At 70.2% G+C, this 90,311-nt stretch carries 80 protein-coding genes and 7 pseudogenes; 51 read left to right on the top strand and 36 right to left on the bottom strand.

All coding sequences use genetic code 11. The annotated features are described in order from the left end of the window. The 5 genes and pseudogenes from ACWDEN_RS38525 to ACWDEN_RS38505 form a co-directional block, all read left to right on the top strand. Window positions 1-719 (top strand): hypothetical protein (locus ACWDEN_RS38525; protein ID WP_450862581.1); only part of this gene is annotated, 719 nt, incomplete at its 5' end. A 362-nt stretch (window positions 720-1,081) separates the two neighbouring features. Continuing rightward, window positions 1,082-1,603 carry a hypothetical protein gene (locus ACWDEN_RS38520; protein WP_450862579.1) on the top strand — a complete coding sequence of 174 codons (522 nt, stop codon included), beginning with the start codon at window positions 1,082-1,084 and terminating at the stop codon, window positions 1,601-1,603. Between the two features lie 219 nt (window positions 1,604-1,822). Continuing rightward, window positions 1,823-2,764: an FRG domain-containing protein gene (locus tag ACWDEN_RS38515; protein WP_450862577.1), complete on the top strand. Its 942-nt coding sequence runs from the start codon at window positions 1,823-1,825 to the stop codon at window positions 2,762-2,764. A gap of 170 nt (window positions 2,765-2,934) precedes the next feature. After that, entirely contained in the window at window positions 2,935-3,246 is a 312-nt protein-coding gene (locus ACWDEN_RS38510) for a hypothetical protein (RefSeq protein ID WP_450862575.1), read from the top strand. Continuing rightward, window positions 3,243-3,731, top strand: a pseudogene (locus ACWDEN_RS38505) (STAS domain-containing protein); the annotation flags it as partial. The gene ACWDEN_RS38510 and the pseudogene ACWDEN_RS38505, both read left to right, overlap by 4 nt. A 34-nt stretch (window positions 3,732-3,765) precedes the next feature. Here the strand turns inward: ACWDEN_RS38505 and ACWDEN_RS38500 are convergent. The 4 genes from ACWDEN_RS38500 to ACWDEN_RS38485 all read right to left on the bottom strand — a co-directional run bounded on the left by ACWDEN_RS38500 (window position 3,766) and on the right by ACWDEN_RS38485 (window position 7,280). Further along, window positions 3,766-5,094, bottom strand: coding sequence for a diacylglycerol/lipid kinase family protein (locus tag ACWDEN_RS38500; RefSeq protein WP_450862573.1), 1,329 nt, complete (start codon window positions 5,092-5,094; stop codon window positions 3,766-3,768). Window positions 5,095-5,218: 124 nt separating this feature from the next. Beyond that, a complete protein-coding gene (locus ACWDEN_RS38495) occupies window positions 5,219-5,647 on the bottom strand; it encodes a DUF7144 family membrane protein (protein WP_351615331.1) in 429 nt (142 codons plus the stop codon). A gap of 67 nt (window positions 5,648-5,714) precedes the next feature. After that, window positions 5,715-6,146 (bottom strand): SHOCT domain-containing protein, encoded by a 432-nt coding sequence (locus tag ACWDEN_RS38490; RefSeq protein ID WP_450862571.1) that lies wholly within the window; start codon window positions 6,144-6,146, stop codon window positions 5,715-5,717. 255 nt (window positions 6,147-6,401) lie between these two features. Continuing rightward, window positions 6,402-7,280 (bottom strand): YihY/virulence factor BrkB family protein, encoded by an 879-nt coding sequence (locus tag ACWDEN_RS38485; protein ID WP_351615334.1) that lies wholly within the window; start codon window positions 7,278-7,280, stop codon window positions 6,402-6,404. A gap of 340 nt (window positions 7,281-7,620) precedes the next feature. Here ACWDEN_RS38485 and ACWDEN_RS38480 point away from each other — a divergent pair, with 340 nt between their 5' ends. Continuing rightward, complete coding sequence (locus tag ACWDEN_RS38480; protein WP_450862569.1) at window positions 7,621-8,475, top strand: DUF2127 domain-containing protein; 855 nt, start codon at window positions 7,621-7,623, stop codon at window positions 8,473-8,475. Between the two features lie 78 nt (window positions 8,476-8,553). Here ACWDEN_RS38480 and ACWDEN_RS38475 read toward each other — a convergent pair whose 3' ends face one another. Continuing rightward, window positions 8,554-8,979 carry a hypothetical protein gene (locus ACWDEN_RS38475; RefSeq protein ID WP_450862567.1) on the bottom strand — a complete coding sequence of 142 codons (426 nt, stop codon included), beginning with the start codon at window positions 8,977-8,979 and terminating at the stop codon, window positions 8,554-8,556. 476 nt (window positions 8,980-9,455) lie between these two features. Continuing rightward, window positions 9,456-10,307, bottom strand: coding sequence for an SDR family NAD(P)-dependent oxidoreductase (locus ACWDEN_RS38470; RefSeq protein WP_450862588.1), 852 nt, complete (start codon window positions 10,305-10,307; stop codon window positions 9,456-9,458). Window positions 10,308-10,640: 333 nt separating this feature from the next. Here ACWDEN_RS38470 and ACWDEN_RS38465 point away from each other — a divergent pair, with 333 nt between their 5' ends. After that, window positions 10,641-11,840, top strand: coding sequence for a cytochrome P450 family protein (locus ACWDEN_RS38465; protein ID WP_351615349.1), 1,200 nt, complete (start codon window positions 10,641-10,643; stop codon window positions 11,838-11,840). A 189-nt stretch (window positions 11,841-12,029) separates the two neighbouring features. Here the strand turns inward: ACWDEN_RS38465 and ACWDEN_RS38460 are convergent, their stop codons facing one another. Beyond that, window positions 12,030-12,686, bottom strand: coding sequence for a pyridoxamine 5'-phosphate oxidase family protein (locus ACWDEN_RS38460; protein WP_450862565.1), 657 nt, complete (start codon window positions 12,684-12,686; stop codon window positions 12,030-12,032). A 1,009-nt stretch (window positions 12,687-13,695) separates the two neighbouring features. On the opposite strand from ACWDEN_RS38460, the gene ACWDEN_RS38455 reads away from it, so the two are divergent. Further along, entirely contained in the window at window positions 13,696-14,583 is an 888-nt protein-coding gene (locus ACWDEN_RS38455; RefSeq protein WP_450862563.1) for a squalene/phytoene synthase family protein, read from the top strand. A 175-nt stretch (window positions 14,584-14,758) separates the two neighbouring features. Then, window positions 14,759-15,583 (top strand): annotated as a pseudogene (locus ACWDEN_RS38450) (RNA repair domain-containing protein); the annotation flags it as partial. Window positions 15,584-15,647: 64 nt separating this feature from the next. On the opposite strand, the gene ACWDEN_RS38445 reads toward ACWDEN_RS38450, so the two are convergent. From ACWDEN_RS38445 to ACWDEN_RS38435, 3 genes and pseudogenes are all read right to left on the bottom strand, one after another. Further along, window positions 15,648-15,848 (bottom strand): hypothetical protein, encoded by a 201-nt coding sequence (locus ACWDEN_RS38445; RefSeq protein WP_450862589.1) that lies wholly within the window; start codon window positions 15,846-15,848, stop codon window positions 15,648-15,650. A 95-nt stretch (window positions 15,849-15,943) separates the two neighbouring features. Further along, window positions 15,944-16,018, bottom strand: a pseudogene (locus ACWDEN_RS38440) (hypothetical protein); the annotation flags it as partial. Between the two features lie 95 nt (window positions 16,019-16,113). After that, on the bottom strand, window positions 16,114-16,428 hold the full coding sequence (locus tag ACWDEN_RS38435; protein ID WP_450862561.1) for a Gfo/Idh/MocA family oxidoreductase: 315 nt from the start codon (window positions 16,426-16,428) through the stop codon (window positions 16,114-16,116). A gap of 158 nt (window positions 16,429-16,586) precedes the next feature. Here ACWDEN_RS38435 and ACWDEN_RS38430 point away from each other — a divergent pair, with 158 nt between their 5' ends. Together ACWDEN_RS38430 and ACWDEN_RS38425 are read left to right on the top strand one after the other, a co-directional pair. Next, window positions 16,587-17,006: a ribonuclease domain-containing protein gene (locus tag ACWDEN_RS38430; RefSeq protein WP_351615362.1), complete on the top strand. Its 420-nt coding sequence runs from the start codon at window positions 16,587-16,589 to the stop codon at window positions 17,004-17,006. Window positions 17,007-17,317: 311 nt separating this feature from the next. Next, a complete protein-coding gene (locus ACWDEN_RS38425; protein ID WP_450862559.1) occupies window positions 17,318-17,821 on the top strand; it encodes an NUDIX hydrolase in 504 nt (167 codons plus the stop codon). 251 nt (window positions 17,822-18,072) lie between these two features. Here the strand turns inward: ACWDEN_RS38425 and ACWDEN_RS38420 are convergent, their stop codons facing one another. Further along, a complete protein-coding gene (locus tag ACWDEN_RS38420) occupies window positions 18,073-19,047 on the bottom strand; it encodes a magnesium transporter CorA family protein (RefSeq protein ID WP_351615367.1) in 975 nt (324 codons plus the stop codon). Window positions 19,048-19,573: 526 nt separating this feature from the next. Here ACWDEN_RS38420 and ACWDEN_RS38415 point away from each other — a divergent pair. The 7 genes from ACWDEN_RS38415 (at window position 19,574) to ACWDEN_RS38385 (ending at window position 31,743) form a co-directional block, all read left to right on the top strand. Continuing rightward, window positions 19,574-20,395 (top strand): polysaccharide deacetylase family protein, encoded by an 822-nt coding sequence (locus tag ACWDEN_RS38415; RefSeq protein WP_450862556.1) that lies wholly within the window; start codon window positions 19,574-19,576, stop codon window positions 20,393-20,395. A gap of 183 nt (window positions 20,396-20,578) precedes the next feature. Then, window positions 20,579-24,535: a Pls/PosA family non-ribosomal peptide synthetase gene (locus ACWDEN_RS38410; RefSeq protein ID WP_450862554.1), complete on the top strand. Its 3,957-nt coding sequence runs from the start codon at window positions 20,579-20,581 to the stop codon at window positions 24,533-24,535. After that, window positions 24,532-25,956 (top strand): M1 family metallopeptidase, encoded by a 1,425-nt coding sequence (locus tag ACWDEN_RS38405; RefSeq protein ID WP_450862552.1) that lies wholly within the window; start codon window positions 24,532-24,534, stop codon window positions 25,954-25,956. Before ACWDEN_RS38410 ends, ACWDEN_RS38405 begins: the two co-directional genes overlap by 4 nt. A 687-nt stretch (window positions 25,957-26,643) precedes the next feature. After that, window positions 26,644-28,188: an FMN-binding glutamate synthase family protein gene (locus ACWDEN_RS38400; protein WP_351615379.1), complete on the top strand. Its 1,545-nt coding sequence runs from the start codon at window positions 26,644-26,646 to the stop codon at window positions 28,186-28,188. Between the two features lie 69 nt (window positions 28,189-28,257). After that, window positions 28,258-29,097 carry an alpha/beta hydrolase family protein gene (locus ACWDEN_RS38395; RefSeq protein WP_450862550.1) on the top strand — a complete coding sequence of 280 codons (840 nt, stop codon included), beginning with the start codon at window positions 28,258-28,260 and terminating at the stop codon, window positions 29,095-29,097. A gap of 382 nt (window positions 29,098-29,479) precedes the next feature. Next, entirely contained in the window at window positions 29,480-30,355 is an 876-nt protein-coding gene (locus tag ACWDEN_RS38390; protein ID WP_351615384.1) for a polysaccharide deacetylase family protein, read from the top strand. 263 nt (window positions 30,356-30,618) lie between these two features. After that, window positions 30,619-31,743 carry an alpha/beta hydrolase gene (locus ACWDEN_RS38385; RefSeq protein WP_351615387.1) on the top strand — a complete coding sequence of 375 codons (1,125 nt, stop codon included), beginning with the start codon at window positions 30,619-30,621 and terminating at the stop codon, window positions 31,741-31,743. 127 nt (window positions 31,744-31,870) lie between these two features. Here ACWDEN_RS38385 and ACWDEN_RS38380 read toward each other — a convergent pair whose 3' ends face one another. After that, window positions 31,871-33,031, bottom strand: a complete 1,161-nt coding sequence (locus ACWDEN_RS38380) for a PucR family transcriptional regulator (RefSeq protein ID WP_450862547.1) — start codon at window positions 33,029-33,031, stop codon at window positions 31,871-31,873. 75 nt (window positions 33,032-33,106) lie between these two features. Here ACWDEN_RS38380 and ACWDEN_RS38375 point away from each other — a divergent pair, with 75 nt between their 5' ends. Next, window positions 33,107-34,360: an alkyl sulfatase dimerization domain-containing protein gene (locus ACWDEN_RS38375; protein WP_450862545.1), complete on the top strand. Its 1,254-nt coding sequence runs from the start codon at window positions 33,107-33,109 to the stop codon at window positions 34,358-34,360. A gap of 190 nt (window positions 34,361-34,550) precedes the next feature. Here the strand turns inward: ACWDEN_RS38375 and ACWDEN_RS38370 are convergent, their stop codons facing one another. Further along, complete coding sequence (locus tag ACWDEN_RS38370) at window positions 34,551-34,820, bottom strand: hypothetical protein (RefSeq protein ID WP_450862543.1); 270 nt, start codon at window positions 34,818-34,820, stop codon at window positions 34,551-34,553. A 54-nt stretch (window positions 34,821-34,874) separates the two neighbouring features. Between ACWDEN_RS38370 and ACWDEN_RS38365 the strand changes: the two genes are divergently transcribed. The 3 genes from ACWDEN_RS38365 (at window position 34,875) to ACWDEN_RS38355 (ending at window position 38,453) form a co-directional block, all read left to right on the top strand. Continuing rightward, the gene (locus tag ACWDEN_RS38365) at window positions 34,875-35,261 is read left to right on the top strand and encodes a hypothetical protein (RefSeq protein ID WP_450862541.1); all 387 of its coding nucleotides are present in this window, start codon (window positions 34,875-34,877) and stop codon (window positions 35,259-35,261) included. Further along, on the top strand, window positions 35,209-35,526 hold the full coding sequence (locus ACWDEN_RS38360) for a helix-turn-helix domain-containing protein (protein WP_450862586.1): 318 nt from the start codon (window positions 35,209-35,211) through the stop codon (window positions 35,524-35,526). The genes ACWDEN_RS38365 and ACWDEN_RS38360 overlap by 53 nt, the downstream gene beginning before the upstream one ends. Before the next feature lie 149 nt (window positions 35,527-35,675). Continuing rightward, on the top strand, window positions 35,676-38,453 hold the full coding sequence (locus ACWDEN_RS38355) for an ATP-binding protein (protein WP_450862539.1): 2,778 nt from the start codon (window positions 35,676-35,678) through the stop codon (window positions 38,451-38,453). A 171-nt stretch (window positions 38,454-38,624) separates the two neighbouring features. On the opposite strand, the gene ACWDEN_RS38350 is transcribed toward ACWDEN_RS38355, so the two are convergent. After that, entirely contained in the window at window positions 38,625-38,774 is a 150-nt protein-coding gene (locus ACWDEN_RS38350) for a hypothetical protein (RefSeq protein WP_450862537.1), read from the bottom strand. Window positions 38,775-39,008: 234 nt separating this feature from the next. Between ACWDEN_RS38350 and ACWDEN_RS38345 the strand changes: the two are divergent. Beyond that, window positions 39,009-39,588 (top strand): annotated as a pseudogene (locus ACWDEN_RS38345) (sodium-dependent transporter); the annotation flags it as partial. A gap of 18 nt (window positions 39,589-39,606) precedes the next feature. Here ACWDEN_RS38345 and ACWDEN_RS38340 read toward each other — a convergent pair. After that, window positions 39,607-40,923 (bottom strand): HAMP domain-containing sensor histidine kinase, encoded by a 1,317-nt coding sequence (locus tag ACWDEN_RS38340; protein WP_450862535.1) that lies wholly within the window; start codon window positions 40,921-40,923, stop codon window positions 39,607-39,609. A 155-nt stretch (window positions 40,924-41,078) separates the two neighbouring features. On the opposite strand from ACWDEN_RS38340, the gene ACWDEN_RS38335 reads away from it, so the two are divergent. Genes ACWDEN_RS38335 through ACWDEN_RS38315 form a run of 5 tightly spaced genes read left to right on the top strand, consistent with a single transcriptional unit; the run spans window position 41,079 to window position 46,494 of the window. After that, window positions 41,079-41,711 carry a hypothetical protein gene (locus ACWDEN_RS38335; protein ID WP_450862533.1) on the top strand — a complete coding sequence of 211 codons (633 nt, stop codon included), beginning with the start codon at window positions 41,079-41,081 and terminating at the stop codon, window positions 41,709-41,711. Window positions 41,712-41,716: 5 nt separating this feature from the next. After that, window positions 41,717-42,430: an ABC transporter ATP-binding protein gene (locus tag ACWDEN_RS38330; protein ID WP_351609108.1), complete on the top strand. Its 714-nt coding sequence runs from the start codon at window positions 41,717-41,719 to the stop codon at window positions 42,428-42,430. Next, on the top strand, window positions 42,417-43,079 hold the full coding sequence (locus tag ACWDEN_RS38325) for an ABC transporter ATP-binding protein (RefSeq protein ID WP_450862531.1): 663 nt from the start codon (window positions 42,417-42,419) through the stop codon (window positions 43,077-43,079). The genes ACWDEN_RS38330 and ACWDEN_RS38325 overlap by 14 nt, the downstream gene beginning before the upstream one ends. Beyond that, window positions 43,076-45,727 carry an FtsX-like permease family protein gene (locus ACWDEN_RS38320; RefSeq protein ID WP_351609102.1) on the top strand — a complete coding sequence of 884 codons (2,652 nt, stop codon included), beginning with the start codon at window positions 43,076-43,078 and terminating at the stop codon, window positions 45,725-45,727. Before ACWDEN_RS38325 ends, ACWDEN_RS38320 begins: the two co-directional genes overlap by 4 nt. Before the next feature lie 38 nt (window positions 45,728-45,765). After that, window positions 45,766-46,494: a response regulator transcription factor gene (locus tag ACWDEN_RS38315; RefSeq protein WP_351609099.1), complete on the top strand. Its 729-nt coding sequence runs from the start codon at window positions 45,766-45,768 to the stop codon at window positions 46,492-46,494. Window positions 46,495-46,992: 498 nt separating this feature from the next. On the opposite strand, the gene ACWDEN_RS38310 is transcribed toward ACWDEN_RS38315, so the two are convergent. Continuing rightward, complete coding sequence (locus ACWDEN_RS38310) at window positions 46,993-47,661, bottom strand: hypothetical protein (protein ID WP_351609097.1); 669 nt, start codon at window positions 47,659-47,661, stop codon at window positions 46,993-46,995. Between the two features lie 957 nt (window positions 47,662-48,618). On the opposite strand from ACWDEN_RS38310, the gene ACWDEN_RS38305 reads away from it, so the two are divergent. Together ACWDEN_RS38305 and ACWDEN_RS38300 are read left to right on the top strand one after the other, a co-directional pair. Continuing rightward, on the top strand, window positions 48,619-49,839 hold the full coding sequence (locus ACWDEN_RS38305) for a metallophosphoesterase (protein ID WP_351609094.1): 1,221 nt from the start codon (window positions 48,619-48,621) through the stop codon (window positions 49,837-49,839). 160 nt (window positions 49,840-49,999) lie between these two features. Next, the gene (locus tag ACWDEN_RS38300) at window positions 50,000-50,131 is read left to right on the top strand and encodes a hypothetical protein (RefSeq protein WP_351609092.1); all 132 of its coding nucleotides are present in this window, start codon (window positions 50,000-50,002) and stop codon (window positions 50,129-50,131) included. A 116-nt stretch (window positions 50,132-50,247) separates the two neighbouring features. Here the strand turns inward: ACWDEN_RS38300 and ACWDEN_RS38295 are convergent, their stop codons facing one another. Continuing rightward, window positions 50,248-51,507, bottom strand: a complete 1,260-nt coding sequence (locus ACWDEN_RS38295) for an alpha/beta hydrolase family protein (protein WP_351609142.1) — start codon at window positions 51,505-51,507, stop codon at window positions 50,248-50,250. A gap of 407 nt (window positions 51,508-51,914) precedes the next feature. On the opposite strand from ACWDEN_RS38295, the pseudogene ACWDEN_RS38290 reads away from it, so the two are divergent. Both ACWDEN_RS38290 and ACWDEN_RS38285 read left to right on the top strand, forming a co-directional pair. Continuing rightward, window positions 51,915-52,197 (top strand): annotated as a pseudogene (locus tag ACWDEN_RS38290) (hypothetical protein); the annotation flags it as partial. Window positions 52,198-52,503: 306 nt separating this feature from the next. Continuing rightward, entirely contained in the window at window positions 52,504-53,286 is a 783-nt protein-coding gene (locus ACWDEN_RS38285; RefSeq protein ID WP_351609139.1) for a class I SAM-dependent methyltransferase, read from the top strand. 441 nt (window positions 53,287-53,727) lie between these two features. On the opposite strand, the gene ACWDEN_RS38280 is transcribed toward ACWDEN_RS38285, so the two are convergent. Next, entirely contained in the window at window positions 53,728-53,880 is a 153-nt protein-coding gene (locus ACWDEN_RS38280) for an SH3-like domain-containing protein (RefSeq protein ID WP_351609089.1), read from the bottom strand. A 464-nt stretch (window positions 53,881-54,344) separates the two neighbouring features. Between ACWDEN_RS38280 and ACWDEN_RS38275 the strand changes: the two genes are divergently transcribed. Next, on the top strand, window positions 54,345-55,274 hold the full coding sequence (locus tag ACWDEN_RS38275) for an NmrA family NAD(P)-binding protein (RefSeq protein WP_351609086.1): 930 nt from the start codon (window positions 54,345-54,347) through the stop codon (window positions 55,272-55,274). A 187-nt stretch (window positions 55,275-55,461) separates the two neighbouring features. Here the strand turns inward: ACWDEN_RS38275 and ACWDEN_RS38270 are convergent, their stop codons facing one another. Next, complete coding sequence (locus tag ACWDEN_RS38270) at window positions 55,462-55,923, bottom strand: MarR family winged helix-turn-helix transcriptional regulator (RefSeq protein ID WP_450862527.1); 462 nt, start codon at window positions 55,921-55,923, stop codon at window positions 55,462-55,464. A 108-nt stretch (window positions 55,924-56,031) separates the two neighbouring features. Between ACWDEN_RS38270 and ACWDEN_RS38265 the strand changes: the two genes are divergently transcribed. Next, a complete protein-coding gene (locus ACWDEN_RS38265) occupies window positions 56,032-57,096 on the top strand; it encodes an alpha/beta hydrolase (protein ID WP_450862525.1) in 1,065 nt (354 codons plus the stop codon). On the opposite strand, the gene ACWDEN_RS38260 is transcribed toward ACWDEN_RS38265, so the two are convergent. Continuing rightward, window positions 57,023-57,850: an alpha/beta fold hydrolase gene (locus ACWDEN_RS38260; protein ID WP_450862584.1), complete on the bottom strand. Its 828-nt coding sequence runs from the start codon at window positions 57,848-57,850 to the stop codon at window positions 57,023-57,025. The genes ACWDEN_RS38265 and ACWDEN_RS38260 overlap by 74 nt on opposite strands. Before the next feature lie 188 nt (window positions 57,851-58,038). On the opposite strand from ACWDEN_RS38260, the gene ACWDEN_RS38255 reads away from it, so the two are divergent. Beyond that, window positions 58,039-58,443 carry a winged helix-turn-helix transcriptional regulator gene (locus ACWDEN_RS38255; protein WP_351609077.1) on the top strand — a complete coding sequence of 135 codons (405 nt, stop codon included), beginning with the start codon at window positions 58,039-58,041 and terminating at the stop codon, window positions 58,441-58,443. Window positions 58,444-58,747: 304 nt separating this feature from the next. Here ACWDEN_RS38255 and ACWDEN_RS38250 read toward each other — a convergent pair whose 3' ends face one another. Next, window positions 58,748-59,821 (bottom strand): alkene reductase, encoded by a 1,074-nt coding sequence (locus ACWDEN_RS38250; RefSeq protein ID WP_351609075.1) that lies wholly within the window; start codon window positions 59,819-59,821, stop codon window positions 58,748-58,750. 114 nt (window positions 59,822-59,935) lie between these two features. Here ACWDEN_RS38250 and ACWDEN_RS38245 point away from each other — a divergent pair, with 114 nt between their 5' ends. From ACWDEN_RS38245 to ACWDEN_RS38210, 8 genes are all read left to right on the top strand, one after another. Continuing rightward, window positions 59,936-60,367, top strand: a complete 432-nt coding sequence (locus ACWDEN_RS38245) for a MerR family transcriptional regulator (RefSeq protein WP_351609072.1) — start codon at window positions 59,936-59,938, stop codon at window positions 60,365-60,367. 262 nt (window positions 60,368-60,629) lie between these two features. Beyond that, a complete protein-coding gene (locus tag ACWDEN_RS38240) occupies window positions 60,630-60,848 on the top strand; it encodes a hypothetical protein (RefSeq protein ID WP_351609069.1) in 219 nt (72 codons plus the stop codon). A gap of 145 nt (window positions 60,849-60,993) precedes the next feature. Further along, a complete protein-coding gene (locus ACWDEN_RS38235; RefSeq protein WP_351609066.1) occupies window positions 60,994-61,158 on the top strand; it encodes a hypothetical protein in 165 nt (54 codons plus the stop codon). After that, complete coding sequence (locus ACWDEN_RS38230) at window positions 61,158-61,826, top strand: diiron oxygenase (protein ID WP_351609063.1); 669 nt, start codon at window positions 61,158-61,160, stop codon at window positions 61,824-61,826. The genes ACWDEN_RS38235 and ACWDEN_RS38230 overlap by 1 nt, the downstream gene beginning before the upstream one ends. A 351-nt stretch (window positions 61,827-62,177) precedes the next feature. Further along, window positions 62,178-62,585, top strand: a complete 408-nt coding sequence (locus ACWDEN_RS38225) for a DUF3592 domain-containing protein (protein ID WP_351609061.1) — start codon at window positions 62,178-62,180, stop codon at window positions 62,583-62,585. Between the two features lie 175 nt (window positions 62,586-62,760). Further along, on the top strand, window positions 62,761-63,663 hold the full coding sequence (locus tag ACWDEN_RS38220; RefSeq protein ID WP_351609059.1) for an endo alpha-1,4 polygalactosaminidase: 903 nt from the start codon (window positions 62,761-62,763) through the stop codon (window positions 63,661-63,663). Window positions 63,664-63,743: 80 nt separating this feature from the next. After that, on the top strand, window positions 63,744-63,884 hold the full coding sequence (locus tag ACWDEN_RS38215) for a hypothetical protein (RefSeq protein ID WP_351609056.1): 141 nt from the start codon (window positions 63,744-63,746) through the stop codon (window positions 63,882-63,884). Then, window positions 63,885-64,646: an SDR family NAD(P)-dependent oxidoreductase gene (locus ACWDEN_RS38210; RefSeq protein ID WP_351609134.1), complete on the top strand. Its 762-nt coding sequence runs from the start codon at window positions 63,885-63,887 to the stop codon at window positions 64,644-64,646. A 350-nt stretch (window positions 64,647-64,996) separates the two neighbouring features. Here the strand turns inward: ACWDEN_RS38210 and ACWDEN_RS38205 are convergent, their stop codons facing one another. From ACWDEN_RS38205 to ACWDEN_RS38195, 3 genes are all read right to left on the bottom strand, one after another. Further along, window positions 64,997-65,443 (bottom strand): GlcG/HbpS family heme-binding protein, encoded by a 447-nt coding sequence (locus ACWDEN_RS38205; protein ID WP_351609053.1) that lies wholly within the window; start codon window positions 65,441-65,443, stop codon window positions 64,997-64,999. Between the two features lie 77 nt (window positions 65,444-65,520). After that, window positions 65,521-65,841, bottom strand: a complete 321-nt coding sequence (locus ACWDEN_RS38200) for an NIPSNAP family protein (RefSeq protein WP_351609050.1) — start codon at window positions 65,839-65,841, stop codon at window positions 65,521-65,523. A gap of 29 nt (window positions 65,842-65,870) precedes the next feature. Then, the gene (locus ACWDEN_RS38195) at window positions 65,871-66,839 is read right to left on the bottom strand and encodes an NADP-dependent oxidoreductase (RefSeq protein ID WP_351609047.1); all 969 of its coding nucleotides are present in this window, start codon (window positions 66,837-66,839) and stop codon (window positions 65,871-65,873) included. Window positions 66,840-66,996: 157 nt separating this feature from the next. On the opposite strand from ACWDEN_RS38195, the gene ACWDEN_RS38190 reads away from it, so the two are divergent. Then, on the top strand, window positions 66,997-67,374 hold the full coding sequence (locus ACWDEN_RS38190) for a winged helix-turn-helix transcriptional regulator (RefSeq protein WP_351609044.1): 378 nt from the start codon (window positions 66,997-66,999) through the stop codon (window positions 67,372-67,374). Window positions 67,375-67,557: 183 nt separating this feature from the next. Here ACWDEN_RS38190 and ACWDEN_RS38185 read toward each other — a convergent pair whose 3' ends face one another. From ACWDEN_RS38185 to ACWDEN_RS38170, 4 genes are all read right to left on the bottom strand, one after another. After that, on the bottom strand, window positions 67,558-67,860 hold the full coding sequence (locus ACWDEN_RS38185) for a hypothetical protein (RefSeq protein ID WP_351609041.1): 303 nt from the start codon (window positions 67,858-67,860) through the stop codon (window positions 67,558-67,560). 175 nt (window positions 67,861-68,035) lie between these two features. Next, the gene (locus tag ACWDEN_RS38180; protein WP_351609038.1) at window positions 68,036-68,293 is read right to left on the bottom strand and encodes a hypothetical protein; all 258 of its coding nucleotides are present in this window, start codon (window positions 68,291-68,293) and stop codon (window positions 68,036-68,038) included. Between the two features lie 309 nt (window positions 68,294-68,602). Then, complete coding sequence (locus ACWDEN_RS38175; RefSeq protein ID WP_351609035.1) at window positions 68,603-70,096, bottom strand: carboxylesterase/lipase family protein; 1,494 nt, start codon at window positions 70,094-70,096, stop codon at window positions 68,603-68,605. Window positions 70,097-70,134: 38 nt separating this feature from the next. Then, the gene (locus ACWDEN_RS38170; protein WP_351609032.1) at window positions 70,135-70,782 is read right to left on the bottom strand and encodes a TetR/AcrR family transcriptional regulator; all 648 of its coding nucleotides are present in this window, start codon (window positions 70,780-70,782) and stop codon (window positions 70,135-70,137) included. A gap of 322 nt (window positions 70,783-71,104) precedes the next feature. Here ACWDEN_RS38170 and ACWDEN_RS38165 point away from each other — a divergent pair, with 322 nt between their 5' ends. Both ACWDEN_RS38165 and ACWDEN_RS38160 read left to right on the top strand, forming a co-directional pair. Next, complete coding sequence (locus ACWDEN_RS38165; protein ID WP_351609029.1) at window positions 71,105-72,121, top strand: extracellular catalytic domain type 2 short-chain-length polyhydroxyalkanoate depolymerase; 1,017 nt, start codon at window positions 71,105-71,107, stop codon at window positions 72,119-72,121. 203 nt (window positions 72,122-72,324) lie between these two features. Next, window positions 72,325-73,006 (top strand): annotated as a pseudogene (locus ACWDEN_RS38160) (IS5/IS1182 family transposase). Window positions 73,007-73,432: 426 nt separating this feature from the next. Here ACWDEN_RS38160 and ACWDEN_RS38155 read toward each other — a convergent pair. The 6 genes from ACWDEN_RS38155 to ACWDEN_RS38130 all read right to left on the bottom strand — a co-directional run bounded on the left by ACWDEN_RS38155 (window position 73,433) and on the right by ACWDEN_RS38130 (window position 81,236). Next, window positions 73,433-74,641, bottom strand: a complete 1,209-nt coding sequence (locus tag ACWDEN_RS38155; protein ID WP_351609026.1) for a cytochrome P450 — start codon at window positions 74,639-74,641, stop codon at window positions 73,433-73,435. 38 nt (window positions 74,642-74,679) lie between these two features. After that, window positions 74,680-76,074 carry an NAD(P)/FAD-dependent oxidoreductase gene (locus tag ACWDEN_RS38150; protein WP_351609023.1) on the bottom strand — a complete coding sequence of 465 codons (1,395 nt, stop codon included), beginning with the start codon at window positions 76,072-76,074 and terminating at the stop codon, window positions 74,680-74,682. Next, window positions 76,064-76,291 carry a ferredoxin gene (locus ACWDEN_RS38145; RefSeq protein ID WP_053659297.1) on the bottom strand — a complete coding sequence of 76 codons (228 nt, stop codon included), beginning with the start codon at window positions 76,289-76,291 and terminating at the stop codon, window positions 76,064-76,066. The genes ACWDEN_RS38150 and ACWDEN_RS38145 overlap by 11 nt, the downstream gene beginning before the upstream one ends. 374 nt (window positions 76,292-76,665) lie before the next feature. Beyond that, window positions 76,666-78,747: a SpoIIE family protein phosphatase gene (locus ACWDEN_RS38140; protein ID WP_450862517.1), complete on the bottom strand. Its 2,082-nt coding sequence runs from the start codon at window positions 78,745-78,747 to the stop codon at window positions 76,666-76,668. A gap of 654 nt (window positions 78,748-79,401) precedes the next feature. Then, window positions 79,402-80,007, bottom strand: coding sequence for an HAD family hydrolase (locus tag ACWDEN_RS38135; protein ID WP_351609017.1), 606 nt, complete (start codon window positions 80,005-80,007; stop codon window positions 79,402-79,404). Next, entirely contained in the window at window positions 80,004-81,236 is a 1,233-nt protein-coding gene (locus ACWDEN_RS38130; protein ID WP_351609015.1) for an MFS transporter, read from the bottom strand. Before ACWDEN_RS38130 ends, ACWDEN_RS38135 begins: the two co-directional genes overlap by 4 nt. Window positions 81,237-81,407: 171 nt before the next feature. Between ACWDEN_RS38130 and ACWDEN_RS38125 the strand changes: the two genes are divergently transcribed. Then, complete coding sequence (locus tag ACWDEN_RS38125; protein WP_351609132.1) at window positions 81,408-82,163, top strand: DeoR/GlpR family DNA-binding transcription regulator; 756 nt, start codon at window positions 81,408-81,410, stop codon at window positions 82,161-82,163. Between the two features lie 594 nt (window positions 82,164-82,757). Here ACWDEN_RS38125 and ACWDEN_RS38120 read toward each other — a convergent pair. Further along, window positions 82,758-83,723 (bottom strand): SDR family NAD(P)-dependent oxidoreductase, encoded by a 966-nt coding sequence (locus tag ACWDEN_RS38120; protein WP_351609012.1) that lies wholly within the window; start codon window positions 83,721-83,723, stop codon window positions 82,758-82,760. A gap of 553 nt (window positions 83,724-84,276) precedes the next feature. Here ACWDEN_RS38120 and ACWDEN_RS38115 point away from each other — a divergent pair. After that, window positions 84,277-86,022 carry a hypothetical protein gene (locus tag ACWDEN_RS38115; RefSeq protein WP_450862514.1) on the top strand — a complete coding sequence of 582 codons (1,746 nt, stop codon included), beginning with the start codon at window positions 84,277-84,279 and terminating at the stop codon, window positions 86,020-86,022. Between the two features lie 372 nt (window positions 86,023-86,394). Here ACWDEN_RS38115 and ACWDEN_RS38110 read toward each other — a convergent pair. Further along, window positions 86,395-86,643: pseudogene (locus ACWDEN_RS38110) on the bottom strand (DUF4291 family protein); the annotation flags it as partial. A gap of 224 nt (window positions 86,644-86,867) precedes the next feature. Here ACWDEN_RS38110 and ACWDEN_RS38105 point away from each other — a divergent pair. The 3 genes from ACWDEN_RS38105 (at window position 86,868) to ACWDEN_RS38095 (ending at window position 90,126) form a co-directional block, all read left to right on the top strand. After that, window positions 86,868-88,586: a sialidase family protein gene (locus ACWDEN_RS38105; RefSeq protein ID WP_450862512.1), complete on the top strand. Its 1,719-nt coding sequence runs from the start codon at window positions 86,868-86,870 to the stop codon at window positions 88,584-88,586. After that, a complete protein-coding gene (locus ACWDEN_RS38100) occupies window positions 88,587-89,054 on the top strand; it encodes a hypothetical protein (protein WP_450862509.1) in 468 nt (155 codons plus the stop codon). Window positions 89,055-89,226: 172 nt separating this feature from the next. Then, window positions 89,227-90,126, top strand: coding sequence for an FkbM family methyltransferase (locus tag ACWDEN_RS38095; RefSeq protein WP_450862507.1), 900 nt, complete (start codon window positions 89,227-89,229; stop codon window positions 90,124-90,126). The last annotated feature ends 185 nt before the right edge of the window (window positions 90,127-90,311 follow it).

Below are 90,311 nucleotides of genomic sequence, written 5' to 3'. Positions count from 1 at the left end.
GGCCGCCTGACCCCCGTCGAATACGAGACCGTCATGACCACACCGGCCCTCCGAGCCGCGTGACCCAACCTGTCACCCGAAACTGCAGCAGACCCGAGCCGGACAAGAACGCGCTGACGTTCACATATCACCGGGAAAGCGGCGACAACTACATCAGCCAGACAGTGTCCATCAAGAACGCCAACAGGGACTCGGTCGTCCCTGTATTGGAGTTCACTGCGCTTGACCGGCGCGGTCACCGGCTACCAGGAGTGCAGGTCCGAACCGTCTACGGCAGCGACAGCGGCCGTTTGGTGGTTCCTTACGGGTGGGGTTACGACATCTTGCGCTTCTCGGGATCCGGCGAGCACCAGGTTTACGACGTTCGCGTCACCGTTGCTCACCTGGCCACCGCCAAGGTTCGGGCCAACATCCACCCGGCGACCACCCAGCCGCTGGACGCTGCTGGAGGCGCTGTGAGCAAGTTTTCCCGCTTCACGGCCGTGCGCGTGACGAACTCGGACGCCTTCGCGGTTGCGGTGCGCATCGCCTACCTGGTTTACGACCAGCCGGCTAAGGGCGAGACGCAGCAAGCGATCTCCGTCACTCCCATCGGAGGGCTGGTCCGAGTCCCAGCTGACGGTACGGCAGTCGTCAAGGTCACCGGCGACGCCGCCCGCGCGGTCGCCAGGTACTTCGACGGCCCGGCAGTGAGCGTCAAGGCCTACAACTCTCAGTGACCCAGAAGCGACAGAGTAGGCGCCCGGCGTGGCGAAAGTGAGAGCTTCTCTGGACGAGGCCTGGACGGCTGAACACCGATCCGCCGTGAAACGTTGCATTCTCGCAGGTCAACGACGCTCTGAGTGCGTGATCTTGGGGGACTGCACATCTCCATGTGGGCGATCGAGAACGACGAGAAGGCACGCGAGATCGCGGTTGCGTTCCATGCCACTCTGCATGGTCTCCACGAGCTGTACATCGCCGTTCCGAGCCGGCCCGGAGGGGGCCCAGCCTGCGGGCTTGGTTCGCCCTCACGACCGGCGACTACCGCGGCGTCATCGCAGCGGCGCGGGCCGGAGCCGATACGGCGCCGCATAACGGCGTGGCTGTACATCTCGCGGCCCAGGAAGCCAAGGCGTGGGCTCGGCTCGGAGACTGCCGGCAAGTTGAGGTCGCGCTGGACAAGGGACGGCGGATGCTCGAAGGAATGCCGTACCCGGAGAACCTGGACAACCACTTCGTGGTGGACCCGGCCAAGTTCGACTTCTACGCGATGGATTGCTATCGCCTGCTCGGTGAGGACAAGCTAGCGCGCACACTCGCCGAAGAGGTGCTGAGGGCAGGAACGGACTTCGATGGCACAGAGCGCTCGCCGATGCGCAACGCTGAAGCCCGCGTCACGCTGGGCGTCACGGCGGCACGTGAGGGCGACTTGGAACAGGCGCTCATCATAGGCGAACGCGCCCTCGAAGGTGACCGGCAATCGGTGCCGTCGCTCATCATGACCAGCCGAGAACTCGCTGCCGAGATGCGGCGCCGATACAGCTCCGAACCGGCAGCGCAGGACTACCTTGGACGTCTTCACTCACTCGCTGAGCAGAAGTCCGGATTCATGCCCCGATGAGCACGTTCTACCGCGCCACTCGCTGCTCGAGACGTTACCGTTGTAAGTGATCGGCAAGCGGTCGAGCTATCCAGGCGCTAAGTCATACTGAGGTCACATAAAGTAATCGAGAATGGGGCAATCGCTAATTGGGCACTGCACCCACACTCGACAGAAAACGGGATACGCTCAGAGATGTCAAGGAACCGGTATTCCTCGTCAAGGTGAGAGGATAAGGCCATGAGTCATAGGGAAGTTTGTACCCATTTCGTCTTTTCTTCTTGGGAAGATGTTCTTGCGTCTCTAGATAAGGCTGGGCCGAGATGGATTTTCCGCGGGCAGCGAGATTACTCGTGGCCCATACTCACGAAGCTAGGTCGGACGCTCCGGATGATAGACAGTGAGCATAAAAAGGATTGGATAGAGGCAGAAAATTCAGCCATTGGATATTTCATGGACCGGGCTAGCGCTCTCTTGCGTAGTACGCCAGATGAGCATGACCTCCTGGCGTGGCTTGCGTTGATGCAACACTACGGAGCCCCCACGAGGCTGCTCGATTGGTCATTCTCACCCTATGTGGCGCTCTATTTTGCATATGAGCAACCAAATGATTCCGACTCCGCATTGTTTGCACTCGACAGTGTCAATACGCGTCATGCGAACACGGGGCGGATAATGTCGCATCCTTGGGATCACCTCGGAATTGAGAAACTCGACAGCAAGGATAATCAGGAAATGCCTGTATATCCGCATAGAAATACCTATCAGAACGACTTCGAGAACGAGGTCCTCCGGACAGCTATTGAGAAGAAATCAAAATGCCCAATTCCGACAATTCCTTTTCAGCAGGATGATCGAATGAGCGCCCAGCAAACTGTTTTTACGCTAATGGGTGACATCGACGTTGAGCTCGATATTTGGTTTACTAAGGAGAAGTGGGAGCTACCGGAAAATTGGTTCCGGGAGATGTTCGACAGGACGCTGGGGGCTCCGGCTGGCCCCTACTTGATCAAGATGCGACTTCGTCCAGAATGGCGCGATCGGGCACTTAAAGCGCTTGAGGCAATGGGGATATCGACAGGTACGCTCTTTCCGGGATTGGACGGTATTGGACGTGCTACGACCGGTCATTTGTTAAGTGGAAGGCTGAGTCCTCGGGACATTCTTATGGGGATGAATTGAGGTCGAGTGCTCTATCGAGCGCCTTGGGGAATGGGGTGCCCGGTGGGCCGAGGGTGACGGCTAGGTGGTCTGGAAAGCAGTCGCGCCTCCGTCCACTACCAGTTGGTCGAGCTGGAGGGGAAGGGCGCGATCGTCCGCGAGCATGGCCGGCATAGAGGAATCCGGCTTACATGACCAGTCCTGGCTGCTATCACCTGCTGCTCGCCTGTGAGGGTCGGCCGCTGCGGCATGGCTGGTGGGGGAGTGAGGAGACCGCGCGCCGCAAGTTCTCCCGCTGGGTCGGCGAGTACGGCAGCATTCCTGTCGTCCGGGTCACCCTCGCCGACGAGGAGACCGGTGAGCGGCTGGCCGTGTGGCCGGACGACCCCGGACGGATTTTCATGATCAGGACGAGACGTGGACGGGGCATCGCCACCCAGGAGCAGTGTCCGGCAGATCCGCAGGTCAGGGTAGTTTTCGTGATGCGATCACGGGTGGACTGAACGTCTTCCGGCGCGCCTGGTGGCCGTACGACACGGTGCTCGGCCGGGTACCGGACCTCGACGGCTTCCACGACATCCGCTCCTACCCGCACGCCGAGAGACTGCCCGGCCTGGTCATCTACCGGTTCGACGCACCGCTGTTCTTCGCCAACGCCAAGACGTTCCGGGACGAGGTACTGCGGCTGGCCCGGACCGACCCCGCGCCGAGCTGGATCGTGATAGCGGCCGAGCCGATCACCGACGTGGACACCACCGCCTCCGATGTCCTCGAAGAACTCGACGAAACTCTCAACGCGGAACACGTCCACCTGGTGTTCGCCGAGCTCAAGGACCCGGTCCGGCGGAAGATCGAGGCTTACGAACTCACCCGGACGGTGGACCCGAGCCACTTCTTCTCCACGCTCGAGGCCGCCGTCAGCGCGTTCCGCCTGCGCACCGGTGCCCGGTGGACCGCTCCCCCGCCCTCCGCGGCTGACGACCGGTAGGCAGCCGGCCCGGGCGCCTTGCCCCGGCCGCCGGTCACGCGGCTGCCGGGACGTGCCGCCGCGTCGAACGGGCCAGGGCCAGGCGGAGCACTCGGCGCCAGTCGGCCAGGGGCCTGTTCGGCGGCGTTCCCGGACGGTGACGTGGGACACGCACCCGCAGGGCCCCGTGTGCCACCCGGCAGACCACCGGAGCGGGCAGTACGACGGACTCGCCGTCGATGCCGGCCGGCAGGGTGTCCGTGTCGGCCTCGACGACCACTTCGGAGGCCGTCAGCCGGGTCACGCCCGATGACCGCCGGCCACCCAGGAGCCGGGTCGACAGCCGGGCCGCCCGCCTCGGGGTGTCGACGCGCACGCACAGCACCCCCAGTCGTCCGGAGTCCAGGCTCTCCCGGAGCCCGGGATGCGCCGAGTCGACGACGACGGGTCGGTAGGGGTTGTTGCTGACGAGCAGGGCCTGCAGTCCCTCGATCCGCGTGTGCCCGGCACGCATGCGCAGCCGTGGTGCCTGAGGGCCGGTGAGGAGAACGGGCAGGGCCTCCAGTGCCGTGCGCAGCTTGGCGTCCCGGTAGGAGGGTTCGCGTACCACGGCCGCGTACGTTCCGAAGGACGCGTTGTTGACGAACACCCGGTCGGCTGCGAATCCCAGGTCGACGCGGAACTCGACGGCATCGGTGAACGCCTCCAGGGCTGCCGCCGGATCGTCGCGGTCGAGACCGAGATCGAGGGCGAAGTGATTGCGCGTTCCGGCCGGGATCACCATGAAGGGCACGTCATGCCGGGCCGCGACCTCCGCGACCAGAGCCTGGGTGCCGTCCCCGCCGGCCACCGCCAGCAGATCGGCCCCCTCGCTCACCGCACGCCGCGCCAGGTCCGCCACGTCCTGGTGTCGCACCGGATCCAGCACGACGATGCGCGCACCCGCGGCCCTCGCCTTCTCCACCAGGTGGAAGCGGTCCACCTTGCCCCCGCCGGAGCGCGGGTTCATCACGACCCACGGATGCAGCGCCGCCGGCACCGGCCCGGGCTCGTCGCCGCGTCCGGCGGAGGGTCCCGTCGGAGTGATCGCGATCCGGGCGGCCACGAGTGCCAGGATCCACAGGCCCCAGGACAGGCAGGCAGGCCACAGCATGCCGTGCGTGGCGAACAGGACGAGCGTCGCGAGGGGAACCAGCACGGCAACAACGGCTCCTGCTGCCCGGACGGCTCCGGAGTGGGCGAGTACCCACCACAGGCCGACGGCCGTCAGGGCCGCACCCGCAACGGCTGCGAGCACCCAGAGCAGGCCTTTCAGCCCAGCGGTGACGAGCAGCACGAGCACGCTGCCCATGAGGGCGAGGAGGGCCAGCCGGGCCCACGCCACGGGCGTTCCGCGGCCGGCTGCCGATCCGGCGGCATGCGAGTCCCGGCACCGTACCTGTCGCACGTCGAGCGCCTCCCCGTCCTCTCACGCCGCGAGACGTGTGCCGCGCAACGGGCGCGTCGCCCTATCGGAAACCGGCCGGGGGTTTTTCGGTCCGCACGACGCACAGCGCCCAGATCACGAATCCGGAGATCGCGATCGACACGATCGACCACAGCGGGTAGTACGGCAGGGAGAGAAAGTTGGCGAGGATGAGGAATCCGGCGATGACCACGCCGGTGACCCGAGCCCACGTCGCTGACTGGAACAGGCCCAGGCTGACCACGACGGCGACCGCCCCGAGAACGACGTGGATCCAGCCCCAGCCGGTGAGGTCGTACTGGAAGACGTATCCGTGCGTGGTGATGAACACGTTGTCCTGGGCGATGCCCATGATGCCGCGGAAGATGTCGAGTACTCCGCAGATCATCAGCATGACGGCGCCGAACACCATCAGACCGCCGGCCCACTGCTGTTTCGCCGATTCCGGGCGGGCTGCATGTGTCGCACTCATGACCTGCCTCCTTGTGTGGTTCGCCGGACCATCGCGACCCGACGGTGTCAAAGGGACCGTGTCGCGGTCAGACACCACCACGGCCACCGCTCAGGACAAGCTCCTTCGCTCGGACGAACTCCTCCTCCGTGATGTCGCCGTGTGCCCGCATCTGGGACAGCTTCGCCAGTTCGTCGGCGCTGCTGGACCGGGCACCGCCCGCCGTCTCGCGGACGTAGGTGTCGAACTCCTTCTGCCGCGCCTGCGCGTACGCCACCTCGCGTTGGCCCATGCCCTTGCCACGAGCGAGGGCATAGACGAAGACGCCCAGGAACGGCAGCACGATCACGAAAGTGAGCCAGCCGGCCTTCCCCCAGCCCCCCAGACCGTCATCGCGGAAGATGTCGAGGACGATCCTGAACAGCACGAAGAACCACAAGACCCACAGGCCGATCCAGAAGACCGTCCAGAAGGCACTCAGCAGCGGGTAGTCGTACGCCAGGTACATGTGCGAGTTCATGGTCGTTTCACCTCTACGGTCCTTTGACATCGGATCCGCCACGTTCAGCTTGCGCACGTCAAGGGCCATGCCACCTCACCCGGAGCGGGTGAGGTGGCATGGGGTCGGCAGACTCGGGTGACACCCAGTGCGATCAGCCACCCTCCTGGGTTTCGGTGGCGCGGTGGATGTCATTTCACCCATCGGGGGGCGGTGAAAGCTGTGTCGCGGCACAGCCGGGCAGCCACGTACGGCGCCGGGCGCAGCCTGCACCGGCTATCGGGGTTGTCGATGTCCGCGCGCATGAGCGTCGGCGGCCTGCCGCGCGAGCTCGACGTTGAACTGGGCACCTGCCAGGAGTGCCAGGTTGGACAGCCACAGCCAGACGAGGAAGACCACGACACCGGCCAGGGAGCCGTACAGGCGGTGGTATGTGCTCACATGAGAGGCATAGACGGTGAAACCGAGGGAGGTCGACAGCAGGAGCAGTATCGCCAGGCCGCCACCCGGCGCCATCTTTCGCAGCGGACGCGACGGTGCGGGACCGGAGCGGTAGAGCACCAGGACCAGGGCGATGGCCACCACTGCCAGAACGGGCCAGCGCAGGGTGTCCCATGCGGTCTGGGGAAGGCTGCCCATCTCCAGTGCTCGGCCCAGCCGACGTACCAGGCTGCCGCTCAGCAGCAGAGCGAGCGTCGTGGTCAGGAGGAGGGCGATCAGCACGACGGCCGTGACGATGATGCGTGGGGCCGTCCGCCACACCGGCCGGTGCGAGCTGACGTGATACATGGCGTGCAGGGCCCGGCGAAAGACACTCAGATAGCTGGAGCTCGACCACAGGGCCCCGGCCGCGCCGAAGAAGACCAGCAGCCAGGCCGCCGAGGACTGGCCGGCCATCTGCTCCAGGGCGCTGCGCAGCAAGCTGCGGGACGCGGCGGGCGCCACGCGGGTGAGCCGGTCGATCACCTCCGGTTTCGCCGTGGGCATGGTGAGCCCCAGCACCGAGAGAAGCACCAGCAGCACGGGGAACAGGGCCAGGACCGCGTAGTAGGTCAAAGCGGCGGCCCAGTCCGTCACGTCGTCGTTCCAGATCGCCACGGGTGTCCGGCGCAGCGCAACCCACCACCGGCCCATCCGGCTGCCGGTCTCGCGCATGGCGCGGATGCTCTCGCTACCCACTGTCCACGCCGCCCTCCACCAGTTGATGGCCGGGGTCCGCAGAACGGCGGCCGGATGTCCGGCTCCCTGCCGCCTGCCTTCGTCCGGATGCCGCTCGGGGGAGTCAATCCGCGTCGGCGGTCCTGTCCGACATATTCGTGGGCCCGTCCTTCCATATCCGTGATTGACGCGCCCTCAGCCCGTTTACCCGCCCTGCATGGAGTGATGTGCCGCGCCCACTCGCAGCTGAGCGGTTGGCCGTGCTGTCGAAAAAAGGAGGGTGGGTCACGGCCACGTGGGCTGCGCAGACGCCTCCGGCGGCATGACGATACGGACCATGACCGAAGACATCGGTATGGGTCCGCCCCCGGGCATCGGCTCCAAGCGACGCCGGCTGTTCTGGTACGAGCTTCTTGGGTGCGCGCGGCGCGGCCATCACCTGGAGGGCACGAACGCGGCCCAGGTGCGTCCCGAGGACGGAGTCCTGGTCAGGGACTTCGGGGACGGACTTCACTGGCACCGGTGTCTGCGCTGTGACGCCTGGCTCCCGGTACGGCCGGCGGATCACCCGGACCGGGAGTTTCCACCCGGGCGCGCGGAGGTGGAGATTCCGCTGCGTGGCAGGCCTCTGCGTGACCGTTACGTGCTGCGGCTGATCGCGCTCGACCGTGTGGTTCACTTTCTGGTACTCGGCGTGCTCTCGACCGCCGTACTGGGCTTCGCCCACGAACGCCGACGGCTCAGCGGGGCGTTCTACCGGACGATGGACGTGCTGCAGAACGGCGTCGGCGGGCCCACCGGAAGGTCCGGGCGAGGGCTGCTGGGCGAGCTCGACAAGGCTTTCGCCGCCCGTTCGTCGACCTTGTGGGCAGTGGGGCTCGTCCTCGGCGCCTACGCGGTACTCGAAGGCATCGAGGCGATCGGACTGTGGCTGACCAAGCGCTGGGCGGAGTACCTGACGTTCGTGGCCACGACCGTACTGCTCGTTCCAGAGATCTACGAGCTGGCCGAAGGGCGTGTCACGCCGGCCAAGATTCTCACCCTGGCCATCAATGTGGCGATCAGTGTCTATCTCCTCATCGCCAAACGCCTGTTCGGCCTGCGTGGCGGTGGAAGAGCCGAAGCGGCACAAAAGGCCCGCGACACCAGCTGGGAAGCCCTGGAGCGGGTTCTGCCGGGACCGTCACGGTGACCGCACGGCCTTCCTGGCCCGAGCCGACGAGGCGGCCGCGGACGCGTGGTGCCGGCTGTCCGCGGCCGCGCCGACGGCTCAGCGGACGTGCACCGTCACCGGGTCAGACGTACGCTGGCGCACCGGGTGGTGATCACGCGGGCCGGTCAGGCCGTACATCACCGCGCGGAAATCCACCGGGCCGCGCCCCGCATCCTTCACGTGCGCGGCGGCCCGCGCCTCCGTGCCACTGGCGACTACGGCACCGCAGGCCACCTGGCGCCATGTGTGCCCGCCGCTGCGCTGTTGCAGGCATATCCGCAAGTAGCGGACGGCATCGTCGTCCCCGTGCGCCGTGACCGTGAAGGTCTTGCCGACATGCGCCGTGTGCGGCGCCGTGACATCCACTTCGCCCTTGGCGTACGCAGGAACGGCGGCCAGAGCCAACGACGCCGCCCCCAGCGCACCGGCCAGGGCCAGGCTTCCGCCACGCCTCTTCATCCCGGTCCCTCTCGTCCTGGTCATGGGCTTCCCTCCCGTGGGTCTCCACCCAAGGCGCCGGGTGCGCCTCGCTGCTCAGCCAGATGAGCCGGCCGACCGCCAGGTTGCGCCCAGCCGACGCTGTTGCGGATTTACGACATACCTGCCCCATCCAGAATTATCGCCCGCCAGGCGAAGGCGGCCGCAAAGCTTGACGCCTCATCACCCTGCTGGTCGAGCCGTGGAACCCGGTCGAGGCGCGCGGGCGGACAGCGCGATCTCGAAGGCGGAGGTGTCGTCACCGCCACGATGGTCGGGGCGTGGACTGCCTGGTCCAGACCGAGCGTGACGGTCGTACCTGCAGACCTGGCGCGCGTGCCCCGATGTACCCCCACCAGCCTCAACCGCGCTGCGAGCACGACCTGCACGAACTGCTCTGGCTCCAGGGGCCGGGTTTCCGGCAGATCCGCGACCGGCGCTGGGGCGACACATCGTCGTGGGCGTCCCCAGTGGGCCGACGGTCAGTGTTCCTGGGCCGTGGGGCGGACCATGATCTCGTTGACTGCGACATGCGGGGGCTGAGTGGTCATGAAGGTGATGGCACGGGCGATGTCTTCGGCTTCCAGCCACACGTTCTGCGGCATGCCACGGGCGGCGGCGGCCCCGGGGCCGGTCGCCATCTCCGTCACCGTCATGCCCGGCTCGATCAGGCCCACCCGGACGCCCCGTCCCGTCACCTCCTGACGCAGGGCTTCGCTGAACGCGCCCACCGCGTGCTTGGTCGCCGAATAGACACCGTTGTTCCTTCGCACCACCCGGCCCCCGACCGAGCTGACGTTCACGAGATCAGCGACCCCGCGCGGGCCGTTCGCCGCCGCGCGGAGCAGATGGGGCAACGCTGCCTGCGACAGGTGCAGGACAGCCTTGAAGTTGAGATCGACCATCCGCTCCCACTCTGCGGGGTCGCCCTCCCCGATGGTGCCCATGGCCACGTAACCGGCGTTGTTCACGAGCACGTCCAACCGCGTGAAGCACTCCACGGCGTCCTCGACGGCCCGACGCGCCTGCGTCGCGTCGCCGAGGTCAGCGGTGAGAACGCTGCACGCGCCGCCCCGATCACGGATCACCGTGGCCAGGTCCTCCAGCCGCCCCGTACGGCGGGCGACCACTGCCACAGCGGCGCCCTGCCGCGCAAGCGACAAGGCGGTGGCCGCACCGATGCCGCTGGACGCGCCCGTCACCAGCGCCGCACATCCCGCCAATGGCGCATCGCCGTCGCCATCGGCGACGCCGACGCCGACGCCGACGCCTGCCGCCGTAACGTCCTGATCCCCGGCTTCCGCGTGCCCGGCGTCCGGATCCCTCACACTCATGATCACCCTTCACAGGTCATCCCGCCCAGGGCAGGCTGAGGCGCCGCGGACCTCACACCACAGCCCACCTGTGAGGTGCCGCCCGCTCTTCGAAGCTTGCACCACGTAGTCCAGGACCGCCTCCGCACATTCCTCCGACGGGTCTCACCGGCCGCCTCGAACGGGGCATCCGCCATGTGCCCGTCTTCGGCTGATGGTGGGGCTGATGGCGCATGTGCCGTCGCAGTTCGGCGTGTTCGCTCACCAGGGCGCCGCCCGATTCGGCTGAATGCACCCTTCGCCGAGGCACCGCCCGCTGCTAGCGTCGGGCGAACCGGCGGACGGGGGCAGGCGATGGCAGCCGAGGTGATCGATCTGGTCGCGATGGGCGAGGACTTCGTCCGCGACCCATATCCGGTGTACGCAGCGCTGCGGGAGCGCGGCCCCGTGCACAAGGTGCGGATTCCTGAGGGTACGGAGGCCTGGCTCGTAGTCGGGTACGAGGCCGGCCGGGCCGCGCTGGTGGATCCGCGCTTGTCCAAGCGGTGGGAGAACGCCTCGCCCTCCTTTCCGATCCCCAGTCCATCTGCGGGCCCCCACATGCTCAACTCCGATCCGCCTGACCATGAGCGGCTCCGCAAGCTGGTCGTCCGCGAGTTCACTCCGCGCCGGATCGAGCAGCTCTCGCCGCGGGTACGGCAGATCACCGACGAGTTGCTCGACGAGATGGTGACGCTTCCGGAAGGGCGGGGCGATCTCGTCGAGGCACTCTCGTTCCCGCTTCCGATCTCGGTGATCTGCGAGCTGCTCGGTGTGCCGATGCTCGACCGGGCCGCGTTCCGCGCCTGGACCTGCACGATCCTCACCGACCCCGACCCGGGGGCGCGGCTGGCGGCGACGAATGCGGCGGCCGCGTATCTCGTCGACTTGTTGGAGCGCAAGCGCCGGGCCCCGGGCCAGGACCTGATGAGCGCCCTGATCCGCACCACGGACGAGGACGGCGACCGGCTGTCCGTGGACGAACTGCGCGGTACCGCCTGGCTTCTGCTGGTCGCGGGGCATGAGACCACGGTCAACCTGATCTCCAACGGCGTATTGGCCCTGCTGACCCATCCGGACCAACTCGCCGCACTGCGCGAGGACATGACGCTCATCGACAACGCGGTGGAGGAGATGCTGCGCTACGACGGGCCGGTGGAGACGCCGACGTTCAGGTTCACCACCGAACCGCTCGAGATCGGCACCACGGTCATCCCCGGCGGTGGTGAGCTGGTCCTCGTGGCCCTGGCCGACGCAAACCATGACCCGGCGCGCTTCCCCGACCCCGGCCGCTTCGACATCCGGCGGCCCGCGGGTGGCCATGTCGCCTTCGGTCACGGCATCCACTACTGCCTCGGCGCGCCGCTCGCCCGCCTGGAGGCTCGCATCGCGATCCGTGCCCTGCTGGAGCGCTGCCCCGACCTCGCGCTCGACGCCCACCCGGCCGCCCTGACCTGGCGCCACGGCATGCTCATCCGGGGCCCGCGTCAGCTGCCGGTGCGGTGGAAGCCCTGACCTCGCACGTGCGTACCCGCCAGGAGAACCTGCCACCGTCCGGCTGACGGAGCCGCGGCGGCCACACCAGCGCCGCCCACCCCGAGCCCGGCCGCACCCCCCAACGCCTAAGAAGCGGGGCGCCGTGGGGCAACCCCGTGTCCGAGGGGATCCGACGACACGGTCGTGATCGCGCACGGGCGACTCCGGTCACCAGGCCCTTCCGGCCGGCCGGGCGGCGTGCGGCGGGGCCGATGCCCCTGACGGGGGGTCGCCGGCCTCGCGGCGCGGGGGCTCGTCCGGAGCGCGGTCGGCTGCCTCGGCCGCCGCGCCGAAGAAGTCACCGCCCTTGCGCTTGGAGTCGTCCGTGCCCCACGCGCGGTCCCCACGTGCTGGCACCTTCCGAAGATGCGGGATGTGCTTGGCGCAGTGGATGTACGCCTCCTCCACCATGACCTCCACCCACACCCGGGCCCGGCGGCCGGGCGCGGGGTCGACCGGCAGGTCCGGGCGTTCGCGGCGCATCTCTTCGTCGGAGAGGACACGGGCCCGGCCGTTGACGTGGAGGCCGATCCGGTCCCGAAGGAAGTCGATCATGAGAATGCCGACGTGCGGATTCTCCTGGATGTTGCCGAGGCTGGCGAGGACGCCGTTGCCGCGGTACTCGGGGTAGGCCAGCGTCCTGTCGTCGAAGACCTGGACGAAGCCGGCAGGGCCGGCCCGGAAGGTGTTGTCGCACTCCCCGTGGCGGTCGGAGGTGGCGAGGAAGAACATCTCCTGCCGCGCCACGAACTCCCGCATCCGGGGGTTGAGCCGGTCGAGCACCTGCTCGTCGTAGAACTTGGCGGCACGGTCCGTGGTGCCCATGCGCTCCTGAAGCCCGTGCTCACCGTCACTGCCCGGGCGGTCGCGGTGGGAGGAGGGCCGGACGCGGCGAGCCTCCGGTACGTGGACCCGCTGGTGCTGGATCGGAGCGCCGTCACCGTCACGGACCGAGCCGCCGCCTTCGGCCCCGGACGCGGCCGCCCCTTCGCCGTCCTGCCCGGCCTGCGCCGGCCCGGTGTCCACTCCGGGGCGCGCCGCAGCCCTCCCCTCGGGGTCCGACGCCGTCCCACCACGCCGCTCCGGGGCAGGGTCCGGGACAGGCTCTCGGCCCGGGTCTTCGTTCCGGTTCCGGCCGGGGTGCCCGTCCAGGTTCAGGTGACCGTCCACGTTCCTCTGTGTCTCCTTCGGGCGCTGGTGCCGTGGCCGGGCGTGACCGCGGCCAGTCCTACGACGGAGTCGTGCCGTGACCGCAGGGAGGGATGCCGACCCGCGCAAGGCTGCCGGCCCCGCTGTGGATCAGGCCCCGACTCCGCCGTAGCCGTCGCCGCCGGCGTCGGCCGGTATGGAAGCGGAGGCCCCGGTTCACCCGGTGAGCAGCCTGTCGCTCCATGCCACCTCCGCGGACAGACAGCCGGAAGTCCGAGCCACACGGGCCGAGTTTCCGCCCCAGACTGACACATCCTCACGGTTCAACAGCGCGCGACCGCCTGGCCGAGCCGGTCTCAGACCATACCGGGCGGCGATGGATGCACAAGGGGCCGCCCCCGGCGCATCCGCAAACCCCCGATTCATACGGCACTGTCCGCAGCCGGGAAGATCACGGTTCCCTGCGGTCGGTCACGAATCGCCGTAATCGCCGTACCGGAGGTCGGGGCGGACTGCTCGGGTGCCGCCGGGTCCGCGCCCCCACGACACCGTGCACTCGACCCCGCCCGCGCCAACGCCGTGAACCTGGTCCTCTGCGCAGCGAGCTACGACCCGCCCGGCAACCTTCTCCGAGGCGGTCTTCGGACGGTGCCGAGGTGACGCGTACACGCCCTACGATCGGCCCATGCGAGGGTGGACGAAGAGCCTGGACGCGGCCGGTGTCCGGGAGCCGGGGTTGCGTGTGGACTACAACCGTCAGCGGCAGCTGGTACGACGCTTCCGGCGCACCGCGTACCTGGCGGCCAGGCTGCTGCTGCCACCGCCGTTGCTGCCGCATGTGGTGGCGGCAACCGCCGTGATGCACCACGGGGACAACCTCCTGGACACCGGGCCCCTGCCGCAGCGCGAGACGGCGTGGGCGGTCTGGGAGCGGCAGGTGCGTGAGGCGTTGCGGACGGGGACCGGTGACAACCCGCTGCTCCGTGCACTCGTGCACACCGTGGCCGCCCATCCGCAGCTGCGCGAGATCGTGGAGACGTACCTGGACACCGCCACGGCCGAACTGTATTTCTCGGGCTTCGCCACCGAGGCCGACTACCAGGCATATGTGGACGCCTACTCGTACCCCGCCTTCATGCTCGTCGCGGGACTGCTCGCGCCGGAAGGCGACGATCTGCGGTACCGGACCGCATGCCGGACTTTCATCGAGGGCAGTCAGCGGCTCGACTTCGTCAACGACCTCGCCGAGGACGCGCGGGAAGGACGCGTGGGCATTCCGGTCGACACGATGGAACGGTTCGGGGTCACCCTGGACGGCATGGCCGCCGGTGCCGGCGGTTCGGCCCTGGACGAGCTGATAGCCGATCAGGTCACCACCGCACGCGCCGCCTTGCTGACCGCACGGGAGCTCCCGGCGGTGACCGCGCCGGACGCCCGAAGGCTCGCAGGAGCGCTGGTGGAGATCGAACTGCTCACCGCGGAAGCCGTGCTCGCACGCGGCGCCGGGGTACTGCGCGGTTCCGCGAACCCGCCGCTGGGCAGGACGCTACGCGTTCTCGCGCGCCCGTACTGACCGGATCGGCCCCGGTGAACGTGCCGGGCCGACCCCGACGAGACGACCCGCCTCGGCACACGCCTGCTCGCTCACAGTCCGTACCCGACAGGTCGCGGTAAGCGAGGAGTCATCGTTGAGGACAGGGTGGGCGCACCCTGGAGGAGGGGGTTGTGACGGCGGGAGAGGAGGCGTGATGCGCACCAGCGACGAGATCTATCACCGGGTCCGCTGGGACCGGCGGTTCGACCCGGCCCGGTTCGTGCTGGGGATCAGCCAGCGCGGGGGTGCCTGCAAACGCCTCGCGCTGCCTTCCTTCGTACCCGGGGGCGACATCCCGTGGCACCGGGTGATGTTCATCGAGGCGGACGGTGAGGTGGTCTGGGACCGGGCCACGGGGGTGGACCGTATCGACGCGTCGGGTGCCGGCCGGGTGCGGAACCCGCAAGCGGACCCGCGCTTCGGCAGGGGAGAACGCGTCGGCGTCCTCGGCTTGTCCCCGACGGCCCGTACGGCGGTGGCCTGGATCCCGCCGGCGGAGCTGTGGCCGGCGATCCAGGACATCCGCCGGGATTACGATCCGCAGTTCCAGCGCTGGCCGCCGCACGTCGATGTCCTCTTCGGCTTCGTGCCGGAGTCCGACTTCGAGCGGGCCGTCCCGCTGCTCGCCGCGGCGACGGCCCGGACGCCGGTCTTCACCGCCCGGCTGGACGGGGTGCGGACCTTCCAGCAGGGGGCGTACTGCACCGTGTGGCTCGACCCGGCGGCGGCCGGGGAGGCGCCGTGGGCGGACCTGCACCGCGAACTGCGGCAGCGGTTCCCGCGCTGTCATGGGCTCGCCGAGAACTTCACCCCCCATATGCCCCTGGGCCGGACCCGGGATCCGCGGCGAGTCAGCGCCGATTGCGCCGCCCGGCTCGAGGCCATGACGGCGACGGTCTGGGAACTCGTCCTGCTCTCACGCAGGGGTCACGGGCCGATGCGGCCACGGGCCACGGTCGCCCTGCGCACGGGCGAGGTCCGCCGGCTGACCGCACGCGGCCTCGAAGCACCTGGCCCGGAGGACACAGCATGGCTCTCCGCGATCAGCGACAGGTGAGGCCATAACGATGGGGGCGCAAGGGGCGGGACACCATCAGGGCCAGGGTGAAGGCGCGTTCCACGCTGATCCGGCCGAGGCTGCCGACCAGTTCGTCACTGGACGGGTAGGCGTGCTCCATGCCGAACTCGAGCTGTGCGACGGCGCCTTCGGGTGTGCGCAGCAGTACCGCACCGCCTGTCTCCACCTGCCGGCCCGGCAGCGGTCTCCAGGGCGGCCCCCAACCACCCGAAGCCGGTCCCCCAGAAAGTGCAGGGCCGCCCGCAGCGGGTGGACACCGACATCCGACAGCGCACCGCCGCGGAGTTCGGGACGGTGCCGGATGTCGCCGGCCGGCAGTGCCGCGATGGTGAACACCGCGCGGAAGGAGCGCGGTTCGCCGATGGCACCGTCGGCCACCAGCCGCCGGACCGACTCGTGCCGGGGATGATGGACGAACGTCACGTTCTCCGTCAGCACCGGCCGCGCCGCTCGGCCGACTCGACCAGCTCCCGGGTCCGGCCGGCCTCGGTGGTGAGCGGCTTCTCGGCCGGCACACGCTCCCCCGCGCGCAACGCCGCGGCCACCCACTCGGCATGCAGCGCGGCGGGCAGCACTATGCAGACCGCGTCCACCTCGGCCAGAGCGAGCAGTTCGGCGTAGCCGCTGACCGGCCGGCAGCCGTACGGCCGGCTCGTCTCGGCGGCGGCGCGGCCGCACCCCGTGAAATCGACTGGCCGAGCACCACTTGATTCGGCGGTGGTCGACACCCATGCCGGGCTGCTCACCAGGCCCAGGATCAGCGACGACGCGCAATGCGGTCCACCCGATGGCGGTCGCCCGCTTCAAAGGCAATTGCCTCTCCCCCGCAACCGGCGATACACCCGGTCGTCACACAAGGCCCCCAGAGTGTCATGTCCATGCATGCTTTCACTTGGAGGGTTCCTTGCTGACTCTGCGACGTCCCCAGCTGTCCTGGGCCAAGCGGTTCGCGGTGCTGATCGCCGCCATCGCGTCCGTGCTCAGTGTGTCCGCCGTCAACAGCCCTGCCGCGAACGCGGCGGTCTACAGCTCCTGCAGCATCGGCGGATGCTCCGACGCAGCCTCGGCGAACTCGACCTGGTCCGACCTCGGCTACCCGACCGCTCGGGGCTGGTACGACTGGCCGGACGGTGAGTGCAGCTACGCGGGCGGCGAGTTCTACAACAACGACGGGCAGTTGCCTTCCGGGGACACCTTCTACGAGTACGACGTCTACCCCCGCGCCTGCGGCGCCCATCGGGACGCCTACCGGATCGTCGTCGACTCCAACACCGGCGTGGTCTGGTACTCGCCCAACCACTACACCGACTTCTACCAGCTCTGACACTGCCACAGGACGTCAACCACCGGCCTGCCCGAATGTGCGGGCGAGTGCCGTGAGCTGAGGTTCCATCAGGGGCGGTCCCTCCTGGGGCCGCCCCTCGCTCATGGGCAGGCGCCCCCCTACAGGATCTCGAGCACGGACGCTCGAATCGGTACGCGCACACCTGGCGATCAACTCGGCACGGTGGCCCATCGTGCTCCTGCGACTGGCTTACCCGACCGTGGCGAAACGGACGCCGGCGATCGCCCGAAGCGCAACGCCCGTCCACCCACCTCACGATGATCAATGGTGGTGCACGTACGATCTGCGGCATGACGGCGGAGGATTCGAAAGCCCCAGCACCCCGGGTGCAGTTGGTCATCGGCATCATCCGCAGAGGCAACGAGATCCTGCTCGTGCGAGAGAGTCTCGGCACCGCCGGCGACATGCTCTGGTCCCTCCCCGGTGGCGGGGTCAAGGACGGCGAGCTCATGCACGAAGCTCTCCGGCGCGAGCTGCAGGAGGAGACCGGACTGCTGGTGGGCGACCCGGTGCGGACCGCATTCCTCATGCACATCGACTCCGAGCGGCACCCTTCGGCGTTGGCCGCTGCCTTCGAGATCGACGAGTGGTCAGGGGACCTCGCGCCGCAGGATGACGACATCGAACAGGCCGCCTTCTTCCCCTTGCCCGACGCCATGAGGCTGCTCGGCGAGCTGGACAGCGCGACGCAGCGGGAGCCGATCGTCGGCTATCTGACCGGGACCATCGCGCCGGGGACCACCTGGCTGTACCGCAACCGGGGCAAGGAGGAGACACTCGTCGCCCGGTGGTGAGGCCAGACAGTGGCCACTCCATGAAGGACACGATCTACAACTGGACCACCGGCGAGCGAGACTTCAGCGCGACGGCGACGGCGCCCGCCTACGACGCACGCGTCAACGGCACCGCGCCCCTCGCAGCGTCCCTGCCATGGCCCGCACCGGGCGGCGAGCGCAGGTCGACCACGTGCCATCCGGCCGTCGAGCAGGGCCTCGGCCGCGCTCCTGCCGCGCGCGCGTGCAGTTCACGCCGGACAGGCACGGGGTCATATCCAGTCTTTACGTTTGAAGACCCAGTAGAGCAGCACGGACGCGACGACTATGACACCGGTGGAAGTGAGGAAGCCGACGTGGGTGTTGACGCCCGGATACGGAACGTTCTGTCCGTAGAAACCGGTGACGGCTGTGGGCACGGCCACTATCGACGCCCAGCTGGTGACCTTCTTCATGATCAGGTTCATGCGATTGCCCTGAACGGTCAGATTGGTCTCCATGATGGACGTGATCATGTCCCGCAGTGACTCGGTCCACTCGGTGGCCCTGAGGACGTGGTCGTACACGTCCTGGTAATAGGGAAGCAAGGGCTCGGCGACGATGTGCAGGTCACGCCGGAGGAGGCTATTGACGACCTCCCGCATCGGCAACACCACGCGGCGCAGCCTGGTGAGGTTCTTGCGCAGCGCGTAGGAGTCCCGCTGGACGGAGTCCATCTGCTGGCGCCCCTCGTCGAAAAGCAGATCCTCCACCGCTTCGATACGTTCGTCGAGGTCCTGTACGGCGGCGAAATGCCCGTCGACGATGTGGTCCAGCAGTCCGTGCAGCAGGAATCCCACTCCGTACTTGGCGAGATCGCCGTTGTTGTCCCAGCGTTCGACGACCTTCTCGATGTCGAACCGGTGGTCGGGGCGGATGGTGATCAACGCTGTGGGCGTTATGAATACCGACAGTTCACTTACGGTGAGCTGCCCGCCGGTCTCGTCCGTGCTGATGGCGTAGGCGCTGAGGAAGGCATGGGTGCGGTAGCGGTCCAGCTTTGGCCGCTGATGCTCGTGACGCGCGTCCTCCACCGCGAGTTCGTGCAGACCGAACTCCTCGCTGATCATCGCGAAGTCGGCGGAGCACGGATCGCACAGGTCGAGCCAGACCGCCACGTCCGGATCGTTCACGTATTCCGAGATGTCAGCGGTCGGAAAGTCCTCCAGGATCAGGGAGCCGTTGCGGTAGAGCCGTGTACGAGTCATGGCGACGCACCGTAAGCCACCTCGGTAAGAAGCCCCCTGTGCGCCTCTTTCCGCCCACGGGTGATCCCGCGGCGTCGGGATACCCAGGTGACGGAGCCGTCAGTGAGACCTCACCTGCCGGTCGCCCCGCCGGATCCGCGACATCAATGCGGTAACAGGACGGCGGCGGGATCGCCGGGCGCGAAGTGGCCAAAACCCTCCGTGCGCAAGCGGGCCATTCCGCTTCACCCTCCGTCGTGTCCCGCACGCCACGCCCAGCGACCCGCCCGGCACCGAGGGCTGCTCCTCCCGATCGGGCGGTAAGTTGATGCCCAGTCCGCCACAGGCACTGCCCAGGATCTGTGGCCCCCTGGTTGCATAGTTGCGCAACCTGGCAAGCTATGCTCGTCCGTGAACTGACGACAGGTCCCTGCCGGATGAGCGCCGCACCGAGCCGAGCGGGCCGCAATGGATCCCGCCCTCCCATCCGGTGCCGGGGGGACAGGAACGCAGGAACACTCAGGACACGAACAGGGGGCGGCACGAGGTGCGGGAAGGAACCCGGGCGGTGCTCGTGGCGGCCACCACGGTGGTCGTCGCCGCGGTACTGGGCCCGATATGGGGCGGTCACACGGGCAGTACGGCGGACGACCGGCCGGACGGCCGGGGGCGGGCGGCCGCCTCGCCGTCGCCGCCGCTCTACACCTCCGAGCAGCCGCCGGCGGACCAGAAGTCCGTGCCCGATCCGCACCTGCCCGCCCCGGTGGTGAGCATGGACATTGCCCACGCCTCGGACCGGGGGGCGCACGCCGTCAACATCACCATCGACGACGGCCCCGATCCGGTATGGACACCGCGTGTGCTGAAGGTGCTCCGCGACAACGGCGTCAAGGCGGTCTTCTGCATGATCGGGCCGAACGCGGCCAGGCATCCCGACGTGGTGCGGCAGATCGTCGCCGACGGGCACCGGCTGTGCGACCACAGCGTCCACCACGACACGGCGATGGACCGCAAGCCGGCCTCCTACCAGCGCGGTGAAGTCGTCGACGCGGAGCGCATGATCGAGCACGCGTCCGGCGGGGTGAAGCCGTTGTACTACCGCGCGCCCGGTGGCGCCTTCACCCCGTACAGCCGCCAGATCGCCGCGTCACTGGGGATGCGCCCGCTCGGCTGGAACATAGATACGGAGGACTACCGGCGGCCCGGGGTGCGGACGATCCTCAGCACCGTGGAACGGGAACTGCGCAACGGCCCGACGATCCTCTTCCACGACGGCGGCGGGGACCGGTCGCAGACCGTGGCCGCGCTCGCCGCGCTCCTGCCCCGGCTGAAGGAGCAGGGCTACGTCTTCGGCTTCCCGGTGCGGTGAGGCGGCCGGACCACGCCGGAGTACGGCAGGTGAATTCTGGTATTTGATTCGCCAATTTCCCCCCATGGGCAGGTTGTGAATCAATTGCACCGAGTTGGTGAACGCGCCATGCGGCGAAGGATGTCTGACAGGCCGTAAAGGGCCTACCGGCCCGTCGCACATGGGAAGCTCAGAGGCACGACCTTGACCTCGACCGCACTCGATACGTCACCCCCCTCCCCCGGAACCCCGGAAAACCGGGCCCTCTTCCGCTCCGCGGCGGCCGCGCCGCCCCGCACCCTCGTCGACGTCCTGGCGGCGACCGCCGCCCGGCACCCGGACGCACCCGCCCTGGACACGGGCGGCCAGGTGCTGTCCTACCGGGAGCTGTGCGCCGAGGCCCGCACCCGCGCGCTGCGGCTCACCGAGCGGGGCATCGGCCCCGGCGACCGGGTGGGCGTACGGGTGCCGTCGGGCACCGCGGAGCTGTACCTGTCGATCCTCGCGGTCCTGCACTGCGGCGCGGCGTACGTCCCGGTCGACGCCGACGACCCCGAGGAACGTGCCGCGACCGTCTTCCGCGAGGCGGGCGTCTGCCACGTTCTCGGGCCGCATCCGCAACCCGCCGACCTGGTACCGGCGTCCGGGGCCGCGGGCACCGCGCCCGCCCCCGCCGACGACGCCTGGATCATCTTCACCTCCGGCTCGACCGGTGCGCCCAAGGGCGTGGCCGTCACCCACCGCTCCGCCGCGGCCTTCGTCGACGCCGAGGCCGCGCTGTTCCTCGCCGACCGACCGCTCGGCCCCGGCGACCGCGTCCTGGCGGGCCTGTCGGTCGCCTTCGACGCCTCCTGCGAGGAGATGTGGCTGGCCTGGCGCTCCGGCGCCTGCCTGGTGCCGGCCGAACGGGCCCTGGTGCGCGCCGGGCACGAACTCGGCCCGTGGCTGGACGCCCGCGGCATCACCGCCGTCTCCACCGTGCCCACCCTGCTGGCGATGTGGCCGGAGGAGGCGCTGCGGCGGGTACGGCTGTTGATCCTGGGCGGCGAGGCCTGCCCGCCCGGCCTCGTCGAACGGTTCGCCCGCCCCGGCCGGGAGATGTGGAACACCTACGGCCCCACGGAGACCACCGTCGTGGCCTGCGCCGCCCTGTTGGAGCCCGGACAGCCGGTGCGCATCGGACTGCCGCTCGCCGGCTGGGAGTTGGCGGTGGTGGACGAGGCCGGTGAGCCGGTCGCGTACGGCGAGCAGGGCGAACTGGTCATCGCCGGCGCCGGAACCGCCCGCTACCTCGACCCCGTCAAGGACGCCGAACGCTTCCGGCCGTGCCCGGCGCTGAACTCCCCGCGCGCCTACCGCTCGGGCGACCTGGTGCGCGCCGACGCCGAGGGACTGGTGTTCCTCGGTCGCGCCGACGACCAGGTCAAGCTCGGCGGACGCCGTGTCGAACTCGGCGAGATCGACACGGCCCTGCTCGCCCTGCCCGGGGTGCGCGGCGCGGCGGCGGCCGTGCAGTCCACCGCGGCCGGCGCCCAGGTGCTGGTCGGCTACATCGTCGCGCAGGAGACCGTCGACGGCTGCTCGGCCTTCGACGCCGACAAGGCCAGGGCCCTGCTGGGCGAGCGGCTGCCCGCACCGCTGGTTCCGGTGCTGGCCGAGGTGGCGGACCTGCCCACGCGGGTGTCCGGGAAGGTGGACCGCAAGGCGCTGCCCTGGCCGGTGCCGCTGGCCGGCGGCGGACCGAGCGGCGAGGCGGCCCACCGGCTGCAGGGCACCGCCGCCCGGCTGGCGGACGTCTGGGAGGAGTTGCTGGGCCTGCGGCCCGGCCCGGACAGCGACTTCGTCCAGCTGGGCGGCACCAGCCTGACCGCCGCCCGGATGGCCTCGATGCTGCGCCCGGACCATCCGGGCCTGTCGGTCGCCGACCTCTACCGGCACCCGGTGCTGCAGAGCATGGCCGACCATCTCGACTCCCTGGCCGGCGCCGCCGAGCCGGTGCGCCCCGTCCGGCCGGTGCCCCGGCGGACCGCCGTGGTGCAGTTCCTCGTCTCCCTGGCCGGTTACGGCGTCACCGGGCTGCGGGGCCTGATCGGGCTGGCCGCGGCCGACGACGTCCTCGGCTGGGTCGCCCCGCACCAGTGGGCGCCGCACACCTCGTGGTGGCTGGTCCTGGCCGGGTGGGTGCTGCTGTTCAGCGCGCCCGTACGCTGCCTGCTCGGGGCGGCCCTCGCCCGCGCGCTGGCCGGCTCGATCACTCCGGGCACCCACCCGCGTGGCGGCGCCGTCCACCTGCGCCTGTGGAGCGCGGAACGTGCGGTCGCGGCGTTCGGCGTGCCATCCCTGCTCGGCACCCCGTGGGCCGCGCTGTACGCCCGGATCCTCGGCTGCCGCACCGGGCGGGACATACGGCTGCACGCCATGCCCCCGGTGACGGGCCTGGCCGAGCTGGGCGACGGATGCAGCGTCGAACCGGAGGCGGACATCGCGGGCTGGTGGCTCGACGGCGACACGCTGCGGGTCGGCAGGGTCGTCGTCGGCGCGGACGCCCGGGTGGGACACCGCAGCACCCTGCTGCCGGGCGCGGTCCTCGGGCACGGTGCGGAACTCGCCGCCGGTGGCTGCCTGGACGGCCGGATCCCCGACGGCCAGGTGTGGACCGGCTCCCCCGCCCGGCCGGCCGCAGCCACCGAACACCTCGCGGCCCCGGGCCGGCCCGCCCCGCCGACGGACCGCCGGCGCCGCTGGCATCTCGCCTACGCGCTGTCCCTCACCCTGATGCCGCTGCTGTCGCTGCTGGCCGCCGCCCCGGCGCTGGCCGTCACCTGGCTGCTGGTGCGCGGTACGGCCACGCTGTCCGGGGCGGCCTGGCGGCTGCTCGCCGCCGCACCCCTGTTCGCCGTGCTGACCACCGTGTGCGGCATGCTCCTCACCGCGCTCACCGTGCGCCTGCTGGGCCGCGGGATCACGCCCGGCCTGCACCGCGCCGACGGGGGCGTGGCCTGGCGGGCGTGGCTGGTGACGCGGCTGCTCGACGGCGCTCGCGGCACCCTGTTCCCGCTCTACGCGAGCCTCGCCACACCGGCCTGGCTGCGCCTCCTCGGCGCCCGGGTCGGCCGCGGCGCCGAGATCTCGACCGTGCTGCCGCTGCCGTCGCTGCTCGAGGTCGAGGACGGGGCGTTCCTCGCCGACGACACGCTCATGGCGCCGTTCGAACTGCGCGGCGGCTGGATGCGGTTGGGAACCGTGCGGATCGGCAAGCGGGCCTTCATCGGCAACTCCGGCATCGTCGGCCCCGGCCGTGAGGTCGCCGACCACACCCTGGTGGGTGTGCTGTCCGACGCACCGGCGCAGGGGGAACCCGGGACGTCCTGGATCGGACGGCCGTCGATGCCGCTGCCCCGCGTGGCCGAGACCGGCGACGCGACGCGGACGTTCGCCCCGCCCCGGCGGCTGGTGGCGGCCCGCGCGGCCGTCGAGGCGTGCCGCGTGCTGCCGGTGATCCTCGGCACGCTGCTGGCCGAGGGGCTGCTGCTGGCCCAGCAGGAGGCCCTGGACCTGGGCGGCCTGACCCTGGCGGCCCTCGCGGGCGTCCCGCTGCTCCTTGCCGCGTCCCTGGCGGCCTGCCTGACCACGACCGCCGCCAAGTGGCTGCTCGTGGGCCGGTTCCGGCCGGTCGAGCGGCCCCTGTGGTCGTCGTTCGTGTGGCGCAACGAGTTGTTCGACACGTTCGTGGAGGTGTTGGCGGTGCCCTGGGGTATCGGCGCGCACCTGGGTACCCCCGTGGTGAACTGGTGGCTGCGCAGCCTCGGTGCGCACATCGGACGCGGGGTGTGGTGCGACACGTACTGGCTGCCGGAGACGGATCTGGTCAGCATCGGCGACGGCGCCACCGTCAACCGTGGCTGCGTGCTGCAGACCCACCTCTTCCACGACCGGATCATGCGGATGGACACCGTGTGCCTGGCCGCCGGCGCCTCTTTGGGCCCGCACAGCATCGCCCTGCCCGGCACCAGGATCGGCACCGGCGCGTCCATCGCCGCGGCCTCTCTCGTGATGCGCGGGGAGACGGTGCCCGACGGGACCCGTTGGGCCGGCAACCCCATCGCCGGCGTCCCCGCGGCCGGCCCCGCCGCCCGGCTCCCCGAAGAGGAGACGGCATGACCTGGTGCAGCCGGCGCGCGCTGGTCCGGGGCGCGGCGCTCGCCCCGCTGGCGGCGATGGCCGCGGACGCCCTCCCGAAGCCGGCCGAACGCTACTTCGCCGGCCATGGCAGCTACGACCACCGCACGCTCGCCTACGACCTCCACCTGGCCTACGACCCGGCCGCGGGCAGGCTGGAGGGCCGGGCGCACATCCGCGCGGTGGCCGAGCGGTCGCTGCGTCAGGTCCGCCTCGACCTGGCGAGGCTCTCCGTGCACGAGGCGCTGGTCGACGGGGCCGCCGTACGGCCCGGCCGGAAGGGGCACAAACTGCTGCTGCCCGCGCCGCGCCCGATCCCGGCGGGCACGCCCTTCACCCTGGAGATCGGCTACGGCGGCCGGCCCGGCCCGGTACGCACGCCGTTCGGGCAGATCGGCTGGGACCGCACGGGCGACGCACACGGCGGCACCCTGGTGGCCGCCCAGCCGCTGGGCGCCCCGTCATGGTTCCCGTGCAACGACCGCCCGGACGACAAGGCCGAGTTCACCTTCCGGGTGACCGTGCCCCGCGGTCACCAGGCGCTCGCCAACGGAGCCCTGCTGGAGCGGCACAACTCGGACACCACGGAGTGCTGGACGTACCACCATCGGGGTCCCATGGCCCCCTACCTCGCCGCGCTGTACACCGGCCGCTTCGCGCACGAGACGTGGAAGGCCACGGACAGTGCGACCGGCCGCCCGATCAACGGCCGCAACGTCTACCCCGTCCACCTGTCCGGCCGGGCCCGGCATGATCTGGGCCGCCAGCCCGAGATGTTCGAGGCGTTCACCACCTGGTTCGGGCCGTACCCCTTCGAGACGTACGGCGCCGTCGTGGTGGACGCCGACCTGGACCAGCCGGTGGAGAACCAGACGGCGTCCGTCTTCGGCCGCAACCACATCGACGGCGAGCGCACCTGGGAGACGCTGGTCGCCCACGAACTCGTCCACCAGTGGTACGGCAACAGCGTCAGCCTGCGCGACTGGCGGGACATCTGGCTCAACGAGGGTTTCGCCACCTATGGGGAATGGCTGTGGTCGGAACACCTCGGCGAGGACTCCGCCGACACCATCGCCCGCGCGGCCTGGCACACCCTCGCCCGGCAGGGCAAGGGGCTGCGGATCGCCGACCCCGGCCCCGACCGCATCTTCGACGACCGGGTGTACAACCGGGGGGCGTGCACGCTGCACGCGCTGCGACTGACGATGGGCGACGACCGCTTCTTCGCCATGCTGCGCGGCTGGCACCACGCCCACCGCGGCGAAAGCGCCGACACCGCGGCCTTCGTCGCCCACGCCGGCCGGACCATGCCGAGGGCGGTGGAACCCCTGCTGCGTGCCTGGCTCTACGACACCCGCCTGCCGCCCCTCCCCCCGCCGGATCCGGGAGACGGGCGGAGCTGAAACCCGCCGGAGCGAGGGCCGCCCCGGCCGTCAGGGCGCCTCCGGCGGGCGGCGCTCCAGCCGCAGTCGGGGGCCGCGCCGCTTCACCGGCGGCCGGACCATGCCGAGGGCGGTGGAACCCCTGCTGCGTGCCTGGCTCTACGACACCCGCCTGCCGCCCCTCCCCCCGCCGGATCCGGGAGACGGGCGGAGCTGAAACCCGCCGGAGCGAGGGCCGCCCCGGCCGTCAGGGCGCCTCCGGCGGGCGGCGCTCCAGCCGCAGTCGGGGGGCGTGCCGCTTCACCGGCGGCCGTCGAAGGTCACCCCGCGGTGCCGCGGCGTGGCAGACACAGGGCGAGCGACACCAGCCCATGCCGCCGTCCGGGTGGCGATGCCACCGCCGAAAGACGCCAGAGCCGGAGGGCAGGGTGGCCGCCATGCTTGTGATGCCAAAGCTGGCTGTTGCCGCCACGAGGGGACGGGGGTCCCAGCACGCTTCCCTGTCCCGTTCCCCTCCCGTCGGCGCGAGGCCGAGCCCGGACCGGCCCCCTGACGACAGGCCTGTTCGAGCGGCCTCCTAATATCATTTCGCGTTCTTCGACGGACGCTGATGCCCGTTGTCCGTACCGCCGTCCAACGCCCAACGCCCAACGCGACACAACGACTCCCCCGCACGGTGATGGAGTCGTGCATCGAGGAGGAACGTACATGCACGCCCGGAGGATCGGCGCGGCCGCCGCAACGGCAGTGGCGCTTCTGGCTGCCCGCGACCTCATCCAGAAGAGGCACGCACTGCTCCGAAACTTCCCGGTGATCGGGCACGCCCGGTACCTGTTGGAGACGATCGGGCCGGAGCTGCGGCAGTACATCGTGACGTCCAACGAGGAGGAGCGCCCGTTCAGCCGGGACCAGCGCACCTGGATCTACGCGTCGGCGAAGGAGGAGAACAACTACTTCGGGTTCGGAACCGAGGTCGACGTCGAGCACGTGCAGGGGCACGCCTACCTGAAGCAGCGCACGTTCGCCGGCGCTGTGCCCGACGCGCACGACCCGCAGGCCCCCCTGCCCTCGGCCAAGGTGCTGGGCGGGCCGCGCGGGCGCGCCAAGGCGTTCCGCCCGGCGAGCGTGGTGAACATCTCGGCGATGAGCTTCGGGTCGCTCTCCGGCGCGGCGGTCACGGCGCTCAACAAGGGGGCGGCGCTGGCGGGCACGATGCACAACACGGGCGAGGGCGGCCTCTCGCCGTACCACCGCAACGGCGGTGACCTGGTCCTTCAGATCGGTACGGCGTACTTCGGCTGCCGCAACGAGGACGGCAGCTTCAACCTCGACAAGCTCAAGGACGTGGTCGCCGGCGCCCCGGTCAAGGCGATAGAGATCAAGCTCTCCCAGGGCGCCAAGCCGGGGCTGGGCGGGATGCTGCCGGGCGCGAAGGTGACCCCGGAGATCGCCGGGATCCGCGGCATCCCGGTCGGCAAGGACTGCGCTTCCCCGTCGCGGCACACGGCGTTCAGCGACGTCGACTCGATGCTCGACTTCGTGGAGTTGCTCGCCACCGAGACCGGTCTGCCGGTCGGGGTCAAGAGCGCGGTCGGAGAGATGGGCTTCTGGCAGGAGCTGGCCACGCTGATGGCGCGTGGTGACCGTGGTGTCGACTTCGTGACCATCGACGGGGGTGAGGGCGGCACCGGGGCGGCGCCGCGGATCTTCGCCGACTCGGTGTCGCTGCCGTTCCGGATGGGCTTCTCCCGGGTCTACGGCACCTTCGCCGAGCTGGGGCTGACCGACGACCTGACCTTCATCGGCTCCGGCAAGCTCGGCCTGCCCGAGAACGCCGCGGTCGCCTTCGCCCTGGGTGCCGACATGATCAACGTAGCCCGTGAGGCGATGCTGTCCATCGGCTGCATCCAGTCGCAGAAGTGCCACACCGACACGTGTCCCACCGGCATCGCCACCCAGAACCCGTGGTTGGCCCGCGGCCTCGACCCGACCTCGAAGGCCACCCGGGCCGCTGTCTACCTGCGCACCCTGCGCAAGGAGCTGATGAAGGTCTCGGCGGCCGTCGGCGTCGCCCACCCGGGACTCATCACCGCCAACGACATCGAGATCATGAACGGCGACTACGAGGCCCGCACTCTGGCCGGCGTCTACGGCTACAAGGACGGCTGGGGCGAGCTCGGCCCGCACCTCGCCGATGAGATCACGGCACTGCTCACCACCAAGCCGACCGCCGTCCACAAGCCGACCGTCTGACGCGCCGACAGCCCTCACCCACCCAACTGCCCCTACTCCACGACCAGTCCGTGCCGAGGCGATGACAACATGACGGAAGAAGTGAGATTCAAGAGCGTCGTCGGCCCCGAACTGGCCGGGTCGATCGACCTGCCGGAAGGCGAGGTCCGGGGCTGGGGAATCTTCGTCCACGGATTCACACTCGGCAGGAACTCGCCGGCCGCCTCGCGTGTCAGCAAGCAACTGGCACGCGAGGGAATCGGGATGCTGCGCTACGACAACCTCGGGATCGGAGACTCCGACGGCGACTGGGGGGACGGCTCCTTCACCATCAAGGTCCAGGACACCGTCCGTGCAGCAACCTTGATGGCAGAGCGGGGAACTCCAGCAGACCTGCTGGTGGGGCACTCGTGGGGAGGCGCCGCCGCCATCGCCGCAGCGGCCGAGGCGACCGGCGTACGCGCGGTCGCCACCATCGGGGCGCCTGCCGACCCCAGCCACGTCGAGAGACAGTACGACGCGGTCACGGAACGCGTACTCAGTGAAGGATCGCACGAGTGGTTCGTCGGCGGGAGGACCTTGGTCCTCAAGCGTGCCTTCGTCGACGACGTCCACCAGGCTCGCCTGCGCGACCGGATTCGCGGGTTGCACCTGCCGCTGCTCGTCATGCATTCGCCCACCGACAACACCGTCGACATCGCCAACGCCGGGGAGATCTTCCGCGAGGCACGACACCCGCGTAGCTTCGTCTCGCTCGAAGGAGCAGACCATCTCCTGACCGCACGAGGACAAGCGCAGCGAGCCGCTCACATCATCAGCGCCTGGGCCGACCAGTACATCCACGACAGGGACGGTAAATCGCGCGGTGCAACTCCCGATCATGGAAGGAGCACGGTCCAAGATCGCGCCGACCGGCGTCGGCCCGGTTGACCGGTCCGTCCGGTGATCTTGATCGACTATGCGCATGTGACGTGCGCCACAGGCGCAGGTGGTGAAGGCGTGAAATACCGGCCCCAGGTCCTGACCGAGATCAAGAACCGCGGTCCGGCCCCAGGCGGCCACCCAGACCCGTGTCGTCCACCTGATCCGGGCATCGCTCCGCTACACGGGGCGGCAGGACGGGGACAAGACCCGGCCGCCTCCTGCCGCGCATCGGCTGTGATGGCCTGAATGCGCCGGGGCGGTGTCGGTCTTGGTCATATTCTCACCATTCGCTGAACTTCGCCTTTCATGCCGCTGAACTTCGCCTTTCATGCCGCGGTTACCTTTCCAGCAGAGTCAAGGTCAGCTTTGCAGTCAGGAGACCGGTGCAGTGAAGCGACGCAACACAGCCGGCAGGTTCTACGCCCCGCTGGCCGGCGTGCTCCTGGCCCTGTCCGTAGGCGGCTGCAGCACGAGCGGTGGCAGCGCGACTGGTCCGGCGGCCACCTCGTCGGCGTCCGCCACCGTCGGCGGCACGCCCGGGACCGCATCGCACGCCTCGGCTGAGCCTGCCGCCTGGCACAAGTGGGGCCTGACACCGCTGCCCCCGGCTCCCGAGCCCCCGGCGGACAAACCCATCAAGCTGTCCGCGACCGGCCCGGTCCCGGTCTTCGCCCACGTACCGACATCCCAGAAGGTCGTCTTCATCACCGTGGACGACGGACTGGAAAAGGACCCCAGGTTCATCGAGATGATGCGGGACCTGAAGATCCCGATCACGATGTTCCTGATGAACGACGCCATCAAGTCGGACTACGGGTACTTCAAGCCGCTGCAGGCGATGGGCAACCACATCCAGAACCACACCCTGCACCATCCCGCGATGAACACCATCCCGCTGGCCCGCCAGAAGCAAGAGGTGTGCGGCGACCAGAAGGTCCTCACCCAGCAGTTCGGCACCGCCCCGTTCCTCTTCCGGCCGCCCTACGGGGCGTACAACAACAACACCAAGATCGCGGTGGGAGAGTGCGGGCCGCGCGCGATCGTCTGGTGGCGCGAGTCCATGCAGGTACGCAATATGCAGTACCAAGATCCAGACAAGAAGCTGCGTCCCGGCGACATCATCCTCGCCCACTTCCGCGGCCCCGCGGAGCTCAAGGGCGCCACCATGACGGAGATGTTCGCGAATCTGCTCAAGCGCATCCGGGAACAGGGCTTCGCGGTGGCCCGTCTGGAGGACTACATCCAGCCACCGGCCGGACACTGAACCGAGCAGAAACCAGTGCGCTTCGCAGCCGTTGCACTCCTTCGGCCTCGGGGCGCGGGCCGCGCGGTATGCGCCGGAGCCGACTGGATCGGGTCGGGTCGGAACCTCGCCCGACATCTGCTCATCTATCTGACAAAGATCGTATCTCGTAGTTCTGCGAGAGACCTTGAACCCGACGGGTCAAGGCCAAGGAAAGCCCCGGGCACGCCCTCGAACGAAGCGTGGGCAGAGACCGGGCGGAAAGCGCAGGCAGGTAACAGCCCATGGGTCTCACGAGCAACAAAGTGCTGGTGCTGGCGATCGTCATCGCCGCCGTACTGTTCGTCGGCACGGTATGGCTGTGGCCGCGTATGGCCCGGCAGAACTGGCGGGCCGTCAGCGGGCGGGTCGGTCTGCTGCTCGGTACCCAGCTGGCGCTCGTCGCCTCGATGGGCCTCGCCGCCAACCAGGCCTTCGGCTTCTACGCCAGCTGGGCCGACCTGTTCGGCCAGGAGACCGACCAGGGCGTCGTCGTCGACCACATAGCGGGGGGCGGTATCAGCCCCGTCCAAGTGGTCTCCACGTCCCACGTCCTCGGTGCGAGCAGCCCGCTGCCGCAGGTGTCCGGGCAGGTCCAGAAGGTCGACATCATCGGCCGTACGACCCACCTCACCACGCCGGCGTTCGTGTACCTGCCCCCGGAGTACTTCCAGCCGCAGAACCATGCGCGCAAGTTCCCGGTGTCCGTCGTCCTCACGGGTTACCCCGGTACGGCTCAGGCGCTGGTGGACAAACTGCACTACCCGAGCACGGCGCAGCAGCTGGCCAAGGCGGGAAAGATGCAGCCGATGATTCTCGTGATGCTGCGGCCGACCGTGGCGCCGCCGCGGGACACCGAGTGCGTGGACGTTCCCGGCGGCCCGCAGACCGAGACGTTCTTCGCCAAGGATCTGCGCGATGCGGTGATGGCCCGCTACCGGGTCGACAAGACGCCCGCCAGCTGGGGCATCGTCGGCGACTCGACCGGCGGCTACTGCGCGCTGAAGATCGCCATGCACTACCCGAAGGCGTACGCGGCCGCCGCGGGCCTCTCGCCGTACTACAGGGCGCCGATCGACCCCACCACCGGTGACCTCTTCCACGGCAACAAGAACCTGCACAATCGCGCCGACCTCTTCTGGGCGCTCAAGCACCTGCCCGCGCCCGAGACCTCGCTGCTCGTCACCTCGAGCAAGGTCGGTGAGCACAACTACAAGGACACGCTCAAGTTCATCAAGAGCGTGCAGGACACCAACGTGACCAGGATTTCGTCGATCATCCTTCCGAGCGGCGGACACAACTTCAACACCTGGAAGCGGGAGATCCCACCGATGCTGCAGTGGATCAGCACGCGGCTGGTCGCACACTGAGCCATCGGTGCCGACGCCCCGGGCACGCCGTGGTACCGGTGCGCAGCCTTACGAGGCCCTGGGTCCTCGGCGGCCGCCTGTCCCGCGTGTCGCGTGCCCGGTCAGGCGTGCATGGGCGTGGGAGACGCTACAGGTGTTCCTGTCCTGCGATCCGGCGCAGAGTCAGCGCGGCACCCAAGAGCTGGACGCCACGGGCGGTGTGCGGGTCGACGCCGGTCAACTCCGCGACACGGCCCAGGCGGTTGTCAACCGTGTTGGGGTGCACGTCGAGTGCGTGGGCCGTACGGCGCCGGTCGAAGTCACAGTCGAGGAAGGCGGCCACGGTCGCGGTCAGGCCGGGTTGCCGGTCCAGCGCCTCCAGCAGGGCGCCCAGTTCGGGTGCGCTGTCCGGGGCTCCCGAGAGGTGGTATTCGAGCAGCACATCCCGCAGCCGGTACAAGCCTGGTCTGTCCGCGACGGCTGCGATCCGGCGTGCCCGCACGGCCGCGGCAGGGACCTCCTCTGCGGTGCCCGCGGTCGCCGCGCCCACGGTCGACGCTGTCGGAGGACAGGAGGAGAGTCGGTCGGCGACGGCGTCGAGCTCAGTCGACGCGGGCAACAGGACCCAGCCACCGCATTCGTCCGGAAGGCTGAGAACGCGGCCCTCCGCCAGCGGGGCGAGCCGGGCGAGCACCCGACGCAGCAGCCTGCGTACCGCCACAGACGCCTGGGGCCCGAAGGCCCGCACGCCGAGTACGAGATAGCCGGATTCCAGGGACAGCCCGAAACGGGCGGCCACCTCCTCGGGCTCCTCACCACGGATGAGTGCCCGGGCCAGCTCCCGTGCCGCCGCCTGCTGGTCGGCGAGGCCGGCAAGGTACGCCTCCGTGACGTTCTCGACGGTGGCCTGGAGCGCCCTCAGCTCCATCCGGGTCAGGGACTGCAGCGCCGCCTCCTCGCCCGGCCGGGCCAACTCGCTGAGTGCGTCCAGCAGTACCTCGGCACCGACGTGGTACCCCTTGAGCAACTGCACCAGAGGAAGCCCTTCCTCGGCGCGCTCGGCGGCGCGTTCCCGGAACACCCCGATGTCGACGTCCGGCAGGCCCTGCACATGACGGAGGAACCCACGTATCGCGTGGCGGGCCGTCGCCGCGATCTCCACATCCCGCAGCTCTCCGGGCAGGAGATCGAAGCCGGGCACCTCGGCTCGCTGACGTTCCACGATGGCCCTGGCCAGCTGGTTGACCCGCGGTGCGAGACGTGCGGCCAGCTCAATCGCGCCGTCCGGCGCAGCGTCTGGTTGTGACATGTCACAACCGTAGGCAGCCGTCAGTGGGCTCGCGGCCGATTGCCGCGTGCACTCGTCCACGGTGGCATGGGCACCATGAGCTTCTCCCTCACGGACTACGCAGACCAGGTCTGGCAGGGCGCCGTCGACGACAGCATCGTCCGTGCCGGGCAGGCGGGATCCGGCGTCATCGAGGTGGTCGACGGCGTTGGCTGGTACCCCGGCTTCGGCAATGTCATCACCTTCCGCACGAACGGCGAGGTCATCCTGTTCGACACCGGCAACCCGCTGGCCGCCGGCGGGCTCCACCGAGCCGTTCGTGCCTGGAGCCGAGACCCGGTGACCACCGCCGTCTTCTCCCACGGGCACATCGACCATGTCTTCGGGATGGGTCCCTTCGATGCGGAGGATGCCCCACGCCCGACCGTGCTCGCCCACGAGAATGTCGGGGAAAGGTTCGACCGCTACCTGCTGACGGGGGGCTACAACGCTGTCGTCAACCAACGGCAGTTCCAGGCACCGGATCTGACCTGGCCGACTCAGTACCGCAGGCCTGACCTGACATACCGGGACGCACTCACCCTGAGGCGCGGCGACCTGACCTTCGAGCTCTTGCACGTAAGGGGCGAGACCGACGACGCGACCGTCGCCTGGATTCCCGAACACCGCCTCCTGTGCCCCGGTGACATGTTCATCTGGGTGACTCCCAACTGCGGCAACCCCCAGAAGGTGCAGCGCTACCCGCGCGAGTGGGCGCTCGCACTGCGCCGCATGGCGGCCCTGGGCGCGGAGATCATGCTGCCCTCGCACGGAGCACCGGTCTTCGGCGCCGACCGGATCCACCTGGCGCTCACCGAGACCGCGGAATGGCTGGAGAGCCTGGTCCAGCAGACACTGGACGGGCTCAACTCCGGGGCCCGGCTGGACGACCTCGTCCACACCGTACGCCCGCCCGCCCATCTCGCCGACCGGGTCTACCTGCAAGCCAAGTACGACGAACCCGAGTTCATCGTGCGCAACCTGTGGCGGCGCTATGCCGGCTGGTACGACGGCAACCCCGCACACCTCAAACCGGCTCCTGACGGCCAACTCGCCACCGCCTTGGCGGACCTCGCAGGCGGCGCGGCCGTGCTGTCGGATGCGGCCCGACGCTACGCCGACGCGGGCGAGCTGAGGATCGCCGGCCACCTCGCGGAGTTCGCCGTACAGGCCGCCCCCGACGACGCCACCGCGCACGCCGCACGCGCCGACGTCAACCAGGCTCGTGCGGAGTCCGAGGCCTCCCTGATGGCCCAGGGCATCTTCACCTGGGCCGCCGCAGAGTCACGAGAACGGTGTGCCGAGCCCTGACCGGCGCACGGCCGACGGCAAGGCGATCTCACCTCCGTGCCGGATCGCACCGCGCACGACTCCCCCGGACCTGAGGAGCTCCGATGCCCTCCGCACGAGGGCAAGCTCGTCCATGGCGCCGCAGGGCCTGTGCTCTGGCCGCCACCGCGCTTCTTGGCCTGGCTTCGCCGCGGGCCGCCGCAACTCCCGGTCACGCCACCATGGTCAAGACGGCGGCAGACACATCGGCCTTCGACAGTGTTAGAACGGCAGCCTCAGAACCTGCCTCGACGATCTCCATGCCTGGAGCGACGCACACCCCCGTCACGACCCCGTCTACCTCAAACTCGAACTCAAACGGGGCTTCCGGTCCCATGCCGGAATGGGGCCGGCCCAACTGGACCGGCTGGTAGCCGGACACCTCGGTGCCGGGAACCTCTTCACTCCCGCAGACATGCTCGGAGCTGAATACGCCCAGCACCTGGCCGACCTGTCGGCAGCCGGCCGACTCGGAGATGCCTCCATGTGGCCTGCCATGACCCAACCGAGCCCGAACGGCGACCCCCGCCTCGTCCACGATGCCGAACTGCGCCCCTGGTTCGTCGTCTTCGACACCCAGGCCACCCGCTGGCTGAACGACGGTTACACGCTGTCGTGGTACTGCCGCAGCCACTACCTCACCGTCGAAGGCTCGGCCGAAAGCGTCGTCCCCACGCTCGACGACACCCACCCCGACCCCACCGCCGCGGCCCAACGCGTCCAGTACCTCGCCCGGCAAGGCCACTCCAGCGCCACCACCTTCGACTGGATGAACGCACCCGGCGCATTCACCCTCTGGCCCCGAGCCTGCGCCCGCCGGGCCCAAGGCGCTGACCGCCGCGTTCGGCACCCTCGGCTCGGTCGGCATCGCCCTCACCTCTGACCTCTTGAAGGGGGATGCGGCCGCCTTCCGCGAGTTCTGGCACCTGCGGGACGAGGCCGTCGAGGAGGGGCTGTGCCGCTATGCGCCCGGCATCGTCGACCCGCCGGCCGAGATGGGGCCGGCGCTGTGGTCGGCGGTCAACCGCCTCCCGAGGCTGGGCCGGGTGCTGTTCGCTGCGACCGGGTCCATGCCCCCGCCACAGAGTCCGCCCGCTTCACGGCTGCGGGAGCGCTACCTCGACCCCGAGGAGGGCGGCGAAAGCTGACGCTGCCCCGTACGCCTTGCGACGGCGCTCACGACCTACCACTTCGGCTCGCTGCTGGGAAGGCCACCTGCACGGTTCCTGCATATTTCTACCGCGTGTCGTCCCACCTCGCTAGGCTGGCCAACAGGCTGGTGAGCGAGGGGAATAGCGTGCCGGAGCAGGAGCACGACGAGAGGCGAGTTGGTTCGGTGGGCCCCAGCCGGGCGGGAACGGCCCTGTACGAGCGTGACGATGAGGTGGCCGCCGCGCGGGAGGCAGTGGAGGCGCTCTGCACCCGCTCGGCGGACAGCGGTGGTCGACGTGGCGGGCTGCTGTTCCTGAGCGGCGCCGCCGGGCTGGGCAAGACGACTTTGCTGGCCGAGATCCGAGCCATGGCCGCTGCCCGAGGGTGCACGGTCCTGTCCGCGCGCGGCAGCGAGCAGGAGCACACCGTTCCCTTCCACGTCGTCCGGCAGTTGTTGCAACCTGTCCTGGCATCCTGCACCGAGGCCGAACGCCGCGAGATCTTCGGGGGCTGGTACGAGATCGCGGGACCGGCCGTCGGCCTCTTCGCTCAGCAGGCCGGTGCCGCCGTGCCGGATCCACAGGGCGTCCGGGACGGTCTCGACTGGGTCCTCACACAGCTCGCCGTGCGCAAGGCGCCGATCATCACGGTCGTCGACGATGCCCACTGGGGTGATGCGGAGTCCCTCACCTGGCTGGCCACGTTCGCCGTGCGCGTGCAGGAACTTCCCGTCCTGATCGTCCTGGGGTACCGCCCGAACGAACTGCCGGCCGAAGCCGCGGCGTTCCGGGAACTGGTCGGCGGCCGCGGGTCACACCCGATCACCCTGCGCGCTCTCAGCCCTGAGTCGGTCGCGAAACTGGTCCGCGGCGCGCTCGGGCCCGACACGGACGATCCCTTCTGCCGCGAGTGCTGGGCCGTCACCGGCGGCAACCCCTACGAGACCGTCGAACTCGTCGCCAAAGTCCAGGACCGAGGTCTCACCCCCTCGGAGGAGTCGGCTCATCTGCTGCGAGACCTCGGTGCGTCGTCCCGCGGCAGCGGACTGGTCAAGCGGCTGGAGAGGCTCGGCAACCGGGCCGTGCGGCTTGCCTGGTCGGCGGCGGTACTCGGTACGGAGATCTCCCCCGAACTGGCGGCTTCGGTGGCCGGGCTGCCACCGGCCGAGGCCGAGGACGCCACGGACACATTGCGCGTCGCCCGTATCCTGACCGGCACCAGGACGCTCGAGTTCGTCCACCCCCTCATCGCCACTGCCGTGTACCGGGCCATCCCATCGGCGATGCGCACCGCCATACACGGGCAGGCCGCGAGTGCGGTGACCGACGCGGGCCTGAACATCACCGTCGCCGCCCGGCACCTGCTGGAGACCCATCCGGGCAACGACCCGCGGACCGTCGAGCAGCTGCGCGCGGCCGCGCGGGAGAACCTTCGCCAAGGTGCTCCGGACGCCGCTCATCGCTGCCTGGAGCGTGCACTGCGCGAACCGCCCCCGGCCGAGGAGCGTGCGGCCGTACTCTACGAGCTCGGCTGTTCTGCCCTGCTCACCTCCCCGGCCACCACGGTCAACCACCTCTCGGCGGCCCTGGAGCTGCCCGACCTCGACCCCACGCTCAGGGAGGACGCCACTTTCCGGTTGGCCCAGGCGCTCGCCCACAACGACCAGCTCGGCGAAGCAGCTGCTGTGGCGGGGGCGGGGGTTGCCCACGCACGGACACACGGGGCACGGCTGCGCCTACAGGCCGCACACCACCTATGGCTGGTCTTCGACACGCAGGAGGTGCAGGCACCTGTCCGTTCCCGTCGGCTCGCTCGGCTCGCCGAGCACCTGTCCGGACAGAGCGTGGGAGAGAAGGCCTTGTTGTGCCTGCGTACCTGGGATGCCACGCTGCGCGGCGAGCCGGCTGAAAGCGCACTGGCCGTCGCCACACGCGCCGTGGGGCTCAGGTACACCGACCCCGACTGGGGCTTTGAGCTGCCCAGCATTACCGCGCTCGGGTACATGTACGCCGACGAGTGCGACCGCGCAGAGGAGCTGTTCAGCTCCGCCATCGCCGAGTGCCAGCAGGTCGGATGGAGCGGAGCCCACCTCTCCTTCGGCTTCAGCCTCCTCGGGCTGGTCCACTTCCGGCGCGGACTGCTCGTCGAGGCCGAGCGCTGCGCGCGTGAGGCAGTCCGGCTGGCCGACCGCGTCGGACCCAGGTTGCCCGCCAAGTGGTACGCCGTCGGTCTGCTGCTCGACGTCCTGCTGTCCCGCGGCCACACCGAGGAAGCGCTGAACGTCGCCGAGATGCACGACTTCGCGCCCCCTTACCCCAACGCGGTGGTCTTCCCGGACCCCCGGACGCTGTACGGGCGCCTGCTGCTCGTCCGTGGCCGTCGCAAGGAAGCCATCGCCCAACTCACCGCCGCCGGGGAACGACTGGAGGCCAAGGGCATGCTCAATCCGACCTGGTGTCCCTGGGCGGGACACCTCGCCCTCGCCCTCGCCCCGGAGGACCCCGCAGGCGCCCGCGCTCTCGCAGCGCAGACACTGCGCCGAGCGGAGCGTTACGGCACGCCCACCGCCACAGGTGAGGCACTGCGCTTCAGCGCGGCGGTGTCCGAGGACGGGGACGCCCCGGCGCTGCTGGAGCGCGCGGTGGAGACGCTCAGCAAGTCCCCGAATCAGTACCTGTACGCCGAGGCACTGGTTGACCTCGCCATCAGCCTCAGGCGCCGCGGCCGTGCACCCCGGGCGGCTGAACTGCTCCTCGAGGGCGCCGACTTGGCGGAGAGGTGCGGCGCAGATCAGCTCGCGGCGCGAGCGCACGCGGAGCTCGCCGCAGCGGGCCCAGGCCCGAGTGAACTACCCACCACGGCGCGGAGGGAAGAGCGGACAGCAGAGCCAGGCCGTGCGGATACCGAGGAACTACGGCACTGACGCCACCCAGCAGAGGCACGGCACCCCGGACACGACCACCGGTACTGCGCCTGCTTCGTCTCGCCGGCCTCAACGTCACCCACGCGTGTTCCGCGTGCACACCCTGCGGCACCGCCCCAGGGGCCGCACATCATCGCGGCCAGGCTGAAGCTCCTCTTCTCGTTCGTGTGGTCAGTCGTTGCCCGGCCGGTCGTTCCCCGAGGGGACGACCGTGCCGGTGCTCGCCCGGCTGGCGAGGAGGGCGAGTGCCTCCCGCTCTCGCGAGTCCGGTTCGGGGGTGTAGAAGTTGAGTCGGAGGCCGTCCGAACCCGAGAGCGTCACCCTCGCCGGCTGTACGGCGGCACCTGCCACTCCGACATCAACTTCGTCAGGCGGCGTGCTCGGTCTGCTGAGCCAAGGGCTCAAGTGGGCCGGGACCCGAATGGGGCTCCGCCCTCGATCCCGCCACCTACGACGCACCGAGCGGGCCTGACTTCCCCAGTCTCGCCAACTGCACCGACCCACAGGACCGCAGGTCGGTCTTCGACCCTTCGTAGACCGGCCTCACCCGCAACGCTGTTCCCGGCCGGGCTCCAGGTCCCCGTCGGCGAGCTGGGCCGCGTCCTGCGGCGCCCAAGCGCACTGCTCACGGGGCTCGTCCTGCGCCTGGCGATCCCGCTGCTGGTCATCCCCGTCGTCGTGTTCCTGCTGTACCGCTCGCCCGACACCGACGGCGGCAGCGGCCTGGTTACCGCGATGATCCTCATCGTGACGATGCCCGTCGCCCACCCTCCTCAGCCCGCTCACCACGCCCCTGACCTACGTCAACGCCAGCAGTGCCCACGGGTGCCTTCATCGCCCCGCCGCGCCCGCTGCTGCTCGTCGCCGCGCTGACCGTGGCGGCGTCGGTGTGTCTGCTGTCGTTCGTTCTGGGCCGGTGCGCGGCCCGGCTGCCGCGGCTCGACCCGCCCGCCGCCTCGCCTGCGGCATGAACAACAGCAGCGCGAGCGCTGTGCTGCTCACCGCAGCCCTCCCCGACAAGCCGCATCTGCTGTTCCCGGTCCTCGTCCACGGCCGCCTGCTCCAGAAGACGGCCGCGAACCGCGTCGTTCGAGCCCGGGTGCGGCGCCCGGCATGCCCTTCGCCGACGGGCTGAGGCCGCGACCGGCGGCCTTCAGGCCGTGCCGTCCACCGGCCCGTCACGGCCGACCGGGACGAGCAGGGTGAAGGTGGCCGGAGCATGGGCGGTCAGGGAGAGCCGGCCGCCAAGGGAGAACGCCAGATCGCGGGCCAGAGCGAGGCCGATGCCCGTACCCGGCCCGCCACCGCTGTGACCGCGGTCGAACATCCGGGCCGCCGTACCCGGCACTTCACCTTCGTCGGTGACGTCGAAGGCGAGGGCGTCGTCGAGGTCGCGTACGACCAGGCGGACGGTGCCGCGGCCGTGGACGCGGGCGTTGTCCAGCAGGATGTCGAGGATCTCCGTGACCGGCCCGCCAGGCACGGAGAGGTCGTCCGGTACATCCCGGGCGAGGCACGCGAAGCGCCGCCCGATCTGGGCGAACGGGCCATGCCAGCGCTCCTCCGCGGCCCTCAGCACCTGGCCCAGGGTCCGGTCGGGCCCCCTCGGCCTGAGCACCGCCCGGGACGTGGACAGGCGCAGGACCTCTTCCACCGTGTCGTGCAGCCGGCGAGTGGTGGCGAGGGCCTCGGTGAGAACGGGTCGCAGCCGGGCCGCGTCGTCCTGCTCCAGGCCGGACTCCAGCGTCAGCTGAAGGCCGGCCAGGGGCGTGCGCAGCTGGTGGGACGCGTTGGCCGCGAAGTCCCGTTCATGACGCAGGAGTTCGGACAGGCTGTGCAGCATCTCGTTGTGCGTGCGGGCGACCTGGTCGATCTCGGCGATGCTGCTGGAGGCCGCCCGGGCGCCGAGGTCTCCTTCAGTGACGGCCCGGCAGTGCCGGGAGAGGTCCTCCAGCGGCTCGGCCAGGGCCCGCGCCTGACGGCGGGCGACGAGGACGGCGACGGCCAGTGCGACCGCTGCCACGCCCAGCAGAGCCGCCCAGGTCAGGAAGACCCGGTCGCGCACGGCGGCGACCGGGGAGGAGGCCCGTACGACACCGATGACCTGCTCGGCGTGCGAGACGGGCACGGCGACGATCAGGTCACCGCCCGAACGGGTCCGCACGGCCGCACCGCCGAAGGCCTGGCGGACGGCAGAGTCGGCGGCCGCGGGTCCGCTGCCGCCGCGCAGCCGCGCCTGGGGGTCGTACAGGCCGAGGTGCCCGCCGGCCGGAGCCGCGGGCAGCTCCACGGGGTCGCCGGTCACGTAGTCCGGGCTCACGCGGACGGCTGCGGCCAGAGCGGCCCGCTCCAGGGTGTCGCGCTGGTCGGCGTACAGGGCGGAGCGGATGGCCAGGGCCAAGGGAACGGCGAGGAGGACGACGGCGACCAGGGCTGCGACGACGGCGACTCGCACCACGCGCTGTCTCATGCCTTCATCATGCGGCCGCACCGGCGGGCCCGGCCACGCACGCCGCACGTTTTGCCGTCGTCTAACCCTCGCCGAGCAGAGCGTTAACCGGCCCGTTCCTAGCGTCGAGGGTACGACCGTCCGGTCCGAGGGCTTCCCTTTGGAGGGCAGTGGACATGGCAGCACACGTACGGACGTCCGCATTCGTGGGCCTGGCGCTCGTCGCGGCGGTGACGGCGGGCTGCTCGGGATCCGGCTCGTCGGCTTCCAAGAGCCCTCCCGCCTCAGGCTCGCCCTCGTCCTCGTCTGTCGCGGGAGCGCAGAACAACGCGACGCCCACCGAGTCCAACCCGCCCGGTGACATCCCCGACAACCAGGTGTACGTCCCCTTCCACAAAACCGGTTTCACCGTGAAGGTCCCCGAGGGCTGGGCTCGGACCCAGCGGGACGGCACGACGGCCTTCACGGACAAGCTGAACACCGTACAGATCCAGACGGCTTCCGTGCCCACCGCGCCCACGGTCGGCGACGTGACGAAAACCGTCGTCCCACAGCTGCGTGGACAGGTCCCGAAGTTCGCCGCGCCCAAGGTGTCCGAGGTGACCCGGCACGCCGGCCGCGTCGTCCTGCTGACCTACCAGGGGGACTCGGCGAAAAATCAGGTCACCGGCAAGGTCGTGCGGGACGCGTTCGAGCGGTACGCCTTCTACCGGTCCGGCCATGAGGTGGACCTGACCCTGTCCGGGCCGGTCAACGCCGACAACGTCGACCCCTGGAGGATCATCAGCGACTCCTTCGCCTGGCGGTGACCACCATGGCGGACGAGACGGTCCTCACCGCACGTGAGCTGTACCGCTTCTACCGGGCCGGCGAGGAGGAGACGCTCGCCCTGCGCGGGGTGTCCCTGCGGGTGCGGCGCGGCGAGACGGTCGCGGTGGTCGGACCGTCCGGGTCGGGCAAGTCGACCCTGCTGGCCTGTCTGGCCGGGCTCGACGAACCGTCCGGCGGTGAGGTGCGCGTGGGCGGCGTACGGATCAGCCACCGGCCGGAGACCGAACGGGCCCGGCTACGGGCCCGCCACATCGGAGTGCTGCTCCAGACCCGGAACCTGCTGCCCCACATGAGCGTCAGCGACAACATCCGGCTGGCCCAGCGGGCCGCCGCGGGCAGGCCCGCGGTCTCCGCGAAGAAGCTGCTCGGCCAGGTGGAACTCGCCGGGCGGGGCCATGCCCTGCCCCGGCAGCTGTCCGGCGGTGAACTGGCGCGTGCCGGCCTGGCCGTCGCACTCGCCAACTCCCCCGACATCCTGCTGGCCGACGAACCGACCGGCGAACTGGACGGCGAGACGGAACAGGTCGTCCTCGCGCTGCTGCACGACCGGGCCGTCCGAGGCTGCGCCGTGCTGATCGTCACCCACAGCGCGGAGGCCGTACGCGTCGCCGACCGGGTCATCGGCCTGGAGGACGGAAGAACAGTCGGCGCTTCGGCGGAGCCGGAGCGGCAGGAGGCCCCCGATGTCACCGGATGAGCCACTCGTCGTCTGCCGGGAAGCGGCCCTCACCTTCGGCCAGGGCCCACAGGCGGTCGTGGCCGTCCACGGTGCCAACCTGGAGATCGGGTCCGGTGACCGGCTGGCCGTCGTCGGCCCGTCAGGGTCGGGGAAGAGTTCGCTGCTGCACCTGCTGGCGGGGCTGGAACAGCCCACGAGCGGCGCCGTCACCCGGGCCGAGTCCCTCGGGCCGTACGGGATCGGGCTCGTCTTCCAGGGCGACAGCCTGATCCCCGCCCTCAGCGTCGCCGAGAACGCCGCCCTGCCCCTGGTCCTCGCCGACCGCCCTGAACCGCAGGCCCGTGAAGCCGCCCTCGCCGCGCTCGCGCTGGTGGACGCGGCCGACCTCGCCGACCGGCTGCCCGAGGAGATCTCCGGTGGCCAGGCCCAGCGCGTGGCCGCCGCCCGCGTCCTGGCCCAGGCCCCGCGCCTGATCCTCGCCGACGAACCGACCGGCCGCCTCGACCATGCCACCGGCGCGCGCGTGCTGGACGCCCTGCTCACGGCCGCCGACCACACCGGCGCGGCCCTCGTCGTCACCACCCACGACCCCGCCATCGCCGCACGCCTGACCGTCCGGCGCACCATGCGCGACGGCCGGCTGCTCGCACCCGAGGAGGTTCCGTGATCACCGCCTGGGCCCGCGGCCTGGCCCGCCACCGCACCGGACGGCTACTGGCCGCCCTGACCGGGATCGCGCTCGCGGTCGCCCTCGTCGCGGCGCTCGGCTCCTTCCTCACCGCGTCGAAAGCGACCATGACCCAGCGCGCCCTGCGCTCCGTCTCCGTCGACTGGCAGGTCCAGGTCCAGCCCGGCGCCGACGCCGGATCAGTGCTCTCGCTGGTGCGCAAGGCGCCCGGTACCCGGGCCGCTCTCCCGGTCGGCTACGCCCGCACCGCCGGTTTCACCGCCCGCGTGCAGGGCAGCACCCAGACCACCGGTCCCGGCATGGCACTCGGCCTGCCCGACGGCTACCGCACGCTGTTCCCCGACGCGATCCGCACTCTGTCCGGCTCCTCCACCGGTGTCCTGCTGGCCCAGCAGACCGCCTCGAACCTGCACGCCGCTGCCGGCGACACCGTCAGCGTCCAGCTGCCGGGCGCCGGAACCCGCCAGGTGAAGGTGGACGGCGTGGTCGACCTGCCCCAGGCCGACTCCCTCTTCCAGACGGTCGGCGCCCCCAGCCAGTCCCAGCCGACCGCACCCCCGGACAACGTCGTCCTGCTGCCCGCCGCCCGGTTCGCCGCCCTCACGCACGGCTCCACCGGTACGACCACCCAGATCCATGTCGCCCGCGACAGCGCACGCCTGCCCTCCGACCCGGCCGCCGCCTACACCGCCGTCACCCGCGCCGCCCACAACCTGGAAGCGCGCTCCGCCGGCACCGCACTCGTCGGTGACAACGTCGGTGCCGCCCTCGACTCCGCCCGCCAGGACGCCCTGTACGCCCAGATCCTCTTCCTCTTCCTCGGCGTCCCCGGCGCGGTCCTGGCCGCCGCACTGACCGTCGCGGTCGCCTCCGCCGGTGGCGAGCGGCGCCGCCAGGAACAGGGCCTGCTGCGGCTGCGCGGCCTGCGCCCCGGCCAGATCACCGCCCTCGCCGGTCTGGAAGCGGCGCTGATCGGCCTGCTCGGCGGCCTGGCCGGACTGGGCATCGCCGCGCTGACCGGGCGCCTCGCCTTCGGCACCGCGTCCTTCGGGACGGGCGCGGGCACCTGGGCGGCCTGGTACGCGATCGCCTTCGTACTCGGCGCCACCGTGGCCGCCTGCGCCGTCCTCGTCCCCGCACTGCGTGACCTGCGCACGGTGACCGTCGCCGAGACCCGCAAGGAATCCGGCGCGCGCGGCGCCCGCAACCCCTGGTGGGCGCGCTACGGCCTGGACTTCGCTCTGCTGATCGGCTCCTGGCTGGTCTTCCGCGCCTCCTCCGGCAACCAGTACGCCCTCGTCCTCGCCCCCGAGGGCGTGCCCAGCATCTCCGTGTCGTACTGGGCGTTCCTCGGCCCCGCACTGCTGTGGATCGGAGCCGCCCTGCTCCTGTGGCGTCTGACCCTGCTGGCCCTCGCCCACGGCCGCCCCGCCCTCGCCCGGCTGGCCCGACCGCTGACCGCGAACCTCGCCGGCACCACAGCCGCCACCCTCTCCCGGCGCCGCCGCCCCCTCGCCCGCTCTGTGGTGCTGCTCGCCCTCGCCGTGTCCTTCGCGATGTCCACGGCCGTCTTCAACGCCACCTACCGGCAACAGGCCGAGGTCGACGCCCGGCTGACCAACGGCGCCGACGTCACCGCCACCGAACCACCCGGCGCCCACGTCCCGCCCGGCGCCGCCGGCACGCTGAAGGTCTCCGGTGTACGCCACGTCGAACCGCTCCAGCACCGCTTCGCCTACGTCGGCTCCGACCTCCAGGACCTCTACGGCGTCCGCCCCGGCACCATCGCCCAGGCAACCTCCCTCCAGGACGCCTACTTCGCGGGCGGCACCGCCCAGCAGCTCATGCGACGACTCGCCGAGATGCCCGACAACCTGCTGGTCAGCGCCGAGACCGTCAACGACTTCCAGCTCTCCCCCGGCGACACCGTCAACCTGCGCATCCAGGACGCCCGCACCAAGGCCCTGCGCACAGTCCCCTTCCACTACGCCGGCATCGTCAAGGAATTCCCCACGGCCCCCAAGGACAGCTTCTTCGTCGCCAACGCCACCTACATCACGCAGGCGACCGGCAGCGACGCGGTGGGCGCCTTCCTCCTCGACACGGGGGGCACCCACCAGCAGCAGATCGCCGCACACCTGCGGGCGAAGCTCGGCACCGCCGCCACCGTCACCGACATCACCCAGACCCGCGGCACCGTCGGCACCAGCCTGACCTCCGTCGATCTGGCCGGCCTCACCCGTATCGAGCTGGCCTTCGCCGTCCTGCTGGCCGCCGGCGCCGGCGGCCTCGTCCTCGCCCTCGGGCTCGCCGAACGCCGCCGCACCTTCGCCATCGCCACCGTCCTCGGCGCCCCCACCCGCCGGCTGCGCGGCATGGTCCTCACCGAAGCCCTGCTCCTGGCCGTCGCCGGCCTGGCCGGAGGCGCCCTCATCGGCTGGGCCCTCTCCGAGATGCTGGTCAAGGTCCTCACCGGCGTCTTCGACCCGCCGCCCGCCACCCTGGCGGTGCCCGGCGGCTACCTGACGCTCACCGCACTGGCCGCTCTGATCGCCGTACTGGCCGCGGCCCTGAACGGAATCCGCGGCACTCGACGTCCCGCCGTCGAGGAACTGCGCGACCTGTGAACCAGCGCGCGACGACCGACGTGTCTACCCTGTCGGCCATGGGCACGCCCGCCGCACCGGACAACGGCCGCTTCCGGGTCCTCGTGGTCGAGGACGACGACGTCATCGGCCACTACCTCCAGACCGGCCTGCAAGGCAACGGCTACACCACCACCTGGAGCCGCACCGGCGCCGCCGGTCTCACCGAGGCGACCCGGGTTTCGTACGACGCCCTGCTCCTGGACCTCGGCCTGCCCGACATGGACGGCCTGGACGTCGCCCGCACCCTGCGCGGCCGATGCCGGGATCTGCTGATCATCATCCTCACCGCCCGCACCGACGACATCGACGTCATCGCCGGACTGGACGCCGGCGCCGACGACTACCTCGTCAAACCCTTCAGCCTCACCGTCCTCCTGGCCCGCCTCCGCGCCCACCTGCGTCGCCGGACCTTCACCACACCCGCCCAGCAGCCGATCCACCTCGGCGACCTCGTCGTCGACCCCACGGCGCGCCGCTGCCACCTGCACGACGAAGAAATCCCCCTGCGCCCCAAGGAGTTCGAACTGCTCGCCCTCCTCGCCCGACACGCGGGCGAGGCCGTCTCCCGCGAGACCCTCATGGCCGAGATCTGGGACGAGAACTGGTTCGGCTCCACCAAGACCCTCGACGTCACCATGGCCGCCCTCCGCCGCCGCCTCACCGACGCCTCCGAAACAAGCCCCTGCCCCAGCCACCTGCCCCGCATCACCACGCTCAGAGGACACGGCTACCGCATGGATCCGTGACCGACTTCGTTCACACCGGCGCCCTGCGGTCCCCAGCCGCTTCCGGCGTTGGTGACCATCGCTGCAGGTGGTCCGTTCCCCGACTCTCTCGCCCATCGGCTCTTCCGGCACCAACTACGCCGCATCGGGGCCTCGGTGGCCACGATGCCGCCCCTGCCGGGCGAAGGCCCAGCGGGACCTCGGGTTGACCGACGATTCTCGCCGCGGCATGCAGCGTGTGGCGGCCGCCGGCGGTCGGCTCGCTTCCGCCGCTCGACGGGGGCTGGCACACCTGAGCCGAGTCTCCGGAGATTTCCCTGCGGCGGTGGTGTCCGCCGAGAGGCTGGGCTGGGATGGGCGGCACCATCGGGTGCTGGGGGACGTGTGGTGGGTTCAGGGCCACATGGAACGGGCGGCAGGCACGCCTGGCCCGCCCTGCTCCACCAACGCCCTCACCCTGCTGCGGCTACCGGCATGGGGTGACCGCGACAAGAACATCGCGGCCGCTCTGGTGCGTCATCAGCCCGTCTGGGGTTCACCCAGCGGTAGTCCCGAGTCACGCAGCCAAGCCTCGCCGGCCGGGGTCCGGGCGACGCGAGAACCGAGGGAGACATAGACACGGAACTCACCGGGGACCGGCTCGGCGTGCTGCTCGGTCCAGACGCTGTTCAGACAGAGTCGGACGCCACAGCCCTTGAAACCGGGCAGGCCCCGCCAGCCGCAGTTCCAGCTGACGTTCATGTTCAGTGGCCCGAGTGCTGAGACCATCCGGTCCAGTTCCTCCTCGGTGCAGTCGTCCTCAGGCTCGCTGTCCAGGTCGCCGAAAGGGGCAGTCGCGGCCAGGGTAAGAGTCAGGCCTTCGGGCAGCGGCCACAGGTCGGCCAGCTCCGGACGCAGCGGCATGTCCCCGATGAACCAGCCGCTCAGCTCCTCCCAGTCGACCGGGACATCGCGGCGCTGCAGTTCGTGCACAAAGGTTTCGAAGCCAGGCAGGGCCCGGTCCCAGACGGCCCGCGCGGCGCCGAACGTGCGCAGTGCGTGCACGTACTGTTCGGCCGTGGTGACCAGCTCCAGGTGGGGCCAGGGAATGGTCTTCCATTCGGCCAGGTCCTGCATGATCGCGCGTGCCTGTGACAGCGCGCTCGGCGCATCGGGAAAAGACTTGCGAACCCGATAGAGAATCGACATGGACAAGAGATTTCCCTCTCGCGCAAGGGTGGGGGCGGGGCGTTTTCCTGATGGCACGCCCCGCCCCTGTCCTTGTTTTACGCGTACCGGGTACGGAATGCTCCGAACGGCCCAGTCAGATAGTCAGTGCCGTTGCAGCAACCCCCATCGTCGGGTACTTGCTCGCGAGATCGTAGCTCCCCAGGTCGGTGCCGCGTCCGGTGCAGGTCCTGGTATTTGCGGACCCATGCCTTGACCTCGGAGGCATCGACCAGGTTGGGGACCTGTATGAAGACCTCGTTGACATCCGTACCTCGGACCCTCCCGTCCAGTCCTGGCGCCAACGCAGTTGCTTGACAGCCTCCCTGAGTTGTCCAGGGTGAGCGGCGCTTCGGGCCCTTCCTTTTCTCAAGCGGGGCACCGGCGATCTCCACCTCGTGCTCCAGCCCCTTCTTCGCCCCATGGACGGCGGCGCCAGTACGGATCGTCGAAAGCCGAGACGGCCTCGCCCTTGTTGTGCTCGATGAGGGTGCGAGCCGCCCTGTTGGCACCCGACGTAACCCTCTCCACGTCGTCCGCGAAGTGCCGCCATGTCTTCGCCGCGTCCCGCAGCCCGCCCCTCATCTGCGGCCGGCCACCACATCCGAGTCATGTCCTGGACGATCTTGCGGGCCTTGTCCGCAGTGCTCACCGGTGCGTGCCCTCACCGCCGTGGTCGAGGCCGACACTCGTCGTCATCGGCTTGGGACAGGCTTGGGCCATTGTCCCGCCGGTGCGCGCTCCACCGGCGGCAGTACCAAGCCGGGGCAGTAGCGCCCTGATGGCGGCTCATGCCAAGAGAGGTGTCTGCGGCGGAGTCGTGCCCTCCCGCACAGAACCCTTCGCCCCGAGGGGCCGCGATCATGAACGCCGGTCCGGCCGGCCCCAGGGCGACCGGATACAGTGCGCGAGACGGCAGCCCGGTCAGGGAGGGGAAGCATGACCGCCACCAGCAACACCCGGCCCGCCGAGGGTGAAGCGCGAGCGCCGCGGCAGAGCCGACTGCACCGCCTCATGCGCTACATCCCCCTGATCGCCCCCGTCCTGCTGTGGACCGTGCCCTGCTGGGTGCTCCTGTACACCGGCCAGCACTGGCCGCTGCCCGTCACACTGGTCGGCACCGCCCTGTTCGCCCTCGGCCTCGTCGGTATGCCTCTCGCGATGATGCGCGGCCACGGCCGGCGCCAGCAGGACCGGGCGGCGATCGTCGGTGACACCCTGCTGGGCACCAGCTGGGTTCTGTTCACCTGGTCCGTTCTGCTCGGCGTCCTGTTGCGGCTCGCCCTGACCGTGGCCGGCGTCGGCGAGAGTCAGGACCGGGCCCGAATCGTCACGTGGACCGTCTTCGGCGTGACCGCCGTGCTGCTCGGCTGGGGGTACGCCGAGGCCCGCCGCGTGCCACGCGTGCGCCGACTCGACGTGCAACTCCCACGGCTGGGCGCCGGGCTGGACGGCATCCGCGTCGTCCTCATCACCGACACCCACTACGGCCCACTCGATCGCGCCCGCTGGTCGGCACGGGTCTGCGAGACGGTGAACACCCTGGAAGCCGACCTGGTCTGCCACACCGGCGACATCGCGGACGGCACGGCCGAACGCCGCCGCGCACAGGCCGCCCCACTCGGCACCGTGCGGGCCACCCGGGCCCGGGTCTACGTCACCGGCAACCACGAGTACTACAGCGAGGCCCAGGGCTGGGTCGACCTCATGGACGAGCTGGGCTGGGAGCCACTGCGCAACCGCCATCTGCTGCTCGAACGCGGAGGCGACACCCTCGTCGTCGCCGGCGTGGACGACGTCACCGCCGAGTCCTCCGGCCTGGCAGGCCACCGTGCCCACCTCGCCGGAGCCCTGGACGGCGCCGACCCCGACCTGCCCGTCCTGCTCCTGGCACACCAGCCCAAGTTCGTCGACCGGGCGGCAGCCGCCGGCATCGACCTCCAGCTCTCCGGCCACACCCACGGCGGCCAGATCTGGCCCTTCCACCACCTGGTCCGCATCGACCAGCCCGCCCTCGCCGGCCTCAGCCACCACGGCACCCGCACCCTCCTCTACACCAGCCGCGGCACCGGCTTCTGGGGCCCGCCCTTCCGCGTCTTCGCCCCCAGCGAGATCACCCTGCTCGTACTCCGCTCCCCGCACCCGCCCACCTCGCCGTAGACGGGGCGGACCAACCCGTCCCCTTGGAGGCGTCCTCAAGCTGAGGCGGCGCGGCGGCAACAGATGACCAGACTCGTCCCGCCGAGGACAAGATCCGGACCAGCCCCGGGATTCGGTGTGCGCGGACACTCCGCTTCCGGCGACTGCGACCCCATTGACCGTGGCGCAGCGCGGGCTGGCATGGCCTCCCCGTCGCGGCGACCGGAACCTCGCCGACAACCTGCTCGACAACCTGCTCGACTACCTGCTGCTCGAGCGCGGTCGCCTGGACTTCCGGAGGTTCCTGCGGTGACCCGCGACCTCGGCCTGAACGGGCACGTGTCCGAGCCGGTCGAGGACGAGCACGCGCTCGTCGGCGCGTACGCCGTGGGTTCTGAGGGTGGTTCAGGCGAGGGCGCTGATCCCGTCCTAAGATCCAGCGCCGGCACCTGGAGTGTCACGGCATGACAGGTTCGACTCGAAGAACCCGGATACGAGCAACTCCTCCTTCGCCATGACATCGGAGGTCGGCGCGGTGCCGGTGTCCGAGGCGATCTCGTCGGGCGTCATCACCCCGCTCAGCTGCGGCATCAGCACCTCGGCGTCGGTCAGGGAGCCGTGCCGCGTCCCCGGCAGCGTAATGTCGGCATGCCGGCCAGTGCTGTGCGCCAGCACCGCGGCGCACGACGGGTCGTCGGCGGCCGTGCACGCGTCCGGGGCGTCGCTGGAGAGGATCAGGAAGGGCTTGCTCAGTCCGTGCTGCGCGACGGGTGAGAAATTCGTGTCCGTCGGCGCGCCGAAGACGTACTCGAGCGTCCCGTCCATGTTGATCCCCGCCTTGATCCGCGGGTCCTCGTACATGGCCTCGAGCGTGGCGAACCCGCCGCCCGAGTGGCCGAACATACCGACCCGGCCGAGGTCGAGTGCCGGCCCGAGACCGGCGGGCAGCGGCGCGTGCTCGGCGTCGGGGTTCCGACCGCCGGTGAGGCGGGTCAGCGAGTCGAGCACGAACTTCGTGTCCGCGACCCGGGTGCCAAGCACAACCGCCTCAAGGAACTGGGTCTCCGTCCCGTCCGCGACCGCCTGCGCGTCCATCTGGAGGAGCCGGCTCGACGCGACCCGGCCGCCGGGGAACTCGACTGCGGAGGCATCGTACGTCGGGTCGACGGTCACCACGACGTATCCCTCGCTCGCCAACTGGTCGACGAGCACCGAGTCCCACGACCGCACGTCCCCCAGGCCCGGCGAGTACAGCACCACCGGGAACCTGCCGGAGGCCGCCGGCGCTCCCATGTGCTCAAAGGTCTCGATGGCCGCGTAGTCGATCGTGGTCCCCTTGGGGACGTTGTAGTTGTAGACGTCTGCCAGGGCGTTGAAGCCCGCGCTGGCCCCCGACGTCATCAGCGGCGCCCTTTGGTACTCCGCGGCATGCTGAGCCGGGTAGACGACGCTGGTCATGAGCTCGCGGTATGTCTGGGGCGGGTGGTACCGATCAGGACGGGATGAATCGATCAGATGCAGGTTCACGACTCCGACCTGGTACGGCCCGGTAGGCCGCGGCAGTTGAGGCGTCGCCGCAGACGGCGCGGACTTCGTTGCCTTTGTCGGCTTCGCGCCGCCGGCAACGGCGCTCGCTCCTGAAGGGAACACGGCAAGCGCGACGATGGACACGGCGGTCAGGCACGACATGGCAGCGGTCTTCCGCATCAGAACTCACCTTCACATGTCAGGTCTCGATGCTCCACAGCCCGAATTGATGGTGGTCTGCGATACCTCAATCCTCTCGATCACCCCGCCGCGCGAGCCATCCCGCTGCCACGACGGTCTCAGGTAGGGCTGGCCCCACTACGCAGATCGCTGATCGATGACCGTGCCGGCTCTCGGATCGAGTACTGCGCCGGTCACGGCCCCGGACCGGTCGGAGGCGAGAAGGGCGGAGTCGGCGGCGAGTTGGGCAAGCGCCGGCAAGCGACCGAGCAGGCAGTTCCGCACGTTCGGTCAACGGGACGAACAGTGCGCTGGTGGACTTCCACGTGTGCAGCAAAAGACAACTGTCTCGGGTAGCGGTCGCTACCGTAGCAATGGCGGCAGGTCCTCTCACCCTCGACACAGCCGCCGGCCCAGTACAGGCATCCGCCGACGGCCTCCGACTCACCCGCAACGACGGGCCGCTGCGGGTGCCATTGGGTGTTCTCGACGATCCGGCCCGGCAGTGGCAGGGCCCGTGGGTGCACGACCTGAGCACCGCGGGCGGGCACACACGACCCGGACCTGGCCGGCGGCGGACTGAGTGCCCTCGCACATCTGCCGCACGTCGGCGGCATCGCCACCCGTGCCGATCACGAGCGCGCCGCCCGCACCGTCGCCGAGGTGCGAGCCGGCCGTACGCCGCTTCGCGACCCGACGCAGGCGCGATTCGGTGGCCTGCGTGCCGCGTCCGTGTACGGCCTGGAGTGCCCTTACGTCCTGCCGGAGGCTCACTGGCCGGATCGGGCGCTGCCGGCCCGGCAGTCCTCGCCCGGCACCTGCCACAGCGACTTTCACCGTCAACGGCACCGACGGCAAGGTCACGGCCGCCAAGACCGACCCCCGCCCCGCCCGGTCACACCGCGCGGTGGGGAGGCCGTACCGCGTACTCCGGGCTACGCTGCCAGGCGGGGGCTGTCGTGGATCACGGAGTCAGTCATGCCGAAGCCCGAGCTGTCCAGGGACCGGTCGTCTCTGGGGCACAAGCTGCGCTATGCCGTACGGCACCCAGGACGCATCCCTTCCCACCTCCGCCGCGCCGCGCGGGACACCTGGCTGGGCCTCCGGCACCGCGACCACGTCGCGTACTACCGCGCCGTCATGGCCTCCGACACCGCGCGCAGCCCCGAGCGTGCCGTCGGCAGCGGATCGGAGGCCGGCTGGCTGGCACTCGGGCAGATGCAGTTCGACTACCTGCTCGGACACGGGCTGAAGCCGCAGGACCGGATGCTGGAGATCGGCTGCGGGAACCTGCGTGCGGGGTGGCGGTTCATCGGCTACCTCGACCCCGGTCACTACTACGGGATCGACATCTCGCCGGACATCCTCCTCGAGGCGCAGCGCACCCTCGTCCGCCGGGGCCTGCAGGACCGCCTCGCCCATCTGGTCCTCGTCGAGAACCTGAAGCTCGACTTCCTGCCCTCGGGCTGGTTCACCGTGGTGCACGCCCACAGCGTCTTCTCGCACTCGCCGCTGGAGGTGATCGAGGAGTGCCTGACCAACGTCGGGAGGGTGCTGGCCCCCGGCGGCTTCTTCGACTTCACCTACGACCGCACGGAGGGCCCCGAGCACCAGGTGCTCCGCGAGGACTTCTACTACCGCACCGAAACCCTCCTTTCGCTGGCCGAGCGGCACGGCTTGACCGCCCGCTTCATGGACGACTGGGAGCGGCGCCCGCACGGCCAGTCGAAGATCCGGGTCACGCACGAGGTGGCGGTGTAGCGGTTCAGCGACACCCATCGGTCTCCATGCGTCCGCATTTGGCGAGCAGATGCATCAGACCTGGTGAGAGGCCAGTAAAACCGAGTCCCTCGGCACAGTGCACGACAGGCAGGCGCGCGCCTCGCACCCACAGGCACCCTGACAAACACGCGCCGTCCCGGCGTCGCAGCGAGAACGCCCGCGTAGTGGAACTCCCGCATCCTCGCGGTACGGGTCCGGCCGACCGGGGCGCGGCCGCGTCGGCCGGTGCAGGCAGCCGCGGTGGCCGGGCACGGCCGGTGGGACGGCGTCCTGCCCGAGGCGCGAATGCTGGCCGAATGGCCGAATGGCCGGACGGCGAGGACGAGCCGACCCGGCTCTGGCTGTGCGATGTGCGATGTGCGATGTGCGATGTGCGATGTGCCCGAGGACACCCCGATCTCGGCCGATCCGGCGGTGGAGTCATGAGGTGGTCCCCAGGCAGCTCTCGAATGGTTCTACGGTGAGCTCGAACAACTCGGCGTCGCTGCCCCACACGTCAGGTGAGTCGAAGCGCACCGAGTAGACGTACTGCGGGTTTTCGCCCAGGAAGTGCGCGTTGGTGTCCGGCAGCACGCCGGCTCCTCCTGCTCGCCGCGGAGGTTGTGGGCGCGGGCGTTACCGCGCCAGGTGCCAGGACGGAGCTGTCGAGGAGTCTCAGCTCTCCGGCGTTGAGCCGGCGCCCGTCGTAGCCGTCGTCGATGTAGTGCGGTGAGAGGAGTTGCGTGTGGGTGGTATCTCTGGCGTCACGGTGTGAGCCGCGCTGCAAGCCCCTGGTTGCGGTGCCTGCCGCGGATGCGTCGGGCTCATTGCCCCGCGTGCCCGCAAGTGGCGGCGGGGCGGCGAGCGGGCCAGGCCTTGGACGCATGCCGATCTCTTCGCCGGCAGCAGCATGTCGTCGACCGCCGTGGACGGACTCACCCGGATCACTGCCCGCGCGGATCCGATCGTCTCAGGGGCAGCGTTCCCTGGGGTGGTCGGTCCGGGGGCTGGACGTCACCCCGGTTGCGTCCTGGTCGTGCGGGCCGCAGGCTGCCCGCATGGACTACAGCGGGGAAGCAGGCGTGCGGCCCATTCTGGTGACCGGCGCTGCGGGCAGCGTCGGGGCTGTCGGCAGGACCGTGGTCCAAGGCCTTCGGCGCCGGGGCCTCCAGGTCCGTGCTCTGGTGCGCCGGGATGACGACCGTGCCCAGGCGCTGCGCGCGACGGGCGCCGAAGTCGTGGTCGGAGATCTGACGCGTGCCCGTGATGTCGCCGACGCCCTCGACGGCTGCGGGCGGGTGTATTTCGGCATGGCCGTGTCGGCACAGTATCTGCTCGCCGCCGTGACCACAGCCGCGGTCGCGCGCGCCTACGGAGGGCTGGAGGTGTTCGTGAACATGTCGCAGCTGACCGTCTCCGAGATGGACGCCACCAGCGGCTCCGAGTCGCATCAGCATCGTCAGCAGTGGCTGGTCGAGCAGGTCCTCGACTGGTCAGGCCTGCCCGTGGTCCAGGTCAGGCCCACCGTCTTCATGGAGAACCCGCTCTTCCGGACCGCGTTTTCCTCGATCGCCGAGGACGGCGCCATCAGGTGGCCCTTCGGCAAGGCGAAAACCTCCCCGATCGCGGCCGGTGACGTGGCCGCGGTCGTCGAGGAGATCCTGGCCGATCCGGCCCGGCACATCGGCCGCATCTATGAACTGACCGGTCCCCGATCACAGGACGTCGCCGCTTTGGCCGCGGAGATTTCCGATGCCTTGCACCGCACGGTCGGCTACACCGACGTCCCGTTGCAGGAGTGGCTCGACAACGATCTCGGAGCGCTGGGACTGCCGGACCATGTCTTCCAGCACATCTCCACCATGGCTCGACTACACGTGGCCGGCCGCTATGACCGCCAGGCAGACGGCATGGCAGAGGTCACCGGGCGGTCCGCTGCAGGAGTGGCCGATTTCGTCCGCAAGAACCCCGAGCTGTTCACTCGCTGATGCGCTTGACCTGCCAGGCCGTTTGGTGATGGCGATATCTGAATCTTGAATCCGGCTCTGTCCGCAGCTCCGTGAATCCCCAGGTCACTGAGGTTTTCTCAGAGGCCACTGAAATTGAATTCGTGATGTCGGCCTTGCAGGGCCAAGCAGCGTCACTCAACTCTGGGGGGTCGGACGCCTTCGCGGGTCATGTCCCCTCATCCCGGCCGGCCGTGGGGCCCGGGCCCTCCTCGAGGTTTGCGCGAAGGATGGCCAGGGTTGAGGCGATGCGGGCCAGGTCGTCGGGGGGAACCGCCGCGGTCAGTGAGATGAGCTCGCTTTCGACAATGGGGCGGGAAGCGGACAGCTGCTTCTCACCCGCGGATGTGAGGCGGAGGACGGACGAGCGGCGGTCCTGGGGGTGTGCGACCCGCAGGCACCAGCCCGCAGCCACCAGCCGGTCGACCGCCTTGCTGACGGCCCCCACGGTGATCGCCAGTTCGCCGACGATGTCGAGCACGCGGCACCCCGACACGCGGTCGATGATCTCCAAGAGCTCGAACTGTCCCAGCCCCAGCCCTTGTTCGGCACGCAATCGGGCGCTCACCGCGTTGTAGAGCCGGGTCTCGACGCGGACCAGATCGGAGAAGATCGGGGTGATGTGGCTCACATTAGCTCCAGTAGATTCCCGGGAATCATCTTCCTTGGAATCCGGTTGGGGGCAGGCAGATGGATTCCAAGGAATCCATCCTCGCACCCCGACCCATGGAGGCCCCGCATGTCCCGACAGCAGCGCGACGCCCTGGACGCCATACTCCGTTCCGCCCCTCGCAGCGAGATACAGCCCACTCCCGAGGAGCAGCGCAGCGGTTTCGCCGCGGCTGTCACCCGCCCCGCGCCGCAGGGCGTGGTCACCCGCAGGACCGTCCTGGGCGGGCGGCCGGCCCTGGAGCTGGAGCCGGCCGAAGCCTCTGGCCGCGGCCGACTGCTCTACCTGCACGGCGGCGGCTACGTCATCGGCTCACCGGACACCCACGCAGGGCTGGTCGGTGAACTGGCCCGCCGCGCCGGGCTGCACGCGACGTCGGTGGAATACCGGCTGGCGCCCGAGCACCCTTTCCCCGCGGCTGTCGACGACGGGCTCGCGGCCTACCGCGAGCTGCTGGCGTCCGGCACCGACCCACGGAACCTCGTCATGGCCGGTGACTCCGCCGGTGGCGGATTGAGCATCGCCACGCTGCTCGCCGCCCGGGAGGCCGGGCTGCCGCAACCTGCCGCCGTGGTCGTCTACTCCCCCTGGGCCGACCTCACCCTCGCTGGAGGAAGCATCCGTTCCAAGGAGAGCGCCGACCCCATTTTCACAGAGGCCGACTTGCACGCCTACGCCGATCTCTACGTCGGCGCAGGCGACAGGGCGCATCCCCTGGCCAGCCCGGTCTTCGCCGACCTCACCGGACTGCCCCCACTCCTCGTCCAGGTCGGGGCGAACGAGGTGCTCCTCGACGACGCGGTCCGGCTGGCCGGCCGCGCGGGCGCCGACGACGTCGAGGTCACGCTCGAAGTCGGCCCCGGCCTCCCCCACGTCTTCCAGCACCACTACGGCCGCCTCGACGAGGCGGACGCCGCACTCGACCGCGCCGCCCGCTTCCTCACCGCCCACCTGAGCGCCGGGCGCCCGGGCGCCGACCATCTCGAACCGCTCCGCTCACACCGACCCGGCGGCCTCCACATGATGGCGACGACGGCCGCAGGAGCACCATCCACCGCCTTCACGCGGCGACGTCGGCGGCCAGGAACGGCTGGATCAGGGCGAGCAGGGCCTCAGGGCGGTCCAGCGGGATGATGTGACCGCAGTCCTCGATGACATGGCCGGTCAGGTCGTCGGCGATCGGGCGCAACTGCTGTTCGAGCGCGGCACCGACAGGGTGCGCCCCGATGGCCATGGTGGGCATCGTGAGCCGGGCGGTCATGGTGGCATCCCTGATCTGCCGGGCGCTGCCCGGCAGGGCGCGGTAGTAGGAGAAGGCGCGGCGCAAGGCGTCCTCGCCGGTGTAGGCGGCGATGAACGCCTCACGGAGCGCGCCGGGAACGCCGCGACCGAGCGTGCCGTTGTCGAGGAACCAGCCGATGTACCGGTCCTCGTGGCCGGTCAGCACGGATTCCGCGAGACCGGGCTCGGAATGGAATCCGAACCACCATCGGGGTCCGCCCGCCGTGGTCTGCCCGCCGCCCGGCAGGCCGCCGAGAAGCGCCTCCATCAGCACCAGGCGCCGGACGAGGCCGGGACGCCGCAGGGCGAGCAGGAAGGCGGGAGGGGCTCCCGCGTCGATGCCGGCCACCGCGGCGTCCGTCACGCCGAGCGCCTCCAGCAGGCATTCGGCGTCCCGCGCGAGCGTCGCGGCGTCGTAACCCTCTGCCGTGGGCTCCGTGACGGACGCAGCCTTGTCGGTGCGCAGCCACCGCATGTCCGGCGCGATCACCCGGTGGTGCCGGGCCAGCGGGCCGATGACCGCCCGCCACACTTCCCAGGTGTGCGGGAAACCGTGCAGCAGCAGGAGAGCGGGGCCTTCGCCGACGAGGGCCACCTCAAGGGTCATGCCGCCCGCCGTGACGGTCCGTATCTCCACGTCCGGATCGAGGTCTGGACCGGTGGTACGGCGGGCGGGCGAGGACGTGTGAGGTGTCACATCTGCTCCCTTGCAGTAACTATTGGTTACAAGATGAAAGTAGGTGACTACACTCGACGTACCAAGACGGCACTTTCCCGTAAGGTGGTGAGCTCCGGGTGACCACCCCACCCACGGGCCCCGTCGCCGCACGCGGGGACCTCTTCGATCCGAACTGCCCGACGCGTCGGCTGCTCGACAGGGTCGGTACGAAGTGGACGTCCATGGCGATCAAGGTGCTGTCCGAGGCCGCTCCGCAGGAGGTGCGGTTCGCCGAGTTGCAGCGCAGGATGCCCGGCGTGTCGCAGAAGATGCTGTCGGCCACCCTGCGGAGCCTCACCCACGACGGCCTGGTCTCCCGCCGTGTCGAGCCGACCGTCCCGCCGCGCGTGCACTACCGGATCACCCCACTGGGGCTGTCTCTGGAGGTGCCGCTCGCCGCGCTCCGCTCCTGGGCTGAGGAGCACATGGCCGAGATCGACGCCAACCGACGTACCGAGACGGACGGAACCGGCGAGGGCTGAACCGGTTCCGTCTCACGACGGGTTCCGCGGTGTGACGGCACCCTCCCTGCCGAGGCTCGGGCGCTTCGCCGCCTGCGCTTCAGCATCGGGGCCGCGGTCCCCCGGAAGAACCGCGCTAAGACGTGGTCGAAGTCCCCTGAGGGAAGGGACTCGGCCGGGTCGGGGCGCTGCCAGGCGATCCGCGACCGAGCAGCGTCCATCGGCGTATCCGATGACGCGGTGTCCCCTGGTCAGCGCCATGCGTCCGCAGTGCGGGGCGCATGGCTGGCCGGGCCGTCTCTGTCGCCCTCTCCCCCCGGCGGTGTCAGGCCGTGTGCTGGTAGGCCGGATAGGTGAGGTAGCCCATGTCGCCGCCCTGGTAGTACGTGGCCTCGTCGGCGGGGGCGATCGGCAGGCCGGTGCGGAGACGTTCGACGAGGTCGGGGTTGGCCAGGAAGCCACGGCCGAAGCTGATCAGGTCGGCGCCCAGGCCCAGCCAGTGGTCGGCTTCCGCCCGGCCGGTCTGCTTGGGGCCCATCGGGAGGACCGGATTGACGATCAGGGTGCCGGGCCAGGCGCGGCGCAGGCCGATGAGCACCTCCTCGTCCACGGTCATTTCCAGGTGGACATAGGCGAGTTGGAGCCGGGCCAGTTCGGTCAGCAGCGCGGTGTTGAGGGCGAGTGCGTCGCTCTCCTCGACGTCCCAGAAGCCGCCCCCCGGGGAGAGGCGGATGCCCGTCCTGGCCGCGCCGATCGCGTCCACGGTCGCGGCCACGGCCTCCACGGCGAACCGGATCCGGCCCGCGATCGTGCCGCCGTAGCGGTCCGTGCGCCGGTTGGCGTTGGAGGAGAGGAACTGGGAGATCAAGTAGCCGTTGGCGCCGTGGAGTTCGACTCCGTCGAAGCCCGCGTCGATCGCGTGGCGAGCGGCCTCGGCGTAGGCGTGGGCGTGCTGGGGCACCTCGGCGGTGTCCAGTGCGCGGGGCGTGGGTGCGGGCTGCGGGCCGGTCGGGGTGAAGACGTCGCCCACTGCGGCGATCGCCGAGGGGCCGACGGGCTGGTGGCCGGTCGTGTCGGGGTGCGAGACCCGGCCGCCGTGCATGAGCTGGGCGAAGATCCGTCCGCCGTTGATGTGTACGGCGTCGGTCACGGCGCGCCATGAGGCGGCCTGCTCCTCGGTGTGCAGTCCGGGCGTGCCCGGGTTGGACTGCCCGACGAGGCTGGGCTGCACGCCCTCGGACACGATCAGTCCGGCCGTCGCGCGTTGCGCGTAGTACGCCGCCATGGACGGTGTGGCGAGGCCGCCGGCCGCGGCCCTGACGCGGGTCATCGGGGCCATCACCATCCGGTTGGGCAGGGTCAGGTCGCCGAGTCGGTAGCTGCTGAACAACGTCGTCACGTCGGGCTCCTCCGTCCGTATCGCGTACCCGGATGCCGGGCACAGCGCTACGCTAAAACCTGACATGGATGTCAGGGGCAAGCGATGTGGCGTGGTTCACCACGGGAGGCAGTCGTGCGGATCGGCGAGCTCGCGGCGCGTACCGACGTCAGCGTCCGGTCGCTGCGCTACTACGAGGAGCAGGGGCTGCTGACCAGTAGCCGTAGCGCCAGTGGCCAGCGGCATTACACGGAGGCCGAGGTGGAGCGGGTGCGATTCATCCAGCGCCTGTACGCGGCGGGTCTGTCCAGCCGCACGATTTCCGAGCTGCTGCCCTGCGTCGACGCGCCCAGCGAGGGCAACTCCGATGCCGCTCTCGAGCGGATGGCGCAGGAGCGCGACCGGCTTTCCGAGCACATCGACGAACTCGTGCGGACCCGGGCCGCATTGGACGTCCTGATGGCCACGGCCCGGGCCCATCGGGACAGCGAGGCACGCGCGCAAAGTGTCCGAGCGCGCCATGGGTCAGGTGAGGGGACGAGCGCGCCACGCGTCCTGGAGAGCTGACCGCACGCCTTCCCCAAGAACGGGACGGCCGACCAGGGTGGGCGCCCCCCGAAGGCCGCGTGTGCCGGCAGGACGTTTTAGGCAGTGGCACAAAGGGTCCACTACGCAGGCGGTGCGAGGGCTCCGTGCAGGCACAAGTATGGATGCCGTGTTTCTCATTCATGCTCGCTTCAGGAATGTCCGTGACGGCCTCCCTCCTCCGGAGGGACTGACCGTACTCCTCAGGGCGTGCGCCCGGCCGGACGATGGTCTCGAGCACGCGGTGCTCCACCGGGTCGGCGTGGGCCGGGAGTTCGTGGTGGGGCTGTATCTGGTGGCGGAATCGCTCGCCCGAGCCGAGCAGGTTGCGGCCGAGGTGGTCGCACGTGCCCTGAGCAGTGGTTCCGAGACGGCGGACATCGCGCTCGTCGAGTGCGGCGCCGTACTGCCGTTGCCGGCGTTCGAGAGTCTCGCCGCCCGGCGCCCGTGCGACCCGGAGTGAACCCCACACAGGCCGCTTTATGCCAGGGACGCTTTAGTCCAGCCGAATTGGCTTCCCGCCCGACGGGCGCCCCGGAATCATCTGTGGCACGGAGGCGACCAGCTGTTGCGCTGATGCGGCGGAACGAATCAGAGAGGGCTTTCCCATGCGCGTCAACCGTATTCTCGCGATCCTCACCGGCGCTCTTGCCCTGGCGGTCCTCGCGGGTGCCCACGCCGGCACGGCCGCGCCGCGTCCGCCGGCGGCCGGTTCCGGTGCCCTGGTCCAGGCCGGCACGGTGAGCCTCGACGATCTGACCTGGGGTCAGTAGTGGAGGCCGAGAACGCGGTGCTGTCCCGGCTGTCCGGGAACTGGCACCGGCGGGCGGCGGTGCGACGGGACGAACCACCGCTGGATGCCTTCTACGAGGTGGGACGCCCGGACTACCCCCTCTCGCTGACCCCCTTCCACCGCCACCCCGGGGTGTCCGACATCGACCCCGTCGCCCTGGACAAGGCGCTGTTCCTCGCGGGTCTGGCCTTCCACCGGCACACCATGGTCATCGAGCAGTACATCGTCGGACCGACGTTCCAGCGCGCCCTCGACCGTTGGTTCTCGGGCGCGGACGGCTCGGTGTTCCAGAGCACCGTGCTGCAGGCGGCCGTGGACGAGCAGTACCACACGCTGATGCACTTCAACGCCGCGACGACCATGCGGCGCAACCGGGCGTGGCACGTCCGGGACAGCGACATCCCGCTGCCGCAGCTGATCGCCCGCCACCGCGAGCACCGCGAGGCCCACCCGCTCCCCTGGCAGCGGGACCTGGTGAGCCTCGCGTTCACCACCGCGGTGGAGATCTCCATCGCCACCCGGCTGGGGGTCTCCCCACGCACCGCACGACGGCTGGCCGCCGAACTGATGGACCGCCTCGACGCCCGCAGCCGCTTCGAAGCCGGTGTCCACGCCGTCCAGCGAGGCTGGCTTCCCCCACGGGACTGACTCGAGTCGACCCCGGGCCAGGCGGCCCGACCACGTGTCACCACTCGACGCCTTCATGCCACTGCACGGCCGGCCCCAGGTACCGGGACGGCCGCGGGCCCGCCCACCACGGCCCCGGGTCGTAGGGCCTGACGCCGCTCGTCGGTCCGCGCGACGTCCCTGTCGGCCACGGTCTGTTCTCCTGGGCGTGTGGTGGCGGTCGCGCGGGAAGATGCGGGCTGGACGCGGAAGGTTCACCGGGCCGAACGTTCCCTGCCGTCGGGTCATCCGGTGTTGCAACCGCCTTTCCGGGTGCTGCGTCTCCTCGGCTGCGAGGACTCGGCGTGCCGGACGGAACGGGAAGAGCGGTCGATGTCGAACGGAACTACGGGCGCGGTGCTGTGCGCTGCGGCGGCCGTGCTGCTCTTCGCCGTCGCGTGGCGGGAGGCGGCTGTGGTGCGGCGGCTGCGGCGGGACGGCATTCACACGCGAGGCGTCGTGGTCACCAACACGCAGGTGGCCGAGGACGACGGGCACATCTGGGTGCCGGTCATCGCCTTCCACGACCAGCAGGGACACCGCGTGGAGTTCTCACCCCGGATGCGGGGGACCGGAATGGGCCTGGAGACCGGGCGTGAGGTTCCGGTGGTGTATGAAGGTCGGCATCCCCAGACGGCACGGGTGCACATGTGGCGGCACATGATGGGGACGGCGGTGTCCCTGCTGTTGGGCGGAATGGCCTTTCTCGGGGCCGGCGTACTGATCGTCCTGACGACGTGAGCGCGTCATCCGGGCAGCGGCCGACGGCGGTGCCGCGTGCGGCCCCGGTGTCCTCTGGCGACCCCCTTCCTCTCCGGCCGTGAAGCGCCGCGTCAAACCAGGGCAGTCGAGTCGCCCGGATCGCTGTCGGCGTCCGCGGCGGGTCATGCCCCCTCCTATCTGGAGCTTGTCGACCATGCGTAATCAGATCTTTCCCCGTCGCTCCGCTGTGGCTTGCGCGGTGTCGGCCGCCGTCGCCTCGTTCCTCGCCACTGCTTGTTCGCACGGCGAGGATACGGAGCAGGCGGTTTCCTCTTCCGCGACCGCGTCGACCGGGACCGACGCGGCGTCGGGGAACGCGGTCGAGGGATCGTCCAAGGTGATGCTTCCGCCTGTGCGCGCGGGCTTCGACTACCAGCTCGGCGGTCCCTACACCCCGCCGGCCGGGGTGTCCGTCGTCGTCCGTGACCACACGGCGCCGCCCGCACCGGGGCTCTACAACATCTGCTACGTCAACGCCTTCCAGGCCCAGCCGGGCGCGGAGAAGGAGTGGGATGCCGATCTGCTGCTCCGGGACAGGGCGGGCAAGGTCGTCATGGACAAGGACTGGGGGGAGGCCATGCTGGACGTTCACACCGACGCCAAGCGCAAGCGGATCGCGCGGAAGGTGAACGCCTGGATCGACGCATGCGCTGCCAAGGGCTACAAGGCCATCGATCCCGACAACTACGACAGCTACACACGCGTGCCCCACGGACTGCTCACCGCGAACGACGCGAAGGCGTTCCTGTCCCTGCTCGCCGCCCACGCGCACGCGCGGGGCCTGGCCATCGGTCAGAAGAACACGGCGGCGCTGGCTCCGTACCGCAAGCAGGTCGGTGTCGACTTCGCCGTGGTGGAGGAGTGCGGCCAGTACGACGAATGCGAGGACTACGCCGCCGCGTTCGGCAACCACATGATGGTGATCGAGTACACCGAGCAGGGCATGAAGAAGGCGTGCCGGGGCTGGGGCGACACGATCAGCATCGTCCGGCGGGACCTGGACCTCGTGCCCGTCGGCCACAAGGACTACCACCGGGAAACCTGCGGCGAGTCCTGACGCACCGGCATTCGCCGCCCGGCTCGATCCATGCCTGCCGGCCGCACTTCGGCAAGCGCCTGCGGGCCGACGCGTTCGCCATGACCGGGAACCATCACGGCGAACTGCCTGGCGAACGGCCCGTCGGCGTCCGGCACTTCGACCACCTGGTCGCCCTCGCCGACGGACACGGTGCCGGCCGCGTGGTGGGCGCGGGAACGAGGGCGCCGCGAACCCGCTGACTGCGACGGCAGTCTCCCCGGACTGAGCCTGACGCCCTCCTCATCCGCGGGCTGCGGCGACCGCCTCGTCGAAGGCCCGCTCCATGTCGATCGTGCCGCCGCTGCCCACCCAGCCGTCCGGGCGTAGGGGCCGCGGTCATCCCCCTCGACCCGAGCCTGCCCGCCGCGGGGCAGACCCTCGCCGAGGAGGTGGCGCGCCGCGGCCTGGAGGTGACCAGTGTCGTGAACAACGCCGGATTCGGTGCCTTCGGCCCGTTCCACACCGAGGACCCCAAGCGGCTCGGCCAGCAGGTCAGAGTCGACATCGCGGCGGTCGTCGACATCAGCCGGGCATTCATCGAGCCGCTGCGGACCGCCGGCGCCGGAATGTTGGTCAACGTCGCGAGCACGGCCGCGTACGTCCGCGTCCCGAACATGGCTGTCCACGCGGCGGCCAAGGCCTTCGTGCTGCACTTCACCGAGGCCTTGTGGCACGAATCCCGCGGGACCGGGCTGCGCGTGCTCGCGCTGTCGCCCGGTGCGACCAGCATCGAGTTCTTCGACGTCGTCGGCGCGGATGCGGCAGACGGCGGCAGCAAGCGCCGGTCCCCGCAGGATGTCGTTGCCACGGCACTGCGCACGCTCGACCGCCGCACGCCACCGCCGAGTGTCGTCTCCGGCCGCCTCAACCGCGCGATGGCGGCCCTGGCCCGCACGGCCGGCCGACGCCGCACGGTCCGGTTCATGGGATCCACGACCTCCGCCCGCCAGCCGGTGCCGTGACCGCGCACACCGACGGGCTGCCGCTCTGCGATGTCATCCGGCAGGGCAGTAACGCCGGTGAGGCCGGAGGCCACCCACGGTGGCGATCTTCGACGCGATCCGGTTCCGGTTGCTCGGAGGGCATCAAGTCGAGGTATCTGCCTGCGGATTCCCTTCCCCCGCCATGCTCAGCGGCTTCAACCGCAGTGGACGGCAGCCGGGGTCTTCAACGTGATCCACGACGAACGCGCCGCCCGGTCCGGCCCGCCATGAAGAAGTCCCCGTACGCGGTGGCCACCGTGATCGACAGCCGGTCTGTGCGGGCCGCGGAGACCGTCAGCCGGGCTTCTCAGAGCTTCGATGACACCTCGTCAATGAGCGGGCAACTCGAATCCGAGGGCGGCCAGGGCCTCCTCGGCGGCCTGCTGGTCCTGCTCGTAGCTGCCGCCTGAGATGCCGAGGCCGCCGACGCACCGGCCGTTCTCGATGATCGGGTAGCCGCCACCGACCGCCATCAGACGCGGGTGGCCGGACAGCGGTGCGATCTGCGGGTTGGCGAGATAGTCGTTCCACGCGTGCGTGGGGATGTGGAAGGCGGCCGCGGTCCACGCTTTGTCGAGGGCGACCTCGGCTGTGAGGAAGGGCGCGTCGTCGGCCCGGTCGAATGCCTTCAGATGTCCGCCCGGGTCGGTGACGGCGACGGCCGCCGCGAAACCGATCCGGGCGGCAGCCGTGTGCACGGCCGCTATGAGTGCGCCGGCGGCGGCTTGGGTGATCGAGGAGGCGGGGGACGACTTCTGGATGGTGTCTGTGCTCATGAACTTTCCTTTGTTGCTGGGCTGTGCTCGTCTGCTCTGTTGCTCTGTGCGGGTGGCGGAAAGCGGTCGGGGCCGCGTCAGCGCAGCGGTGAGGCGGGGGTGGGGACCACGCGGGTGACGACGGTCTTCTCCGGAATCAGCAAGTCGTGGACGACCGGGCCGATTTCGTTCCTCCAGCGGCCGTGGTCGTAGACCGCCGCGTACAGGGCCTTGCTGTGGGCCTCGTCCTCGAAGCGGCGGATCCAGATGTAGCCGTCCTCGTCCTGCTCGTCGACGAAGGAGGCGGTCACGTCCATGCCCAGCGAGGTCTGGAAGGGGATGACGGTGTCCTCCATGTAGCGGACCCACTCCTCGCGGCGTCCGGGCTGTGCCTGGTAGCGGCGGATCTCGTAGTACACGGTGCTCTCCAAAGTGCGTGCTGGAATCGTCAGTTGGCGACGGTGAGGACGAGCTTGCCGCGGGTGCGGCCGGCCTCGCCGCGGGCGTGGGCCGCGCCGGCCTGCTCCAGCGGGAAGGTCTCCTCCACCTCTACGGCGACGTGGCCGGCGTCGATCAGGTCGGCGATCGTCGTCAGGGCCGCACCGTCCGGCTCGACCAGGAACGGGGTGACCCGCACGCCGGCCGCCTCGGCAGCCTGGGCCAACTCGGGAGAGACGCCGGCCGGGATGGCGACCAGCAGGCCGCCGGGGCGCAGGACCTTCAGCGAGCGGGTGCTGGTGCTGTCGTGGGCGTCGCCCACCAGGTCGATGACGACGTCGACGTCGTCGGCGGCGTCCTCGAAGCGGGTGGTGGTGTAGTCGAGAGTCTCGTCGGCCCCGAGTTCCTTGAGCCAGGGGTGGCGGGCGGCACTGGCGGTGGCGATCACGTGGGCGCCCAGGTGCCGGGCGAACTGGACCGCGAAGTGACCGACCCCGCCGGCCGCGGCGGTGACCAGGACGCGCCGGCCCGCCCGCACGTGGGCGGTGTCGACCACGGCCTGCCAGGCGGTCAGCGCCGCCAGCGGCACGGCGGCGGCGTGCACATGGTCGAGGGTGGCGGGCTTGCGGGCGAACTGCCGGGCCGGCGCGGTCACGTACTCGGCGTAGGCGTTCGCCGCGCGCGGGAACCACGGCATGCCGTACACCTCGTCGCCGGCCTTCAGCGTGGTCACACCGAAGCCGACCTCCTCCACCACCCCGGACACGTCCCAGCCCAGGGTGAACGGCGGCTCACCCAGCACCCCGGCCATGCCGGTCCCGCCGCGGGTCTTCCAGTCCACCGGGTTGATCCCCGCCGCGTGCACCCGCACCAGCACCTCGGTGGGCAGCGGCACCGGGCGCGGCACCTGCTGGACCCGCAGCACCTCCGGACCGCCGAAACCGTCCTGGACCACCGCGCGCATCATGTCTGCGGACATGCGTCATCTCCTGAGAAGGCAACCTGAAAAGGGCATCATGCGGGGGCCGTTGGCGGCTCTCCCGCTGACGTCGACGACGCTATCCCCGGGGATATGGTTACCTTCAAGGTCTAGTACTTCCCATTGGGAAGTGACCTGGTGAGGAGAGGGAGCGAGCATGACGACCACCTGCCCCAGCGGCCAGCACGCGCACCACGACGTCTACGCCGCCCAGTGCCCCTGCCGTGCCCTGCTCGACCTGCTCGCCAACAAGTGGTCCGCGCTGGCCATCGGCGCCCTCGAGGACGGGCCCCAGCGCTTCGGAGAGCTCCAGCGCAGGCTCCAGGGCGTCAGCCCCAAGGTCCTCACGCAGACGCTGCGCCGCCTGGAGGACTTCGGCATCCTCGACCGCACGGTCTACCCCGCCGTCCCCCTGCACGTCGAGTACGCCCTCACCCCCCTCGGCCAGAGCGCCGCGATCCCGCTCAACGCGCTCCGCGCCTGGGTCGAGGAGAACATCGACCACGCCTTCCGGCCCGAGCCGGCCGCGCCATAGCGAGGCCGCGCCCGTACAGTCCGCGGCGTCGGCCGGCACCCACCACGTTGCCGAGGGCGGGCTCCGCGAAACTGCTCATGACAGGCGTGCGGTGGTGCGGTCGAGATCGCTGCGGCGAAGCCGGTCGAGCACGGACGGGCGACCGATGCCGACCGGCGTGGGCCGAGCGATCTCGACCCGAGGTCACGCCTGGACCTCCTCGACCGACGAGATCGCCGCGGCGGGTGTCGGCACCGTCTGGACGGTGAGGTCCTCGCTGACGTCGTCGAGGGCGAGCCCGTTGGGCTCCCGTACCAGGAAGGTCGTCGCGATGCCTGCCAGGAAGCAGCAGGAGGCGATCAGTGTCACGACGCGGAGGCCTCCGTCGGCCAGGACGAGCGGCACGATGAGCGCTCCGGCGAACGCGCCGACCTTCGCGATCCCGGAGGACAGGCCGTGGAAGGTGCTGCGGACCGGGGTCGGGTAGGACTCCGCTCCGAGGAGCATGGTCGTGTAGTTGGTGAACCTGGGCCGGGGGTTGAGGTCGCGCGGCCCTGTTCATGGGATCCATGAACGCCGCCTCTGCCTCTTTGATCAGATGGCTCGGCGTGTTGCTGTGCTCAGCGGGACGCCTGACCGACGGCGAGCGGGCGGCACCGGAGTCAAGACTGCACAGTCCTGCTCAGGTGCCTTCGGGATCCAGCTCGAACGTGAAGTAGATGCTCAGGCAGTAGGGCTCGGGCTCGTCGTGGAGGAAATCCCATGACACGTCCGACAGCCGGATTTGTTGGTCCTGCACCCACTCATGGGCCTTCTTGAAGGCCTCCGCGGCGGTTGTGGCGAGGAACAGCTTCCTGGCCATGGCATGCACTCCGGTCTCCGCGTCCGAGTCGTCAAAACCCTCCGGAACGTCCAGGCAGAAGTCGGGATGCAGCACCATGAAGTGCGCCCCTTTCCAGTCGGTTTGCCAGTACGAACAGTACGAATGGACAGAGGCTGATCCTCTGGGCTCGACGCCTGGTAAGACCGCCGCACACCCGGGAAGGGTTGCTTCCGCCGGCCGCGCGGCCAGGTGACGCGATGGGGCGTGACCGTCACCCGGCCGGCCGTGGTCAGCCTTGGTCGGCCGGTTCCTGAGGCGTGTGCGAGCAGAGGATTCTGCCGGCGAAGTCCCCCAGGCGTGCCCGCATCTCCCCGATCTGGAGTGGCGCGTCGAGGCGCCCTGCGGTGAGATCGACCGGGCGAGCGGTCAGCGCACACCGTCCCACAGGGCTCGCAGGTGCTCGCGAGGGGCGCGGACGAGGGTGGGCGTTGCGCCGAAGAGGCGGACGGTGCGGTCGGGTACGTGGTAGGCGGGCCAGCCGGGGTCGCCGGTGGTGGCGAAGGCGACCCAGGCGGCGTGCATGCTGTCGGCGATGTGCTGCGGAGGCGTGTCGCCGAGGAGTGCCGCGAAGCCGGGGTCGGCCAGGTTGTCGAAGACGAACGGGACGTCGGCCGCATGACAGGCACCGAGGTCTCCACCGAGGACCGGGGACGGCCAGGCGAACTCGTAGACGAACGCGCGGGCGCCCCGGCCTGCCCGGGCCTCGGCCAGCCGCAGGGCGGGGACCCGGTAGAACCAGTCCGTGGCGATCTCCGCGAACAGGTCGCCCGGACTCGCGTCGGGGAAGGCCGCGCGGTAGACGAGCACCCCCTGTGGCGGCAGACCATAGGCCGCTGCCGTGCTGTCCAGGAGGTCGTCGGTCACCAGCCGGGCCAGCCCGGTGGGCACGGTGAACAGCCGGAACTCGTCCCGGGTGCAGCCCACCAGCACATCGACGTCCGCGGCCGTACCGTCCGTGATCGCCTCGATGGGCGGGCGCGGCAGGGTGCTGCTGTCGACGACGGGTTCGAAGGGCATCAGATTGAGGGCCGCCTCACCCCACAGTGCCGGGTCCGGGCGCGCCGAGATCTCCGCGCGCAGTCGCTGCTGCGCGGCCAGCAGCCGCTGCAGCGGTACGGCGGCGAAGTCCGCACGGGTGGGCGGCACCCCGAGCAGGGCGGCCAGCCGTCTCCCGACCCGTGCCGCGGAACCGGGGGACAGCACGTGATGGGCCGCTCCGCTCTGCAGTACGGCGCGGTGGAAGAGGCCCTTGGCCGCGGGCATGGCGAGAAGCGCGCCGATGCTCATGGCCCCGGCCGACTGGCCGAAGACGGTGACGCGGTCGGGATCGCCGCCGAAGGAGGCGATGTTGTCGCGCACCCATTCCAGGGCGGCGATCTGGTCCAGCAGACCGAGGTTGGCCGGGGCGGTGTCCTCGGGGCCGAGGTGGAGGAAACCGTGCGCGCCCAGGCGGTAGTTCAGCGTCACCAGCACCACGCCATCGCGGGCGAACGCGGCGCCGTCGTAACCGGGGACGGAGCCCGAGCCGTTGCTGAACGCGCCGCCGTGGAGCCAGACCATGACGGGCAGCCGTCCTGCGGGGTCGGCGGTCCAGACGTTGAGGTTGAGGAAGTCCTCGCCCGGGATGTCTACCTCGGGGATGAGACGGTCCATCGGTGGGGGGTACGGGGCCTTGGGCGCGGTGGGGCCGTGGATGCCGGCGTCGCGCGTCCCGTCCCATGCGGCCGGCGGGCGGGGCGGGGCGAAGCGGAGCGGTCCGGTCGGGGCCGCGGCGTACGGGATGTTCTTGAAGCAGGCGATGCCGTCCGGACCGGTGGTGCCGCGGACGGCACCGTGCCGGGTGCCGAGGACTGGTCTCACGGTCGCTCCTGGGCTCGAGGGGCGGACGGGGCGAACGCTCAGCGGTGGACGCCGGCCATGCGCAGCGCGAACTGCGCGTACTGGTCGGCGACTTGTTCGCGGGTACGGTCGAGGGCGGGCCCGAACCACTGGGCGACCTGCACTCCGAGGCCGCCGATCGCGGTCACCGCCATCACCGGGTCGTCGAGGCTGAACTCGCCTGATTCCACGCCGAGTTCGAGGACATCGGCAAGCATACGGCGGCACCGTTCGCGCAGTTCGAGCGAAGGCTCGGCGAGATCGGGGGCGAGGGCGTGCAGTTCGCTGTTGGTGACGACGGCCAGCAGCGGATAGTCGGTGTGGAGCAGCACGTGGGCGCGGACCAGGGCGGCCAGCTGCCGGCCGGCACTGTCGTCCCGGGTGGCGTCCGCGGCCTCGGTGAGGCGGGCCAGCATCTCCTCGTGGCCGATGCGGACCAACGCGGCGAGCACGTGCCCTTTGGAGGGATAGTGCGCGTACAGAGTCGCGGAGTTGATGCCGACGATGCCCGCGATCTGCCGGATCGAGGCGCCGGCGAAGCCGGACTCGGCGAACAGTTCCAGGCCCGCCTGCAGGATCCGCCCGCGCGTACCGGCCGGCGTCACCCCATCGGGCAGGACGGCGCCCATCGCCACGACCCGGCGGGGCTCCCAGGCGGGAAGTTCCACTGCTACTCCTGCGAGTTCCAATACTCCTGCGAGTTCCAACCAATCGATTGGTTGACACCCTAGCGCAGAAGCCGGAAGGTAGCTCGCAACGAAGCTGAAACAACCAATCGATTGGTTGGCAATCTGACCGAACTGTCCGACCGGCAGCCGAGCGTGACACCCGAGGGACCTTCCGGTGACCAGCCCCGCCCCGCATCCCGCAGCAACCGTCCGACGGCTTGTCCGGCGGGACGCCCAAGGGCTCCAGGACCGGCCGCCGTTCCGTCGCCTCGGGCCCGCCCGCACCGGCGGCACCGTCCTTCACCCACACGGAGTGTGCACAATGAGGTTCCGCTCCCTGCGCAGAGCCGTCCGCGCCGTTGCTGTGCTCGGCACCGCGGCGACCCTGTCCACCCTCGGCCTTTCCGCTCCCGCCGAGGCCGCCGCCCCACCGCTGCCGAGCCTGGACATCACCGGCACCTACGTCACCGGCGTCTCCTCCGGCGGCTTCATGGCCACCCAGCTCCAGGTCGCCTACTCCGGCACCTTCGACGGTGCCGGAATCGTCGCCGCCGGTCCGTACGACTGCGGCCAGGGCAAGGTCGTCGACCTTGTCACCTGTGATCTCGGCCTCGGCGTCGGCCAACTGGAGCAGCAGGCCACCGACTGGGCGGCCCAGGGGCGCATCGACCCGGTCTCCAACCTGGCGGGCAAGCCGGTCTACACCTACCACGGCTACCTCGACCCGGTCGTCAACCCGCTCGTCTCCCGGGCCGGTGTCGACTTCTACGAGCACTTCGGCGCCCACGTCACGTACCACAACTGGGATCCGGCCGGGCACTCCTGGCCCACGCCCGACGGCGTCGTCCCCTGTGCACTCACCCTGCCCCCGTTCCTGAACAACTGCCATGACGACCCGCAGCGCGAGATGCTCACCACCTGGCTGGGCACGGTCAATCCGCGGAACACCGGCACTCCGCAGGGCTCGCTCACCCATTTCGACCAGAACGCCTACGTCCCCGGTGGCTCCGCCCGCGCCGTGTCCATGGACGACACCGGCCAGCTGTACGTCCCGCCCAACTGCGCCCAGGGCGCGCCCTGCAAGCTGGTGGTCGCCCTGCACGGCTGCCTGTCCGCCCAGCAACTCCTCGGCACCGCCTTCGCCGAGAGGGGCAACCTCGATACCTACGCCGACACCAACGACCTCGTCGTCCTCTACCCGCAGGCGGTTTCCAGCGTCTGGCCCCTCAACCCGCAAGGCTGCTGGGACTGGTTCGGCTACACCGGCTCCGACTTCGCGGTCAGAAGCGCCCCCCAGATGACCGCCATCGTCGACATGGTCCACGCCCTCGGCGGCTGATCGGCGCGCATGCTCGCCGATCCCTTCGGTTCCACGGTCCGGTCGTGGTCACCGATCGGCTGACCGCCGCTTCCGAACGTCCATGGTCGCGGCCGACGCGCCAAGCGGGATCACGGAGACCACCGTGACTCCCGCGCATCGGCCGGTCCGTCCGGAACACTCGCGATGCGCACGCGCCGACGACACCGCCCGCTCGAGCACCCATCGCCGCGCTGCTGCCGCAGCGACCCGAGTTTGCTGCGACCCACCCGCTGGGCTGCCACCGACGCCGGATCAGCGACCGGATCGTCTTCGACAGGCTGCTCCAATTCCTTCCGGGGCCGCCGGCACGAGTGGATACGCCTGGGGATGTTCGCCCGGCTGAGGCAGATGTCGCTCGACGCCTACGACCGCATCGTCGGTCTCGTCCTGGACCAGATCGCCGTGGACGGCGCCATCAGCAAGGCCCCAGGCGGCGGTGAAGCGGCCGGTGGCTCGCCGGTCGACCGGGGCAAGCAAGGCATGAAGCGGTCGGGCGTGACCGACGGCTACGGCATCCCACTCGGCCGCGTCCTGCTCGGCGCCAACTGCCACGACTCGCCGCTCCTGGCACCAACTCTGGGCCTACTGACCGAACTTGGGCCACTACCGGACGAGATCACCGTGCACCTCGACTCCGGATACGATTCGGCGAAGTCACGCACCCTGCTCGGCGAGCGCGGGCCGCACGGCCGGATCGCCCGCAAGGGGACGGCCTTCCACCGGATCGCACGCCGCCACGAACGGCAGATCCGCGTCATCGAGGCGTTCTTCGACCTCGCCGACACGATCATCATCATCCGTAGCCTGATCCGCCGGGCCCGGACCACCCACCGCTGGGACACACGCCCACAACGCCCACCATGACCAGCCGCCCGCCTGCGCGGCCCCCGAGACCAAAGACCGGCGGGGGCTCGCCGTCCGCTACGGCGGCACGTCCGTAGGTGTAGGCGTCGGTGCCCAGCAGCAGACGCAGCGGGGGTTCGTCGAGGTCGGCGACGGTGAGTACGACCTTGGCGACCTTGGCGGGGTCGCCGTTCGCTGGGAACGTCACGCCACGACCGGCAGCGGACGCAAAAGGCGACGGAGAGGCCGGCAGTGGAAGCGGCCCATGAGCGCGTCGTATCAGCCACGCCACTCGCAGAGCCCCACTCCAGTGCGCCGGGCAGACCGCGGCGACCGGACAGGGAACGACGGTGCGCGACAACGGTGTCAGCAAGCGCCGTACTCGGCCGGGCCCTTCTCTCTGCTCCGGTCCAGCTGGTCCAGTTCTCCCGGCCCTTGTGGCGGTGCTCAGGGCACGAGGCCTTCTATCGCCACGGGAAGGTGCCGGGGGCCACGCAGCACCGCGTTGGCGCGGTACGGCGGCGGGTCCTCCAGCAGTCCGGAGAACTTGACCCGGCGGAACAATTCGGGGATGGCCGCGTGGAGTTCGATGCGGGCGAGCGGGGCGCCGAAGCAGTAGTGGATGCCGGTGTACATGCCCAGGTGCTCGTTGTCCTTGCGGTCGGGGTCGAACCGGTCGGGGTCCCGGAAGCGTTGGGGGTCGCGGTTGGCCGCGGCCAGCATGAGCCAGACCGGCGAGCCGGCCGGGATCGTGGTGCCGGCGACCTCGATATCGGCCAGGGCGGTGGTGAATGGGATGAACTGGACCGGGGACTCGTACCGCAGCACCTCCTCGATGAGCGGGACGGCCAGCTTCGGCTCCTTCTGGAACCGGTGGAGGACGTCGGGGTGGCGCAGCAGGGTGAGGGTCGTGTTGCTGATGGCGTTGACGGTGGTCTCGTGGCCGGCGACCAGGAGCAGCACCGCGGTGGCCTCCAGGTCGGCCGGTGTCATGTCGGGGGCGAGCGCGCTGAGTATCCCGGGGCCGAGGTGACGGCGTTTGGTCTCGATCAGATCGGCCAGGTAGGCGCCCAGCTCCTGGCGGGCCCGCTGTCCCTTTTCCTGGCCGCCGTCGTCGCCGGGGTGGGGATCGAGGGACGAGGCCAGGGCATCGGCCCAGCCGTGGAAGCGCGGTTCGTCCTCGCGCGGGACGCCGAGGACCTTGCAGATGGCGGTGACGGGGAGGGGGTAGGAGAAGTCCTCGACGATGTCGACCTGGTCCTTGCCTTCGAAGGCGTCGAGCAGCTCGGTGACCACCTTGGCCAGCTCTCCGCGCAGGCCGTCGAGGAACCTGGGGCTGTGCGGGGGACCGAACGGCCGGTTGATGGTGTCGCGCAGCCGGTCGTGCACGGGCGGGTCGGTGAAGATGAAGCTGGGCGGCAGACCGGTCTCCGGATCCGGTTGCCCGACGCGGGCGTAGCCGGACGGGCGGTTGCTCGTGTCGTTGCTCAGCCGCGGGTCGTTGGCCAGGCTCCGCACCTCGTGGTAGGTGCTGACCAGGTAGGAGCCGTCGTCCTCCCGCCTGACCGGTTGCTTGCGCAGTTCCGCGTAGAGCGGGTACGGATCGGCCCGATTGGCGTAGTCGGTGATCTGCGCGACGAGCGTGCCGGACGTCATGGTGACTCCTGAGGGCTCCGGGCGGTACAGGGCGATGGTCAGACATGCGCCGGAACGAACGCGACACGCCGCTCGCTCGGCGAGTGACCCGTCAGCGTGACCGTGGCCCCATGGGTGGGCAGATGGGGGTCAGGGAAGGCCGGGTCGACCGGCTGCAGCGTCTCGGTCCGGCGGTCGACCGTGCGGTACTGCGGCGGGAACGGCGCGCCGGACGCGATCTGCTGCTCGTAGAACCCCAGCCACTTGGCTCCGTCGAAGGACGCCGCGGCGATGACGCGGCCGCGGTACCCGTACACCGCAACGAACCGCTCCTCGGCGAGCGACCCCTGGGCGACCACCAGTTGGTCGCCCAGCGAGGGGACACCCACCGACTTGATGTTGACACCGAACTGGGAGGACCAGAACATCGGCAGCCACAGGTGCGGACGGCGATCCGGACCCGCACAGATCATGTTGTGGGCGGCGATCTCGGCCTGCTCGACCGCGTTGCCCCAGTGCTCCAGCGCCAGGAACTGGTAGTCGAACAGCGGGTGCGGGCTGCGGGCCACGTCCCCTGCGGCGTAGATGTCGTCGGTGACGATGCCGTTGACGTCGAACACCCGGCACCCGGCGTCGCACGCGATCCCCCGGGGACCCGCGGCCACCCCCGAGCCGGCGAGCCATTCCGTGTTCCGCATGGCACCGAGCGAGACGACCGCCACCTCAACGTCGACCGCCGAACCGTCGGACAGATGGGCGCGCCTGAGCCGTCCCACATCGTCGCCCTCCAGGGCGGTGACGCTGACGCCGCAGCGCAGGTCGACCCCGTGCTCCCGCTGCAGCCTGTCCGCGACCGCGCCGATCACTCCGCCGAGCGCGCCCACCAGCGGCGCCGGGCCGCGTTCGGCGACCGTGACATCGAGGCCCAGCTCGCGGCAGGCGGAGGCGACCTCCGAGCCCGTGAAACCGGCGCCGATCACCAGCACCCTGGACACGCCCCCGGTCAGCTTCCGGCGCAGGCGTGCGGAGTCGTCGCGCGTACGCAGCACGAACACTCCGTCCAGCGCGGCCTCTTCCGGGTGGAACCAGGGCCGCGCCCTGGTCCCGGTCGTGATCAGCAGGCGGTCGTAGGGGACGGTTTCGCCGTTCGTCAGGCGTACCTGCTTGGCGGCCCGGTCGAGGCTCTCGGCCGCGATACCCAGACGCCATTCCGCGTCGATGTCGCGCCGCCGCGGCAGCGCGGTGTCCTCGGGCCGGGCGCGCCCGAGCAGTGCCTGCTTGGACAGCGGCGGCCGGTCGTAGGGCTCGTACGGCTCGTCGCCGATCATGGTCAGCGATCCGGTGAAGCCCTGCTCGCGCAGGGTCTCCGCCGCGCGCAGACCGGCCAGCGAGGCACCGACCACGACGATGCGACCCTGACGCCGCAGGACCTGGACGTCCGTGTCAGCCGACATGGGGCTCGACCCGCTTCGTCGGCTCGTCGGAGTAGTCGACCAGGATGGCCTGGACCGGGCAGGCGGCAGCGGCCTTCTCCACCCGGTCACGTTGTGCCTCGTCGAAGCGAGGCGAGAACAGCAGCGCTTCTTCCCCGTGGAGGGAGAAGACGTCCGGGGCGAGAAAGACGCACTGTGCGAATCCCTGGCACCGGTTGAGATCGACGACAAGCCTCATCAGGAACCCGCTCCCTGCACGGGCCGCGGTCGCCGCCGGGCCCGCAGCCGTCTGCGCTCGGTCCATACGGTGGTCGGCATGCCTCTTTCAGGATGGGCCCGTGCGCAGGGCGCTCGCAAGGCGAAGGCTGCCGGGCAGGCCGATGCGCACCCGACCGGCCAACCGTAAGGGAGACGAGGCGCTGTCGGCCGCCTGAACGCCGGACGGATGGGCGGGGGCGCGACTCGGGCGGCCGTAGGCGCTGGCTCCCCTCCGGCCGCCGCGACGCCCTTCACATCTGGCCTGGCTCCTTGCCGGGTCCGCAGTCTGAGTGGGGCGGTTCCGCGGGAACTCCGGACCGGCGCCGAACGATGCCTGTCGGGACAAACCGGCCGCTACTGGGGACGGGCTGTGGTTACGGGCGGCAGGGTCTGCTCGGCCCAGACGGACTTGCCGTCGAGCGTGTAGCGGACGCCCCAGTTCTGTGCGAGTTGGGCGATGATGAACAAGCCGCGCCCGCCTTCGTCGATCGTCTTCGCGTGGCGCAGCCGTGGCGCGAGGGAATTGCTGTCGTGGACCTCGCAGGTGAGGGTGCGGTCCTTGATGAGCTGCAACCGGACAGGCGGGGTGCCGTAGCGGATGGCGTTGGTGACCAGTTCGCTGACGATCATTTCGGTGGTGTAGGCGGTCTCCTCATCGACTCCCCAAAGGATGAGCTGGTGGCGGACGTGGGTACGCGCCGCGGCAACGGCTCGGGGGTGGTGGTCGAGATGCCACGTGGCGAGCTGGTCGGCGGGGAACGGGTGGGCGCGGGCGAGAAGGAGGATGACGTCGCCGTGGCGGGTGTCGTTCCGCAGCCGGTAGAGCACGTCATCGCACAGATCCTGCAGTGGCCGCTCAGGGTGGGCCAGGACCCGTTGGAGGGTGTCCGGTGACGGGGAGGTTCGCAGCAGTGACGCGGTGTAGAAGGCGAGGACGCTGCCGTCGGCGACGGAGATTGTGGTGGCGGCGAAGGGGGGTCCCTCGGCGGTGCCCAGGGGAGGTCCGGCGGGCAGGTCGGGCATCTCGGTGGTCCCGTCGGGATGGGCGATGACGGGTGGAGGATGGCCGGCCAGGGCGATGGTGCAGGTCTGGGCGAGCGGGTCGTGGACCGCGTACACGCAGCTTGCCGTGAGTGGCACGGGCTCGCCGGGCGGCAGGGCTGCGCGTTCCTCGGCGAGGCTGATGGCGGTGTCGTTCAGGCGGGCGAGGAGCTCGTCGGGCTCCAGGTCGAGAGCGGCCAGGGAGCGGGCGGCAGTCCCTAGCTGTCCCATGGTGGTGGCCGCGTGGAGGCCTTGGCCGGCGACTTCGCCGACCACCAGTGCAGTGCGGGCGCCGGACAGGTCGAAGGTGTCGAACCCGCTGCCTCCCCCCACCTCGGACGGCACGTGCAGGTGCGCGGTTTCCACGGTGGTCCGCGTGTCAGGGTGGGACAGCAGCAGGTGACGCTGGACCGTCAGAGCGATGGTGTGTTCGCGGGTGTAGCGACGGGCGTTGTCGATGCACAGCGCGGTGTGAGCGGCCACCGCGCGGGCGAGGGTGACGTCGTCCTTGTCGTACGCGTCGACACGGTTGGTGCGGTACAGGCTCAGCAGTCCCAGCACGGTTCCGCGCAGCGTCAAAGGTGCGGTGATGAGAAGGCGGGCACCAGATGCGCGGATCGCCTCGGCGCGTGGCGGGTCCGCTGCCAGCCAGGGCGTGTCGGGTGTCAGGGCGACGAGGCGGGGTTTGAGGTCGGTCAGCGTCTGGGCGTAGGGCGTGGGGGCTGGCAGAGCGCGCACGTCGCCCACCGGATGGGCCCCGATCTGCTCCTCGCCGCCGCTGTGACCGAAGGCGGCACGGCGCAGTGGCACCTCCGGTCCCAGAGGGCATGGGGGAGGTTCCTCGCCGCGTACCACGGCGTCCACCACTTCCACCACGGCGATGTCGGCGAGGTCCGGCACCACTGCCTGCACCAGTTCCTGGCAGGTGGCCACCACGTTGAGGGTGCGCCCCACGTGCTCGCGCACCGAGCTGAGGACACGTATGCGGGCGCCCACCTTTTCGCGTTCGGTGACATCGAGCATCTGCGTCAGCACCCCCCAGATCCTCCCCTGCGAGTCCTCCAGCCGAAATGCTGAGACGGAGAACAGGTACTCCGGCCCCGGTGCACCCTTCGGACGCACCGCCACGAGGCGCCCCCCTTCGGGGGTGCCGCTCTCCAGCACGCTGTGCAGCATCGCCTCCACCTCACCAGGTGCGGAAAGGTCGTACACGTCGGTGACGTGTCGGCCCACGATCTGTTCACCAGGCGCCTCGTGCAGAGCCGGCCTGGTGAGGTTGATCCGCAGGATGCGCAGCTCCGTATCCAAGATCAACAGGCCTGTGGGCGACTGGTGGAACAGAGCCTCCAGTACTGCAGCGCCCTCGCCCGGCGAGACGGCTTCGTTTTGGGCCACGGCAACCCACCTCCACGATCCAGCCTGCACCTGGCCCCTGTACGCCGCTCCCCGTCTCGCGAGACGTCTCGGACGTGGCGCCCCAGCGCGCTCGCCGCACCGCGGCCGAGGCACTGCCCGGTGCCCGGTTCGACATGCGGCACGCCGCGTGCCAACAGCGCGATCGCCTGTGCCGCGTGGCGCGCCCGGTCCGCGGGCAGGGCCGTCGGCCGCACGAGGTGTCCCTGGCGGGCGGCGATCAGTAGCACGGCGACCGCCAGGGCCGAGGTGTCCGAGACGTCGGGTCGTTCGGCGGCGCGACGCACCCGCGCCCTCGCCGCGCTCACACGCGCGCCGAGCGCGGCGGCTCCGGCACATTCCTCCTCGACAGGCTGCAGCGCTTCGGGGCCGAGCGACTCCGCTCACTCCCAGGGCGGCCGCTCACGGAAGGCCGCGCCGACGCGACGGAGCACCTCGTCCTGCACCATGCCATGGGACTGCCCACCGCCACATGGCACAACGCGGTCGTCGGACAGCTCCAGCCGCCGCGCGACGGCGAGTTCGAACAGCGCTGCCCCGACGACGGCGCGTCCGGCTTCGGGCCGGGACCGCCAAGGCCAGGATCCGTCCTCACCCGTACCGCACCGCACAGGACGAGCAGGAGAGGCGCCGACGTCACCCGGTGTTCCCCTCCTCCAGCGCCGCGGCGAGGGCCCCGACGCCCGTGAACAGGTGGCCGCGCATGCCGACCCGGCGGGCGGCCTGAACGTTGTCGGAGCGGTCGTCCACGAACAGGATCTCCTCGGCGGGCAGCCCGAGTTCACGGCTGCACCACTCGTAGGCGGCCGGTTCCGGTTTGGCGCTGCCGATCCGGCAGGACAGTCCGACCACGCTGAAATGGCCGAGCCACTTTTGGGTGTCCTCGTAGTGGGCGGCGAGTTCTTCCGGGATGTTGGAGAGGAGTCCGAGACGCGTTCCACCGTCGGCCAGCTCGGCCAGAAAGTCCACGCTCTCCTGGTCCACCTCGCTCCAGCCGGCCAGGTCGGCGGCGATCAGATCCTCGACCTGCCGGCCGGTGAAGGGCATGCCGAGGCGTTCACCCACGCGCTGCCAGTAGGCGGAGCCCAGGATGTCACCGCGGTCGTACGAGTGACGCAGTGACCAGTAGGCGTCCCAGAAACGCTTTCCGCTCACACCTGCTGTTCGTTCGATCGCGGCTTGTGACTCCGGGGACTGGACTCGGGCCAGGACTCCGAACATGTCGAACAGGACGGCTTTCACGCCTGTACCTCCGAAGGGCTTGTGGTCTCGGCTGAGCCGGGGCTCGATGCGGGCAGCCCGTCGGGATCGGGGGCATTGCGGCGCAGCCAGAAGCCGAGCAACAGGCAGCTGCCGGCCAGGGCGAACAGGACGACCGGGAGCGCCTTGACGTCCAGACCGTCGATCACCACACCGAGCAGGGGCGGGAAGGCGACGCCGCCGATCATCGACGCGGCCATCACATAGGCGCCGGCCGCGGCGACGCTCGGCACCGCCCGGTTCAGCCAGGGCAGACACGTGGGGAAGATCGGCGCGATGGCGAGGCCCACCCCGAAGTAGGCGTAGGGCGCCACCGAGGGAAGTGTCGCCAGCAGCAGGAATCCCGCCATGCCCGCGCAGCACGCGGTGAGGATCGCTGGTGCCGAGAAGCGCAGGCAGAGCGGGACCACGACGAAGCGGCCGATGGTCATGGCGGCCCAGTACGCCGACGTGGCGGTGGCGGCGGTAGCGGCGGCATAGCCCACGGTCTCCAGATGGGTGGGCTCCCATCCGCCGACTCCGGTCTCGATGGCCACGTGCAGCACGTAGACGCCGATGAACGCGGCGATGATCGGCGCGACGCGCGCACCCGTGCCGGCAGCGGCCTCGGCGACGGGCCGGGGTTCCCGGGAGGGCACGCCGCGGAGTGTGAACAGAATGAGCACACAGACGGCGGCGACGCCCAGGAAGATGCCCGGGTAGCGCTCGGCACCGAGCCATCCCACCAGGGCGGGCCCCGCGATCGCACCCACGCCGAAGTGGCCGTTGAGCAGGTTGAGCATCGCGGTGCTGCGACGGCCGAAGGCCATGGCGAACAACTGGTTGAGACCGTAGTCGACACCGCCGAAGCCGAGGCCGATGACCAAGGTGCCGACCAGGGCCAGGGGCCAGTCGGGCGCGAGGGCGAAGCCTACCGCTCCGATCGCCATGAGCAGGTAGGAGGCGCCGAGCAGTATCCGATGGCCCAGTCGCGCGCGCAGCAGGTGGTAGAGGAGCACGCCGACCACCGCGGCAGCGAAGTGTCCACTCAGGCTGAGTCCGGCCACGGCCGGGCTGATGCCGTAGTCCTTGCGCAACGCAGGGATCGCGGGCCCGTACAGGGCCTGAAGGGCTCCGATCACCACGAATGCCACGCAGGAGGCGACGATCGCCACGGTCGTGAGCGGTGGTCGCGAGGCCCCGGGCGGATCTGCTCTTCGGGCTGTGGACATCGAACTCCTCAAGGGACGACTGGTGAACGCACATCCGACCCACCAGAAAAGTGCAGTTCACATGAGATCAGCACGCCAACACTCTCATACTTTATGACCACTTGAACAGGATAGGTGTTCGCAAAGCGCCATCCCGCTGGCCCGGCCGATACCATCGCTGGCGTGAACGTGATGGAGAGACACAACTTCGTGATCGAGCTGCTCATGCGGGAGAACCGCGCCACCGTGGCGGACCTCGCCCGGGAGACGGGCGCCTCGGAAATGACGATCCGCCGGGACCTGGAGCTGCTGGAGTCGCGCGGTGCCCTGCGCAGGGTGCGCGGCGGCGCGGTGAGCAACCTGCCGGGCGGGGTGGAACCGCCGTACGCGATCCGCGCCATGTCGGGCATGGAGACGAAGGAGCGACTCGCGCGCAAGGTGCTGTCGCTGCTGACGGACGGCGAGACGATCGCCCTGGACACCGGTACGACCCTGGTGGCCGTCGCGAAGGCCATGGAGCACCGGCAGTTCACCGTCACCCCGCTGTCGCTGCACGCCGCCTTCGCCCTGTCCTCGTACCCCGGCATCCAGTTGCTGCTGCCCGGCGGCCAGGTCCGGTCCGGAGAGCTCTCCTTCTACGGCCACACGCCCACCGAGACCTTCAAAGACCTGTGCTTCGACACCTTCGTGCTGGGCTGCTGCGGGGTGGACCCGGCCCGCGGAGCCACCGCGTACAACCTCGACGACGTCCGGGTGAAACGGGCGGCTCTCGATTCGGCTCAGCGGGTCATCCTGGTGGCCACGGCCGAGAAGCTCGGGCGCACGGCGCTCGGGCGCGTCTGCTCACTGGAAGAGATCGCCCTGGTCGTCACGGACGCGGCACCGGACAACCCGGTCGTGGAGACGATGCGGGAGCGCGGCGTACAGGTGGTCCATGCGCAGCCCTGAGCTGCCCGGGTCGTACGTCACGGCCTGCCGCTATCAGCTCAGACAGTCGATGTTGCTGCGACCGATTGAATCTGGGCAACACACATCGTTCAAGCTCGCCCCACCTGACCGGTGTGCGCATCCCTCCCGGCGCTCCGCAGTTCCTCGTCCGTCATCGCGTCGATGTCTGGCACCTGGTCCGGGGCGGCCGGCTCCTGCCTCGCGCAACGCCTTTCGTTTCGGCTGCCCACCGCCCGGCTCGAAGGCCATCAAGGAGGGGCTGCGCCCCGATCCGCAGACGCTGGGGGATGACTCCCATCGTCGGCGCATCCTTGGCAGACGTTCCGGCCCGGTCGCCGGGCATACCCCGCAGGACCGGCCGCAACCGCCGTACCGTATCCGTAAGGCTGGTTCCCCCCAGCACGGCGACCGGGCGGGACCAACCGCGTGCTAGGGGGTACGGCACTGGGCGTGGCCGGCCTGATCAACCACCCGACCGGCGGTGACACCGAACGGTCGGCGATTCCCACGGGGCCCTGGCAACGGCCGCACCAGTCACGCCATGCCGGCCCTGGGACTCCGCGTCCCCGAACCTGCCACGGATTCGCGGGAGTTCTAGGCGGCGAACGCGTTGACGCCGGTGAGCTCCGCCGACACCTCCCACAGCCGAGCCGCCTGCTCCGGGTCGATCGCCCAGTCCTTCACCCCAAAGCGCTCGGCGTCGTCCTCCGGCGCGGGCTCGGCGATGTCGCAGTCCTCCAGGTAGACGCCACCCAGCCCGTCCAGCTGCGGCGAGGTCGCAGCCCACACCTGGGTGGCCGCACCCTGCGGCGGGGTCTTGAAACCCTCGGGGTTGAGCACGTTGCCGTCCTCGTCGATCCAGCCGCGCTCGATCATCTCCTCCTTGGGCAGGTGCCGTTGGAGCGGGGTGATGATGCCGCCGGGGTGCAGGGCGAAGGCCCGGACACCGGCATCGCGGCCGAGCTTGTCGAGCTGCACGGCGAACAGGACGTTGGCGGTCTTGGCCTGACCGTAGGCCTCCCACTTGTCATAGCCCTGCCGCCAGTGGATGTCGTCCCAGCGGATGCCGGAGAAGTGGTGCCCGCGAGAGGAGACGGAGACGACCCGGGCGCCGCCCGGCGCGATCGCGGGCCACAGACGGTTGACGAGAGCGAAGTGACCGAGGTGGTTGGTGGCGAACTGGGCCTCCCAGCCGGGCCCCACCCGTGTCTCCGGGCATGCCATGATCCCGGCGCTGTCGATCACCATGTCGATGGTCCGTCCGGAGGCGAGGAACCGCTCGGAGAAACCGCGCACGCTGTCCAGGTCGCCGAGGTCCAACTCGTCCAGCTCGACTCCCGAGATGCCGGACAGCGCCTGTTCGGCCGTGGCCGGGCGGCGGGCGGGCACGACCACCTGGGCCCCGGCCTTGGCGAGCGCCCGGGTGGTCTCCAGGCCGATCCCCGAGTAGCCGCCTGTGACGAGGGCAAGCTTTCCGGTCAGGTCGATGCCCTCCAGGACGTCGTCGGCGGTGCTGGTGGCGCCGAAACCGGATCCGATCTTGTGCTGTGCAGTGCTCATACCCGGAACGCTACGAATTCGAGGGCACTCGAAGTCAAGCGGCGCCCTGAGCCGCCGCAGGAAAAGAGTTCATGCCGCAGACGGCCTGTCCCTGGGCGAGTACGCCCACGTGCGTCGAACGGATGCGAGGAGACCCGGAACAGGCTGGTGCACTTCAGCCCGGACCCTTTCCCGGAGAGCGAGCGCGCTCCGGTTCGCGATGTGCTCGGTTGCCGACCTGGCGGCATCACCGCACGACTGTCCTCCCCTGCACCCGGCAGAGCAGTGACGATGGCTCCCCGGCACGATGCCCCCTTCGCGGTCCGCCCCGAGCCGATCCGGCTGACCTCTCTTCAGCGTGCGCCGACCAGGGATTCAGCCTCCCGCTCGTTCAAGGTTCGGCAATGACTGGCGCGGCCGTTGAACCGACCGGGAGCACGGCACGTACCGCGATGGGATCCGTCGTGCGGGGCGATCCGGTTGCTCGTCCTCCGCCACGCCCAGAAGGGTCCGCACTGTCATGACCGTCGTGCGCCCGCGCGACCGTGGGCCACTCCCCACGGAAGGACGCACAGTGAGGAGCACCGCAGTGGCCCGCAAGGACCTGACACAGTCGTCGCGTACTGCGCGGCGGGAGCACGCCCGGCACCGGAAGCTGTCGAAGGTGTCACTCGCGCTGATCGGCGGCCCCGTGATTCTCGCCGTCGTCGCGGGGTCGGTGTTCGCGGCGGAAGTCCGTGCCCAGCACCACCCGCAAAAAAGCCGGGCAACCGCCGCGCAGTCCGACGCGGCGGCCCGCAAACCCGATCCCAACTGCACGCTGCTGGTGCCGGACAATCCGCTCAGCGCCCGCGGCCTGGCCACGCCGTACAGACTCGTCGCGACCGACCCGGCGCAGGGACCCTGCCACGAGGCCAACCCCGACCAGTCGGCGTTCGTGGAAGCCGCGATCGTCACCCCGAACGGCAAGCTGACCCTCTACCACCCGTTGGTGATCGACAAGGGGACGAAGCCGGCCGCGCCCACCGCCCGGCCCTCGGTGCCGCGCGGCTCGACCGTGGGTATCTGGTTCGGTTTCAACAGCGCCGAGCTGAGCTTGCGGGCAAGCGGACGTCGGGACGGTCCGGCCCGGGGCCAGTGTGTCAACGGCCTGCCGGGATCGGTCTTCGGCCAGTTCGCGTACTGCAATGCGCCGGCGTTCTTCCGGGCCGCCAACGCCCAGATCGCCAAGGGGCACCTCAGGATTCCGGCACTCGGGAGAGCCAAGGACGGCCTGCCCTGCCCGACCACGCGGGACTTCTCCGTCGTGGACCAGGACGGAAGCGACAACGTGGTGACCCACTACCTCGCCGACGCGCACGGCCGAATCGCCCAGAACAACGCCGCGAGCAGGGCCGCACTCAAGGATGCCGCCCGGCTGACCAACCGCGGCGACCGACACCACCGGCACAACGGCGGGGCCAGGTCGACCACCACCCGCGCCCCCAAGGATCTGGCCAACGGCAGCGACAACCTGTTGCTGACCCAGTTCATGGACCCTGCCCTTGGCTGCAAGCCCTTCACCGCGCCCGACCAGTCCGGCGACGGCCGTGCCACGTCCGCCCTCGCGCTGGACGAACTGTCCGCCGCGGCACACCAGAAGGCGCCGATCGCGCTGGTCCCGCGGAACGACCCGATGACGCTCGTCGACGGCCGTAGCAGCGTCGCGAAGACCAACGCGTACCGCACCGGAGTCGACATGCCCGCGGTCGGTGCCGGCGCCGACGGTGACGGAGCGGGCTTCTGCACCACCCTCTTCCGCGATCCGGCCGGCATCCAGCGCGTCTTCAAGGACAAGCCGCTCTTCGAGAAGGCGCCCTCGCCGGACCCGGCCATGGCGCCGAACCTCTTCGGTTTCCTCGCGGCACGGGCCAACCAGACGTTCACGAACCTGGGCTGCGATCATCTGCTCGGCGCCGCCGACCCCATCGTCCTCACCACGAACGCGGACGGAGTGGTCACCGACGCCGTGTTGACAGCGCTCGGCCGGACGCCTCCCTCGGCCGGCACCTCCCCGTCCACGTCGCCGAGCACACCGTCTGCGTCACCGAGCACCCCGTCGGCCGGCAGGGGCGCAGCTCCGACCGCCACCAACCAGGCCACCGCGCCGACCAGCGCCTCCGCCTCCCCGTCCTCGGCAACACAGCAGCCTCAAGGCCACCGCTACGGCTCCCCGACAGCCACGGCGGCTCTCGCGTCCCCCGGCCGCACAGCTCTCGACGGTGCTTCCCTGCACCCAGCGCTCCGGTACACCCAACGCCCTCTACACCCGACGGAGTAGTCACGGCGGCTCCCCAGCACGATGACCCCGGGTGTGCCTCGGACGAGGCCGTGGGCTGCGACGGCTGAACTTCGCCGAGCCGGAGGCGGAGAGCGAGCCGGAGGCGGGGCCCCCTCCGGCGTCCACTCCGCCGTCAGCTCCTGCCGAGCGCGCGCACCGGCCACGCCGCTCCCGGCCGCGGCGGCGTCTGCGACGCGCCGCGCCGCCTGTCCCGCGTGAAAACCCGAGTGCCCAGACAGAGCTGGAGCAGCTTCTTCGTCACCCCAGCGACGCTGCTGCGCCGGCACCGAGAGCTGATCGCCGGTAAGTGGACCTATCCCCACAAGAGCCCCGGTCGGCCGCCGATATGATCATCTCAATTGACTGATCGGCTCATTGGTGCAGGTGAGCCAGGCCCCCTTCACTCCCGGGGTAGGGGCGTTCACGGGGCAGCAGTTGCCGTGCGGCGTTCAAGTCTCCGTTCTCCACGTCAACGTGGATGGTGTGGGCGAGTGACGTGATGTCGGTGATGGAGACGGTTCACTCATCGGCGTAGAGGCGTGAGGCGTGTTTCAGTGCCCACTCGAAGCCTTCACGGGAGATCTCGACGGCGAGGTGCACGCCTTGCGCAGTGTCCGGTCCGTTTCGAAGAGAGTTCGGTTTCTCGCGACGGACGCCGCCTGCCTCCTCGTAGAGCAGACGAAGGCACCACCTGTACCGCTACGCACCACCGCCCTTGGTCCGACTCGCGAACCCACGAGGTACCTGTGGCTCTCCTCTCGACGCTCCGTCTTCACCACCCCCTGCGGTCGCGGGGGCGTCTCGCCGTCGGGTTGCTGGCACTCATCGCCGGAACTCTGCCGAGCGTGTCGGCCGACGCCGCCACCCCGTCCTCCGGATCGGTCAGCGACACTGGGCCCACGACCACGTGGAGCGCCGGTCCCTTCGCCGTCCCGAACGTCTCCGGCGCTGCCGGAACGGTGAGCTGCGGGAATGCGCAACTCTGCGACGACTACACCCTGAAGGTGTCAGTGCCCGTGGGCTACGACGCCGGTCACAGCCTGCGCGTCGACGTCAAGTGGCCGGACTCCGCCGCCGACTTCGACCTGTACGTCCTCGATGCGGACGGCCGCGAGGTGGCCGCCTCCGCCTCCTCCAGCGACCAGGAGACCGTGCTGCTTCCGGCGGTGACGGCGTCGTACACCGTGCGCGTGGTGCCGTACGCGCCGCTCGGTGACAGCTTCACCGGCACCGCGAGCCTGGTCGCCGATCCGGCCGATCCGCCGCCGAGTACGGCGACCCCGCCGACGTATGCGAACTCCTCGGCGCCCGACAGCATCAAGGACGCGCACAACGCCGGCGAACCCTCGATCGGCGTCGACCGCGCGACCGGTGCCGCGATGTTCCAGGCGTACACTTCGACGCTCAAGGTCACCTACGACGGCGCCGGCGCCGCCACCTGGCAGGACAAGAGCGCGAACGCGACCAACGGCTGCCCCCAGGGCAGTACCACCAGCCTCGACCCGATCCTGTTCACCGACCCGGCCACCCACCGCACCTTCGAGTCGCAGCTCGCCGGAAAGACCGCCCTGACCTGCTACACCGACGACGACGGCGAGACGTGGACGCCGACAGGCGGCTCGGGCGTCAACTCCGGAGTGGACCACCAGAGCATCGGTGGCGGCCCCTTCACCACGGGCGAGCCGGGCGCCGTCACGTCGTACCCGAACGCCGTCTACTACTGCTCCCAGGACATCGCCGACGCTTCCTGCGCGGTCAGCCGGGACGGCGGTCTGACGTACGGGCCCGCCGTTCCGATGTACTCGCTTCTGGACTGTGGCGGCCTGCACGGGCATGTGAAGGTCGCCCCGGACGGCACGGTGTACGTGCCCAACAAGGGTTGCGGCGGCAACCAGGCCGTGGCCGTGTCCGAGGACAACGGGCTGACGTGGACCGTCCGCAAGAACCCGTCCAGCACCCCTGGTGACTCCGACCCGAGTGTGGGAATCGGCGCCGCCGGGACCGTGTACATGGGCTACCAGAACAGCGACGGCACCGCGCGGATCGCCGTCAGCCACGACAAGGGCAAGACGTGGCTGTACGACCAGAACGTCGGCGCGTCCCTCGGAATCAAGAACATCGTCTTCCCCGCCGTGACCGCGGGCGACGACAACCGCGCCGCCTTCGCCTTCCTGGGCACCACGAGCGGGGGCAACTACCAGGACACGGCCGACTTCAAGGGCGTCTGGCACCTGTACGTGGCCACCACCTACGACGGCGGCCAGTCCTGGGTCACCGTCGACGCCACCCCGACCGACCCGGTACAGAAGGGGTCCATCTGCACGGGCGGCACCACCTGCGGCCAGGACCGCAATCTTCTGGACTTCATCGATGTCACCCGCGACGCCCAGGGCCGCGTGCTCGCCGCCTACGCCGACGGCTGCACCGGCACCTGCGCCACCGGCGGCGCGCAGAACTACGACGCACTGGCCTCCGTCGCCCGCCAGTCCTCCGGCAACACGCTGTACGGCGCGTACGACGCCGTGGTCGCCGGCAAGCACAAGAAGTCCAGGGGAGGCCGCTAGGTGAAGCCGTTCGCCCCGGCTGCCGTGCTGGTCGGCGCCGTCCTCGGTCTGGCGGCCGTCACCGGATGCTCGCCCGCACCCCGGAACGCCGGACCCTTGCGTGCCACGCCGTACACGGCCGCCTCCGTGCCCGACGGCTGCCCCACCGCCGCCTCACTGCCGCTTCCCAAGGACTTCCCGGAGGATCTGCCGACGCCCGAGGGCACGGTCGTGACCTCGGTGGAGCACCGCACCGGCGGCCGGCTGATCGTCGCCGCTGTCGTACGGAGCGGCTTCGACGCCACCCTGGCCTTTCTGCACAAGCAGCTCCCCAAGGCCGGATACGCCCCGAAGGACGGTGAGGTGGAGAAGGACGACGCCGAGTCGAACTTCTCCTCCACGACCGTCCGGGGCCGCTGGACACTGCGGAAGATGCCCGACTGCGAGGGAGGGGTTTACCTGACGTACCTGACGTCTATGGTCTCCTGAACTCGGCCCGGCCGAGGCCTCTTCCCGGCCGGTGGAACCGCGAGTGGCCACCTTTCGCGGCGAGCGGCACCGCGTGCGACGCCGGCCGAAGGGTGGCCCCTCGGACTGGAAGACCGCTGGTGAACAGGGGCACGGCGAGCCCGACTGGCCGGCCTGCCCAAGGACGGTTGGTATGAGAATGGGGTGGTGTCACACCCTGTGGATCAGCGACGCGGCCGAAGTGAAGCCTGCGGGCTGGATTGTTGACACCAACCCTGATAAATCACTTGTCATGGTCATGCGTGCGATTGAACTGCACAGTATCAATCGTTGGGAGGCGTCCTTCCTGCGCGAGGAGGTGGGCGGCTACTTCACCCACGGCGTCGAGTGCACGCCGGGCGCGACGGTACTCGACGTGGGCGCCAACATCGGTGTGTTCTCTGCGGCCGTCTATGAGCGGCTCGACGGGGACGTGCGGATCTACGCCTTCGAGCCGGTGCCGCCACTCCACGCGACGCTCGAACGCAATGCCCGCGACTTCTTCAACGGACGTCTGACCGCGCTCCCTTACGGCCTGGCGTCCCGCGATGACGAGCTCGACTTCAGCTACATTCCGGCCGCCACGATCTTCTCGTCCTCATCGCGGGATCAGGGGAACATCGAGGCTGAGCGGCGGCGGGTCACCGCCAGCGTTGTCGAAATGATCCGCCAGGGCGGCCTGGGAGCGGTCCTGCGCCGCGTACCCACTCCCATCCTCACTCTTCTCGTCAGCCGTAAGCTGCGGGTGATGCGGCGGCTTGAGACGCACCGGGTGAAGGTCAGGCCCCTGTCATCAGCGCTCGACGAGCAAGGCATCGACCACATCGACCTGCTCAAGGTCGATGTGGAAGGCGCCGAACTCGATGTACTCAGAGGCATCGAGGAACGACATTGGCCGCTTGTCCGCCAGGCCGTCGTCGAGGTGGAGCGCTGGCAGCAGAACCGCGGCACAGTCTGCGAGGTCCTCCTCACGCACGGCTTCACGGTCAGTACCGAGCAGGACCCGGTGCAGCAGGCCGGCGACATCGGCATGGTGTTCGCGGTCAGGCCCTAAGTGGGCGGTTCGTAAGGCGATGTCCATTTCTGGCTGAGGTGGGGGCAAGGACGCTGGTGGAGGTTGTGTCGGCTATTGCTTCCTGGCGAAGTTGCCGGTGCCGGCCTCGGTGAGGATGCCGAGTTTGACCAGGCGTTTCAGCTTGGCGCGGGTGCCCTCGACGTTTTTCGCCAGCAGTTCGTGGC

The organism is Streptomyces sp. NPDC001153, from assembly GCF_053598315.1.
This window is presented reverse-complemented; position numbering and strand designations above follow the sequence as displayed.

Bases quoted from the DNA above. Each gene is read 5' to 3' on its own strand.
- ACWDEN_RS38515 (WP_450862577.1), top strand. From the start codon at position 1,823: ATGAGTCATAGGGAAGTTTGTACCCATTTCGTCTTTTCTTCTTGGGAA.
- ACWDEN_RS38510 (WP_450862575.1), top strand. From the start codon at position 2,935: ATGACCAGTCCTGGCTGCTATCACCTGCTGCTCGCCTGTGAGGGTCGG.
- ACWDEN_RS38495 (WP_351615331.1), bottom strand. From the start codon at position 5,647: ATGAGTGCGACACATGCAGCCCGCCCGGAATCGGCGAAACAGCAGTGG.
- ACWDEN_RS38490 (WP_450862571.1), bottom strand. From the start codon at position 6,146: ATGAACTCGCACATGTACCTGGCGTACGACTACCCGCTGCTGAGTGCC.
- ACWDEN_RS38485 (WP_351615334.1), bottom strand. From the start codon at position 7,280: ATGCGCGAGACCGGCAGCCGGATGGGCCGGTGGTGGGTTGCGCTGCGC.
- ACWDEN_RS38480 (WP_450862569.1), top strand. From the start codon at position 7,621: ATGACCGAAGACATCGGTATGGGTCCGCCCCCGGGCATCGGCTCCAAG.
- ACWDEN_RS38475 (WP_450862567.1), bottom strand. From the start codon at position 8,979: ATGACCAGGACGAGAGGGACCGGGATGAAGAGGCGTGGCGGAAGCCTG.
- ACWDEN_RS38470 (WP_450862588.1), bottom strand. From the start codon at position 10,307: ATGAGTGTGAGGGATCCGGACGCCGGGCACGCGGAAGCCGGGGATCAG.
- ACWDEN_RS38465 (WP_351615349.1), top strand. From the start codon at position 10,641: ATGGCAGCCGAGGTGATCGATCTGGTCGCGATGGGCGAGGACTTCGTC.
- ACWDEN_RS38460 (WP_450862565.1), bottom strand. From the start codon at position 12,686: ATGGGCACCACGGACCGTGCCGCCAAGTTCTACGACGAGCAGGTGCTC.
- ACWDEN_RS38455 (WP_450862563.1), top strand. From the start codon at position 13,696: ATGCGAGGGTGGACGAAGAGCCTGGACGCGGCCGGTGTCCGGGAGCCG.
- ACWDEN_RS38425 (WP_450862559.1), top strand. From the start codon at position 17,318: ATGACGGCGGAGGATTCGAAAGCCCCAGCACCCCGGGTGCAGTTGGTC.
- ACWDEN_RS38420 (WP_351615367.1), bottom strand. From the start codon at position 19,047: ATGACTCGTACACGGCTCTACCGCAACGGCTCCCTGATCCTGGAGGAC.
- ACWDEN_RS38405 (WP_450862552.1), top strand. From the start codon at position 24,532: ATGACCTGGTGCAGCCGGCGCGCGCTGGTCCGGGGCGCGGCGCTCGCC.
- ACWDEN_RS38400 (WP_351615379.1), top strand. From the start codon at position 26,644: ATGCACGCCCGGAGGATCGGCGCGGCCGCCGCAACGGCAGTGGCGCTT.
- ACWDEN_RS38395 (WP_450862550.1), top strand. From the start codon at position 28,258: ATGACGGAAGAAGTGAGATTCAAGAGCGTCGTCGGCCCCGAACTGGCC.
- ACWDEN_RS38385 (WP_351615387.1), top strand. From the start codon at position 30,619: ATGGGTCTCACGAGCAACAAAGTGCTGGTGCTGGCGATCGTCATCGCC.
- ACWDEN_RS38380 (WP_450862547.1), bottom strand. From the start codon at position 33,031: ATGTCACAACCAGACGCTGCGCCGGACGGCGCGATTGAGCTGGCCGCA.
- ACWDEN_RS38375 (WP_450862545.1), top strand. From the start codon at position 33,107: ATGAGCTTCTCCCTCACGGACTACGCAGACCAGGTCTGGCAGGGCGCC.
- ACWDEN_RS38365 (WP_450862541.1), top strand. From the start codon at position 34,875: ATGACCCAACCGAGCCCGAACGGCGACCCCCGCCTCGTCCACGATGCC.
- ACWDEN_RS38340 (WP_450862535.1), bottom strand. From the start codon at position 40,923: ATGAGACAGCGCGTGGTGCGAGTCGCCGTCGTCGCAGCCCTGGTCGCC.
- ACWDEN_RS38335 (WP_450862533.1), top strand. From the start codon at position 41,079: ATGGCAGCACACGTACGGACGTCCGCATTCGTGGGCCTGGCGCTCGTC.
- ACWDEN_RS38330 (WP_351609108.1), top strand. From the start codon at position 41,717: ATGGCGGACGAGACGGTCCTCACCGCACGTGAGCTGTACCGCTTCTAC.
- ACWDEN_RS38325 (WP_450862531.1), top strand. From the start codon at position 42,417: ATGTCACCGGATGAGCCACTCGTCGTCTGCCGGGAAGCGGCCCTCACC.
- ACWDEN_RS38315 (WP_351609099.1), top strand. From the start codon at position 45,766: ATGGGCACGCCCGCCGCACCGGACAACGGCCGCTTCCGGGTCCTCGTG.
- ACWDEN_RS38310 (WP_351609097.1), bottom strand. From the start codon at position 47,661: ATGTCGATTCTCTATCGGGTTCGCAAGTCTTTTCCCGATGCGCCGAGC.
- ACWDEN_RS38305 (WP_351609094.1), top strand. From the start codon at position 48,619: ATGACCGCCACCAGCAACACCCGGCCCGCCGAGGGTGAAGCGCGAGCG.
- ACWDEN_RS38295 (WP_351609142.1), bottom strand. From the start codon at position 51,507: ATGTCGTGCCTGACCGCCGTGTCCATCGTCGCGCTTGCCGTGTTCCCT.
- ACWDEN_RS38285 (WP_351609139.1), top strand. From the start codon at position 52,504: ATGCCGAAGCCCGAGCTGTCCAGGGACCGGTCGTCTCTGGGGCACAAG.
- ACWDEN_RS38275 (WP_351609086.1), top strand. From the start codon at position 54,345: ATGGACTACAGCGGGGAAGCAGGCGTGCGGCCCATTCTGGTGACCGGC.
- ACWDEN_RS38265 (WP_450862525.1), top strand. From the start codon at position 56,032: ATGTCCCGACAGCAGCGCGACGCCCTGGACGCCATACTCCGTTCCGCC.
- ACWDEN_RS38260 (WP_450862584.1), bottom strand. From the start codon at position 57,850: ATGACCCTTGAGGTGGCCCTCGTCGGCGAAGGCCCCGCTCTCCTGCTG.
- ACWDEN_RS38235 (WP_351609066.1), top strand. From the start codon at position 60,994: ATGCGCGTCAACCGTATTCTCGCGATCCTCACCGGCGCTCTTGCCCTG.
- ACWDEN_RS38225 (WP_351609061.1), top strand. From the start codon at position 62,178: ATGTCGAACGGAACTACGGGCGCGGTGCTGTGCGCTGCGGCGGCCGTG.
- ACWDEN_RS38220 (WP_351609059.1), top strand. From the start codon at position 62,761: ATGCGTAATCAGATCTTTCCCCGTCGCTCCGCTGTGGCTTGCGCGGTG.
- ACWDEN_RS38215 (WP_351609056.1), top strand. From the start codon at position 63,744: ATGACCGGGAACCATCACGGCGAACTGCCTGGCGAACGGCCCGTCGGC.
- ACWDEN_RS38205 (WP_351609053.1), bottom strand. From the start codon at position 65,443: ATGAGCACAGACACCATCCAGAAGTCGTCCCCCGCCTCCTCGATCACC.
- ACWDEN_RS38195 (WP_351609047.1), bottom strand. From the start codon at position 66,839: ATGTCCGCAGACATGATGCGCGCGGTGGTCCAGGACGGTTTCGGCGGT.
- ACWDEN_RS38190 (WP_351609044.1), top strand. From the start codon at position 66,997: ATGACGACCACCTGCCCCAGCGGCCAGCACGCGCACCACGACGTCTAC.
- ACWDEN_RS38185 (WP_351609041.1), bottom strand. From the start codon at position 67,860: ATGCTCCTCGGAGCGGAGTCCTACCCGACCCCGGTCCGCAGCACCTTC.
- ACWDEN_RS38180 (WP_351609038.1), bottom strand. From the start codon at position 68,293: ATGGTGCTGCATCCCGACTTCTGCCTGGACGTTCCGGAGGGTTTTGAC.
- ACWDEN_RS38165 (WP_351609029.1), top strand. From the start codon at position 71,105: ATGAGGTTCCGCTCCCTGCGCAGAGCCGTCCGCGCCGTTGCTGTGCTC.
- ACWDEN_RS38155 (WP_351609026.1), bottom strand. From the start codon at position 74,641: ATGACGTCCGGCACGCTCGTCGCGCAGATCACCGACTACGCCAATCGG.
- ACWDEN_RS38150 (WP_351609023.1), bottom strand. From the start codon at position 76,074: ATGTCGGCTGACACGGACGTCCAGGTCCTGCGGCGTCAGGGTCGCATC.
- ACWDEN_RS38145 (WP_053659297.1), bottom strand. From the start codon at position 76,291: ATGAGGCTTGTCGTCGATCTCAACCGGTGCCAGGGATTCGCACAGTGC.
- ACWDEN_RS38130 (WP_351609015.1), bottom strand. From the start codon at position 81,236: ATGTCCACAGCCCGAAGAGCAGATCCGCCCGGGGCCTCGCGACCACCG.
- ACWDEN_RS38125 (WP_351609132.1), top strand. From the start codon at position 81,408: ATGGAGAGACACAACTTCGTGATCGAGCTGCTCATGCGGGAGAACCGC.
- ACWDEN_RS38120 (WP_351609012.1), bottom strand. From the start codon at position 83,723: ATGAGCACTGCACAGCACAAGATCGGATCCGGTTTCGGCGCCACCAGC.
- ACWDEN_RS38095 (WP_450862507.1), top strand. From the start codon at position 89,227: ATGAGAATGGGGTGGTGTCACACCCTGTGGATCAGCGACGCGGCCGAA.